This window comes from Sabulibacter ruber (assembly GCF_017355955.1).
Taxonomy (GTDB): Bacteria; Bacteroidota; Bacteroidia; order Cytophagales; family Hymenobacteraceae; genus Nibribacter; species Nibribacter ruber_A.
This window is the reverse complement of sequence record NZ_JAFFID010000004.1, coordinates 1-115,343: the sequence shown is the minus strand read 5'-3', so window position 1 is coordinate 115,343 and position 115,343 is coordinate 1. Positions and strand designations below refer to the sequence as shown.

The 115,343-nt window shown below is 50.1% G+C and carries 93 protein-coding genes, 1 other RNA gene and 1 pseudogene (1 of these 95 running past the window's edge); 51 read left to right on the top strand and 44 right to left on the bottom strand.

Annotated elements, in window-relative coordinates; genetic code table 11:
* The 8 genes from JT719_RS18630 to JT719_RS18595 form a co-directional block, all read right to left on the bottom strand.
* Positions 1 to 1,230: the 5' portion of a TonB-dependent receptor gene (locus tag JT719_RS18630; RefSeq protein ID WP_207435253.1), read on the bottom strand. It extends 1,146 nt beyond the left edge of the window; only the first 1,230 of its 2,376 coding nucleotides appear in the window; it begins with the start codon at positions 1,228 to 1,230; its stop codon lies beyond the left edge, outside the window.
* Between the two features lie 107 nt (positions 1,231 to 1,337).
* Entirely contained in the window at positions 1,338 to 2,279 is a 942-nt protein-coding gene (locus JT719_RS18625) for a succinylglutamate desuccinylase/aspartoacylase family protein (RefSeq protein WP_207435252.1), read from the bottom strand.
* Entirely contained in the window at positions 2,257 to 3,192 is a 936-nt protein-coding gene (gene rimK, locus JT719_RS18620) for a 30S ribosomal protein S6--L-glutamate ligase (RefSeq protein WP_207435251.1), read from the bottom strand. Before rimK ends, JT719_RS18625 begins: the two co-directional genes overlap by 23 nt.
* An 18-nt stretch (positions 3,193 to 3,210) precedes the next feature.
* The gene (locus tag JT719_RS18615; protein ID WP_207435250.1) at positions 3,211 to 3,681 is read right to left on the bottom strand and encodes an ATP-dependent zinc protease family protein; all 471 of its coding nucleotides are present in this window, start codon (positions 3,679 to 3,681) and stop codon (positions 3,211 to 3,213) included.
* A gap of 55 nt (positions 3,682 to 3,736) precedes the next feature.
* Entirely contained in the window at positions 3,737 to 4,948 is a 1,212-nt protein-coding gene (locus JT719_RS18610) for a PQQ-dependent sugar dehydrogenase (protein WP_242693352.1), read from the bottom strand.
* A 135-nt stretch (positions 4,949 to 5,083) separates the two neighbouring features.
* Positions 5,084 to 5,896, bottom strand: coding sequence for an alpha/beta fold hydrolase (locus JT719_RS18605; RefSeq protein WP_207435249.1), 813 nt, complete (start codon positions 5,894 to 5,896; stop codon positions 5,084 to 5,086).
* Positions 5,897 to 6,028: 132 nt separating this feature from the next.
* Positions 6,029 to 6,466, bottom strand: coding sequence for a hypothetical protein (locus JT719_RS18600; RefSeq protein ID WP_207435248.1), 438 nt, complete (start codon positions 6,464 to 6,466; stop codon positions 6,029 to 6,031).
* 20 nt (positions 6,467 to 6,486) lie between these two features.
* Positions 6,487 to 9,060, bottom strand: coding sequence for a family 20 glycosylhydrolase (locus tag JT719_RS18595; RefSeq protein WP_207435247.1), 2,574 nt, complete (start codon positions 9,058 to 9,060; stop codon positions 6,487 to 6,489).
* Positions 9,061 to 9,078: 18 nt separating this feature from the next.
* Between JT719_RS18595 and JT719_RS18590 the strand changes: the two genes are divergently transcribed.
* Positions 9,079 to 9,345, top strand: a complete 267-nt coding sequence (locus JT719_RS18590; protein ID WP_207435246.1) for a hypothetical protein — start codon at positions 9,079 to 9,081, stop codon at positions 9,343 to 9,345.
* A 49-nt stretch (positions 9,346 to 9,394) separates the two neighbouring features.
* Here the strand turns inward: JT719_RS18590 and JT719_RS18585 are convergent, their stop codons facing one another.
* The 3 genes from JT719_RS18585 to cmk all read right to left on the bottom strand — a co-directional run bounded on the left by JT719_RS18585 (position 9,395) and on the right by cmk (position 11,687).
* The gene (locus JT719_RS18585) at positions 9,395 to 9,937 is read right to left on the bottom strand and encodes a DUF502 domain-containing protein (protein ID WP_207435245.1); all 543 of its coding nucleotides are present in this window, start codon (positions 9,935 to 9,937) and stop codon (positions 9,395 to 9,397) included.
* 76 nt (positions 9,938 to 10,013) lie between these two features.
* Positions 10,014 to 10,907, bottom strand: coding sequence for a 4-hydroxy-3-methylbut-2-enyl diphosphate reductase (locus tag JT719_RS18580; protein WP_207435244.1), 894 nt, complete (start codon positions 10,905 to 10,907; stop codon positions 10,014 to 10,016).
* Positions 10,908 to 10,991: 84 nt separating this feature from the next.
* The gene (gene cmk, locus JT719_RS18575; protein ID WP_207435243.1) at positions 10,992 to 11,687 is read right to left on the bottom strand and encodes a (d)CMP kinase; all 696 of its coding nucleotides are present in this window, start codon (positions 11,685 to 11,687) and stop codon (positions 10,992 to 10,994) included.
* Positions 11,688 to 11,772: 85 nt separating this feature from the next.
* Here cmk and JT719_RS18570 point away from each other — a divergent pair, with 85 nt between their 5' ends.
* The 12 genes from JT719_RS18570 (at position 11,773) to JT719_RS18515 (ending at position 25,498) form a co-directional block, all read left to right on the top strand.
* Complete coding sequence (locus JT719_RS18570; RefSeq protein ID WP_207435242.1) at positions 11,773 to 11,991, top strand: hypothetical protein; 219 nt, start codon at positions 11,773 to 11,775, stop codon at positions 11,989 to 11,991.
* A complete protein-coding gene (gene ade, locus JT719_RS18565; protein WP_207435241.1) occupies positions 11,984 to 13,636 on the top strand; it encodes an adenine deaminase in 1,653 nt (550 codons plus the stop codon). The genes JT719_RS18570 and ade overlap by 8 nt, the downstream gene beginning before the upstream one ends.
* 307 nt (positions 13,637 to 13,943) lie before the next feature.
* Complete coding sequence (locus tag JT719_RS18560) at positions 13,944 to 14,780, top strand: sulfite exporter TauE/SafE family protein (RefSeq protein WP_242693351.1); 837 nt, start codon at positions 13,944 to 13,946, stop codon at positions 14,778 to 14,780.
* 187 nt (positions 14,781 to 14,967) lie between these two features.
* Positions 14,968 to 15,786, top strand: coding sequence for a glycosyltransferase (locus JT719_RS18555; RefSeq protein WP_207435240.1), 819 nt, complete (start codon positions 14,968 to 14,970; stop codon positions 15,784 to 15,786).
* A gap of 307 nt (positions 15,787 to 16,093) precedes the next feature.
* Entirely contained in the window at positions 16,094 to 17,218 is a 1,125-nt protein-coding gene (locus JT719_RS18550) for a glycosyltransferase (RefSeq protein WP_207435239.1), read from the top strand.
* A 31-nt stretch (positions 17,219 to 17,249) separates the two neighbouring features.
* Positions 17,250 to 17,621: a hypothetical protein gene (locus JT719_RS18545; protein WP_207435238.1), complete on the top strand. Its 372-nt coding sequence runs from the start codon at positions 17,250 to 17,252 to the stop codon at positions 17,619 to 17,621.
* Complete coding sequence (locus JT719_RS18540; RefSeq protein ID WP_207435237.1) at positions 17,621 to 18,508, top strand: glycosyltransferase; 888 nt, start codon at positions 17,621 to 17,623, stop codon at positions 18,506 to 18,508. Before JT719_RS18545 ends, JT719_RS18540 begins: the two co-directional genes overlap by 1 nt.
* A gap of 214 nt (positions 18,509 to 18,722) precedes the next feature.
* On the top strand, positions 18,723 to 21,026 hold the full coding sequence (locus JT719_RS18535; protein WP_207435236.1) for a glycosyltransferase: 2,304 nt from the start codon (positions 18,723 to 18,725) through the stop codon (positions 21,024 to 21,026).
* Between the two features lie 83 nt (positions 21,027 to 21,109).
* Positions 21,110 to 21,793, top strand: coding sequence for a class I SAM-dependent methyltransferase (locus JT719_RS18530; RefSeq protein ID WP_207435235.1), 684 nt, complete (start codon positions 21,110 to 21,112; stop codon positions 21,791 to 21,793).
* 5 nt (positions 21,794 to 21,798) lie between these two features.
* On the top strand, positions 21,799 to 23,952 hold the full coding sequence (locus JT719_RS18525) for a glycosyltransferase (RefSeq protein WP_341350786.1): 2,154 nt from the start codon (positions 21,799 to 21,801) through the stop codon (positions 23,950 to 23,952).
* Positions 23,953 to 23,958: 6 nt separating this feature from the next.
* Complete coding sequence (locus tag JT719_RS18520; RefSeq protein WP_207435233.1) at positions 23,959 to 24,759, top strand: ABC transporter permease; 801 nt, start codon at positions 23,959 to 23,961, stop codon at positions 24,757 to 24,759.
* A 4-nt stretch (positions 24,760 to 24,763) separates the two neighbouring features.
* A complete protein-coding gene (locus JT719_RS18515; protein WP_207435232.1) occupies positions 24,764 to 25,498 on the top strand; it encodes an ABC transporter ATP-binding protein in 735 nt (244 codons plus the stop codon).
* A gap of 33 nt (positions 25,499 to 25,531) precedes the next feature.
* Here the strand turns inward: JT719_RS18515 and JT719_RS18510 are convergent, their stop codons facing one another.
* From JT719_RS18510 to JT719_RS18480, 7 genes and pseudogenes are all read right to left on the bottom strand, one after another.
* Positions 25,532 to 26,803 (bottom strand): O-antigen ligase family protein, encoded by a 1,272-nt coding sequence (locus JT719_RS18510; RefSeq protein WP_207435231.1) that lies wholly within the window; start codon positions 26,801 to 26,803, stop codon positions 25,532 to 25,534.
* 346 nt (positions 26,804 to 27,149) lie between these two features.
* Positions 27,150 to 27,581, bottom strand: a complete 432-nt coding sequence (locus JT719_RS18505; protein WP_207435230.1) for a response regulator — start codon at positions 27,579 to 27,581, stop codon at positions 27,150 to 27,152.
* Complete coding sequence (locus tag JT719_RS18500; RefSeq protein ID WP_207435229.1) at positions 27,578 to 28,840, bottom strand: sensor histidine kinase; 1,263 nt, start codon at positions 28,838 to 28,840, stop codon at positions 27,578 to 27,580. Before JT719_RS18500 ends, JT719_RS18505 begins: the two co-directional genes overlap by 4 nt.
* A 197-nt stretch (positions 28,841 to 29,037) precedes the next feature.
* Positions 29,038 to 30,012: pseudogene (locus tag JT719_RS18495) on the bottom strand (PLP-dependent cysteine synthase family protein); the annotation flags it as partial.
* Between the two features lie 82 nt (positions 30,013 to 30,094).
* Positions 30,095 to 30,781, bottom strand: a complete 687-nt coding sequence (locus JT719_RS18490) for a carboxypeptidase-like regulatory domain-containing protein (protein ID WP_207435227.1) — start codon at positions 30,779 to 30,781, stop codon at positions 30,095 to 30,097.
* Positions 30,782 to 30,861: 80 nt separating this feature from the next.
* On the bottom strand, positions 30,862 to 31,677 hold the full coding sequence (locus JT719_RS18485; protein WP_207435226.1) for a hypothetical protein: 816 nt from the start codon (positions 31,675 to 31,677) through the stop codon (positions 30,862 to 30,864).
* A gap of 266 nt (positions 31,678 to 31,943) precedes the next feature.
* Complete coding sequence (locus JT719_RS18480) at positions 31,944 to 33,173, bottom strand: metallophosphoesterase (protein WP_207435225.1); 1,230 nt, start codon at positions 33,171 to 33,173, stop codon at positions 31,944 to 31,946.
* A gap of 152 nt (positions 33,174 to 33,325) precedes the next feature.
* Between JT719_RS18480 and radC the strand changes: the two genes are divergently transcribed.
* The 6 genes from radC to rny all read left to right on the top strand — a co-directional run bounded on the left by radC (position 33,326) and on the right by rny (position 40,338).
* Positions 33,326 to 34,030, top strand: coding sequence for a RadC family protein (gene radC, locus JT719_RS18475; RefSeq protein ID WP_207435224.1), 705 nt, complete (start codon positions 33,326 to 33,328; stop codon positions 34,028 to 34,030).
* Between the two features lie 405 nt (positions 34,031 to 34,435).
* Positions 34,436 to 35,041: a DUF1684 domain-containing protein gene (locus JT719_RS18470; protein ID WP_207435223.1), complete on the top strand. Its 606-nt coding sequence runs from the start codon at positions 34,436 to 34,438 to the stop codon at positions 35,039 to 35,041.
* 458 nt (positions 35,042 to 35,499) lie between these two features.
* Positions 35,500 to 37,914, top strand: a complete 2,415-nt coding sequence (gene pheT, locus JT719_RS18465) for a phenylalanine--tRNA ligase subunit beta (RefSeq protein WP_207435222.1) — start codon at positions 35,500 to 35,502, stop codon at positions 37,912 to 37,914.
* A gap of 1 nt (position 37,915) precedes the next feature.
* A complete protein-coding gene (locus JT719_RS18460; RefSeq protein ID WP_207435221.1) occupies positions 37,916 to 38,212 on the top strand; it encodes a hypothetical protein in 297 nt (98 codons plus the stop codon).
* Positions 38,213 to 38,387: 175 nt separating this feature from the next.
* The gene (locus JT719_RS18455; RefSeq protein WP_207435220.1) at positions 38,388 to 38,678 is read left to right on the top strand and encodes a cell division protein ZapA; all 291 of its coding nucleotides are present in this window, start codon (positions 38,388 to 38,390) and stop codon (positions 38,676 to 38,678) included.
* Between the two features lie 67 nt (positions 38,679 to 38,745).
* Positions 38,746 to 40,338 carry a ribonuclease Y gene (gene rny / locus JT719_RS18450; RefSeq protein WP_207435219.1) on the top strand — a complete coding sequence of 531 codons (1,593 nt, stop codon included), beginning with the start codon at positions 38,746 to 38,748 and terminating at the stop codon, positions 40,336 to 40,338.
* Between the two features lie 244 nt (positions 40,339 to 40,582).
* Here rny and JT719_RS18445 read toward each other — a convergent pair whose 3' ends face one another.
* The 10 genes from JT719_RS18445 to JT719_RS18400 form a co-directional block, all read right to left on the bottom strand.
* Positions 40,583 to 41,689: a glycosyltransferase family 4 protein gene (locus JT719_RS18445; RefSeq protein ID WP_207435218.1), complete on the bottom strand. Its 1,107-nt coding sequence runs from the start codon at positions 41,687 to 41,689 to the stop codon at positions 40,583 to 40,585.
* Entirely contained in the window at positions 41,686 to 42,897 is a 1,212-nt protein-coding gene (locus JT719_RS18440; RefSeq protein ID WP_207435217.1) for a glycosyltransferase family 4 protein, read from the bottom strand. The genes JT719_RS18445 and JT719_RS18440 overlap by 4 nt, the downstream gene beginning before the upstream one ends.
* A 21-nt stretch (positions 42,898 to 42,918) precedes the next feature.
* A complete protein-coding gene (locus JT719_RS18435) occupies positions 42,919 to 44,592 on the bottom strand; it encodes an ATP-binding cassette domain-containing protein (RefSeq protein WP_207435216.1) in 1,674 nt (557 codons plus the stop codon).
* A gap of 10 nt (positions 44,593 to 44,602) precedes the next feature.
* A complete protein-coding gene (locus tag JT719_RS18430; protein ID WP_207435215.1) occupies positions 44,603 to 45,517 on the bottom strand; it encodes a glycosyltransferase in 915 nt (304 codons plus the stop codon).
* Between the two features lie 15 nt (positions 45,518 to 45,532).
* Positions 45,533 to 46,774, bottom strand: coding sequence for a glycosyltransferase family 4 protein (locus JT719_RS18425; RefSeq protein WP_207435214.1), 1,242 nt, complete (start codon positions 46,772 to 46,774; stop codon positions 45,533 to 45,535).
* Positions 46,774 to 47,706, bottom strand: coding sequence for a glycosyltransferase family 2 protein (locus JT719_RS18420; protein WP_207435213.1), 933 nt, complete (start codon positions 47,704 to 47,706; stop codon positions 46,774 to 46,776). The genes JT719_RS18425 and JT719_RS18420 overlap by 1 nt, the downstream gene beginning before the upstream one ends.
* 294 nt (positions 47,707 to 48,000) lie before the next feature.
* On the bottom strand, positions 48,001 to 48,807 hold the full coding sequence (locus JT719_RS18415; RefSeq protein WP_242693350.1) for a VOC family protein: 807 nt from the start codon (positions 48,805 to 48,807) through the stop codon (positions 48,001 to 48,003).
* A gap of 19 nt (positions 48,808 to 48,826) precedes the next feature.
* On the bottom strand, positions 48,827 to 49,411 hold the full coding sequence (locus JT719_RS18410) for a carboxymuconolactone decarboxylase family protein (RefSeq protein ID WP_207435212.1): 585 nt from the start codon (positions 49,409 to 49,411) through the stop codon (positions 48,827 to 48,829).
* 507 nt (positions 49,412 to 49,918) lie between these two features.
* The gene (locus tag JT719_RS18405; protein WP_207435211.1) at positions 49,919 to 50,476 is read right to left on the bottom strand and encodes a peroxiredoxin; all 558 of its coding nucleotides are present in this window, start codon (positions 50,474 to 50,476) and stop codon (positions 49,919 to 49,921) included.
* Between the two features lie 55 nt (positions 50,477 to 50,531).
* Entirely contained in the window at positions 50,532 to 51,008 is a 477-nt protein-coding gene (locus JT719_RS18400) for a Dps family protein (protein ID WP_207435210.1), read from the bottom strand.
* Positions 51,009 to 51,248: 240 nt separating this feature from the next.
* On the opposite strand from JT719_RS18400, the gene JT719_RS18395 reads away from it, so the two are divergent.
* Positions 51,249 to 52,184, top strand: coding sequence for a hydrogen peroxide-inducible genes activator (locus tag JT719_RS18395; protein WP_205504172.1), 936 nt, complete (start codon positions 51,249 to 51,251; stop codon positions 52,182 to 52,184).
* Positions 52,185 to 52,241: 57 nt separating this feature from the next.
* On the opposite strand, the gene JT719_RS18390 is transcribed toward JT719_RS18395, so the two are convergent.
* Both JT719_RS18390 and sucD read right to left on the bottom strand, forming a co-directional pair.
* Positions 52,242 to 54,239, bottom strand: coding sequence for an MBG domain-containing protein (locus JT719_RS18390; protein ID WP_207435209.1), 1,998 nt, complete (start codon positions 54,237 to 54,239; stop codon positions 52,242 to 52,244).
* 279 nt (positions 54,240 to 54,518) lie between these two features.
* A complete protein-coding gene (gene sucD / locus JT719_RS18385; RefSeq protein ID WP_207435208.1) occupies positions 54,519 to 55,409 on the bottom strand; it encodes a succinate--CoA ligase subunit alpha in 891 nt (296 codons plus the stop codon).
* Between the two features lie 227 nt (positions 55,410 to 55,636).
* Between sucD and JT719_RS18380 the strand changes: the two genes are divergently transcribed.
* The 3 genes from JT719_RS18380 to JT719_RS18370 all read left to right on the top strand — a co-directional run bounded on the left by JT719_RS18380 (position 55,637) and on the right by JT719_RS18370 (position 64,234).
* A complete protein-coding gene (locus JT719_RS18380) occupies positions 55,637 to 61,540 on the top strand; it encodes a carboxypeptidase-like regulatory domain-containing protein (protein ID WP_207435207.1) in 5,904 nt (1,967 codons plus the stop codon).
* Between the two features lie 677 nt (positions 61,541 to 62,217).
* Positions 62,218 to 63,108, top strand: a complete 891-nt coding sequence (gene uvsE / locus JT719_RS18375) for a UV DNA damage repair endonuclease UvsE (RefSeq protein ID WP_207435206.1) — start codon at positions 62,218 to 62,220, stop codon at positions 63,106 to 63,108.
* A gap of 112 nt (positions 63,109 to 63,220) precedes the next feature.
* A complete protein-coding gene (locus JT719_RS18370) occupies positions 63,221 to 64,234 on the top strand; it encodes a DUF6929 family protein (RefSeq protein WP_207435205.1) in 1,014 nt (337 codons plus the stop codon).
* Between the two features lie 70 nt (positions 64,235 to 64,304).
* Here the strand turns inward: JT719_RS18370 and JT719_RS18365 are convergent, their stop codons facing one another.
* The 4 genes from JT719_RS18365 to JT719_RS18350 form a co-directional block, all read right to left on the bottom strand.
* Positions 64,305 to 64,727: a T9SS type A sorting domain-containing protein gene (locus JT719_RS18365; RefSeq protein WP_207435204.1), complete on the bottom strand. Its 423-nt coding sequence runs from the start codon at positions 64,725 to 64,727 to the stop codon at positions 64,305 to 64,307.
* Positions 64,728 to 64,819: 92 nt separating this feature from the next.
* Positions 64,820 to 65,548 (bottom strand): SGNH/GDSL hydrolase family protein, encoded by a 729-nt coding sequence (locus JT719_RS18360; RefSeq protein ID WP_207435203.1) that lies wholly within the window; start codon positions 65,546 to 65,548, stop codon positions 64,820 to 64,822.
* Between the two features lie 115 nt (positions 65,549 to 65,663).
* Positions 65,664 to 67,049: a lysophospholipid acyltransferase family protein gene (locus tag JT719_RS18355; RefSeq protein WP_207435202.1), complete on the bottom strand. Its 1,386-nt coding sequence runs from the start codon at positions 67,047 to 67,049 to the stop codon at positions 65,664 to 65,666.
* A gap of 138 nt (positions 67,050 to 67,187) precedes the next feature.
* On the bottom strand, positions 67,188 to 67,922 hold the full coding sequence (locus JT719_RS18350; RefSeq protein WP_207435201.1) for an adenine nucleotide alpha hydrolase: 735 nt from the start codon (positions 67,920 to 67,922) through the stop codon (positions 67,188 to 67,190).
* Between the two features lie 805 nt (positions 67,923 to 68,727).
* Here JT719_RS18350 and JT719_RS18345 point away from each other — a divergent pair.
* On the top strand, positions 68,728 to 69,963 hold the full coding sequence (locus tag JT719_RS18345) for an ROK family transcriptional regulator (protein WP_207435200.1): 1,236 nt from the start codon (positions 68,728 to 68,730) through the stop codon (positions 69,961 to 69,963).
* 122 nt (positions 69,964 to 70,085) lie between these two features.
* Here the strand turns inward: JT719_RS18345 and JT719_RS18340 are convergent, their stop codons facing one another.
* Together JT719_RS18340 and pruA are read right to left on the bottom strand one after the other, a co-directional pair.
* A complete protein-coding gene (locus JT719_RS18340) occupies positions 70,086 to 70,577 on the bottom strand; it encodes a DUF4112 domain-containing protein (protein WP_207435199.1) in 492 nt (163 codons plus the stop codon).
* Positions 70,578 to 70,829: 252 nt separating this feature from the next.
* Entirely contained in the window at positions 70,830 to 72,482 is a 1,653-nt protein-coding gene (gene pruA, locus JT719_RS18335) for an L-glutamate gamma-semialdehyde dehydrogenase (RefSeq protein ID WP_207435198.1), read from the bottom strand.
* Between the two features lie 144 nt (positions 72,483 to 72,626).
* Between pruA and JT719_RS18330 the strand changes: the two genes are divergently transcribed.
* On the top strand, positions 72,627 to 73,373 hold the full coding sequence (locus JT719_RS18330) for a class I SAM-dependent methyltransferase (RefSeq protein ID WP_207435197.1): 747 nt from the start codon (positions 72,627 to 72,629) through the stop codon (positions 73,371 to 73,373).
* 71 nt (positions 73,374 to 73,444) lie between these two features.
* On the opposite strand, the gene JT719_RS18325 is transcribed toward JT719_RS18330, so the two are convergent.
* Together JT719_RS18325 and JT719_RS18320 are read right to left on the bottom strand one after the other, a co-directional pair.
* Positions 73,445 to 74,275, bottom strand: coding sequence for a metallophosphoesterase family protein (locus JT719_RS18325; protein WP_207435196.1), 831 nt, complete (start codon positions 74,273 to 74,275; stop codon positions 73,445 to 73,447).
* 154 nt (positions 74,276 to 74,429) lie between these two features.
* Positions 74,430 to 75,170 carry a nucleotidyltransferase family protein gene (locus JT719_RS18320; RefSeq protein ID WP_207435195.1) on the bottom strand — a complete coding sequence of 247 codons (741 nt, stop codon included), beginning with the start codon at positions 75,168 to 75,170 and terminating at the stop codon, positions 74,430 to 74,432.
* Positions 75,171 to 75,462: 292 nt separating this feature from the next.
* Between JT719_RS18320 and JT719_RS18315 the strand changes: the two genes are divergently transcribed.
* The 8 genes from JT719_RS18315 (at position 75,463) to JT719_RS18280 (ending at position 87,164) form a co-directional block, all read left to right on the top strand.
* Positions 75,463 to 75,867 carry a hypothetical protein gene (locus tag JT719_RS18315; RefSeq protein ID WP_207435194.1) on the top strand — a complete coding sequence of 135 codons (405 nt, stop codon included), beginning with the start codon at positions 75,463 to 75,465 and terminating at the stop codon, positions 75,865 to 75,867.
* A gap of 96 nt (positions 75,868 to 75,963) precedes the next feature.
* On the top strand, positions 75,964 to 76,632 hold the full coding sequence (locus JT719_RS18310; protein ID WP_207435510.1) for an outer membrane beta-barrel protein: 669 nt from the start codon (positions 75,964 to 75,966) through the stop codon (positions 76,630 to 76,632).
* A 194-nt stretch (positions 76,633 to 76,826) separates the two neighbouring features.
* A complete protein-coding gene (locus tag JT719_RS18305; RefSeq protein WP_207435193.1) occupies positions 76,827 to 77,492 on the top strand; it encodes a porin family protein in 666 nt (221 codons plus the stop codon).
* A gap of 137 nt (positions 77,493 to 77,629) precedes the next feature.
* On the top strand, positions 77,630 to 79,552 hold the full coding sequence (locus JT719_RS18300; RefSeq protein WP_207435192.1) for a DNA polymerase III subunit gamma/tau: 1,923 nt from the start codon (positions 77,630 to 77,632) through the stop codon (positions 79,550 to 79,552).
* A 60-nt stretch (positions 79,553 to 79,612) separates the two neighbouring features.
* Positions 79,613 to 80,155 (top strand): hypothetical protein, encoded by a 543-nt coding sequence (locus tag JT719_RS18295; RefSeq protein WP_207435189.1) that lies wholly within the window; start codon positions 79,613 to 79,615, stop codon positions 80,153 to 80,155.
* Positions 80,156 to 80,989: 834 nt separating this feature from the next.
* Entirely contained in the window at positions 80,990 to 83,953 is a 2,964-nt protein-coding gene (locus JT719_RS18290) for a M16 family metallopeptidase (protein ID WP_341350780.1), read from the top strand.
* A gap of 288 nt (positions 83,954 to 84,241) precedes the next feature.
* Positions 84,242 to 85,483 (top strand): alpha/beta fold hydrolase, encoded by a 1,242-nt coding sequence (locus JT719_RS18285; RefSeq protein ID WP_207435187.1) that lies wholly within the window; start codon positions 84,242 to 84,244, stop codon positions 85,481 to 85,483.
* 472 nt (positions 85,484 to 85,955) lie between these two features.
* Positions 85,956 to 87,164, top strand: a complete 1,209-nt coding sequence (locus tag JT719_RS18280; RefSeq protein WP_207435186.1) for an alpha/beta hydrolase-fold protein — start codon at positions 85,956 to 85,958, stop codon at positions 87,162 to 87,164.
* A gap of 97 nt (positions 87,165 to 87,261) precedes the next feature.
* Here the strand turns inward: JT719_RS18280 and JT719_RS18275 are convergent, their stop codons facing one another.
* Complete coding sequence (locus tag JT719_RS18275; protein WP_207435184.1) at positions 87,262 to 88,185, bottom strand: NmrA family NAD(P)-binding protein; 924 nt, start codon at positions 88,183 to 88,185, stop codon at positions 87,262 to 87,264.
* A gap of 484 nt (positions 88,186 to 88,669) precedes the next feature.
* Between JT719_RS18275 and JT719_RS18270 the strand changes: the two genes are divergently transcribed.
* The 4 genes from JT719_RS18270 (at position 88,670) to JT719_RS18255 (ending at position 92,505) form a co-directional block, all read left to right on the top strand.
* Positions 88,670 to 89,866 carry an MFS transporter gene (locus tag JT719_RS18270; protein ID WP_242693348.1) on the top strand — a complete coding sequence of 399 codons (1,197 nt, stop codon included), beginning with the start codon at positions 88,670 to 88,672 and terminating at the stop codon, positions 89,864 to 89,866.
* 168 nt (positions 89,867 to 90,034) lie between these two features.
* A complete protein-coding gene (locus tag JT719_RS18265) occupies positions 90,035 to 90,547 on the top strand; it encodes a DUF2243 domain-containing protein (protein WP_242693347.1) in 513 nt (170 codons plus the stop codon).
* 10 nt (positions 90,548 to 90,557) lie between these two features.
* Positions 90,558 to 91,385, top strand: a complete 828-nt coding sequence (locus JT719_RS18260; protein WP_207435182.1) for a cytochrome c oxidase assembly protein — start codon at positions 90,558 to 90,560, stop codon at positions 91,383 to 91,385.
* A 184-nt stretch (positions 91,386 to 91,569) separates the two neighbouring features.
* A complete protein-coding gene (locus JT719_RS18255) occupies positions 91,570 to 92,505 on the top strand; it encodes a zinc metalloprotease (RefSeq protein ID WP_207435181.1) in 936 nt (311 codons plus the stop codon).
* 89 nt (positions 92,506 to 92,594) lie between these two features.
* Here the strand turns inward: JT719_RS18255 and JT719_RS18250 are convergent, their stop codons facing one another.
* Entirely contained in the window at positions 92,595 to 94,820 is a 2,226-nt protein-coding gene (locus JT719_RS18250) for an NADP-dependent isocitrate dehydrogenase (protein ID WP_207435180.1), read from the bottom strand.
* A 1,181-nt stretch (positions 94,821 to 96,001) separates the two neighbouring features.
* On the opposite strand from JT719_RS18250, the gene JT719_RS18245 reads away from it, so the two are divergent.
* The 10 genes from JT719_RS18245 (at position 96,002) to JT719_RS18200 (ending at position 109,591) form a co-directional block, all read left to right on the top strand.
* Positions 96,002 to 97,474: a T9SS type A sorting domain-containing protein gene (locus JT719_RS18245; protein ID WP_207435179.1), complete on the top strand. Its 1,473-nt coding sequence runs from the start codon at positions 96,002 to 96,004 to the stop codon at positions 97,472 to 97,474.
* A 155-nt stretch (positions 97,475 to 97,629) separates the two neighbouring features.
* Positions 97,630 to 98,319: a hypothetical protein gene (locus JT719_RS18240; protein ID WP_207435178.1), complete on the top strand. Its 690-nt coding sequence runs from the start codon at positions 97,630 to 97,632 to the stop codon at positions 98,317 to 98,319.
* A gap of 121 nt (positions 98,320 to 98,440) precedes the next feature.
* The gene (nfi, locus tag JT719_RS18235) at positions 98,441 to 99,118 is read left to right on the top strand and encodes a deoxyribonuclease V (RefSeq protein WP_207435177.1); all 678 of its coding nucleotides are present in this window, start codon (positions 98,441 to 98,443) and stop codon (positions 99,116 to 99,118) included.
* 193 nt (positions 99,119 to 99,311) lie between these two features.
* Positions 99,312 to 100,580 (top strand): aminotransferase class V-fold PLP-dependent enzyme, encoded by a 1,269-nt coding sequence (locus tag JT719_RS18230; protein ID WP_207435176.1) that lies wholly within the window; start codon positions 99,312 to 99,314, stop codon positions 100,578 to 100,580.
* Between the two features lie 272 nt (positions 100,581 to 100,852).
* A complete protein-coding gene (locus tag JT719_RS18225; protein WP_207435174.1) occupies positions 100,853 to 101,410 on the top strand; it encodes a hypothetical protein in 558 nt (185 codons plus the stop codon).
* Between the two features lie 71 nt (positions 101,411 to 101,481).
* The gene (locus tag JT719_RS18220; RefSeq protein WP_207435172.1) at positions 101,482 to 102,099 is read left to right on the top strand and encodes a transposase; all 618 of its coding nucleotides are present in this window, start codon (positions 101,482 to 101,484) and stop codon (positions 102,097 to 102,099) included.
* A gap of 187 nt (positions 102,100 to 102,286) precedes the next feature.
* Positions 102,287 to 104,905, top strand: a complete 2,619-nt coding sequence (gene clpB / locus JT719_RS18215; RefSeq protein WP_207435170.1) for an ATP-dependent chaperone ClpB — start codon at positions 102,287 to 102,289, stop codon at positions 104,903 to 104,905.
* A 991-nt stretch (positions 104,906 to 105,896) separates the two neighbouring features.
* Positions 105,897 to 106,499, top strand: coding sequence for a HupE/UreJ family protein (locus tag JT719_RS18210; protein ID WP_207435168.1), 603 nt, complete (start codon positions 105,897 to 105,899; stop codon positions 106,497 to 106,499).
* Between the two features lie 50 nt (positions 106,500 to 106,549).
* Positions 106,550 to 107,179 (top strand): J domain-containing protein, encoded by a 630-nt coding sequence (locus JT719_RS18205; protein WP_207435166.1) that lies wholly within the window; start codon positions 106,550 to 106,552, stop codon positions 107,177 to 107,179.
* A 78-nt stretch (positions 107,180 to 107,257) separates the two neighbouring features.
* Positions 107,258 to 109,591 carry a M1 family metallopeptidase gene (locus JT719_RS18200; protein ID WP_207435165.1) on the top strand — a complete coding sequence of 778 codons (2,334 nt, stop codon included), beginning with the start codon at positions 107,258 to 107,260 and terminating at the stop codon, positions 109,589 to 109,591.
* Positions 109,592 to 109,693: 102 nt separating this feature from the next.
* On the opposite strand, the gene JT719_RS18195 is transcribed toward JT719_RS18200, so the two are convergent.
* A complete protein-coding gene (locus JT719_RS18195; protein WP_207435163.1) occupies positions 109,694 to 110,194 on the bottom strand; it encodes a hypothetical protein in 501 nt (166 codons plus the stop codon).
* A 132-nt stretch (positions 110,195 to 110,326) separates the two neighbouring features.
* Positions 110,327 to 111,019: a carboxypeptidase-like regulatory domain-containing protein gene (locus JT719_RS18190; RefSeq protein WP_207435162.1), complete on the bottom strand. Its 693-nt coding sequence runs from the start codon at positions 111,017 to 111,019 to the stop codon at positions 110,327 to 110,329.
* Positions 111,020 to 111,101: 82 nt separating this feature from the next.
* Here JT719_RS18190 and JT719_RS18185 point away from each other — a divergent pair, with 82 nt between their 5' ends.
* The 4 genes from JT719_RS18185 to ssrA all read left to right on the top strand — a co-directional run bounded on the left by JT719_RS18185 (position 111,102) and on the right by ssrA (position 113,873).
* Positions 111,102 to 111,488 (top strand): ArsR/SmtB family transcription factor, encoded by a 387-nt coding sequence (locus tag JT719_RS18185; protein WP_207435160.1) that lies wholly within the window; start codon positions 111,102 to 111,104, stop codon positions 111,486 to 111,488.
* A gap of 12 nt (positions 111,489 to 111,500) precedes the next feature.
* Positions 111,501 to 112,610, top strand: coding sequence for an acyltransferase family protein (locus tag JT719_RS18180; protein ID WP_207435158.1), 1,110 nt, complete (start codon positions 111,501 to 111,503; stop codon positions 112,608 to 112,610).
* A gap of 57 nt (positions 112,611 to 112,667) precedes the next feature.
* Positions 112,668 to 113,372 carry a YjjG family noncanonical pyrimidine nucleotidase gene (locus JT719_RS18175; RefSeq protein WP_207435157.1) on the top strand — a complete coding sequence of 235 codons (705 nt, stop codon included), beginning with the start codon at positions 112,668 to 112,670 and terminating at the stop codon, positions 113,370 to 113,372.
* A gap of 128 nt (positions 113,373 to 113,500) precedes the next feature.
* Positions 113,501 to 113,873, top strand: a transfer-messenger RNA (tmRNA) gene (gene ssrA, locus JT719_RS18170).
* Positions 113,874 to 114,159: 286 nt separating this feature from the next.
* Here ssrA and JT719_RS18165 read toward each other — a convergent pair.
* Positions 114,160 to 115,056, bottom strand: coding sequence for a helix-turn-helix domain-containing protein (locus tag JT719_RS18165; protein ID WP_207435147.1), 897 nt, complete (start codon positions 115,054 to 115,056; stop codon positions 114,160 to 114,162).
* A 71-nt stretch (positions 115,057 to 115,127) separates the two neighbouring features.
* The coding region (galT, locus tag JT719_RS18160; protein WP_207435145.1) for a galactose-1-phosphate uridylyltransferase at positions 115,128 to 115,343 on the bottom strand (216 nt) is incomplete at its 5' end.

Genomic DNA, 115,343 nt, shown 5'->3' with positions numbered 1-115,343 from the left:
GCTCAGGTCGCGGATGTTGGAAAGGTATTTCAGTTTATAGTCATACGTCTCGCCCTGGTACCGCGACTCTTCCTCGCTGCTGATGTCAAACTGGTATTTGGTGTAGGTGAGGTGAGTATTCAGGAACAGGCGCTGGTTGAGGATGCGGTTCCAGCGGAACGCCGAGGTAAGGTTCCCCCAACCTAAACCAGCTTGGCTTTTTTCATCGTCGGTGCCGCTGCGCTCAGTGGTGGCGTAGAACTTATCGTAGCCGGTGTAAGCACTCAGGTACAGGCGGTCTTTGTCGCTTACTTTCCAGTTCAGCTTACCGTTCAGGTCATAGAAATAATAACCACCCACGCCTTCTTCTTTGTTCATGAACGGCCGGGCCAGCAAATCAATGTAGGTGCGGCGCGCCGATACAATGAAGGAAGCCACGTCTTTCTTGATGGGCGCACCCACCGTGAGCCGGGAGGCAATCAGCCCGATGGAGCCTTCACCATCTACCTCGTTCATGTTGCCTTCCTTCATGGAGATGTCCAGCACCGAGGACAACCTTCCGCCATAACGGGCCGGGAAACCGCCTTTCACCAACTCCACATTGTTCAGTGCCTCGGCATTGAACACCGAGAAAAACCCGAACAAGTGCGAGGCGTTGTACACCGGCACCCCGTCCAGCAGAATCAGGTTCTGGTCTGGGCCACCGCCGCGCACGTACAAGCCGCTGGTTCCCTCGCCGCCCGACTGCACCCCCGGTAACAATTGCAGAGTCTTGAGCACGTCTACTTCGCCAAACAGCGCGGGTACTGCTTTGATCTGGGCCACACTCATGTTGATGGTGCTCATGCGGGTGCTCTCGCGCACGTCTTCCTGGCGGGTGTTCACAATCTCCACTTCGCGCAAAGCGGTGGTTACCGGCGATAGCATCAGATTCTGCTGCAGGTCTTTGTCTAAGTAAGTGGAGAAGAAGCCACGCTCATAACCCACATACGAGGCCACTAATTTGACTGAGTCTTTGGGCAGGGTTAAACTGTAGAACCCGTAGGCGTTGGTGGCGGTGCCTTGCCCGGTAACCGAGTTGAGAATGGCTACGCCAATGAGGTTTTCGCCGGTTTTGGCATCGCGCACGTACCCGCTGACGGTGAATTTCTGCCCCGTTGAGGTAAAGGGCAGCAAAAGAAAAAACAAGCCAAACAAGAACCGGACATTTCGCTTGCCCGCCGGATCTTGTAACCATAAAGAAAGAGACATTCAGGAAGGTTTTGAGATAAAAGGCCGCTGCCAGTGGGGAATTTACCTACAGCGTAGGTAAAAGACAGTGAAAAAAACTTTTTACCCTACTCCTTCCTGAAAAAAAATTATTCAATTCCTATATGCAGAATTGCGTCTCCCTGGTTCACCACCGGCATGTGGTTAAGCCCGATCACGTGCCCACTCACCGGGGAAGTAATGGGATGGCTGGCGTAGCCATACGGATCACCTACAATGCCAATCTGCTGCCCTCTGCTGACCCGCTCTCCGTTTTTCACAAAACTTCTGAACAAGCCTGCTCGGCGAGCCCTGACCCAGGTGGTTTTTCTACAGACTACAGATGGTTGAGAGGCCGGCACAGAAGAATCGGCCATGCCTAAATGGTGCATCACGCGCATGGTGCCTTCCAGGGCAAGGTTAATGCTGTTTTCATCCAGGCGCAAAGATTCCCCGCCCTCGTAGACAATGATGGATTTGCCCAACCTGGAAGCCTCTTTGCGCAAGGAGCCTTGCCGCAGTTTTGAATCAAGAATGAAAGGGGCTCCAAACGCATGGGCCAAAGCATCATTTCCTTCGGCTTCTAACTCACACCTGATCTGCGGGAAATTTGACCGGCTGGCTCCCCCGGTATGAAAGTCAATGCCGTAGTCTACCAGCGGCAGAATCTCGCGGGTAAACCTGTCGGCTACGCGGCTGGCCAGAGAGCCCGTGGCACTGCCGGGAAAACTGCGGTTCACGTCTTTGCCGTCTGGCACTTCCCGGGAGAAATTGAGGAAACCGTAGATGTTCAGGATAGGAATTGCCAGCACCGTGCCGCACTTAGGCTGCAACATGCGCCGCCTGATCATACGCCGGATAGTCTCAATGCCGTTCACCTCATCGCCGTGCATCCCGGCCATCAACAACAAGACCGGTCCCGGCTCCTCGGCCCGAAATACATGGATAGGAATATCTATCTGGGTACCGCTGGGCAACCGGGAGATGTTCAGCCTGATGAGGAGCGAGTCGCCGGGATGGATCTCTATGTTATTGATGATCATCTCCGCCATCGGGGGTACTCGGTTTTTTGGTTTTCTTCTTGCGGCCTTTGCTCACCAGCAGCTCGGTGTACTCAATGATTTTGCCGGCAATGTCTTGCTGGGTGGCCTTCTCAATGCCCTCCAGGCCCGGCGAAGAGTTTACTTCCAGGATAAGCGGTCCGCGGCTGGACTGCAGCATGTCCACGCCGGCCACATCCAGCCCCAGAGAGGTAGCAGCCAGTAACGCAGCGGCTTTCTCGGCGCGGGAAAGTTTAATGAGGCTGGCGCTCCCGCCCCGGTGCAGGTTGGACCGGAACTCGCCTTCCTTGCCCTGCCGTTTCATGGCTCCTACTACCTCGCCGTTCACCACGAAAACACGGATATCAGCGCCCTTGCTTTCGGCAATAAATTCCTGCACAATGATACGGGCCTTGAGGTTGTGGAATGCTTCAATCACCGACTCAGCGGCTTTCTGGGTCTCGGCCAGCACTACGCCCAAACCTTGCGTTCCTTCCAGCAACTTAATGACCAACGGCGCGCCGCCCACCTGCTTGATCAACTCTTTTACTTGTTTGGAGTAGTTGGTGAACGCGGTTTTAGGCATGCCCAAGCCTGCCCGGGCCATGATCTGGAGGCTGCGCAGCTTGTCTCTGGACCGCAGAATAGACTGAGAAGCCACCACGCTTTTCACTTTCATCATCTCAAACTGGCGCACCACGGCCGTTCCGTAAAACGTCACCGAGGCCCCGATTCTAGGGATTACGGCATCAAAACCGGTGAGCAACTCGCCTTTGTAGAGAATGTGCGGATCGCCTTTCTCCATGATCAGGTCACAGCGCAAATGGTCCAAAACCACTGCCTCGTGGCCGCGTTGCTGGGCTGCCTCTACTAAACGGCGGGTAGAATATAATTTAGGATCGCGAGAGAGAATCGCAATTTTCATACAGAAAGCTCTAGAGGGTTATTTTTTCTTTTTGACTTTGTTTTTGGCTTTGAGCGACAGATTCTTCTTAGAGACGTCTACAATGAAACGTTTCCTTAGCAAGGTGCGGCCCAGGAGCACGGGGTACTTCATATCACTACGGTCGGTGAGGGTGAGATCGGTCTCAATCTCCTGCCCGTGAATAAGCACCTTTGTACGGATAACGTAGCGTTCCTGCACATCACCAAACGAACTTTTCACGTTGCGCAGATCAAAATCTGTGAACTGAAACGCCTTGTGGTTGTACGCCGGATGGCCCTCATCCAACAGCTCAAAGTGGATGGCCTTTTGCCCGTTGGGTAGCTCTACCTCCCGGATGTTGTTGCAGTGAATGGCCGAGGTGTAGGCCCCGGTATCAATCTTGGCTTCTACCTCATATAAATCCAGGTCCGGAAAATCTACCATCTCCCGCCTTCCTATAATGCTTTTCTCAGGATGCTCTTTCTTCATACCCAATGCGTAGGCGTTTCTGAACCGATTCTGCAAAAAGAGGCCAGAAACAGGTTTAAATTTCCCCAGTATACGTGATGCGGTAAATGCAATCGTTCATGTCATCAGACACCAGCAGCGAGCCGTCTGGCATCACTTCCACGTCTACGGGGCGGCCCCACTCTTTGCCGTTCTGGAGCCATCCGGCGGCAAACGGCACAAAACTGCCTTTGCCCTGGGCATCGGTACGGAACAGGCTCACGCGGTAGCCTATCTTTTCGGTGCGGTTCCAGGAGCCGTGCTCGGCAATGAAGATCTGGTTTTTATAGGTGTCTGGGAACATGGTACCGGTGTAGAACTCCATGCCCAGGGTACCGCCGTGCGGATTTAGCTTCTGCACCGGAGGCGTGTAGCTGGCGCAGTCTTTTCCTTGGCCAAACTCAGGGTCCAGGGTCTCGCCGGCGTGGCAGAACGGGTACCCGAAGTGCATGCCTTTTTTAGGAGCGCGGTTCAGTTCATCGGGTGGCATATTGTCGCCCATGAGGTCGCGGCCGTTATCGGTGAACCAGAGTTCTTTCGTTTGCGGGTGCCAGTCAAACCCCACGGTGTTACGTACGCCGTGGGCAAATACCTCCAGGCCGGAGCCGTCTGGGTTCATGCGGTTGATGGCCGCGTACACTGGTTCTTTTCTGAGGCAGATGTTACAAGGCGCGCCTACCGGAACGTACAACTTATCATCTGGGCCAAAGGCGATGTATTTCCAGCCGTGGTGTTCCTCAGTGGGGAATTTGTCATAGATAACTTTGGGCGCGGGCGGGTTCTTGAGGTTATCGGCGATGTTGTCATAGCGGGTGATGCGGCTGATCTCGGCTACGTACAAGGCACCGTTGCGCAGGGCCACCCCGTTAGGCATTTTCAGTCCGGAGGCAATGGTGATGACCTCATCCACTTTGCCGTCTTTGTTTTTGTCTGGCAGGGCGTAAACGCTGCCTTTGTCGCGGGAGCCCACGTAGAGCGTTCCGTCTGGTCCCAAGGCCATGGAGCGGGCATTGACTACGTTACGGGCATAGTAGCTGATCTTGAAGCCGTCTGGCAGCGTGATCTGGGCCAGGTCTGCCTCAGTGGCGGGTTGCTCGGTTACCTCTTCAGAGGCGGTGTCCTGGGCAGCCGTGGAGGTTCTTTCGCCTTCTTCGTTGGCATCGGGCTTGCCAGAATTAGAAGAACAAGCCAATTGGCTCAGAAGCACCAACATGCAGGCGCTCCATTTCAGGGGTGCAGGAAGTTTCATAGTTTTAGATTGTACTGTATGGCAGAATAGGAATCCGGCAGAAGCTGCTCCTCGGCCGTACTCCCGTTTATAGGTAATATGGCAAAAGTAAGCTAAAATCGGAATTCTCTTCCTGAGGGGTATACGCAAAGAAACTTACTTGGCTGTCTCGGCACGATGTTTCCTTAACCACATGGCCACCGTGTACAGCAAATTGGTGTGCCCGGTCTGCAACACCACCAGGTTGTGCCGCTTGAGAGCATTCAGAAACACCTGCAGCCGCTTCTGGGAGATGATCTGGTCATACTTGCCCAGAAACACATTCACCTCAATGTTGCTTTGGTTCAGGAGCCGCACAATCTTGCGGGTGTCAAAGGTGAGATTACTGAACCCGGTCCAGCTGCGGTACACGCGCAGGCGTTTCTGCGGCGAATCCATCTGCCAGTTGGCGAACTTCACCAGCCCCGAGTCAATCCAGCGTTTCTGCTCCAGCCAACTCAACGTCCGGAAAAAACGGGTGGGCCGCAGCACAATGCGCTTGAACAGCCCCTGCAACCAACCGGGGTACGTGGCCAGGCTGTAGAGCAAATGCGTTTTGATGCCGTCTGGCGCAATAAGGTACAATTCCTCCATCTGCGGGTGGAATTTCTCCAGCACTGTAAGCGCGAACTTGCCGCCCATGCTGAACGCCATCACCGAGAATTTCTGAAGCTGCTCTTTTTCCAGCAGAGCCTGGATAAACTCCTGCAGTTTCCTTTTAGACAGCGGCTGATCGGCTTTGCTCAAGGTACTTTTTCCGTGAAAAAAAAGATCCACCGCAAACACCGTGTAGTCTGGATGCAGCACCCGGGCCATGGTGTCATAATAGTGGCTCTCCTGCCCGTACCCATGAAACGCCAGCAGCGCCTTAGGCCCGTTGCCCATGACGCGGTAGTGTAGTTTAGAAGATTTAAGCTGGATGAATGGCACGGTCTGGCGATTGATGATGGCTAGATGCTGATTGCTTCTTCTACGAATCTGAAATGAAGGAAAGTTGGTTTTGAGGTGTTTTTCTGAAAAGTGCTTCAAAAACAGCTAACACTAGTTTAGTTTAGCAACCTTCTAGTTCTTCCAATAGATTGCAACTGACCAAATAAAGATACTGAGCACCCACAGAAAATACCCTGCCCCTCTTGATACAATAGGCCCCATAATACCGCTTTCAGCAGCTAAAACCTCTTTCCAGAAAAGGAAACTTAATGCTAACCCAAAAGCAATACTACTTGTTAAAAGAGCGCTTACCTCTCTTTTCAAGGCATACATGATTGAGAACAAGTATAACGGATTGGCAAGCCAAATAAACCACTCCAACAGTCCTCCGCCTAAAACAGACGTTGATCCCATCAGAGCCAAAACCCAACCTTTATATGTTTCTACCTGCTCCTGATAGATATATGAAAAGGCTTCTTGGGTAAGCGAGACAGCATACAAGATTATACTAACTCCAAGCAGCATTTTTTGTACGAAGGAAAGCACCTCCAGTTGAACGGTTTTGCCCATTTCAATAACTGGTAGAAGTCTTACTTGTTCTCTACCGTAGTCACGCGGCTGGACCGGCCGGCGGCATCAAAGGCGGCAAATTTGAGGGTGCCCTTCTCTGAGACAGGCCCGGTGTACACTTTACTTTTCACGGTTGGGTCTGAGCCGTTGGTGGTGTACCGGATGGTCATGCCCGGCAATTGCACGTTGGCTTTCACTTTGCCGTTCTCGGCTACGGCCCCTACCGTGGGAATCCGGTAGTGGAAACCGCCGGCATAGTAGTTCAGGCGCGGAAGCTCGCGTTTGCCCAGGATGTTCACAAACTCTGACCAATCCTGCTGGTAAGCCGCCTGGCTCTGCGCAGATTCTGGGTTAGTCGCCCAGGATGGGTCCTGCGCCCAGGCTCTTTCGGCTAAGCCCAGGATCTTGGGCATAATCATGTATTCCAGGCGCTGCGGCGACAAGATGGTTTCGCTCCAGAGCGGGGCTTGTAAGCCTACAATGTTGGCCCGGGCCTCGGGGTTCAGTTGTTCTTTCCCGGCGAAGATAGCGTTGGAGGTAAGCGGTTTGTTGTCATCGTTCACCTTGATGCTCTTCATGTAATCAAATGGGATGAAGTAGAAGGCTTTGTCCACATCGGTGTAGCCGCCCCAGTACAAACCGTTTTCTTCGTAGGCTTTCTGATAGGCCAGGTCCATGTAAAAGTGCGATACGTTGGTGAGCACCACTTTGTAGCCGGCGTTGGCCATGCGGTACGGCAGATCCAGGTTGGCGCCTTGGTTGTTCCAGACATCCACGTGCACGTTCTCCTTCACGTACTCCGGGTTAGCGGCGTAGGTCAAGCGGCCGTTGGTTCTGATCTTGCGCAAACCCACTTCTTCCCAACCAGACAGGTACAGGCTGCGGGCTTTCAGCATATCGTTCAGTTTCCCGAAGAAGTAGTACCACAGGTCATCAATGGTTTTCACGTTGGCGTTGGAAGTCATCAGGTTCTGCACCACCGGCGATTTTTCCCACACGCCATTGGGTACCTCGTCTCCCCCGAAGTGGATGGTCTGGATAGGCGCACCCGCTTCTTTGTACATGGCCAGCAACTCATCGGTCACTTTCTCCAGGAAATTGTAGGTAGACGGCAGCGCCACGTTAATGACGTTGTCATTGAAATACTGCACTGAGCGGTACACCGATTTATCGTTCAGATCGCGGAGCAGGTACTGTTCGGCCTCGGCTTTCTTGCCTTCTTTCATGAGGCGTTCGTAACGGGCATCCATGGATTTGATGGCGGCGCGGGCGTGGCCGGGCGTCTCCACCTCCGGAATCACTTTGATGTGGCGGTCGCGGGCGTACTTAAGAATCTCCACGAAATCTGCCCGGGTGTAATAGCCACTACCAGTGGTATTGTTCACATCAGGACCCGAGGCGTAAGACGGCTGCAGGAAGTTCTTCTCGTCCAGGGTATGTCCGCGGCGACCGCCCACCTGCGTGAGTTCCGGCAAGCCGGGAATCTCAATGCGCCAGCCCTCGTCATCGTTCAGGTGGAAATGGAACACGTTCAGCTTGTACAGCGCCATCATGTCCAAGAGTTTCAGCACCTCTGCTTTCTGGTGGAAGTTACGGGCCACATCCAGCATGAACGCGCGGTGCCCAAACCGGGGCTCATCTTTCACCTGCACACCCGCTAGCTCCACCGAAGTTTGTTTCTTCGCCAAGGCTGAAGGCGGCAGCATGGTTTTTAATGACTGCGTGCCGTAGAAAGCACCCGCCGGCGTAGTGGCAGAAACCACAATCTCCTGCGGTGTTACCGTCAGTTCATACGCCTCGGCCCCCAGTCCCTCTTTTTTCTGCAGGCGGATGGCTTTGCCGGTACCGGAAGTTTTCACCTCAGGCTTCTGCCCGAAGACAGTGCCCAGATGCGCCGCCAGCAGAGAAGCCTCGTTCTGGAAAGCAGCCGGGGCAATTACCGGAACAGCACCAGTGAGCGTAAAGCCGTTACCGGTTTCTTTGTACTGTGCCGGCGTGGGAAAAACCTTGGTCAGTTTCTCGGCCGGAATGTCTCTGATGCTGCTGTTCTGCTGGTAAATATCTTTGGGCTCCACCCAGCCAATGGCGTTGTGCGCGGGCTTGATAATGGTGTAGTTCTCTACCGTGAAGCCCTTGGTTTTGTCTTTGTCCCATACCAGGTAAAACCCTTTGGGCGCCCTTGATTCATTCACAATTTGCCCGGCCGCCACAAACTCCACGCGCACAGTACCACCGGGCGCCAGTCCTTTGAAGTTGGTTGTAGGTTCCATCCGCAGCAAATCCCCGTTGATGGGCTCTACTTTTACGGGGGCATCGGTTGCCTTGGGCTTAAAGGAAGGCGAGCAGTGGAAATACAGACTCCAGCCCGAAGCAGGCAATGCTTCTTTCCCGGTGTTCTTGAACGTGAGCACCGACAGCGACTGGTTTTTGCCCAAATGCTTCTCCTCTATCACTGACCAGGTAAGGCTTATTTGGTCTGTGACCGCTTTACTGGCAGTTGCCTGCGTAGGATTAGGTTGCGAAGCATTCGGCTGATTCTGTCCCGAGGAACAAATAGACAGCAGGCTCATGGATAGAACGAGAAGGTGTTTCATCTGGGGGTATCTGTATGGATGGATGCAAAAACTGTTTTCTGGCAGGGCCCACTCAAGGGCATAAGCTTGGCCTGCTTTGAAACGCTAAATATATCACAAGCCGGTGACAATCCTGATTTTGCAAGCGCTAATTCTCTTTTCACAGGATTTTCGTTGAAAAATGGGCAGAATAACAGAAAAGGGGAAACAAAAAAGCCGTTTTCAGCCTCCTTTGATGAAAAGAATCTGAAAACGACTGAAAAGACTCAGCAAATACTTACTTCTGATTTTGAGCTGATTTCCTGAAAACTGCTAAAAAACGCAGGTTTGGGAACAGTACTCTAGCTTTGGATTCCTACAGCTTGGATACCCCGCCAGACACCACAAACTTCATGACCTCACTGCTCGGGATTTCCAGGTAGGTCACGTTCTCGCGGGCCACTAAGAAGAGTTCTCCGGAGAAATTGTAAGAGTGAGGAAAGTACACGGCCACCTTGTCTGGCAGGTGCACAGCTTCCATGGAGAGTTGCGTTACAAAGCCCAGCTTGTAGGTATCATTGTACTGCGTCATCTTCACCAGCACCGGTTGGTTGAATTTCTGGTTTTCGCCCACAAACGCATCAAACAGGTCTTTGAGCGAGGAGTAAATCATGTTCACCAGCGGCAAACGGCTCATGATGCGCTCTGTGAGTACCAGGAAAGGCTTTACCAGAAAAGAGGAGCCAATGAACCCCACCAGCGTTACCAGAATGATAATAAGCACCAGTCCCAGTCCCGGATAGTTAAGCCAGAAAAGGTCATCTAACCAGTTGATAACGGCCAAAATGATGTACACCGTTAAACTGATAGGTGCTACAATCAGGAAACCGTTCAAAAAATAGCGTAAGAGTTGTTTCATAAACCAGGAAATAGGAAAAAAGCCCCGTCTCCGGGGCTTTCAAATATACTACTTCTCTAATGTTTTGGTTTAAGAATTATACGGCAACCGGGTGCTGGGCCTGAATGGCATCGGCTACCTGCTGCATAAGCCACATAGGCGTGGAGGTGGCACCGCAGATTCCTACCGAGGCAGCGCCTTTGAACCATTCCATGTCCAGTTCATCGGCGTTCTCTACAAAGTAACTTCTTGGATTCACCCGTTGGCACACCGCGTACAGCGCCTTGCCGTTAGAGCTTTTTTTGCCGCTCACGAAGATAACCACGTCATGCTGCTGCGCGAATTTGTCCAATTGCGGCTCCCGGTTAGATACCTGGCGGCAGATGCTGTCGTTCGCGTCCAGATCCAGCACCTCTACCCCACCCGCTTTCACGGCGGCTACACGTTCCTCAATAAGCTCTTTCATGCGGTAGAAGCCTTTGGTACTCTTGGTAGTCTGGCTGAAAAGCGTGATGGGCCGGGTATAGTCCAGTTTGTCCAGGTCTTCCTCGGTGGTGATCACGAGGGCCTCGTTGCCGGTCTGGCCGGCCAACCCGATGACCTCGGCGTGGCCCTGCTGTCCGTACAATACAATCTGGCCATTATTGGCTTTGGTGGAATCGTAGGCGTGTTTTACGCGGTTCTGGAGTTTGAGCACCACCGGGCAGGAGGCGTCAATCAGTTCCAGGTTGTTGCGCAGGGCGGTTTCATAGGTTTCGGGCGGCTCGCCGTGGGCCCTGATAAGGACTTTGCAATCGCGCAGTTCCTGCAGTTGCTCGCGGTCAATGATGCGCAGGCCTTTGTTATACAAACGCTGAACTTCCATGCTGTTGTGCACAATGTCACCCAGGCAATACAATTCAGATACTTCCTCTAATTCATCCTCGGCCATCTGGATGGCGAATTCTACCCCAAAACAGTAGCCTGAATTCTTATCTATGGTTACGTTCATATATAAAAGACACTAGGATCAAGTTGCCAACGGCAAGTTAACGCAAAAACCGTTCCTGTTGGTCACTACTCCGCAACAATCTATTTACCCGGCAAGTTCTTTTTGCAGCAGCGCAGAGGCTACCAAATCCAGCACAAAATCTACCTGCTCATCAATGGTGAGGTGGGTGGTATCCAGTAAATGGGCGTCTTCGGCGCGGCGCAGGGGGCTTTCGGCGCGGGTAGAGTCAATGAAATCGCGTTTTTTGAGGTTTTCCACAATTTCATCAAAGGGCACCATCTGCTTTTTCTCAAACAGTTCTTCCTGCCGGCGCTTGGCGCGGGTTTCCACATCGGCGGTCATGAACACCTTTACTTCGGCGTCTGGGAAAACGGCGGTTCCAATGTCACGGCCATCCATCACCACGCCGCGGCGCTTGCCCATCTTCTTCTGCTCGGCCACCATGGCATGGCGCACGGCCGGCAGCACGCTCACCTCGCTCACTTTGTCAGAGATGTACATCTTCCTGATCTCGTCCTCCACGTTCAGGCCGTTCAGGAAAACCTCGTTACGGCCGGTTTTAGGGTTCCGGTGGAAGGTAACCTCAATGTTGTTCAACGCTTCCTGCACCTTTTTGGGGTTGGTGAGGTCTACGTAATGCTCCAGAAAATAAAGGGTAACGGCCCGGTACATGGCTCCGGTGTCAATGTACGCGTAGCCTAGTTCTTGTGCCACTTTCTTGGCGGTGGTGCTTTTGCCGCACGATGAGTGCCCGTCCAGGGCCACTACAATCTTCTTCATACCAGTGCCTTCGGTAATTTGTGATTAGCAATCTTTGGTGGGGCAGGGAATTCCCTTGCCCGAGCGCTGATGACGCTGATAGCTTTTGGTTTTCTTGCTCAGCGACGATGATTTGCGCGTACAGGCCGGACTCACCACCCCCAGCAGCAAGCACCAGATCAATCCAAGGGAAAAAATCTTTTTCAAAACCATTAACTTTGACCGCAAAGATACGCGTAATCTGTCAGGACGCTACGGGTTTTTACGCACCCGTCTGTTTCCGGTCTATTTTTCCCCAAACTTCTCAAAAAGGTACTATGGCTAACCCAAGATTCTTCAAAGTGAGCGGTAACATTGTTGACGTCCTGAACCAGGAGATTTACCAGGGCACCTTGGAAATCACCGATGGCCAGATTGCCCGCATCATACGGGAGCCTGTGACGGAGACGCACTACCTCCTGCCCGGCTTTGTGGACGCGCACGTACACGTGGAGAGTTCCATGCTGGTACCTTCTGAGTTTGCCCGCCTGGCCGTGCCGCACGGCACCGTGGCCACCGTCTCAGACCCGCACGAGATTGGGAACGTATTGGGCCTGAAAGGCGTGGAATACATGCTGGAGAACGGGAAGAAAGTGCCGTTTAAGTTCTACTTTGGGGCTCCCTCCTGCGTACCAGCCACCCCGTTTGAGACCGCCGGGGCCGAAATCACGCCCGACGACATTGAAGAACTTTTCCAGCGCCCCGAGGTGAAATACCTGGCCGAGATGATGAACTGGCCCGGCGTGCTGAACGGCGATGACCTGGTCATGCAGAAAATCACGCTGGCGCAGAAGTTTGACAAGCAGGTAGACGGCCACGCGCCTGGTTTGCGGGGCGAGGAAGCCAAAGCCTACGCCGCCGCCGGCATGACCACCGACCACGAATGCTTCACTGCCGATGAGGCCCGCGACAAACTGGCCGCCGGCATGAAAATCCTGATTCGGGAAGGCAGCGCCGCCAAGAACTTTGAGGCCCTTATTGAACTGCTGGCCGAGCACCCCCATGAAATCATGTTCTGCTCTGATGACAAGCACCCCGATAACCTGGTGGAAGGCCACATCAACGAACTGGTGAAACGCGCTCTCGCCAAAGGCCATGACCTGTTCCATGTCCTGCGAGCCGCCTGCGTGAACCCGGTGCAACATTACAGATTGGAAGTAGGCCTGCTACAGGAGAAAGACCCCGCAGATTTCATTCTGGTGGATAACCTGGAGGACTTTAACGTGCTCAAAACCTACATCAACGGCAAACTGGTTGCGGAGAACGGCCAGAGCAAGATTGAATTCACGCCCAGCGATATTATCAACAATTTCCAGACGGAGTCTAAAACCGTAGAGCAGTTCCAGATACCCGCCGGAGATACGGTTAAACTAAGAGTAATTGAGCCTTATGACGGGCAACTGATCACGGGTATGCTGCTGCTGGACCCTAAAAAGGAAAACGGCTTTCTGGTGAGCGATGTGCCCCAGGATGTCCTGAAAATGACCGTGGTGAACCGCTATCAAAATGCCGAGCCAGCCCTTGCTTTTATCAAGAACTTCGGGCTGCAGCGCGGGGCCATCGCCTCATCCGTAGGCCATGATTCCCATAACATTATTGCCGTAGGCTGTGATGATGAAAGCCTGTGCCGCGCCGTGAACTTGCTGATAGAAGCCAAAGGCGGCATTTGCACGGTAGACGGGGAAAGAGAGGAAATACTCCCGCTTCCGGTGGCGGGTATCATGTCGGCGGAGGACGGCTATTGGGTAGCCGAGCAGTACGCCAAACTGGACCGCACCGCCAAAGAACTGGGCAGCACCCTCACCTCCCCTTTCATGACGCTCTCGTTTATGGCTCTTTTGGTGATTCCGGCCCTAAAACTCAGCGACAAGGGTTTGTTTGATGGGCAGCACTTCCAATTTGTGAACGTTACTGAGTCTGCCAGAGAGTAGCCTGGTTCTCTTATGCGGCAGTTCTGTTGCAGCTGATGGTACTTGCCATTATCAAGAAAACAGGCGCTCTTACTCCTATTCTGTTTTTGACGTGTTTTAGGCAAAACGCACCAGAAACCAAGACACTCCGCCCATGATATTGGGAACATGAGAACAACCATTCGCCTGGTAGTTAGTAAGCAATAAGCAGACTTAAACAGATATTGTTTTGAATGATGGTTTGTTGCTTCTACCTTCAATCCAACAAACCACGCAACTTACACGGGGACACTCACTGCTCCCGCTTGACAACCAGGAACCCAACAGCTTGATAACAGAGGTACTACTATTTATAACAGGGATTGCGGTAAGCACTTTCGGGACGCTCGTTGGCTTTGGCGGAGGCGTGTTCATGGTACCTATCCTCATCATCTTCTTCCAGTTTCCTATTGAGTTAGCTATCGGCACGGCTATGTCGGCTTTGCTCCCAGCGGCGCTCATTTCTACCATTTTCAATATCCGGGAGAAAAGCGTTGACTACATAGTAGCTTCCCTGTTCCAGTTTCCGGCCATGGTTGGTACTGTTATTGGAGCTTTCCTGGTTGCTTACATGCCGGTGCTGCAGATGCAGATTCTTTTTGCGCTGTTCGTCTTGACTGTTGGCCTCTACATGTTGGCCACTTACAAACAGAAGCAGAAGCGCAAAAAAGGCATGATGTACCGCATCAACCGCATGCCCACGTCTTTCATCCGGAAGAACCATCCGAAACACCTGGCCTATAGATTGAATGGTAGCCTGATGGCGTTCTTCGGGCTTTGTACCGGCACCATTGCGGGACTTTTCGGGATTGGCGGAGGCTTTTTGCAGACCCCCATCATGATCAGGATCTTCAAGATTCCATCGCAGATAGCAATCTCCACCTCGCTGTTCATTTTGGTGGTCACCAGTTTTTCAGGTATCATGTCCCATTATTGGTTAGGCAACATAGACTGGACCAAAAGCATGCCCCTGATGTTAGCGTTCGCCTTAGGAGCATTACTAGGGAAAGGCTTGAAAGAAAGGAACTCAGCAAGCCAGCAAGCCTCTGAGAAGTTGATTGGCCTGGGACTGATTTTGGCTGGTGTGAGTGTAATGGTACACATCACCTTGAAGTATGAGTTTTAGAGGAAGCGGATCCTCTTTAAAGTACTATCACTGCCCACTTTTTAAGATTATCTACTCTCTGCTGTATCTTAGTAAAAAATTTTTCTTACCAATAGGGTAATTTTATTTTGAATTGTCTTACTAATAAGAGACAACTTAACAACCACTTGCCAAGACTGGTTAGTAGCGGCTTTTTACGTTTTATTATTTGGAAAGTACTTTTACCCCCAACTTATACGATGTATGTGTCCTTATCCCCTGCTACAACAATCTGGCAGGATTACGGAAGTCTCTACAGAGCATCAATTATCGCGCAAATAAGTTGTACTTGGTCATAGTGGACGATGGCAGTCAGACTCCGGTTTCAGAAGATGAACTATTGGGATATTTGCCCAAAGCCTATGCCATGAAAGTAATCACACTGGATATAAACCAAGGAATAACTACCGCCCTGAACACTGGCTTACAATGGATTGAGGCCCACCTAGCGGTAACCTATATTGCTAGGTTAGACTGCGGAGATATATGTCATGAAGACCGGTTTTACCAACAAATCTATTACCTGCAGCAACACCCAAAAGTAGGACTACTTGGAAGCTGGTGCATTTTTCAATCACCTGACGCTGAACTGAGATACGAGTATACCACTCCCACCCAACACGAAGACCTGATCAAAGAAATGCACCTCAGAAATGCCTTCATTCACCCCACAGTCGTCTTCAAGAAAGAGCTGGTGGAGGAGATAGGCAGTTACCCCACCTCTTTTGAGCATGTGGAAGATTATGCCCTCTTTTTCAGAATGATGCAGAAAACAAGAACCGCTATTCTGAATCAATTTCTGGTAACCTGCGAAATAAACCCTAAAGGCATATCCATTAAAAATCGCATGGATCAACTGAAAGGGAGGTACATGGTGGTTCAGGAATATGGCAGGAATAGTCTTTGGAAGTTGTTGGGAAAACTGAAGCTAAAACTGCTGATGCTTACCCCTTATTCTACAATCTTAAAAATAAAGAATGCCAATTAGCTTTGAAGCAGTTAAGGTTACTCCCACAGCATACCTAGCTTTAATCAGTTTAACTCAGGAGCGCCCACCAGAAGTTGGACTATTTGAAAAGTAGGCCTACACACAAACGATATAGAACGAATAAAACACGCGTTTCTTATAAATTTTCGCATAAAACCATACAGATTTTCAACTTATATTTTCTTAATTTTTTTTAAAAACTAAACCTGAAACTGCTACAAGTTGCCTAACTTTGGGTGTAAATACTGATTTCTACTCAGTTAAGGTGGTTAGACAGCAGAAAGGATAAAGAAGTACCTCCCCCGAAATGAAAATAGTTCACGTAGTAGAGCCCTTTGCCTCAGGGATTGCTGTCTTTGTAAAGTCCCTTACTGAAACCCTCCCCGAAGACCTGCACATAGTTATTCACGGCGAGAGAAAACAAGTAATGTCTGCCCGGGAAGTAAAGAGAACCTTCCCCAAAGAGAATGTCCGTTTTTTACGCTGGAAATCCGCTCAACGGGCTATACATCCCTTCAAAGACTTCCTAGCCCTTCAAGAGCTTCACTATACTCTTAGAAGGTTAAAAAAAAGAGGCCTGGTAGACGCCGTTCACCTGCACTCCTCAAAAAGTGGCCTTTTAGGAAGACTAGCGTGCAGACTGGCAGGCATTAAGAATGTAGTGTATACCCCTAACGGGGCTCCCTTCCTGTCAGGCACAAATCCTTTGCTGAATTTCATATACAAGCAAATAGAGAAACTCGGTGCCGGATTGGGAGGCCAGGTGGTTTGCTGTTCCGAATCAGAATCGGAAGAATATCAGAAATTAGGAATAGAGTCTACCTACATTAATAATGGTGTTCATCTAGAAGACACCATTTCCTCAATTCTACCAAAGAAAGCGGAAGGAAAATTCAGAATTGTTACTACCGGTAGAATTGAGGAACAAAAGAACCCTAAGCAATTCAACAGCATCGCCACCTTTTTCGAGGACTTTGACCAAATAGAATTCATCTGGGCAGGTGATGGAAGCTCCAGAGCAGACTTAACCTCCAAAAACATAAAAATCACGGGTTGGCTGGATTCCTCCCAAGTTAAAGAGCTTGTTTTCGATTCAGACCTATTTATCTCCACCTCTGTATTTGAAGGCCTTTCTTTTAGTGTACTAGAAGCATTAGCCCTCAAGAAGCCCGTACTACTAAGCGATTGCGTAGGCAACAAAGGGGTCATTCAGAGTAATCTCAATGGGGATCTATACAAAAATGAAATTGAAGCTATTGCGAAAATCATGCATTACTTCAATAATCGTGAAATGTTATCAGTTATGGGGGAATATTCGCAAGAGATATGTAGAAGCGAGTTTAATGTAGATAATAATTTCAAAAACTATAAAAATATTTATCAAGATTACACTGTCAGCAGATATAATAGTAGAATAGCTTATGTTGACTGAAGGCTCCATTACTTTCTAACAATAAAATTATATGGAAAATAGTATACCACTTCAAGAATTTATTCCTAAGCAAGACCCAATAGAAAATATAAGCAAGACACTTACTAATATCCAAGAACAACTGCTTAAAGAATTATACAGCAAACAGCAACTTATAGAAACAAAAGAGAAGGAAATAACTGACCTAAAATCTAAACTAGAGGATAGGATAAAACATATCGAAAATCTTAACCAGAAGATAATAGAAGTAGAAAGAAACAATGAAGGCAATAAACAACTTAATAAAAAACTAATAAATGAAATAGTTAGAAAACAACAGGATATAGAATGGTATAAGAGGACATACGAAAGCAGAAGTTTACTCGGAACTCTAAAGGAAAAAATTTTTAGAAAGATATTCTAATGCTACCAAAAATAATACATTATTGTTGGTTTGGAGACTTAGAGGTTCCAGATCCTTATTTCAGTTATATTGAGGAATGGAAAACATTACATCCAGATTGGAAAATCATGAGATGGGATAATAAAACATTTTCAGACAACACAACTTATTTTACAAATACATTAAGAAATAAGAAATGGGCCAATGCAAGTAATTACGCAAGGCTGAAAGTTCTATATGAATTTGGAGGAATATACCTAGATACAGATATAAAACTAGTAAAGCCATTACATAGCCTACAAGAACACGAATGCTTCCTCGGCTTTGAAGAGGAAAGCAACGAAGATAGAACTTTCAGTATTAATAATGCTGTGATTGGTGCAGTTCCAAGCCATCCATTCACTGAAAAATGTTTAAACAAAATACTTTCTAATTTTGATGGACTAGAGAATGCAAACGAGTCTTCGCCCAAATTAACCACGGAGATTCTAATTGAGGAGTATGGTTTATCCCAGTATGGTCATCAGCAATTAGCAGATGGTATTATACTATTTGAAAAAGAAGCTTTTTACCCGATTCCTTGGAATCAAGCTAAAAAAACGGCTGATTATAGTAAGTATATTTCACCTGTAACCTATGCTGTGCATATGTGGGGTAGATCATGGTTCACAAGAAAAATGATGTTAACAATGATTGATGAATTACAAGCATGGACAATTGAACAAGAGAAATACATCAACCAACTCAAAAATGGGCTTAATTACGAAAAAGATTTTTCGCAAAGACAAAGAGACTTAAATCATGAATTAACTCTACTAGTCCAATCGCTGACAACAGAACTGGAGAGTCACAAAATAGAGATCAAAAACTATGAAGCCAAATATGGTAAATTTAACTCAAACACATAAAATAGACACTTGTCACTAGTAATTAAGCACATATTAAGCTACTTTAACAGTACTGCAACTAATTAGTAAACTACCAAATAAATTTCACCTACTCTTTTTGCTATTTGAAGAAGCTGTAATACAGGCATCCATATAGTATATATAGTTAACATTAAACATTCAAATAGCTTCTAACCCACAGCATTCCCATAAAATGAACTACTGGATATTAACCATGGAATATCCTCCATTCCATGGTGGAGGAATAAGCACATATTGCCATCATACAGTTAAGATGTTGGAGAATAATGGCGATAACGTTACTGTTATAGTTTCAGATCATTCTCTGGAGTCGAAAATTGAACGCTCAAAGAACGGGGCTACAACATTAATACGTTTTAATCCAGGCAACAAACCTTACAACAACTACTTAGGTTACGGTGCAGCCTTAAGTTATGAGTTCTTGGAAGTTGTCAATGAAGAAATAGAACGCTCAGGTAGACCTGATTTTATTGAGGCACAAGATTATAAAGGCATAGCTTACTACATATTAAACGATAAAAAGTTAAATAGGAATAGTTACTTCCAAAACATTCCTATTATCATAGTTGCTCATGCCCCATCATATGTAGTACTTGATTACGATCAAGCTCCAACATTCAAATTACCAGACTTTTGGTCTGGTGAAATGGAGAAATGGAGCATGACTGCAGCAGACATTTTAATATTCCCTACAGAGTACACTAAAAACTTAATCTTACCAACACTAAACAGAAAAGATGCGAATTCACATGTGGTATTGCATCCATTTTACTTAGAAAATAGCAATATAGTCGCTACAAATAATTCAAAAAAGAAACTTGTCTATTTAGGAAAATTAACCTATACAAAGGGAATAATTCAACTAATTAGTTTCTTTTCAAATTTATGGGATCAGGGCTTTGACTATCCTTTATCCATGATTGGAGATGATCATTTCTACTCACCTAGAAATTCCTCTATGAAGGATTATCTTTCAAAGAAGTATAAGAGACACGTCGATTCTGGAAAATTAAATTTTGAAGGAAAGTTACCACCTTTAGAAGTTAAACAAAAAATCAAAGAGTCAGATATCGTAATTGTTTCAAGTTTGTTTGAAACTTTCTCTTATGCTACTGCAGAAGCCATGGCTTTAGGGAAAGTTGTACTAATTTCAAACTCAGGCGGCCATTCTGAACTAGTTTCAAACAAAATATCTGGATTTGTATATGAACAATACAACTTCGACTCTTTCAAAAGCTCGTTATTTGAGGCTATTTCATTAGATGACCAAACTTCAAGCAAGATCACTCATGCCGCCCTTAAATTTGTAGAAGAAAGCTTAAACCCTAACAAAATTTATCAACATAAAACTAAGATCCTTAAATCATACACTGCAGGAGATCACAAGACTTACCCATTCATAAGAGAGATAAGCACAACTACAACCCTTATTGACAAACCCTACGAAAAAGACTTATTATCCATAGTTATACCGTACTACAATTCAGGAAAATACTTACCAGACACCCTAAATAGTTTAAATAAGATAACTTATAGTAATTGTGAAATCATTGTTGTAAACGATGGGTCAGATGAACTAGAAAGTATAGAGGTGCTAGCCGATTTACAAAAGAAGTTTGACTTCAAATTGATATCACAACCTAATAAGGGGCTTGCTGAAGCAAGAAATGCTGGCGCTTTTTTTGCACGAGGAGAGTTCATGGCTTTTTTAGATGCAGATGATTTAGTACACCCAGAATATTATGTAAAGGCAATCCATGTTCTGAAAAATTACGACAATGTAAGTTTTGTAGGTGCATGGACACAATACTTTGAAGGAAGCGAAGCCGTTTGGGTTACTTTTACACCTGAACCGCCTTATATTCTAATGCATAATACTCTTAACACATCTGCATTAGTTTACAAGAGAAATCATTTCTTAACCTCTGGTCTGAATGATAGTGCAATGGTTTATGGAATGGAAGATTATGACTCAATGCTAAGCATGTTAGAGGCAGGTTTTAGAGGGGTCTCAATTCCAGAACTGTTATTTATTTACAGGATCAGGGAAGATTCTATGTCTAGGGCATTCAACCAAATAAATCAACTGTATCTTTTTAGACTAATATCTAAGAAGCATAAATCATTATTCAACCAATATGGCGAAGAAATTTGCAACTTTTTAAATGCAAATGGACCCTCTTACTTATATGACAATCCAACTTGGGAGCCATATACAGACGTCCCTAAACTCTGGAACAAGATACAAGAACTAAGCAACTTACTTGAAGAAAGCACAGCGAGCACTCTGAATAACGAACAAAAGGACAAAACAAAAACCAAGTCAAATAGAAAAGAATGGAAAATTGAAAATTTAAACAATGAGGATAAAGCTGAAGCAATAAGAAAATGGTACCACAAAGAGTACGAAGTACTTCCTCTATGGTATAAAAGATTTGGGCATGTTATTAAAGTTCTTCAGGGAAGAAGAAGTATCAACTCTATTTTAAAGAAGTAAACAAAGTAAAGTTGTATATATATTAAATATATGCTTTTAGGCAGTATTAGTTTAGAACAGATAAAGAATAAATTTACAGCAAGATGAGATTAAAAGGTATTTTAGCCCCTTCAAATTATGAGACAGACAATGAAGAAACAGAAAGAATAATAAGTCTTTGGAAGGAAGGAGGTAATGACTTTGGCTATTTTGAAAAAGCAGAGAACCCAACTTGGCTTGAAGGGTTTTGGTCTGATGGAAGTAAGTTTTTTGAGCTTTTTCAATTGATGGATCATAAGTATATTCTAGAAATTGGCTGTGGAGCAGGTAGGCATGCAGAGAAGGTAATTAATAACTGCGAGCATTTATGGTTGTTAGACACATCTAAAGCTGCACTTAAAATTGCTGAAAATAGATTGCTTAACAAAGGCAACTTCACTACCATTCTTAGTTCTACCGGGAATGGCATACCTCATCAAATAAAAAAAGATACTCTTACATCTATTTTTTCATATGATTCTATGGTCCACTTCGAATATGACTCAGTTATATCATACATAAAAGATAGCTACAGAGTCCTAACTCCAGGTGGTATGGCGTTATTCCATCATTCTAATTATGACAAAAATCCAGGTGGCTCGGTTGAGCAAAATCCAGCGTGGAGAAACTTCATGAGCCAGAAGCTATTTATTCATATTGCGAAACGCAATGGGTTCAAAATAATTGAGTCTGTTGTCTTTGATTGGGCAGAAGAGAACACAGATTGTTTAACTCTATTACAAAAATAAACCAAGTGATTTATTGGCTTCTTACAACTGAGTATCCTCCGTTTTACGGAGGTGGAATTAGCACTTACTGCAAATACACGTCTGAAATGTTGCATAGTTACGGGCATCAGGTAACAGTATTTGTTCAGGACTTTCACATATCCAGTATCAATGAAGAGGCCATCAACGGAGTAAGAGTTATCCGATTTCCATTCTGGATGACTAAAACCATTAACTTCCTTGGTTATAACGCAGCATTGAGTTATGAGTTTGCAGAGGTAGTACGCCAATACATCGAAAGAGAAGGCTCCCCTGATATCCTTGAGTCTCAGGAATATTCGGGCATTGCGTATTATCTACAGCAATTTAAACTGCTTAAATATCCTTTATTTGAAAAACTTAATATTGTAATTACTTGCCACGCTCCTTCCTTTCTTTGCCTTGAGTACAACCAGGTACCTATTTATCAATTCCCAGAGTATTGGACTGGTCAAATGGAGAAGGCCACTATCAAATCTGCAGACATATTAATATCTCCGAGTAAATACTTTGTTTCAGAAGCAAAAAAGCGGATGAATTGGAATACGATCGAGGAGGCCTATATATCTAACCCTATTGGAATCAATGCTTATACATCTGATGAAATACCAAGTTTCGAACCTAAAAAAATAGTTTGCTTTGGGAAGATGGCGCCTCTGAAAGGTTCCTTTGAGCTTTTAAAGTACTTTAAAAGCATTTGGGATGATGGGCATTTACTTCAACTACAAATAATTGGCGGCACTCAACAGATCTTCCATCCTGAAGGTCGCACCATGGGTGATCTAATTAGAAAGCAGTACCAGGAATATATAAATAAAGGTTTGCTAGTGTTGCTTGAGGAGATGGAGCCAGAAGTAGCACGCCAAAATGTAATGAATGCTCAAGTTGTCTTGGTACCTAGTTTATTCGACAATCTTCCATATACTGTTTTGGAAGCAATGTCATGGGGAAAAGTTGTGCTAGCATCAAGGCAAGGAGGGCAAAGTGAAGTGATTGAAAATGGAATTAACGGATTTCTTTTTGATCACTATACATCAGGTGATTTCCAGGAGAAACTGCTTCATATACTAAATCTACCTAATGAAAGCATTAAGATGATAGGTCAACATGCACGTAAATCAATCTTACATCGCTTCCATCCAGACGTTATTTATTCACAAAAGATAGAGCTAATTAATGATTATTTAGGCAATAAAGCTCAACATAAAATATTCCCTTTCATAGAGGCTTCTAACCACGAGGTGGCAAGCATAATCACTTTACAAAGCACCGATAATCTACTTTCAATAGTAATCCCTTTCTACAACATGGGAAATTACATTGAAGAGTGCGTACAGTCGGTATTAAATTCCAACTATCCCAATAAGGAAATTATCATTATTAATGATGGGAGTACTGAATCTGATAGTTTGAAAAAATTACAGGAACTTACAGCTAAATATCCTATTCAGGTTTTTACAACCGCTAATAATGGGTTACCTAGTGCCCGTAATTACGGTGCTTCCATGGCTAAAGGCAGGTACTTGGCTTTCCTAGATGCTGACGATGTCGTAGATGCCACCTACTATAGTAAAGCAATTCGGGTATTAGGATCATATGAGAATGTTCACTTTGTGGGGTGCTGGGTCCAATACTTTGAAGGTAGTACTAGTTGTTGGCCAACCTTCAACCCAGAGCCTCCTTACTTACTATTACATAATATGGTAAATAGCAGTGCCTTGGTATATAAAAAAGAGGCATTCCAAAATGGAGGCATGAACGACAGCGCACTGGTGTATGGCATGGAAGACTGGGAGAGCGTAATTAACCTCATAGGTAAAGGGTTTAGAGGTGTAGTATTACCAGAGTTGCTGTTTCATTATAGAGTAAGAAAGGGATCTATGGCAAGGTCATTTACTCAAGTAAAGAGATTGTATCTCCACAAGTATATAACAGACAAGCATGCATCTCTGTACCGGAAGTATGGGGTAGAAGTAGCACACCTTTTAACAAATAATGGCAGCTCCCTCGCCTTTGACAATCCTACATTTAGAGTCCCTGACGGGAAACTTACCCCTTTAAAGGAAAAGCTTAAAGAGCGAGTAAAGCATAACCGTCTACTTAGAAAGTTTGCATACTCCATTTACAAAAAAATCAATTAACTATTTATGCTTACCAGCCACACTATTAAAAACTTTTTCTCTGGCACTAACAAGCTTGAGAGATTATGGCTTATGGCCAAAATTGAGTTCAAACTACGTTATTACGAGAATAACTTAGGTTTGCTTTGGGCGCTTCTAAAACCGCTGATGGATGTAGCTATCTACTATATGGTGTTTAAGGTTATCTTGAAATCTGATATCCCAGCCTTTGCCTCATTCTTATTTATTGGCCTTATACTCTGGAACTTTTTTATTGAAAGCACTTCCGGTACTATACAAATCTTACAGACCAAAAAGTATCTGTATGAGTATAGCAACATGAACAAATTAGAGATTTACCTATCTACTCTCATGAGTAATACCATAGGCTTTTTCTTTAACCTGATCATGTTTATTATTTTTTTGAATTTTATAGAATCAGATATGATGGGGCTTAGCTTGCTAAACTTTTGGATAGTCCCACTCTTTTTAAACCTGTTTATATTATCCTTGGCTATGTCATTAATACTATCTTGTATTTATGTTGTAGCAAAGGACATTACCCAAATCTGGCAGGTGTTTACTTCTGGTTTGTTTTTCTTGTCACCTATATTCTATAAGCTATCTCTATTCAAACAAGCCCTTCCTTCCTTTGAGTATGCTAATCCAATAGCGGGTATAATCATTAATGCACGCAGAGTGATGATGGAAAATAACCTACCTGATCTTGAACTTCTGGTATTTGATTTTGGATATGCTATTTTTCTACTTTTTGTTGGTTTTATTTTATTAAACAAGCTTGGTGCTAAAGCAGCCGAGAAATTATAATATCATGGAAGAGACTTTCGCTATTAAAGCAAGAAATATTAGTAAGACATTTCATATCTCAGAAGACAGTCATAATACCGTTAAGCATAGATTGTTCAATCTCTTCAACCCGCCTAGAACCAAGTATGTGCCTGCGGTAAAGAGCATGTCTCTAGAAATTAAGAAAGGCGAGTGCATAGGCCTATTGGGGCGTAATGGCTGTGGAAAGTCAACATTGGTCAAGCTTTTAGCTGGCGTGTACCCAACAGACAGCGGGTATGTAAATATTCAAGGTTCCACTATGCTCATGAACTTAGGGGTAGGTATGAGTCATGAATTAACTGCTCGTGAAAACGTCTATGTCTCTGGTTCTGTATTAGGCTTAAAGATTAAAGAAATTGATGCTATCTTCGATGATATTATCTCTTTTGCTGAGCTTGAACAATTTGTAGACACTAAAATCAAGTTCTTCTCTTCAGGGATGGTAGCCCGCTTGGGGTTCTCCATTGCTGTAAAAGCTGGAGCAGATATCATGTTTTTGGATGAAGTATTTGCCGTTGGAGATGCTAAATTTCAGGAAAAAGCAGTTAAAGTATTTGAAAGCTCTTGGATTCAAGGGAAAACTGTAATTTTGGTTAGCCATAGCATGGATGTCATACGACAATACTGCAACAGAGCGGCTTTCTTGAAGAATGGAGAACTCAAGTATATTGGGGATACAGGGAAAGCTATAGAAATGTACATGGAAGACAACCAATAGACATCTTCCCATACCTTAAAAAAAGTCCTCTAGTTACAGAGGACTTTTTTTGTTTTCATCTATAAGCATAAATGGCAGAAAGAAACCAACTAGCATTACGCCAAAGGTTCTACCAAAATACACTTCAGTAGTCCAGGCAATGGCAAATGTTAGAATGAATACCATTCCTAACACATTACCAGACTTTAAAGCAGAGATAAAAGGCAAAATCAGCCAGCTAAACAGATAGGCGAAGAACCCAATTATACCTACACTGTAGAGAATGTCCAGGTAATTACTATGAACATTTTTTTCTGTCTTTATAGCGAATTGAAAATTCTTCTCCTGATACTTTTCAGTCAGTGCTTTTTCTTTATCGCCTAGATCCACTCCCTTCAGGAAGTTAACCTTTACTAGCTCCCATCCACAAGACCAAGCAGCAAGCCTAAAGTTTGCACCATTCCACTGATCAGGGGTAATCTCCATATTGTAGTGGCTTTCCTTTCCCATACTCTTGTAGTCAAAACTTGTATATCCAAGTTCTTTGTACCTATTAAAAGTTTTGGGCATTGTTTTATTTACAACCATAATTCCTATACCTAGCCCCAGTAAGAGTGTTATCCCTTCCAAATACTTCCGTTTATGAATGACATAGTAAAAACTGAAAGCAAGGGTGGCAAAGATTAGCAGAGCAAACATAATGCGGCTGGCAAGCAGATAACTAATTCCATACAAGAACAGTACCGCAATCAACATACTAAACTTATGACTGCTTCTCTTAAAAAAGATAATGTTGGCAAAGATGTAAATGGAGAGATTTACTGCCAATGCAACATATATAGATTGTTGCCTTATGAAATATGAGAGAGAATCATTGTAGAGGAACTCGGGACGTTTGAAGAAATCAGAAGCATCAATGGCATAGACTAAACACAAGAAGCAAATAATGGTAGTAAGTGTCGCAAATGTTACCAAAACCTTGCCCTTGAACTCATCTCTTAAACTAAGCAAGCCTATACTAGCTGGAAAGACTAAAAGAGGTAGCCTTATCTTTAAATGATGAAATCCTCTCGCCACATCGTCTGAGATGAGCGTACTGATCACTAATACTAGGAAGAAAAGGAGCATTCCCTGTATGTATTTTCGTTGCTTTAGGGTTTCCCATTTGTCTTGCAAAGACCCTATAAAAAAGCTGTAGACAACGATCATTCCCGTAAGGATAGAGTTAATACTACTCAAATGGGCGAAATAGAGGGTAATAAAAAAGGCAACCAATAAGCCGAATAAGATTTTCTCTTCTTTTTTTAAATCTGCGAGGAGGGTCATTTTTAAATTAAATCTTGGGGTGAATCTTGTTTGATACGGCTAGGACAAAAGAAAGCCGCTTAAACAATGTCTAAGCGGCTTTTATAATCTACAGGATAAGTCTTTGCTGCAAGGAAAATAATGCTGCTCAAACAGAAGAAGCAGTTTACTTCTATTTAATCTTCAACAGACAAAGATAAACGGTTGGCCTTGCAATCCCCACTCCTACCAGACAATACCCGTCTGAAAAGAGCAGCTAAAATACACCAAGCCTGCAAAGCAACTCCGGTTTTAGGGCTTCATTCTTAGAAAGAGGCTAAAATCGCATTAATGAAGTTTGAGGTTGGCTACATTAGCCCCAACAAGCTTACGACCTGAACTCAGGGAAATGCTCCTCCAGTAAACCTTGCACCTTTTCTGTGGTAAGGGGCTTGGTCAGGTAGGCGATGCTGCTGGCGGCAGCGCGCTCGGTGTCCTGGCTGTGCTCAGAGGTAGTGAGCAGGGCCAGCACTACATCTTTCCGGAAGCTCTCGTCCAATTTCTCAAACAGGGAAAGAAATTCAAACCCATCCATTACCGGCATGTTGATATCCAGCAGGATAAGGGCAGGTTTAAAGTATTCAGAAGAGGCGGTATCGTAATGGCCCTGGCTGATGTTGTAGAGATAGTCAAAAGCCTGTTTTCCGTTACGGAACTCCCTGATCTTCTCTGCCACCTGCATTCTGGTGAGCAGGCGATGGTTCAGGAAATTATTGGTGTCGTCGTCGTCTATGAGCAGAATGCCCTTCAATTTTTTCATACCCGTGCTCCGGTGTGTTGTTCATGGTGTACAAAATACAGCAGAAAAGTGGTTCCCTCGCCCAAGACGCTCTGCACCTCTATTTTGCCGTTGTTGTTGTCCATGATGCGTTTAATGATATATAGTCCTATACCGCTGCCTTCTACGTGGTCATGGAACCGACGGAACAGGGAGAACAGTTGCTGCCCGTACCGGTTCAGGTCCATGCCTATGCCGTTGTCCTGCACTTTCAGCACCGCGTACCGGTCCTGCAGTTCAGAGGAAAGAAAAATGTGCAACGGCCGCTGGGGTTCACGGTATTTGATTGAATTAGAAATAAGGTTGTTCAGCAGGCTGATGAGGTTGTCTCTGGAAAAGTAAATCTCCGGCATTGCCGTGAAATCTGCCCGAAGCAGAGCGCCCGAATCCTGCAGAGGTTCCCGCAAGCTCTCTTTCACCTGGTCTAACACCTCGGTTAAGGAAACCATTCCCAGTTGCTCTTCAGAGATAGGTTTCTGAATGCGGCTCACCTCGGCCAGGTTGTTCAGCTTCCGGTTTATGCGCGCCACAGAGTCGTCCAGGTGGGCAAAGAGTTGACCCAGTTCAGGGTTATCAGTGGGTAGTTCTTCCCTGATGGCTTCTACCAGACCAGCCACGTTCAGCACAGGGCCCTTAAGGTCACGGGAGGCATAGTAGACAAAATCATCAAGGTCAGCGTTCTTCTTGATCAGCTCATAGTTGGTGGAGATCAGGCGCCGCTCGGTCTTTTTCCGGTTTTCTATCTCCCGCTCCAATTCACGGTTAGCCGTGATGGCCTGGGCGCTCCGCTCCCGAACCCGTTGCTCCAGTTCTTGCTGTGTTTCGCGCAGAGCGGCTTCGGCTTTCTTACGCTCTTCCACCTGCTCCTGCAGTTTGGAGTTAGCTCTGGTCAGTTGGTTGAGACTAGGGATGGCCAGCAAACCAGGAATGGCCTTAAACAGCCTGATGGCGGCAATAAGGGCCAATACGCCAAATATTAGCCTTAAGATGAGCTGTGCATCGCCGGCGGCAGGGCCTCCCCAGATGTTCAGCAGGTGCACCGCGCCCCCCATCAGGCCAATAAACCCAAAGAGCAGCATAACGCGTCTGCGCTCCTTGTCGTCACGCTTGAGAGCCAGGTAGAAAAGAACGCCGGCAACAATCAGATACGCCGTCACTACCAGCAACTCGCCCACTAAAATCAACCCATCAGGCCCCGCCCCTCCGGCCGGACCACCCGCTGTGTTTGTATGTGAGGACAACTGAAAGAGAAACACCGATTTCTAATTTGAGGGATTTTAATTTGGTTTGAACGGCTACCCGCAGCACAAAGTTACCACGCGGGGTTTCGCCATCCGGCTTTATCTAACCTAAAACGGCCGCCTTGTTAAATAGCCAGGCGACCGTTTTGGGCTCAGTTTCCAGAAATCAGTCCGGAAACAGGAAATGTGATTTGTTACAAGTAGCCTTGCTCCCGCATCCAATCATCGTTATAGATTTTGGCAAGGTAACGGGTACCATGGTCTGGCAGCACTACCACCAGCGTGTCTTCCTCGGTGAGGTGTTCTTTGGCGTACTCCAGCGCCCCGTATACCGCTGAACCGCAGGACCAGCCCACAAACAAGCCTTCTTCCTTGGCCAAACGGCGCGTCATGATGGCACCGTCTTTATCGGTTACTTTGATGAAGGTGTCAATGAGGTCGAAGTTCACGTTTTTGGGAAGGATGTCTTCGCCAATCCCCTCGGTTTTGTACGGGTAGATCTCGTTCTCGTCAAAGACACCAGTCTCCTTGTATTTCTTGAACACAGACCCATAAGTATCAATCCCCACCACTTTGAGGTTTGGCTGCTGCTCTTTCAGGTATTTAGAGATACCGCAGATGGTACCGCCCGTTCCTACCCCAGAGGCAAAGCAAGTGATTTTGCCTTCGGTCTGTTTCCAGATCTCCGGGCCGGTGGTGTCATAGTGCGCCGCGGTGTTGGAGAGGTTATCGTACTGGTTTGGGTAAAACGAGTTAGGAATCTCCTGGTTCAGCCGCTTGGCTACCGAGTAATATGAATCTGGGTGTTCCGGGGCAACATCTGTAGGGCAAACAATTACTTCGGCACCCACGGCTTTCAGGATATTGATCTTCTCCTGGCTCTGTTTGTCAGACATGGTGAAGATGCACTTGTAGCCTTTGGCAATGGCGGTAAGGGCCAATCCCATGCCGGTATTGCCCGAGGTTCCTTCAATGATGGTACCACCTGGCTTCAGAATACCCGCTTTTTCGGCGTCTTCAATCATGCGCAGGGCCATGCGGTCTTTCACAGAGTTGCCTGGGTTGAAGTACTCCACCTTGGCCAGCACCGTGGCTTTCACTCCATCTGTGACACTGTTCAGTTTCACCAGTGGCGTGTTGCCAATGGCCTCCATAATATTGTTCAGGTACATAAGTAGTCTGTTGTTTATTGACTCAGAGAATCAGCCACAAAGGTAACCAAATTTTCCGGACCTACCGGCGCTGGAATTTGCTTTACCACCTGGGGTAGAAAGTGGTGGTGTCTCTGAAAAAGCGGTTGTAGCGTAACCGAGCCTGCCGGATGGAGTCTTGCCGCATGGCTTCGCGTTCCATTTCTTTCTGCCGCTCGCGCTCTTCCATGAGCTTGGCTACGCGTGTACGTTGCCTGCCTTCTTTGGAGAACTGTTCCCAGAGGAAACTGAGAGGGCTGGTAATAAGATCTGGCGGGGTGGGTGGCCCGGGTGGAATGATGATGCGGGGCACGGTCACGTTCATTCTGGGCTTGGGTGGCGCCGGACGTGGTTTCATGTTCCTGAGCACGCGGTCTACTTTCTCCGGCGACAAAGGCGAAACCTTCACCTCTTTCAGCTGCACGCTTTCTTCCTGCAGCAGGATGTTCACCCGCAGTTCAGTGACGCTCCTGAGAGAGGGCACGTACTCTTTCTGCCGGAAACCCAGCGCCCTGAACACCAACGTATCTGAAGAGGAGATTCTGATGCGGAAGGCTCCCTGTTCATTGGTAGCGCTCCCCTGCCCAGTGCTTTTCTGAAACACAGACACCCCGGCAATAGGCTTTTTGTTGTCTTCCCGCAACACTTGCCCGCTTACCCAAATGCTATGCCCCTGGGCTTGGGCCTTAGCCTCTGGCAACATCAACAGGCTGATCAAACAAAAAAACAAAAAGCCGAAACGCTTACTCATACAATTCTGAAGGGCGGAATAGCAATGAAAAAGGCTTGCCTTTCTTACGGGCAAGCCTTTCAAAGGTAATGAGAGAACGGTTAGTTCTCTACTTTTATTTTAGTGTCGCCAGACTTGTATTTTACTTCGTCTTTTTCGCGTTTCAGCTTGGCGTTATCGGTTTTCACTTTAGACTCGTTGGGCTCTTTTTTCACCTTGGTGTCACCTGTTTTCAGTTTAGACTCGTCGCCGTCTCTTTTCACTTTGGTGTCACCGGCTTTTACTTTAGACTCATCACCGTCTACTTTCAGCTTGGAACCGTCCTGGGCTTTGTATTTGGCCTCGCCGGAATAATATCTCTCCCGGTTGGCCTCATAGATCTTAAACTGAGCCGGAGTCAAAAAGCCTTTCACCTCCATGTCCACGTTGGAGTTGATGGACTCTAACTCATCATAATACTGAGTGGGATAATCTTCTGGGTAGCCGGTCACTTCCATGGTGTTAGACATGGCCACGCCGCTGTCCATCATCATGTCTTCGTCTACCATCATGTCCTCGCTCATCATGCTGCCGCTGTCGGCGGCCAAACCGGCGCTGCGGTTGGTGCTGCTGAAACGGGTCTCCAATTCGTTCATCTGCCGGGCGCGGTTATACATGACCGTACGGATACGGGCCTGCGTTGCGGCATCCAGGCTTAAATCCTGCGAGATCTGGTTTGACATGCGGTCTACCCGTTCTCTGGATTCCTGCTCATAGTCATAGTTAGAAGCGGAGGTACTATCAGTTGTCTCGCCGGAAGCATTGTCTGGGGTATCGCTGTCGTTTTCCTGGGTCTCTGTAGAAGTACCAGCGTCTTCACGGCATGCGGAAAAAGCCAGGGCTCCTGCCGCCAATATCATTAAAAATTGCTTTTTCATGGTGTAAATTCTTTGGTGGAACAAATTGGAGCCAACGTCTTTGGCTTGTTCAGGAGATTTTACGGAGCCAATCAACGCAGGTTTTCACATAATTGTACTTAACCAACAAAAACTACATCCACACCACTACCTTAAGAAGCAGAGTTACAAAACAAAATTCCTGTTTTGAGGCTAATAATCAGAAATTAGCCTCAAAACAAGAATTGTACTTACTTTCAAAAATTACTAAAATAAACTTTAAATCTTCTCAGACAGTCAAATTTCCCCTAAGTTCTTTTAAACTCAAAAACGGTGATCTCAGGCAGGAAACCCACCCTACCGTGGTAGCCCAGGAAGCCCAGCCCTACGTTCACGTATAAGTATTGCCGCCCTTTTTGGTACAACCCTGCCCATTGCTTGTACACATATTGCACCGGACTCCACTTAAAACCCGGGATGTTCACGCCAAACTGCATGCCGTGGGTGTGCCCGGAAAGCATGAGATCGATATCCTGGAAGCGGGTGTTCACTTCGCCGTCCCAGTGCGAGGGGTCATGCGAGAGCAAAATCTTGAACGGCAATTGCTCTGTACCGGCATAGGCGCGGGAAAGGCTGCCGTAGCGGGGAAAGTTCATGCGGGTACTCCAGTTCTCCACGCCCAGCAACCCTATGCGCTGCCCGTTGCGCTCCAGCACCCGATGCTCGTTCAAGAGCAGATCCCAGCCGGCGTTACGGTGGTGCTGCTTGAGCGTATCCAGGTTGCGCGTTTTAGCCTCGCGGCTGGCCCACTGCACATAATCTCCGTAGTCATGGTTGCCCAGGATGGAATACACCCCACTGGGTGCCTTGATTCTGGACAGGATGGGCACGTACGGTTCCACCTCTGAGGCCACGTTGTTCACAATATCACCGGTGAACACCACCACATCGGCGGCTTGTTTGTTGATGAGGGCCACGGCTTCCTCCAGGGGTTTGCTGGAATGAAAACTTCCCGAGTGCATGTCGGTGATCTGGAGTAACCTAAATCCGTCAAAGGCCGGTGGCAGGTTGGGGAACCGCAGCGTTACGCGTTTTACCTGGTAAGAATACGCTCCTTTCACCATGCCCCAAATGAGCGTACCCAACGGAATAGCCCCCATAATCAAAGCTAACTGGCTCATGAATTTGTGCCGGGAGACATTGAACTGGGGCTTCTCGGGGCCGCGCATGGCGTTGGAGAGCCACTGGGTGAGCCTGACCAGGTCATCAATGAACAGGAACAGCACCACCACCAGTTTGGAGATGAACAGAATGAAGAGCACGTTGGCCACCTGCATGCGCACCGGGTTGGGTGCCGAGCCTCGGGTTAGCAAAGCCAGCAGAAGCGTGCCTAGAGTGAAAAGACTGACCGCCCAGTAGATGATGTACACGGCCTTTCTGCCCGAGGGAGCAAGCCCCGCCGTTACCGTGCGGATGGCCTGGAAAACATAGATATCTATAAGTAGAACGAGTACTAACGTGATGATTAATCTGGCCATTTTTCTTTTTTACAGCTGACACATAGCGGCAAATATAGGCCGCCGCAACGAGGGGTTTACGGGAAATTATAAGCAGCCGGTGAACTATTTGCTTCGGTTTAAGATTGTAGAGTCAATTTTGAGGTGATTTCCTGAAAACAAGCCAGAATCGTATGTCTACCGCTTACGCCACCGCTCCGCTTTCCATCAAGTCCTGGGCCGAAGAAGACCGTCCGCGGGAGAAACTCCTGCTCAAAGGCCGCGCCGCCCTCTCAGACGCAGAATTAATCGGCATCCTGATCGGGTCCGGCACGCCCAGCCTCAGCGCCGTGGATGTGGCCAAGCTCATCCTGAAAGCCGTAGACAATGACCTGAACGAACTGGCCCGCCTCTCAGTCAAAGAACTGCAGAAGCACAAGGGCATCGGCGAAGCCAAAGCCATTTCCATTGTGAGCGCCCTGGAACTGGGCCGTCGCCGCAAAGAGGCTGCCCCGGCCGTGAAAACGCGCATCACCTGCTCCACTGATATTTACGAGTACATCCGGCCGCACCTGCAGGATTTGCCGCATGAGGAGTTCTGGGTTATTCTGCTCAACCGTGCCAACACCATCATGAAGAAGATCCAGATCAGTACCGGCGGTGTGGCGGGCACCGTGGCAGACCCTAAGATCATCTTCAAACACGCATTGGAGAACCTGGCCAGCGCCATTATTCTGGTGCACAACCACCCCTCGGGGCAATTGAAGCCCAGCGCAGCAGATATCGCTCTGACCAAGAAATTACAGGAAGCCGGCAAGGTACTGGATCTGCCCATCCTGGATCACCTCATCTTCACCGACAACAGCTACTACAGCTTCGCCGATGAAGACCTACTCTAAAACCAGAAAGTCTGTTGTTTGTTGTTTATATGTCTGAAGAAAGGCAGTTACGGTCCGGTAGCTGCCTTCTTTTTTGGCCTGTTTTCTGAAAAGGAGGCTTAAAACAGTGAACCGTAGCGGCGTTACACTGTAACGCCGTGGCCCTACGCAGCAGCTCCGCCTCAAACCTCCAGGAACCTGCCTGTGGCGCGAGAAGCCCCGTCTGGAAGAAGCCTTTTCAGAGATCCACGGCCTTAGAGCTTCATACATTAGTGACTTGGTTGTTTCATAGAACCTCGGCGTTACGGTGTAACGCCGCTACGAGGGCGTTTCTGGGCTGCTTTTAGAAAAAGAGGCTGAAAAAGGTCCGGTTTCCCAACGTATCAATTTCTTTCCGACCTTTGCGCCTTCAACCTGCCTTATTCCATGAAAGGATTCAAATACATTATCATTGTTGGCGTGCTGCTCATTGTGGGCTACCTGATCAAAGACCTTTTCTACAACGATGAAAGCTACGCCCAGGCCGTTCAGAAATTCCGCGAAAACAAAGACCTGTCCTTCCGCAGCGCCACCAGCTCTCCCCTCCCCGACTCGGTGCGCCGCGCTTTTAACAAGCTGAAGTACTACGCCCCCGCCCGTGACTACGAGGTGGCCGCTGATTTCACGCCCATTGAGCGCGCTGAGCCCGTAGCCATGCCCATGACCACCGGTACGCAGGAACCTTACTACGTAAAAGGAAAAGCCTCCTTTGAACTGGAGGGCCAGACACACACACTCACCTTGTTCCAGAAAGCCGGCTCCACCTCAGACACGCTCTTCATCCCGTTCACTGACCAGACCAACGGCTTTGAGACCTACGGCGGCGGCCGTTACCTGGACGCTGTGCCCAACGGCAAAACCATCGTGCTGGACTTCAACAAAGCCTATAACCCGTTCTGCGCCTACAACCCAGAATTTGCCTGTCCTATGCCTCCCGCCGAAAACCGGCTGAAAGTGAAGATCCCGGCCGGCGAGCAGGCTTTCGCCAAGTAAACCTGGCGAGTTCTGAGTCTTGAGTCTTAAGTCCTGAGTTATCCGCTGGCGCGAGCGTCCCGCTCGTGTCCCCACACATTGCTGAATTATTCCCTTTATGGCGGGATTTACTTCCGTGACTTCTTAATGAATAACTGCAAGCCACGAAAGTAAATCCGCGCCATAGTATTATAGGATTTCTGCTTACGCTATACCGCTCACTCAAAAGACCTCGTAGTATCCGGAGGACCTACGATCGTCAATGCCAAAACCGTTTTAGAGCTATTTTCCTGAAAACGGCACAAAAGCCCCCCACATTCCTTTGAACAAAGGTTGTCCAAGGCACTGGCGGAGGTTTTCCACAAAAAACAACTTCCCCTTACCCATCTTCACCAGTTTTTGGTAATTTTGAAAATTGCAGCCCTAAAACGGCTATCGGCGTAGCGTGGCTGCGCCCCTAACACAGAGAACAAGACACCATGCGCATCTCACTGGATTGGCTCAAGACTTTAATTTCCATAGATAAACCCGCCCAGGACGTGGGCAAACTCCTCACCGATGCAGGTCTGGAGGTAGAAGGTATTGAAACGTTTGACGTAGTTCCCGGCAGTTTGCAGGGCATGGTCATTGGGGAAGTGCTCACCTGCGCCAAACACCCCGACGCCGACAAACTGAGCGTGACCACCGTGGACATTGGCGAAGGCGAGCCCAAGCACATTGTCTGCGGAGCGCCAAACGTGGCCGCCGGTCAGAAAGTGGTGATTGCCACCGTGGGCGCCACCTTGTACCCAGCAGGCGGCGAGCCATTCCAGATCAAGAAATCAAAAATCAGGGGCGCCGTGTCTGAGGGCATGATCTGTGCCGAGGACGAGATTGGTCTGGGCACCGACCACGCCGGCATCATGGTCCTGGACACTGATCTGCCCAACGGAACTCCGGCTGCCCAGTACTTCGGGTTGGCTTCTGATGAGGTTTTTGAGATTGGTTTGACGCCTAACCGTGCCGATGCCGCCTCTCACCTGGGTGTGGCCCGAGACTTGCAGGCCCTGCTCAAAACGCCTTATCAATTGCCAGACCTGAGCGAGTTCAACGTAGCCAACACCAATCTGCCTATCTCGGTGGAGATCGAGAATACGGAGGCGTGTCCTCGTTACGCGGGCGTGACCATTTCTGGCGTAAAAGTGCAGGATTCGCCTAAGTGGTTGCAACAGCGGTTAAGAGCCATTGGCTTGTCTCCTATCAACAACGTGGTAGACGTGACCAACTACGTGCTGCATGAGTTGGGCCAGCCGCTGCACGCGTTTGACGCAGCCACCATCAAAGGGGGCAAAATCATCGTGAAAAAAGCTACCCAAGGAGCTAAATTCACCACCCTGGACAGCGTGGAGCGCACCTTACGCGCCGAAGACCTGACCATCAGCAACGCCGAAGAGCCGATGGTTCTGGCGGGCGTGTTCGGAGGTTTGAACTCCGGCGTAACCGCCGAAACGCAGAACATCTTTATTGAAAGCGCCTACTTCGCTCCGGCAGGTATCCGCAAAACCTCGCAGACGCACGGCATCAAAACCGATTCTTCGTTCCGTTTCGAGCGCGGCACTGACCCGAACATGGTCATCACGGCTTTGAAGCGGGCCGCCTTGCTCATTCAGGAAGTAGCGGGTGGTGAGATTTCTTCTGAGATTGTAGACGTGTATCCGCAACCGGTGCAAGCCACGCAGATCCGGGTGAGCTACGCCCGTGTGCACCAACTCATCGGGCAGCACATCGGCGAAGACAGAATCAAGGAGATCTTGTCGGACTTGGGTATTGAGATTGCTGAAGAAACCGCCGAGGACTTGCTCTTGACCATTCCGCCGTACAAAGTGGACGTGACCCGCGAAGCCGATGTGGTGGAGGAAATCCTGCGCATCTACGGCTACAACAACATTCACCTGAGCGAGAACCTGGCGGCGAGTTTCCTGGCTAAATTCCCGAATCCGGACCCGGAAGTGATTACCAAGCGCATCGCTGATGTGCTGGCTGGCAACGGTTACCTGGAGCTGATCACCAACTCGCTCACCAACTCCAACTACTACAAAGACGCGGAGGGCAACACTCCCGCTGAATTGGTGCCCATCCTGAACTACAACTCAGAGGACCTGGATGCCATGCGCCTTACGCTGGTGTACTCAGGCCTGGAAGTGCTGCGCCACAACATCAACCGCCGTCAACGTGACCTGAAGGTGTTTGAGATTGGCAAAGTGTACCGCAAAGACGGCGAGAAATACAAAGAGAACAACCATCTGGCCCTGTTCCTGACTGGAAACCGTGCCGCCGAAAGCTGGCAACAAGCCACCGCCAAAGCCACGTTCCATGACCTGGCCGGTCAGGTGCAGCAGGTGCTTACGCTTTGCCGTCAGCCTAACTACACCACCAAACCAACCGAGCACCCCTACCTGGCCGGGGGCGTGACCTACCAGAAAGGCGATGTGACCCTGGGCCACATTGGCTTGCTGAAAGACACCGTGTGCAAGCAGGTAGACGTAAAAGAGCAGGTGTGGTACGCCGAGCTCAACTGGGATTACCTTCTGCGCAACTACAAAGACAAGCTGGTGTTTGAGGAACTGTCTAAGTTCCCGGAAGTGCGCCGTGATTTGTCTCTGGTGGTAGACAAAGGCGTGACCTTTGAGCAGATGAAACAGGTAGCCCAGCGCGTAGAACGGAAACTTCTGCAGGACATCAATGTGTTTGACGTGTACGAGGGCGATAAGATTGAGGCCGGCAAAAAAGCCATTGCCATCAGCTTTACGCTACAAGACAAGAATCAGACGCTCACTGACAAGGTGATTGATTCTACCATGAACCGCCTGATGCAACAATTTGAGCACCAATTAGGAGCCGTAATCCGGAAGTAAGATGTTTGACCAGTCTACTCTTCAGCAGATACAGACCCTAGAGGGCAAAGTGCACCAGTTGGTACGGCTGTACCAGGCGGCTCAGGAACAATTGCAGGCGTCTCATAAGGAAATTGAGCGTCTGCAGCAAGTGATTGAGGAAAAAGACACTGAGATAAAAAATTTTCAGAATCAAGATAATATTACTAAAATTGTACAAACCATAGCAGTAGACACTGCCAGTTCAACGGAGCTGAAGCTGAAAATAAATGAGTACCTGCGCGAGATAGACAAGTGCATTGCTTATTTAAAAGAATAGAAGAACGGGTTGTCTGGTTGCGGTTGTTGTTTGTTCTTTCATAAATGCGTGCTCGCACGCAGATTTACCAATATAGAACCTTAGGCTTGAGATGCGGCATTTTTACTCTTTTACACATCGCTCTGCAACCTTTAACAACCAAACGCGCCACGGCAGCTAATAAAAGCATCAGGAAATGAGTGAGTTATCTATACGAATCAAGATAGCCGACCGCGAGTATCCGATGCGGGTAAACGAGGAGGAGGAAGAAAGACTACGGCAAGCCGGCAAATACCTGAACGAGCGTCTGAGATTATTCAGAGAGCAGTTCGGGATTCATGACAAGCAGGACCTGCTGGCCATGATTGCGCTGGAAACCGCCGCAGACAAGATCAAGGCCGATGACGCCGCTGTAGAAACCCAACTCACGTTAGAAGAGAAGCTCTCTTCTCTGAACCAACTGCTCTCTTCTCTGCAGCTAGACTAAACCGTCGGCTCCGCCCCCATTGGCTCAGTGTCATTGCTATACTTTATAACCATTTAAAGTTGTAGTCATGACCATTTATATCATCTTAGCAGCCTTGATTGGCGCAGGCATAGGGTTCTATGCCGGTCGCGTGCTGCTCCTGAAGCTCTTCAAAGAGCAGGAAGAACAGGCCAAGGAGCGCGCCAGCCTCATTATCCGCGAAGCGGAAGCCAAAGCCGAGACCCAGAAGAAAGACAAGATGCTGGAAGCCAAGGAGCATTTCCTGAAGCTGAAAGCTGAGCACGAGGAAGAGGCCAACCGCAAGAAGAACATCATCATCCAGAATGAGAACAAGGTTAAGCAGCGCGAGCAGTTAGTAGCCAAGCAACAGGAAGACCTGAAGAAGAAAGAGCAGGAAACCGATGCCCTCAAAAACAAGCTGAACCAGCAACTGGACGGCTTTAACAAGCGCAAAGAAGACCTGGAGACTCAGTACCGCGACAAGCTGGCCAAAGTGGAGCAAGACCACCACGAGATTTTGAGCCGTCTGGAGCGTATTGCCAACCTGAGCGCCGAGGAAGCCCGCGAGCAGTTGGTGGAGAACCTGAAGTCTGAAGCCTCTACACGCGCCTCTTCTTACATCAAAGACATTGTGGCCGAGGCCAAGCTCACCGCTACCAAAGAAGCCAAAAAGGTAGTGATTGAGACCATCCAGCGCACCGCCGCTGAGCACGCCATTGAGAACTGCGTGTCTATCTTCAACATTGAGTCTGACGATATCAAAGGCAAGATCATCGGTCGCGAAGGACGTAACATCCGCGCCCTGGAAGCTGCTACTGGTGTTGAAATCATTGTAGACGATACGCCTGAAGCGATTATCATTTCCGGTTTTGACCCCGTTCGCCGCGAGATTGCCCGCCTTTCCCTGCACCGCCTGGTAGCCGACGGACGAATTCACCCGGCCCGCATTGAGGAAGTGGTGACCAAAACCAAGAAAAGCATTGAAGAGGAGATTGTGGAGATTGGCGAGCGTACCGCCATTGACCTGGGCATCCACGGGTTGCACCCAGAGCTGATCAAGATGGTGGGCCGCATGCGTTTCCGGTCTTCTTACGGCCAGAACCTGCTGCAGCACTCCCGCGAGGTAGCCAACCTGTGCGCCACCATGGCCGCCGAGCTGGGCCTGAACGTGAAACACGCCAAACGCGCCGGTCTGTTGCACGACATCGGGAAAGTGACCACTGAGGAGCCCGAACTGCCGCACGCTATCATTGGGATGCAGCTGGCCCAGAAATACAAAGAGCACCCAGACGTTTGCAACGCCATTGGAGCGCACCACGACGAGATTGAGATGACCGCGATGATCTCGCCTATCATCCAGTCCTGCGACGCCATCTCTGGTTCACGCCCGGGTGCCCGCCGCGAGATCATGGAGTCCTACATCAAGCGTCTGAAAGAACTGGAAGAAACTGCCCACTCGTTTGAAGGTGTGAACCAGTGCTACGCCATCCAGGCCGGCCGTGAGCTGCGCGTAATGGTAGACGCCGACAACGTGACCGATGAACGCGCCCAGCAACTTTCCTTCGATATCTCCCAGAAGATTGAGAAAGAGATGCAGTACCCCGGCCAGATCAAGATCACCGTTATTCGTGAGATGCGCTCTGTGGCCTACGCCAAGTAAGATGTCTGATACTAGGTGCTAGATGTTAGACTCCTGTTTTGGAGCTGATTTCTGAGAAATAAACGAAAAACGCCCGTCTCCTTTGAGCGGGCGTTTTTTATTGGCTCGTAGCAGACCTGCTACCTACCTATACAAATCAAAATATTGTAGAATTCTCACTGATTGAGAGCCCAAGGATCTGGTTACGTTTTCAAGCTGATTTTCAGAAATCAGCTTGAAAACGTTTCTGCTTCCTCACGAAAGCTTATTTCCTGGTTACTTCCTGGAACACTTCCTCAAAGGCGCTCACCATTCCATCTACGGTGAACCGGGATGCCTGTTTTAAGCCTCTTTCCCGCATTTGAGCCCGAACCTGCTCATTTTCAACCACGGCTTTCACCCCATTCAGAATAGAGTCTTTGTCTGCAGGGTTCACGTATTGCACAGCCTCGCCTCCTACCTCCTCCAGCGCGCCGCAGGTGGAGGTAATTACCGGGCAACCCACGGCCATGGCTTCCAGGGCCGGCAAGCCAAACCCTTCGTAGAGGGACGGGTACACTAAGGCCAAGGCATTTTTATACAGGTGCACCAGGACCGCATCTGGTGCATCTACAAACAAAACCCGATCCTGCAAGCCCAGGCTTTGGAGCAAATCGGCTTCCCAGACGTTGCTTTTGCCGGTGCAAACCAAAAACAGGTCTTTTTGCCCGCGCATCCACTCAGCGATAGACAGGATAAAGAAGCGGAAGTTCTTGCGGCCGGTACGGTCTCCCACAAATGTGAGGTAGCGGGCGGGTAATTTTAAACTGGGTTTAGCTTCTACGGATACGTTCAGCAGATTACCGGTGTGGATTACGGCAGTCTGGCTTTCTGGCACATGCGTGAGTTGGAGGGTATCCTGCTGGGTAGCCACTGAAATACAGATGGCTTTGGCAGCTCTGCGGACCAGGTACGCCAAACGGTCTGCGTTGCTGCCCGCCGGGTCAAATAAGCCATCGGGGCCAAGCACACAGCGCATGGTATCATGCACCACCATCACGTAAGGTTTTCCGGACGGCAATTGCTTCAGGAACTCATCCTCAAACACCGGCGAAGTGATAAGCACTACATCGTACTGCCCTTCGCGCACTTTCCGGAAATACCACCGCTTAGACAGGACATCTACTTTGTTCAGCACTTTCCGGCCCAAAGGCAGTCCTGAGAAAGCGGTAAGCCCCTGCCAGTTTCCGCTGATGAAATCACTGTTGGAGCGAATCAAAGGCAGGTCAATGGTGTGCCCTTTCTTCTCCAGTTCCTCGCACAACCGACTATAATACCGCACCATGCCGCATCTTCCGTAAAAAAATATTTCGGGGTCAACTAAGATCTTCATACTGCTTTTTTCTGCTTGTCTGCCGTCCATATCTCAGGAGCGGCATGGGCACCGTAACTGAATCGCTCCTGCACCAATTCTGCGGCCTGGTGTACCAGTCTATCATAGAGCGCAGGAGTAGCGGCTAATTTTTCACATTGCCGGATGTATTCTTCGGCTGTCTCGGCTGGGAGATAGTGTACTTCCGGGCTTAGCCCTAGCCCATGCACAGACTCGTACGTTGCAATAACGGGTCTGCCGTACCACATGGCTTCAATCACTTTCAATTTGGTACCGCCGCCCGCGTGCAAGGGAGCCACTACCATGCCTGCCTTTGCGTAGGCTGGGTCCAGTGACGGAATACCACCTAAAAACTTCACGCCTGCTTGTTGGTTCAGGAAGTTCTGCAACTCCCTTGAGGCCTCGTAGCCCACCACCTGGAACACCCACTCAGGATCATGTTTTCGCAGAGGAATGAGCACCTCCTGTGCAAACCACCGGACTGCCTCCTCATTGGGATAATGATTAAGGCTTCCCACAAATAGCACCTGTTTAGTAGCGGGACTTTTCGGCAGTCGTTGGACGGCTCCATACATGCGATTAGGAAAAACCTGGATGTCTGCCTCCGGGAAACGTGCGCCCATAAGTTGCTTGTCTTCGCGGGAGCAGATATAGATCCGGTTGAATTTTCTTAACCGTTCCTGCTCCATCAGGTTGAACTGCACGGCAGACATGTAGCGCTGGAAAGCCTCTTTGTAGCGCCGTCCTTCTAAGAATACCTTAGATATCTTCTGGAAAGTAGTGGACTCAATATCGTCCAGGTCCAATTCCACCAGGGGCGTACGGGTGAGTTGTTGCACATAGAGAGCAAAATCACTGGTGTACAACCGGAAAGCCAGGATCTTGTCATACGTTTTGTTCTGAAAGCGCTGGTGGAGGTATGCTTTGTGCTCAGGACGCAAGGGCATCCAGAACAGCACAAAGGCACCTTTCACCGGCCTTACTACAAAAGAGACGAGTGCCTTAGCCCACTCCACCCATCGCTGCGGTTTGGTGTACCGTAGAACCAACTTGTCTACCTCTCCTCCTGCCTCTGGCTGCGTAGCTATCAGGAACAGTTCCACCGTGTTTTCCGCTGACAGCAAGGTCATCCACTGGTGGGCCCTTTTCTCCCTTCCGCCTCCGTTCACGTCTGGTAAGACCGGGGTTATAAACAGTACCTTTTTCATCTTTTTAGGCTTGTGCTTCCTTTATAACCGACAGAATTTGGTGGCATGCTGCTCTGCGGTAGACAGACGGTGCGTGATGAACATGACCGCTCCACGACCAATAAGCTGATCTATATTAGCCATTACCGCCAGCTCGGTGGTCTCGTCCAAAGCAGAGGTAGCCTCGTCCAGGAACAACAGTAATGGACGCCGGTAAAGAGCCCTGGCAATCCCGATGCGCTGCCGTTGCCCGCCCGAGAACAAAACACCGTTGTCTCCAATGGGTGTATCCAGCCCCTCCGGCAGTTCCTTCACAAACTGATCTAACTGCACAGCAGCCAGTACCTGCCAGGCCAACTCCTCCTCAAACGTTACCTGCCCAAACAACAGATTATCCCGTACGCTGCCGCTGAGCAAAGTAACTTCCTGGGGCACATACGCCACGGGCAATTGGTTTGCGCCAAGCGCCGGGACTACCAGCACTTCGCCCTTGGTGGGTGGGATAAACCCTGCTGCCATCATCAGGAGCGTACTTTTGCCTCTGCCCGTAGGCCCCAGCACCGCCACTCGGTCTCCCTGTGCAATATCCAGGGAAACACATTCCAGAATGGGTTCTTCTGGGCGGTACCCAAAGCTTACCTGATTGAGCTGCATCAGCAGATCAGGCCGTTGCAAAACCGGCTTGTAGTAGTTCTCTCTTTCGGCTCCCTGATTCAGTTCCTGCCTGATAAGACTGATGTTCATTACGCTGCCATCCAGCTCAGTGAAGGTAGACATCAGCATGGCCATGGCCGGTACTATCCTTCTAGCCAGAATAGCCACGGTTGCCAGGTTCGCGATCAACTCATCTGAAGAATAATCCCCTACTACCACCATTGCCAGCAAACCAAGGGCAATGGCCAAGGTTAAAATCAACTCCAGCACTATTCTGGGTATCTGGGGGAAAACCGATAGATCTACCTTGGCTTTGCTTAGCCGGTTGAGCTCTGCTTGGATCTCCTCCAGGAAATAACCACTGACCTGAAAAATCTTCATCTCCCGCGACAGGCTGAAGCTCTCGTGCAGTCTTTGATAGAAGTTCTTCTGGTAATGGTCATGCTCTTTCACTGCCAGTTGCACCTTTCGCTTGAGGTAACTTTTGGAAGCGTATGTGAAAAACGCCATTAAAACAGCACCTGTAATAGCCAAAGCCGGTACTTTCAATACTGTGGCTGCCCCTAAAACCACTAAAGTCACCAAAGCCCCAATCAGGTTGAACAGTACCTGGAAAGAGTAAGCCCCATCCAGCGCCGTAACGGTGCAATGTTTCATGCGAATGGCTTTGGTCTCTTTGGTATAGTGCAGCCACGGCAGAGACAGGTACTTTTCTATCAGGCGCAGGGAAAAGGATTGAAAGATATCCTGAGTAAGGGTGCGGGTGGTTTTGATAGAGAGGTATTCTATGCCTTGCCGGGCCAGCGTTAGCACTACAAACACCACCATGGTTATTCCCAGGCTGCCTTCCCTTAACTGCAAACCCAGTACGGAAGGGGTGCTGCCCTGCAAAACCATTAGCATGACAAACAGCCAATAGGCCAAGGCCAGATCCAGCAAGGGCATCAGCACTACGAAAAGAATAGCCCGATACAGCTTACCATGGAGGGCCTCAGGAACGCCCCTCATGATGGCAGCCAGTTTATCTTTCAGGTTCAAATAAGACTTCAGCGAGGTGAGCATACGTGATGGGCTAGAACTTCGCTTTCAGGTATAGCACCACCTTTTCCACCTGCCCTTGCAGGCTTTCCTTCCGGTACTCTGCCTGAGAGACTTTCACATCGGCGGGCAGGAATTTGCGGGCGATGCGGGCGTACGTGGTATCTGCAAAGGCTACGTAATTAGGGGTAAGCCGCTGATGGTGGAAGTAAGTGAAATCTGTGCGGGTTGGGCTCCACCACAGGTGGTTCCAGAGGTGCATGCTATAGATACCCTGCAACTCGGTTACCTTATTGACGAATATATTCCTGATGCCTTGTTTGCTCCAGTCAAAGAAGAAAAATGAGCGTTCAGGTTCCACATGAATCAGGGTGGGATTTTCCTGGCTCAACCGGTAAGGCAGGAACGTGGAATGGGCGCTCCAGGTACCATCAAACTCTTTAAAGGTCTGTTCCAACCAGAGCTGGATAAAGGCAGAATCCTTTTCGGCCAAGATCCAGGCATTGCAGAGCGAGCCTCCGGCCTTAACTGCCGCTTCCTGAGTCCAATCTACCTTCTCTTTTCCCATGACACAGGGTTTGGTAAACAGGTGCTCCGGGAGTTTGTTCACAAAGAGAGAATCAATATCGGCGTAAACCCCGCCATACTTAAGCAGCATTTCCAGTCGGATGATGTCTGCCAAATGCGCATACCGAAAACTTTCAATCTGTTGGTTCTGGTAGGCAAATTGTTTTACGAAATCACTTTCCTCCACCGGATTCAGGGTCAGGAAGGGTTTAATCCGGTCCCACCACTCGCCGTAAGGCATGTGTTTGTAGTGAAAGTAAATAGCATCTGGTTTGTTTACCTCCAGGCAGGACGCCAGGCATAAGTAATAAGCCAGATGAAAAGGCTCTGTCTGCGGTCGCAAACCAAATACAAAGTGATAGATATTGGGTACTCTATTCATAACAGGCAGAAACCCTCAGGAGGCACTTAATTGATTTTGAGAGGTAATCTCAGTTTTTTCTGGTGCTGCAATGCCCAAGGCTCGCAAACAAATGGAGGCGATTGCCTCCGCACTAAAATTAGTGGAAACATGCTGCCGAAGCAGACTCCCCTTTTCCTGGGCAATTACTGCGTTCTCAAAGATGTGGCGCATGGTTTTACGGGCCAGTGGCAGGTTCACTTCCGCCCACTTCTGGTTAGAACTGTAAGACTCCTGCCCAAAAGCGGTGTGCACCGGCACCAGATCAAAGTCTAACAAATAGGCCAGGTGAGGCGGCAAGTAATCCAGAGCCCCGCCATACGCGGTAATGGCTACCGCTTTGCCAAACCAGGCAGCTTCATAAGCCCCCATTCCCCAGCCTTCGCCGCGGGTGAAGGAAATAAAGCAATCGCCTCTTTTATGCAGCAGTGCCACCTCCTGACTGCTTAATTCCTGGCCCAGGTGGTAGATTTTGGAATTTTGGGAAGTAACCAATTTCTTAAAAGCATCAGAAGCCTCGCCAAAACCTTTCCGGAACAGTTTGTTCCATCTTCTTTTATAAGGGCTGGTCCAATCCACCCGGCCGGTCTTCAACACCAAGGCTACTTTCTCGTCCTTGGAAAACTCCTGCTGAAAGGCTTCTATCAGCAACCAGGGAGCTTTCCGCTCGTTCCAGACCCCGATGCTGTAGAATAGGAAATCGTCTTTCACGGTTTGGAAGACCGGATCCAGAACTTGGGACGGTTTACCCTCAGCAGCACCCTCAAACTCTGAAACGTGCGGCAATACTTCAATCCGGGCGGTGACGCCGCTTTTTTGAAAGACCTCTTTGTTCCAGTGGCTCGTCACAAACAACCCATCCAGCTGGTTTAGCAGGGCTGGCCAGTGGTCTGGAAGTTGGTCTGTTTCCCAGGTGGTATACCCCCACACCTGTGTTTCCCTGTTTTTCTGCTTTTCAGACCTAATCCAGTAAGGATAGTATTCTGGAACGGTATGGATGATGGAGAACGCAAAAGGGCCTGCAGTTTCAGGAACGTCTGCGCTGGTCCGTACGCCGCCTTCCTCGGGCTTACCCGGCAGAATACCCGTAAAGCTCACGTCAGCGCCAGAGCGCCGCAGAGCTTGCACCAATGAATTGGCAGCCACGCCATACCCAGTGGATTCATTGAAACCGATATAGTGTATCCTGGGAAGCAATTCTTTCTGTTGTTCAGACTCCTTTGTGATGTCTTTTGCCACTATCTAAGCTTTAGGATAGCAGATTCTTCAAAGGAGGTACCGGTGGTAGCGGGCGCCAGAAACTGTGGTTTTTTGGAAAAAGACCCGTGTTTTGGTTTATTCCCCCACAAACCGTCCCATAAGCCAAGGGCTGTGAGGAAGGCGTGCTGCTTACGGGTACCCGAAAATCTGAACAGCTTAGAAGTAAAAGCTACCAGGTATTTGGCAAGGTAAAAAAGGGCCCAGGTCCCAAAATGCGTTTGCAGTACTTTCCCAAACCCGTACGAGTAACCGTATTCACGCGTGAGGTAAGCCTTGGTGTACGGGGGCATCACCCGTGGGTGCAAGATTTGCACGTTGGCATCAAACAGGATAGTTACTTTCTGTTTCAGGGCCCGTACCGCCAATTCATATGACTCAGAGGAAAAGTTTTTGCCGCCAGGGCCAAAGTCCTCGTTAAACCCTTTCAGCTCCTGAAAGACTTCCCGCCTGATGAAAAATGCCGGCTCAGATACTTTCCCTATCAGGTTGAACAGGTTCACCTGGCATTGCTTCTGATAAAACCGGTTAAGGGGCACTCCCTCAAAATCAAGCACGGTACCCGTTACCACCTGAGGGGCCGACTGCTCAAATACCTCCTGCACTTTCCGTAAGGTATCAGGGGTGTAGACACAGTCATCATCCGGAAAACCGATCCACCGGCCTGTGGCATGGCTCGCACCTATGTTACGGGCTTTACTGGCGTTTTTCTCTTTTATTTTGATGTGCTTTACTCTGGCATCCTTGGTGAAGGATTGAATGATTGTACCCAGCCTATCATCTTCATTCTGGTCTACCACTATCACTTCAAAGGCTATTCCAGGCAGATTAACCACAGATAACAAGAACTTCCTGATTTCCTCTGTTCTTCCCACGGTAGCCATTACCAATGAAAAGAGTATTTCTTCCTTCATTTCGGGTACTATCACAAATTGAATTGGGCAGCAAAATTAACATAAAGCTTTCTGGTAAACTAGCTTAAGCTGCGTTAAGGCTGTGCAAGAAACTTACTATTGCATGAAGGACAGGCTAAGTCTTAAATAACCCTCATTTTTTAAGTTTTTTCTTGAAGTGAGCCTAAAAAGCCCTGACCAGGTAAAAAGCCGCTTATAAACCAAACGCAAAAAGCCACTTCCTCATTACAAGAGAGAGTGGCTTTTTAAATTGGCCAGACAAATAGGTCAGGTCACCTAAGCTTTGTTTACGTTTCAGGCCTGGTTTTTATGAAACACCCCGGAAACGTTCTTCATCATCACGGCTCTGGAAATGGTAGGTCCTCCCCATACTACAATCTCAGTGCAGAGACCAGCCGGGTTGAACTTCAAAGCCAGCATGGCACTGTAGACCACGGTATCGGTGGAGCCCCAGGTGCCTTCCAGTTGGGCATACCCAATCTCGCCCTGCACGCCTACCAAGGTGTAGGAAACGTTGGCGAACAATCCCATTACGTTGTCCCAGTGCTGCTTTATTTTGGCAGCCCCGAACACCGGCGCAGCAAACGGAGATTCCAGCAGGCGCACATCCGCGGAGAAAAGCTGCTGCAACGCTGCCGTGTCATTCTCGCCGAGGGCGGTTTGCATGGCCTCCAACCAGGCGGTGAAGCGCACTGGCGTAAGGAAATACTGCTGTTTGCTCTCTGGCAGGCGCCAAGCGGGGTTCACGCGGGTTTCGCCGGCATGGTACAGGCAGATGCGGTTGCCCGACGGATCGCGCAGATAGGCTTCGCGCCACTCCCAGGGCTGGTCTTTGGGGTCCTGCTCAAACACGTAGCCCTGGGCTTTCAGAGAGGCCACCCGTTGGTCCAGGTGATCGGTTTCAAAGTAGACCGTGGTGCCCGAGGCGGGAACCGGCCCCTCGTGCAGGTGCACCGAGAAGGTGGAAAGCCCATCTGGGCACACAAAACGGGCGTAATGGGGGCTCTGCACAATCAGGTGCAGGCCAAGCCCTAAGTAATAGGCAACCGCATCCGGTATATGCTGTACGGACACGGTTACCTGGTTCAATGCCAAAGCCATGGCGAAAAGGGTTAAAGTACTACCGGATGACCTTGCTCACGCCCACCACTACGGCAGCAATGCGCACGGCATCAAAAATACGCTGCTCAGAAGCGCCCAGCTTACGTACCGAGTCCTCGTGCGAGGTCACGCAACGCTCACAGCCATTGATGGCCGAGATAGCCAGACTCACCAGCTCAAAGAACTCTTTGCCGGTCACGGGGTTCATCATGATGTTCATCTTCACTTTGGCGGGCGCTGACTCATAGAAATCAGTGTGCATGAAGTGCTTGAAACGGTACAGAATGTTGTTGGTGCTCAACAGTGAGGTCACCGCCACGGCTTCGGCCAGTTCGGCATCCGTAGCGCCCTGGGCGGCGGCCAGCGAGCGGAACGCCTCGGTTAAGGTGTTGTTTTCTTCGTTCACGGCCGCAGACAGGGCAATGAGGTAAGCTTCTTTGGAAGAAAGCGTCTCGGCCTGCAGAGAGGTCTTCAGGTTGATGCGCAGGTCTTTCAAATATTTAGAGTCGCCCTGTACCAGTTGGTCCAGGCGATCAAAGGCTTGGCCGGAAAGGCCTAAATCTTTGAGGAAATCTTGTTGGGTTTCTTGGATAACGGAAAGCATTCTTATAGAAGTTGCTAATTGTTTATTGCTGATTGTTGATGGCAGTAAGGCAAGTTTCTGCCGAAGCCGATTTTGGTGATTGTTAGCGAAATCAGGTCAGAAACGCTTGATTCTGCTCCAGTGGCTTTGGCTGCGCGAGGATGCCGCGTGAGGGATAGCAGCGGAAAGCCCACGGGGCGAGGCACGAAGCCCGAGGACTTGCAGCGGATAGCCCGACCCGCAGGGGCACGCCCAATTGGTAGTCCTGAGTTCTGAGTTCTGAGTTGGAATGCTCAAGTAAACCGACTCTAATATGCGATTACCTTGCGGTGATACTTGTTTGGCGCGTTTTGAGGCTGTTTTCCTGAAAACAGGTGAGAAAGGAAGTGCCCGCTTTTGTGGGGCAGGCCTTTCCTTTCGCCTGAAATTAACCACTAAACAATCGGTAAAATTTTGACCGGTGATCTGCGTATGGGGCCGTGAGCGACAGACATTTCCTCTGGCCCGCAGCAGAGGCCGGGTGTGGGATTAAACAGTAAGGGTGGCTTCGCCTTTTTTCCAGTTGCAAGGGCAAAGCTCATCGGTTTGCAGGGCGTCCAGCACGCGCAGCACCTCGGCTACGTTACGGCCTACGTTCAGGTCGTTTACGCTTACCCAACGGATGATGCCTTGTGGGTCTACGATGTAGGTAACGCGGTAGGCTACTTTCTCTTCTTCGCTCAGGATGCCCAAGTCTTCGGCCAGGGATTTAGACGTGTCGGCCAGCATAGGGAACCGGAGGCCGCGCAGGTCATCGTGGTCGCGGCGCCAGGCGGCGTGCACAAACTCAGAGTCAGTGGAGGCGCCAATCAGCTGGGCATCGCGGTCGCGGAACTCATCGTAGTTTTTGTTGAACTCGGCAATCTCAGTGGGGCACACAAAGGTGAAATCCTTCGGCCACCAGAACATCACCAGCCACTGGTCGTTTTCGCGGTGCTCTTGCTCAGTGATGGTTCTAAACTCTTGGTCTCTCTCTAAAGAAACAACAGCTTTTTTGGAAAAGGCAGGGAATTCTGCCCCAACAGATAGTACTCGGTTAAGTGACATGTATTTGGAGGTTAAAAGTAATAAAGGGTTGTAGTAGTGTTTTAGGTGCGGTGGTTTATTTGCCTAAGAAGGCGTTGAGCATCCAGAGGTTTTTCTCCAGGGCGTTCAGGTCTTCGCTGATGAGGCCCTGGGTACCTTCGTCGTCGCGTTCATCGGCTAAGGCCAGCAATTCGCGCTCTAAATGAATGATCTGCCCAATGTTTTCTACCGTGGTGCCTACGGTGTCCTGGTCAGAAGTAAGGCCTTTGGCTTCTTTGATATGCGAATACTGCAGGTAATCTGAGAAACTGTGCAGCGGGGTGTGGCCCAGGGTTAAGATGCGCTCGGCAATCTCGTCTATCTTCTCAATGGCGGCGGTGTACAGCTCCTCAAACTTGGCGTGCAGCTGGAAGAAGTTGCCGCCTCTGATGTTCCAGTGGAACGCACGCAGGTTTTGGTAATACAGGTGATAATTGGCCAGCAGCTCGTTCAGTTTCAGGGCTACGTCTTTGGTATCCTGACGCTCCAAGCCTAATTCATTTTGGGTTTCCATAGTTTGTGTATATAGGTTAGAAATCTTTTTCCTGTGCCTAACCATACGACAAAGGTGCCCGAAACGATTTTATCTATCAAATTGATAGTATTTATACGATTATAGATAATCCCTATTATATTTGCCTCATTCCTCTGAGCACCGTTTTTGGGCTCTTTTAGGAAAAACTGGTCCAAAACGCGCACCGGAATATTCATAAAACTTCCTTATTCACCCATTCACTCCATCACTCCTTCACCTATGACGCTCACCCAACTGGAATACCTGCTGGCCGTTGACACCTACCGCCACTTTGCCACCGCCGCCGAGAAATGCTTTGTGACGCAGCCTACCCTGAGCATGCAGTTGCAGAAACTGGAGGAGGAACTGGGCGTGCAGTTGTTTGACCGCAGCCGGGTGCCTGTACGCCCCACCGAGATGGGGAAAGACGTCATTGCCCAGGCCCGGGTGGCCGTGGCCGAGTTCAAGAAAATAGAGGAGTTGGTGAAAGTGCAGCGCGATGGCATCAGCGGAGAGCTGCGCATTGGCGTCATTCCCACGCTGGCGCCTTACCTGGTGCCGCTGTTTATTACCTCGTTTATCCAGAAGTACCCGCAGGTACACGTGAGCATCCAGGAGATGGTCACCGAAACCATTGTGGAAAAACTGAAACTGGAACTGCTGGACGTGGGCTTGCTGGTGACGCCCCTGAACGATAAGAGCATCTTTGAGGTGCCGCTGTTCTACGAGGCCTTTGTAGGTTACCTGCACCCGGCCCATCCCTTGTCGGTACTTGAGGAAATCACCGCCGAAGCCATTGACCCCGCCGAACTCTGGCTCCTGAACGACGGCCACTGTTTCCGGAGCCAGGTACTGCAGCTCTGCAACCGCGCCAAGACCACCCGCAACGTGCACCTGGATTACGAGAGCGGCTCCTTGGAAACCCTCAAACGCATTGTGGAAACCCAAAGCGGCATGACGTTGCTCCCAGAACTCTCGGTGCAGGAACTCTCTGATGAGAAGAAAGCCATGGTACGCCCCTTCGCTGACCCGCAGCCCCTGCGCGAGGTCAGCCTGGTGGTGCACCGCAGTTTCCTGAAGAAGAAGCTGATTGAATCCCTGCGCGACGAGATCATCACCCACCTACCCGATGGTTTGCGCGAGCGGAATCCGGTACGGGTGGTGAAGATTAAATAAAAGGTGTTTTGGGGCTGATTTTTGAAAATCGGCCCCAAAGCACCTTTTGCACGGGACTCAGGATTTCACCATGCGTTTTGATAATTGGAGATCACCCGCTTTGATGCGTAGGATGTACTGCCCGGCCGGTAAGCCGGCTACGTTCATTTGCACGGCACCAGTGACATAAGGCTTTGTCGTGAGCTGCCGTACTTTACGGCCTGTTAGGTCTAGTACCTGTACCTCATATAGAACTTCTTGCGGGAGTCCGCTTAGGGTGATTGATCCATCGGCGGTGGGGTTAGGACGCACCTGCACTTTGGCAGACGCTATTTCCTCAGGAGAGCTGGTGACCGTTACCCGCAAGGTCTGGGTCTTGGTCTCGGCAGCCTCGTGGTTCAGGTCTCCTGCCTGCGTTGCGGTGATATCTGTGTGGCCTAATCCCTGCACCGTTACCACGTTGCCTACTACCGTGGCCACCGCCGGGTTTGAACTGGTATAGGAAATGGTAAGACCAGCATCTGTGGTGGCAGGCAGGGTAAAGACATCGTTCAACTTCTTGTCAGTGATAGGATTCAACGTGATCAGTTGCGGCGCCTTGGTGATGGTCAAAGTTCCTTTGCTGTAGGTGGCGTACTCATACCTGGCATCTGTGCCTCCGCTCACGGTGATATCATAGGTGCCTACGTTGCTGGTAGAAGTGGCAGAAGTAGAGGTCACCGGTTTTACAGTGGGTCTCATGTCCAAATCCAAAGCATCGTCGCCGTTCACAAATCCGGAAAAAGTCAGAACAAAGGGCGGGTTCTCTTCTCCGTAGATGCGGGTGGCGTTCTCTACGCCTACCGCCAAGGGGGCTTTGGTGATGGTGAAAGTCTCCTCGGTGGGGGAAGCGGCCTCATAGTTGGCACTTGCCCCCTGGGTGGCCCTAATCGTTACTTCCCCCGCACCGCGGATGGTCAGGATATTACCGTTGGAGATGGAGGCAAACGCATTACCTGACCTGATGCTGAACACCACCGGGTTACCAGAGCCTCCGCCCGTTGCCTGCAATGGGAACGCCGTGGCTCCGTATTTCAGTGTTCCCGGATTAGTGATGGAGATGTTCTGCGAGGCTTTATGGATGGTGAAGAAACTGGAAGTTCTGCCTTCGTAATTATCCTCCAGCACGGTGGCTACGAGCATGTAATTACCCGCATTTTTAGGAGGGTTAGCAGACCCCGAATAGGTTACGGACACATTCAGCCCCGAAGGCGCAATGGACACGGTAGCCTCTTTCTCGGTGCCGTCATAGGTATGGTCCAGAGCTGCTAAAACCGGTATGGCTGAGGCTTTATTGATCAACAGGTCTACCTCTTTGGAAGCTGACAGATAATTGGGATCTTCGGCCACGGTGGCTTTGATTCTAACCCGTCCGGCCTTGGTGATCTCCACCTGCTTGCCGCTAATGGCCACCTGCCCCGGGTAAGCCGTTGTGTTCTGTTGAACCACCCCATAGGTGATAGCTCCTCCACCCTGGCTTACGGTTGCTTCTAACAGGGTATAGCCGTTAGCACTATAGGTTGCGGTTTGGCTTTCAAAAAAAATCAGTCTGGTTGCTTTGGCGATGACCAAATCCACTTCCACTGATTTCTCTTCGTGGGTAGCGGTCTCGGCTACGGTGGCCCTCAACCTCACCTTACCGGCCTGCTCAATAGCGATGCGCCTGTTACCGGTCCCGTACAGCCTCACATTGCCGTTGTACTCAGAATCAGCGCCCTCTCCTTCCTTGACAATAGCAAAGGTTACCGCTCCGGTAGAAGTAGAGGTTACCGCCAGATCAAAATCAGGAATCCCGAACGTTTTCCGCAGCTCACCGTTCACCAGACCAGTGAAATTCAAAGTAGGGGCATCTTTAAAAACTGCCTTGGAAGTATTTAATTGAAGCGCTTTTTCAATAGACCGGGCAGTTGCACGTGCTTCTGAGGCATAGCTTGCACTTGCCGAGGCAGTAAGATGGAGTAGTAACAGAACCAGGAGACTGGACGAGAACGGGGAACGAAGGGTAAACCATTGGGGGAGGCTTAAAGATGGTTTCATAGGTAGGTTAGGTTCAGAGTGGCCGTGGTCAAATGCCTGGCACCGGTTTTAAGATCAGTGAACCTATAAGTCAATCTTACCTCCCCTTCTCCCCCATTGGAACAAGCAAGTTTTCACAAAAACACGCCTGAAACCTACCTTTCATTTTCTGATGCTTAGGCGAAAGTGCAGCCTTAGGTAACAAGAGCAGCCAGGTTTACAGCCCATGCCCGTACAAGGAGGACAAAAAAAAGGCGGCTCCTGTGCAGAGCCGCCTTTTATATATCAGAGCAGGTGAGCTTACGCGTTGGTAGTCTCGCCTTGTAATACTCTTACCATGGTCTCACCAATCTCAGCCGGTGAGTCTACCACGAAAATACCGTTCTCACGCATGATGCGCATTTTAGCGGCAGCCGTGTCATCGGCACCACCGATGATAGCACCCGCGTGACCCATTCTACGACCAGCCGGCGCAGTCTGACCCGCGATGAAACCAACAACTGGCTTCTTGTTACCGGTTGCCCGGATGTACTCCGCGGCTACGGCCTCGTAGTTACCACCAATCTCCCCGATCATCACGATGGCATCGGTCTCTGGGTCTTCCATCAACAGTTCTACTGCATTTTTAGTAGGAGTCCCGATGATAGGGTCACCACCGATACCGATAGCGGTAGAGATACCTAAACCAGCTTTCACAATCTGGTCAGCAGCCTCATACGTCAAGGTACCAGACTTAGACACGATACCGATTCTACCTGGCTTGAACACGAAACCTGGCATGATTCCAACTTTCGCCTCACCTGGCGTGATCACACCCGGGCAGTTTGGTCCGATTAAGGTAACCGGCTTGTTTTTGATGTAGTTTTTAGCGGCAACCATGTCTTTCACCGGAATTCCTTCGGTGATGGCCACAATCACTTCAATACCGGCATCGGCGGCTTCCATGATGGCATCAGCGGCAAACGCTGGTGGCACGAAAATGATAGATACGTTGGCTCCGGCTTTCTGTACGGCCTCGGCTACGGTGTTGAACACCGGACGGTCTAAGTGGGTAGAACCACCTTTGCCTGGGGTTACGCCACCTACTACGTTGGTGCCATACTCAATCATTTGCTGTGCGTGGAAGGAACCTTCTGAGCCGGTGAAGCCCTGCACAATCACTTTGGAATCTTTATTTACTAAAACACTCATGTGTAGTGGATTATGTGAAAGATGTACGCTCTGGTTAAAACTGTACGCAAAAATAGGCTTTTTTGCTACCCATCCAAACTAAGAATCTGCTTTACTCCTTTGCTACTGCCCTCCCGGTTTTAGGTCTGTTTCCTTAACACCAAGGATAAAACAGGACCTGGCATTTTCCTCGGCATGCAGCAGAATACTGTTTTTTCCCTATATTAATAACAAAAAAACTGCCCTGCATGCCGCTGCTCCCCTGCCTCCGCACTCGTTTTCTATTCTTGTTTTTCATCTGCTTTCTGCAACTCACTCATCATACCTGGGCGCAGAAGAACCTCGCCAACAGCCGTACCACCAGTTACTACACCTACCTCTACCGAATCACAGACGCCGAGGCGAAAACGCTCTATGAGAAAGGAATGGGAGCCGCCAAAGAAAGCTTCTTTCACTCCAGGATAGACTCGTTCCCCACTAACCTGGCCTACCAGAAGCGGTTGCCGCAGGGGCATTACCTGTACACCTACACCTCGGGACCTGATCTGATGTATTCTCTGGAGAGCCAGACCAATCTGCAACTACAGCTTTTGAAAAACCACGTGGATCTGGCGGCGGTGCTGTATGACTCTTTGGGCAACCCCATCACCAACGCCAAGGTAGAACTGGGCAAGAAAAATATCCCGTTCGATGCTGCCTCAGAAAGTTACCGGCGGGCCAACATCAAGAAAAGCGGACTGCTCTCAGTGACGCATGAAGGCTACACGTTTTATGTGCCGGTAGAGCAGTCTTCAAAGAAAGCCCAGTATAATCTCCCACTCTGGAGAAAGATTGTCTACATAAAACCCATTTACTACGTCTGGGGGCCGGCTTGGAAGATTGTCTACAATCCTTTCAGAGATATCGTGTATAGTTTAAGGTACCATGACCCACAAGGTGTGGTGCGTAAAGTATTTGCCATTTTTGACGACACGTACCGCTACTATGACGGGTATGAAAAGAAGCAGCCTCGGGGCTACTTAGCTCTTAACAAACCCATGTACCGTCCAGGTGACACGGTGCAGTACAAGGCATTTCTGGTAAAACCAAGCGGAAAACCCTACAAAAAGAACCTGCGGGCAGAGCTCTACGGCAACAGCAATACCAAGAAGGTAGGCAACGTAAAACCATTTCGGCCAGGTGCCTACGAGGGTTCTTTCGTGCTCCATGATTCTCTCCAACTCAGGCTAGACACCTATGTAAACCTGGCCCTGGTGCGGGAGAAAAAATGGGACGATGACCGCATCATCAATACCCAGTTTAAGTACGAAGACTATGAACTGAAGGAGAACACCTACACCCTCAGGCTGGAGAAACCCGAGCATTTTGCCGGTACCACCAACAGCATCGTCCTGCGCGGAGCCGATGCCAACGGCTTAACCTTAACTGATGCCCGGGTAGAAATTACCGTGCTCACCAGGCAGATCAGGCAGGCCAAAGATCCGGTGCAGTTTATCCCAGACACGCTGTGGGTACATAAGCAGCCTTTGGAAAGCTCCGGCGAAACCACCATCCAGCTACCGGCCACCATCTTCCCGAAGGCGAAGGTGGAGTACCAGGTGCAAGCCGTTTTCCTGAACTCCAGCAATGAACGGAGCTCCAAAAGCGCCAGCGGCCTTTACTCCTTTGAAGACGGTCACCTGCAACTAACCCTACTCAAAGACAGTGTACAGGCCACCTACCTGCAGGCCGAGAAATCACTTCCTAAAACAGCCACATTGGTCTTAACCGATGCCCAGGGTAAGAAACTGCAGACACAGGTCATTCAACTGCCAGCTCTTCTTCCTTTGCAGGCCCATGCCCGTAAATACCAGGTTACCTCCGGAAAGCTGCAAAGCACCCTGGAACTGAGAGACGAACCGGCCAACCTCCAGTTCTATTCTGAGCGCACCGGCGATTCTCTTTTCCTTTCCATCCAGAACCCCAGACGCCTGCCGTTTTGGTACTTCATTTACAAAAACAACCAATTGATTGACCGGGGGCAGGATACCGCTTCCTTTTGGCAAAACACCCGCAAAGCCTCTAACCAGGAGCCATATTATGTGTCTGTGCAGTACCTGTGGGGCGCCGAGGTGAAGAGCGAGGAATACAATGCCCCCTTCCGGAAAAACGAACTAAACATCACCGTTCAGGCCCCGGCCACGGTGTATCCGGGGCAGAAAACTAATCTCACCTTAGAAGTGAAGAACGCCAAGGGCAAACCTGCGGCCAACGTGGACCTTACGGCCTATGCCCTCACCTCAAAGTTCAAAAACGATTCACCGCCCTCGCTCCCCAAGTACCAGAAATTCCAAAGCAGGAAAGACCGGCGCACCTTTTCCAGGAAAGATGCCCCGGGCCAGGGCTCGCACCTTTTGCAGTGGACCCATTGGCGGAAAAGCATGGGCCTGGACAGCCTGGCCTATTACCGATTGCTGTACCCAGAAAGCGGCCTTTACTCCAACTACACCGTCACGCCAGACAGTACCACCCAGTTCGCCCCCTTCGTGGTAGACTCCGGCCGGGTGGTGCCCGTGCATGTGATTTTCCTGGACCAGGTACCGGTGTATTTCTCCGGCACAGATGTGGTGCCGCCTTATTCTTTCCCGGCCGACAGCGGGTACCATTCCCTGAAACTTCGCACGGCCAGACATTTCTTTGAACTAGACAGCGTGTACCTGCAACAAGGGCAGAAACTAATCCTGAGCATCGACCAGAACAAAATGCCCGCCTTACTGGAGAAAGCCGAAGCCGGATATCTTTCCAAATCTGAACAAGGTGTCCTGTCTCAGTACCTGGTTCCCGTGGAGCAGAACTTCCATACCGGTCTCACTTTCCTTAAACAAGGGAAAACCGTGCAGTACTTACCCAATAACCCTACCCTAAGAACTTTCAACCGCGGAAACCAATGGGATAAAATTCTGCTGACCGGGCCTTTCAGACCTAATGTGGTGCAGTTCTATTCGCTGGGGAACTTCATGACCAGCTTTACGCCCGAAGTCAATTACACCCATCGTTTTGAGCCCGGTTTGCTGAAAATGCGCGAAAAACTGACGTTCCCAGACAAAGTGTTCCTTTCGTCCCAAGGCAATTCTTACCACCTTTCGTCTGGTTCTCTGGCAGAAATCGCTTATACAGAAAAAGGCTTGCGGCACCAGTGGGAAGAAGCCCAAAACGCTTTCTGGCTAACCCAAATACTGGAAAAACCCGAGTACCGCACTTTAGCTGGTAGCGGCCGTTTGCACTGGCAACTGGATTCCACCTTTGCGGAAGGTCCCAGGTTTGTCTTTTTGTATGAACCCAACGCCTCCAATGAACAGGTAACTATGTACCGGGGCAGCATAAATCATCTGGACCAACTGGCTCCTAAGAAATACAAACTGGTGCTGGTGTTTCCAGACCATCGGCAAATCAGCACCCTGGTGACCATTCGGCCCAATGGGGAACTGCGCCTTCTTTTCAGCAAATCTCAGCTAAAAGCTCCTACCCCGGAGACCAAAGCCCTGGAAGCGTATTTACAGAACAGCGTGGAAGCCGCCAAACGCCGGGCAATCACTACTGCCCCATTGTCTGTACCGGCACCTGCTAACCCAGCTCCTACCGTGACCTACAGTGGTTCTTTGGGGAGCTACTCCAATGAGGTAGAAGGCCAGGTGTTTGATGCAGCCACCGGAGAGGCCATGCCAGGAGTAACGGTTCAGGTAAAAGGAACTAGCACAGCTACTGCTACTGATGTGGATGGCAGATTCTCCATTGAAGCCCCTTCTAACGGGGTACTCGTGGTTTCCTTTATTGGATATGTGATGCAGGAAGTACCAATTAGAGGCAGCCGCCGCATAGACATTAAGTTGATTACAGATGCTAAACAATTGAACGAAGTTGTGGTTACCGGCTACGGCATACAAGGTGCGCTGCAAGGCCGGGTGGCCGGAGTGCAGGTAACAGAAGGACAACCCGGCAGTGCTGGCTATGTCCGCATCAGGGGAGCTTCCTCTATCCAAGGGAATACGGCGCCATTGATAATAGTAGACGGCCTGCCGTTCAGCGGAAATATGGGAGATTTGGGGACGAACGCCATTGCCTCCACTACCACCCTGAAAGGAGCAGAGGCAGCCGCCATTTACGGAGCCGCGGCAGCGAACGGCGTCATCATCATTACCACCAAGAAAGGCAAAGCCGAGGCCGAGCAGCCGCTTCTGGCTGGCGCCGAGGCAGACGCCACCGCCTCCATCCGCAGCTACTTCTCTGATTATGCCTTCTGGCAACCGCGCCTGGCCACCGATAAGCAGGGCAAAGCCACGTTCCCGGTTACCTTCCCCGGAGATGTCACCAGTTGGAAAGCGCACGTACTAGCTATGGATGGCAGGAAGCGGAGTGGCCAGACCAGCACCGAGATCCGGTCGTTCAAAGCCATGATGGCGACCCTAAGCGGCCCAAGGTTCCTGATTGAAGGTGATAAAACCCAGATAATCAGCAAAGCGGTAAACTACCTGCCAGATACCGCCAGTGTACAGACCCGGTTTGAATTCAACGGACAAGCGCTTCGGCAACAAACCCTGAAACTGGGCCGCGTGTTCACCGATACCGTCATGATTCAGGCTCCGGCCATAGCGCCAGACTCGGTGGAACTGATGTACTCTTTACGGCAGGGCCGCGGCTTCTCAGACGGGGAGCGTCGGCACATTGGCGTGTATAAAAAAGGCGTGCTGGAGCGTAAAGGAGTTTTCCTGTCGCTGCCCATTGACACCACGCTTACCCTCACGTTTGATCCCGCCAAAGGACCGGTGCATTTCTACGCTCAGAGTGACTTGCTGCAAGTCATGCTGGATGAGATCAAGGCCCTCCACCGCTATGAATACTGGTGCAACGAGCAGGCCGCCTCTAAACTGAAAGGCTTGCTGTGGGAGAAACGAATTCAGGCAGCTCTGGGCAAAGAATTTGAGCATGACAAACTAGTGAACCGCGCCATCCGGCACCTGGAGAAAACCCAGAAACAGGACGGCACCTGGAGCTGGTGGGAAAACGGCCCTACCTACCTCTGGATCAGCCATCATGTCACCGAGGCTTTGGTCATGGCCCAGCAGGAAGGTTACACTACCAGTTTCAAGAAACAACCTTTGGTTGATTACCTGACCTACCATGTAGAAAGGAAAGACGCACAGGACAAAATCAGGGCACTGGAGATCCTGCAGAAATTAGAGGCCAAAGTTGACTTCCCGGCGTACGTGACCAAGCTGGAGAAACAACCGCACAACTCACTGGAAGACCAGTTCCGCCTGACCAGACTTCGGCAGCAGCTTAACCTGAGGGCTCCTTTAGACACCCTGCAGAAATACCGCAGAGGTACTACGCTGGGCGGTTTGCACTGGGGCGAAAACAAAAGCAGTTTGTTCAACAACCACATTTCCAACACGCTGTTGGCCTACGAAATCCTGAAAACGGCGGGCAATCACGAGCGCGATTTGCTCAGAATCCAGGCGTTCCTGCTGAATGAGCGGCGTACCGGCTACTGGCGCAACACCTATGAATCGGCCCGCATTCTGGAGACGCTTCTGCCTGATTTGGTCAAAGAAAAAGGCCAGACACCCGAGAACCAGCTTTTCCTCTCGGGAGGCGTAAACACCACCCTAAAGAAGTTCCCGGCAGACACCACCTTTACGCTTACCCAACCACTCACCATCCGTAAACAAGGGTCCTTGGCGCTTTACCTCACGGCTTACCAAAACGAGTGTATAACCCAACCGGCCCGTGTAGAAAAAGACTTTGTGGTGCGTACCAGGTTTGTAGGAACCGGCTCTTCTAAAGCCAACCTGGAAGCCGGTAAACCGGTGGAAATGGAAGTGGCAATAGACGTGAAAGCCGATGCTTCTTACGTGATGATTGAGGTGCCCATTCCGGCTGGCTGCACCTATGACAGCAAATCCAGTTGGGGTCGCTACGAGGCGCACCGCGAGTACTTCCGCCACAAAGTGAGCATTTTCTCCAATCACCTGAGCAAAGGCCACTACACCTTCACCGTAAAACTGCTGCCGCGTTACAAAGGCACCTACACCCTGAACCCCGCTAAGGCCGAGCTGATGTATTTCCCCACGTTCTTCGGGCGCGAAGGCGTGAAGGAGGTGGAAGTGAGATAGTAGATAGTTCATAGTTCTGAGTCTTAAGTCCTGAGTGGGGTTGCTTACCTGTTTCGGGCCTGTTTGCAGAAAACAGGCCCGAAACGTTTGCTGCTCTCTGTAATTCTCTTTGGCAAAAGCGCCTTGAGTCTTTCGCTGGCGCGAGCCTCCGGCTCGTGTCCGCACGCATTTTAAAATTACATCTTCCCTCTGTGTCATCTTGGAAAGATCTTGTGGGCGAACTAGAAAGACGTTTACTCCAGCGCTAGTACCGTTTGCGCACAAGATCCTTTCAGGAGGACAAAATATGGAGGAGTCTTAGGAAGACAATATGAAAAGGGCGTTCAGAAACGCGTGCGGACACGAGCCGGAGGCTCGCGCCAGCGGAATATGCCGCAAGAACAGCTTGAGCCTAGCGCGCCTCAGGGCAGTTGCAACCTGCCTGCATATTCAAGTCCAAGTCACAGACTTGAACCATGGATTGATAGTCACCAGCTTAATCCGTTTCCGGCTTGTTTCTATGAAAACGGGTATAAAACGCTATATCACGCACCATAAACCCAGTAGACGTTCTCCAAACTCAGAACCTCATTTCCCCAAACTCAGCACTTCTTCAGAACACAACTGCCGCACCTCCGTTTACATATCCATAAACTTCTGCTTTTGGTATTGGTTTATAGCACCTAACCCTGCTACAAATGAAGATCGGATATCCTTGCGTGAACGAGACCTTAGACTGTAGTTCGTCTACCACTTTCCGGCTGGCGTCTTACAGTGAGGAACGCCTGATTCAGACGGTGGAAAAGAACCTGGCCTGCCTGCGCCGCATTCTGGAGTACAACCTGGAGCACGGGTTCCTGTTCTTCAGGATGAGCTCTGAGCTGGTGCCGTTCGCCTCGCACGAGATCAACACCTATAACTGGCAGAAGCATTTCCAGATGACGTTTCGGCGCCTCGGCGATTTCATCAAGAAGCACAACATGCGCATCTCCATGCACCCAGACCAGTTTGTGGTGCTCAACTCCCCAGATGAACGCATCGTGCGCAACAGCATCGCGGAGCTGGTGTACCAGGGCACGGTCATGGATTTGATGGGCCTGGACTCCACAGCCAAACTGCAGATCCACGCGGGCGGCGTGTACGGCGACAAACCCGCGGCCCTCAAACGCTTTATCCAGACCTACCATACCCTGCCCGAAGCCGTGAAAGCGCGTCTGGTGGTGGAGAACGATGACCGCCTGTACAGCCTGCGCGATTGCCTGGAACTGAACGCTGAGACCGGCATTCCTATTCTGTTTGACAACTTCCACCACGAATGCCTGAACCACGGCGAGCCCATGGAAGAAGCCCTGCAACTGGCTTCCGGCACCTGGCATCCGCAAACAGACGGCGTGCTCATGATGGACTACAGCTCCCAAAGCCCCGGCGAGCGCAAGGGCAAACACGTGACCAGCATTGAGACCGATCTGTTCCGCGAGTTTCTCACCCACCTCAACGGCCTGGATGTAGACATTATGCTGGAGATTAAAGACAAAGAGGCCAGTTGCCTGCGTGCGCGGCAGGTTCTGGAAGAATTGGCGTTAGTTTGAGCCGTTTTCACCACACTTTTCAGAAAACACACGTAAAACAGTTTCACACTAAAAGACAAGCAGTTAGCTACACCTGCCTTTCCAGAACGCAGACTTAGAAGATCTATCCCCCATGAAAATTCTAGTACGGTTCTTACTTTATTGCACCAACATTGCTATGACCTTTTCCTCCACCGGTTGCCAGTCAGACGCAGATTCTTCCGCCAAACCCACCGCCATCATCCGTAAGAAAGTGGTGCTGGAGGGAATTCCCTCGGCCTCGGGCATTGAGCGCGTGGGTGATCTGTACTACGTCATCGGTGATGATTCTCCTTACCTGTTCACCTTAGACAAGAACTTTAAACTGGTAAAACAGACACCCCTGTTTGAAGCCGGTTCTCTGGTGGAGGGACGAATCCCTAAACCCGTGAAGCCTGATCTGGAAGCCATTACGCAGGTTACCCTGGAAGGAGGTCAGCCTTGCCTGTTTATTGTGGGCTCAGGGGCCACGCAACCCCGCAACACCGGATTCCTGCTCCCCATCACCCGCGATGGCCTGGGCCAACCCATTACGGTAAACCTAACCCCGCTCTACAACCACTTGCGCGCCGATAAATCTGTGACCGGAACGGCAGCGCTTAACATTGAAGGCCTGGCGGCCGATGAAGAATACCTCTATCTGCTGCAGCGGTACGCCCCGGGTGGGCAAAACGTATTGATCACCTACACCATGGAGTCCATAACTCCTTACCTGCTGGGACGGGAAGCGGCCCCCAAACCTTCCGGAATTCAGACCTGGGCCTTGCCCGATTTGGCCCAGATCAAGACCGGGTTCTCTGGGATGACCTCGGCGCTGGGTGGCCGGATGCTCTTCACCGCCTCTGCTGAGGAAACGCCCAACGCCGTGCTGGACGGGGAAATCTACGGCAGCATGGTGGGCTTGCTGCAAGCGCATTCAGACGATGCTCCCCAACCAGCCAAACCCGAAGTAGTGGTTCCCATCACGGAGCAGGGCGGCAGCCCCTACAAAAGCAAAATTGAGTCTATCTGCATCTCGGGGCAGGACCGCAGTGATCTTACCGCCGTTGCCGTTGCTGATAATGACAATGGCTTTTCTGAACTGGTAGTCCTGAAATTTACCTGGTAAACAGCACTACAAAAAGCAAAGGCCTGCGCTGAGAGATCAACGCAGGCCTTTGCTTTGGTACATCGGGCGTCTACCGCAGGCGCACCCGTACTTTCTTCCAGTACACGGTAGTGGGGGTTTTCACTTCAACCAGGTACGTTCCGGTTTTCAGTTTGCCCAGGTTCATGGGAGGCGCCAGGGTATGGTCGCCCGCCGGAATAGGTTTGGTGTACAGCACCTTCCCGGCGTAGTTGGTAACCTCCAGTACCCCGTCTTCGGTCATGTCCTGCTGAAAAGAGAGCAGAAACACATCGTTGTTCTTTCTTTCGGGGAAAAGGTCAATGCCCGAGAGAGTTTCTCTACGTACCGGAGCATCTTTGCCCGGGGTAGCCGCGGCCACGGCAGAATCTTTATGTAACGCAATTGTCTTATTTTGGGCATAAGCAGGAACACCAGTTACTGCTAATATTCCCGCCACCAACCAGACACCAACAGAGTTCATTTTTACTTCCATACGGGATACATTTTGAGGTTTTGTTTCTCCGCCTTTGCGGCGAAAATTCCCTTTGCAGATACCGTTCCAAAAATGAAGCTTCTGAGAAAAATTTAATCCTGCAGTATCTTCCGGGCCTCGGGATAGGCGCGCTCTGCCCAGCGCTGGTGCATGAGACCACTGTAGTGCAAGCCATCCGGCGCCAGCAAATTTGGAGCGTCCTTCACCAACAACGACAAATCATACACATCTATTACCGTGCTGCCGGCGGCCTGGGCTTCGGTTTTAATCACCTCGTTGAATTTCTGGATCTGTTCACTGATCTTGGCGCGGTCACTGCCGGTGGCAAAAGGCGTAGCACCCCAGTCTGGAATGGTTAAGACCAGTACGTTTCTGGCGTTACGCTGCGCCAACTCCTTGCTAATGGTAAGCAACTCCCTGAACTGCCCGCGGAACTCCTCCAATGACCGACCCTGAAACTGATTGTTTACCCCAATCATCAGGGAAATCAGCCCATAATTTTTGGTGAGATTGGCGGATTTTACCGCGTAAAGCAGATCGGCGGTGGTCCAACCGGTGCGGGCAATGATGCGGGGTTCCCCTACCTTGATTCCGCCCTGTTCTAAGGCATTAGCCAGGTAAACCGGCCAGCGTTCTTTTTCGGCCACTCCTTGCCCGATGGTATAAGAATCGCCCAAGGCCAGGTACGCATTGGAAGGCGTTGGCGCAGACGGAACCTGAGGGGCTGGCATGACTACCGCTTCCTCAGAATCTGAAGAGGAACAGGCCGCTGCCATAAAGAAACTAATCCAAAGGAAGACTCCTCTTACAAGAACGCGCATACCAGAAGCTGTAAAGGTGAAAAGAAGCAGAACCTTCTGCTTCTCTCCTATTTACGCAACAGCGGATGCCTTTGGATTTGCCGCTTACTTTAGCAACATAAGAAGAAATGAGAAATCAGGCGATTTTCGTTTCTGGGTTGTTTTCCGGGAAAGAGGCCATAAACTCATCGCGGGCCTGCTCCAGAGCGGCCATCAGCCGGTTGCGCTGCTCCAGGAGACTATGCAGCACCGTGGAACGGCGGTAAAACAAGGAGAAGAAAATCCAGTGCCGGCGTGCCACCTGAATGCGGTGCCAGTAGTGCAGCACAAAGAAGCCGGTTACCGGCAAGGCTACCAGATACCCCACCAAAGCCCAACCAGAAAGCCCCAGCCACGCGTGTACTGCCCACCCAATGAGCGCATAGAAAATAGGGAACGTGAACATGCCAATGGTCATCATCATGGGGGCATGGAACTCAATGTCTTTGGTGAGCGCCCGGGCAATCTTGGCTGGCAGCAGATAAGGCAGGTAATTATGGATAACCCCGAACAGGTACACCGGAAAGCCCAGCACCAGGTACACAATGGTCTGCACCGTTCCCCAGGCCACCTCGTGGCGTTTGGGTACTTCGCGCATGGCCTGTGGCACCAACCCGATGCTGTTCAAATGCTGCAAGTAATCCTGTAGTTCGGCTCGAAGGTGATGCACCCGTTCTGGTTGCCGGGCCTCAAAGTACTTGATGCTTTGCAGAATGCCTTTGGTGATGAGAAAACGTTCTTTGGGTTCAGACTTGGCCAGGTCCAGTTCCTTCACCAGCGTGTCCTGGTACACGGCTTCCACCTGCCGGGCCAGGGCATCTTCCTCATCAGACTCGGTATGGATAACCAAGGCTTCCAGGCGGTCCTTTATCTCATCGGTGAGGGCGTGAGCGGCTTTGAAGGGATCCTGGGCGAAAGCATCCTGGAAGTCTTTCACGTAAATAGGTTCGCCCACGTTCACAAACACATCGCTCCGGAAACGGGATGGGTCTGAATAATTTACGCCCACGGGAATGATGCGCAAGCCCAGGTTGAAGTTATGCTGGGCCTCGGCTCCCAGCCCAATGCGGGCAGTACCGGTTTTCAGAGGCCGAAGGCGGCGCTGCATAAAACTGTTCCCCTCAGGGAAAACCATGAGCGTGCCGCCTTTGCCCAGGAACTCATAGCACTTGGCAAACGTGGCATCGTTCTGGGCCGAGCCTGAATCGCCTACGTCTTCGCGGCGATACACCGGAATCATGAACAGTTTGTGGAACAGCCAGCCTTGTATGCCCGGTTTGAAAAAGCTGCTTTTCGCCAGGAAATAGATATTCTGCTTCATGAGCGAGGCCGTCACCACTGGGTCCATGAGCGTGTTGGGGTGGTTGGAGACCACAATGAGCGGCCCCTCGGAGAACAGCAGGTGTCGGTTGTTCACCGTGAAGCGCCTGAAGAACACGCGCAATGCTATCTGAAAAAGGGTCTTGAGCAGAAAATACAGCATACAGGCTCCGGATTTGGGAAGGAAGCTACGCAATTTTGAGCTGATTTAAGAAAAACAGCCCTAAAACAAAAGTGTTCCTATTTTCTACGTTCAACCGGGGCAGCAGGCACCGCCCTCATCCTCTACAGGATTCAAGCTTTACCGTGCCAGCAACAGGTCACAGAACCAGAAACCGGTGTCATAGGTTGCCGGCTGGGCTACAAAGCAATCTTCCTCGGCTTCTTCAGCAGCAGGGGCATAGCTTCTGAAAACCGTTTCTCCTATTTGAACGGGCACCGGTTGCCTGAAATTAGGGCCGTCATAGACAAAGGAATGATATTCCCCGTTCTCGCCGCAGGGGTCTACCTGAGCGGGCAAGTCGCGGATGAACGCCTCATCCAGCTCCCGGCCGGCAAAAGAAGCGTCCAGGTACTTGCCATTGACGCAGACTACTTTCGCCTTGAAGCCGGCTTGCCAGAACTCCTCCAGCACAACCGTTGGGTCCTCGGCCCACAGCGGAAACTCGGCTTGGATGCCTACGGAGGCCAACTGCTCTTCGCGGTACTTTCTCAGGTCTTCCAGGTAAATGTCCCCGAAGATGCCGTGCGTCACCCCTGCTCCTTTAAAATCCTGCCAGGCCTGGGCCATGATAGTGTTGTATACGGGCAAGCTGGCGTCTTCTGGTAAGTACAGCGGCTGCCAAGGTAAACCCAGCGCTTGGGCCTGAGCCTGCATGAGTTCCTCGCGCACGCCGTGCATAGTTACGCGCTGGTGCGTCTGGCTTACGGTGGTGCACAAGGCATGCAATTGATATTGTTGTTGCTGTTGAACTCTGTATAACGCCAAAGCAGAGTCTTTGCCGCCGCTCCAGTTAAAGATGGCTTTTGGTTTCATGCCTGAAAGGTACAAGGTTCTGGTTTATGGCATGGCTGCCTCTGCCCAGAACCCCTCAATTGGTTTTTAAAGAGGAAGAAAACCTGCTGGTTATTAGAAGTATAATCCTCTAGCCTATTCTGTGCATTGGCTCATTTTTACCCATGGAATTGTCAACTTTATTTAGTAAAATTACATTATTGATTTCTACTTGAGGCTTGGATTAACAACTTTGAAGTTTGTTTATCATATTTTTAAAAAAACTAAGCCAAAAAAGAAACAATCTTGAGGTAAAAGCATATAAATACCTGAAAAGAAAAGCTTTCTACCCCTGAAAAGGACTGTCTGGTTCAAAGAGAGCAACGTGCTTATTCTGCTTTCTTACACCTAGAGAACCTCTCACCTGGACCATACTCCAGCGCGTTTCATGAATTGGCTTGCCTCATACGGCAGGCTGGTACTACAAGACAATAAGAACCTAACGCCTCTACTTCCCCTTACAGGTAAATTCTTATTAACGGCAAAAAATAGCAAAGAACAGGGTCTGCTAATCTCCCCCTCAATTGGCAAGTATCCTCAGGTTAAAACCCAACTTTTGAAACGTTCCTTGTTAACTACAATTAACTATATCATATATATTAAAAAGTTAATTATAGTTTTTAAAATGTTTAAATATCAAGAGTCCATCATCTTCTTTTTTTACCATTTAAGTTGAAGAAATAGAGGATACAGGCAAATACCTTTCTCGGAAACAGTAAATTTGTACAGCTACTGGAAAGGCGGGGTTGGCTCACATTACCTTCAATACACAACAAACTATTAGATCATGACAACAACTTTCTTTGAGGAACTTAACAATGAAGGACCTACCGGGGTAGCATTCAAGAATGTTAACCTTAAAAAGAAAGTTATTTCTTACTTCGCCAACACTGGCAACGCTACCATTGCTGAGCTTGGGAAAGAGTTAAACCTGAGTGTCCCTAAAGTGACCAGTCTGTTGAACGATCTTATCCAGGATGGGCTGGTGCAGGACCACGGGAAAGTAGACTCCACCGGTGGCAGAAAACCAAATGTCTATGGGCTGGCTCCCAACTCTGGCTTCTTCATGGGCATAGATGTGAAACGGCATCATATCAACATTGGCCTTACCGATTTCCAGAAGAACCTGATCAGCAGTTTTGACCGGCACCCGTACGAGCTGAACAACAGTGAGGAGTCACTGGAAGAACTCTGCCAGATCATCAACAAATTCATTTCTGAGCTTCCCATTCCAAAAGAGAAGATTTTAGGCATCGGGATCAATCTCTCCGGCAGAATCAACCATTCTAAGGGCTACAACCATAACCTGTTTGATTTCCATGAAGACCCGTTGAGCAAGATCATTGAAACGGAGATAGGAATTAAGGTTTTCCTGGAAAACGACTCCCGCGCCATGGCATACGGTGAGTTCTACTCAGGGGTGGTCACGAATGAGAGAGATGTACTCTTCCTGAACCTGGACTATGGTATTGGCATGGGCATGCTCATCAACGGCCAGCTGCATTACGGTAAGTCTGGCTACTCCGGCGAGATTGGGCACATTCCGCTGTTCCAGAACGAGATTCTCTGCCGGTGCGGGAAAAAAGGCTGCCTGGAGACGGAAGCTTCTGGCTGGGCTTTGGTAGACATGTTCAAAGAGAAATTACAGGCTGGTGCCTCCACCGTGGCTACCCGCGACAATATCAACCCAGATGAGTTGCGGTTGGAAGACATTATCAACGCTGCCAACAACGATGATGTACTGGCCATTGAACTGATTGCCGAGATTGGCGAAAAGATAGGCAGAGCCATTGCGCTCCTGATCAACCTCTTCAACCCCGAACTGGTGGTGTTGGGAGGAAGCCTGGCCTCTACAGAAGATTATATCCTGCTTCCCATCAAGAGCGCCATCAAGAAATATTCAGTGAGTTTGGTAAACAATGACACGCAGTTGAAGGTCTCCCAACTGGGCGAAATGGCTGGCGTGATTGGGGCTTGCTTGTTAGTACGCCACCGCCTGTTAGACCTGAACACAGCCAACTAATATCCTCTTACAAAACCGAACCGCCCATCTGCCTTGTGTTGTAACGCAAAGCAGATGGGTGGTTCGACTTTGTATAAGTGCAGATTTTACTCCAGATTCTCGATTTTACTCCCAAAACAGGCCTACCACGCGGAATAAGCCCAATACCAGATGAACTGCGCCAGTTTCCAGAGCCCGTACAGCAGCAAACCGAAGAGCACCACAAACGCAATAAGTACGGCAATAATGAACCCGGTGCCTTTGCCCTGGTACTTGCCTTCCTGGTAATGGCGGCGCAGCAGTTCCACGTTGCGCTGGTTGGCTTTGTAACCGAAGTCAAACAGCCAGCCCACCACCGGAATACTGCCAATCACGGCATCCAGGAAGATGTTGAACAGCATCCGAACCACCAGGTACCGGCTGGCTCCGTGTTTGGCCATGGTCATCACCAATACCCCAGACATGGCAAAAGACGTCATGTCTCCCACCACGGGAAGCAAGCCTAAGATGGGGTCTAACCCAAACCGGAACTTGGTGCCCGGCAGTTTGAACTGGTTGTCTAAAAGCCTGGAAAAGGAATCTACCCATCTCAGGCGTTCATCTACGGGAGTGACCGGTGGCGTGTATTGGTTCATGGCTGCGTCTGTTGGTTGTTATTCATACGCAGAACTCGTCTCACAGGATTATTTCTCTAACCTCCCGCCCAGCGTACGTTCCAGACGTTCCTTCATGCAAGCAAACTAGAAATGTCGTGAGAACATCAGAAAAGGCTTACCTGACAGAAAATGCAGAAAAGAAGCGGCCTGATTCCGGGCCCCTTTAAACAAAACAGCCCCGAAACGAGAATCCGTTTCGGGGCTGTTTTCAGGAAATCAGGTTATAAACGCTTACAGAGCACCTTCTACCTGGCCGCCTTCCTGCAGAAACGGGTAGCGGTAATCTACCGGCGGCACAAAGGTTTCTTTGATGGTGCGGGCGCTGGTCCAACGCAGCAGGTTCAGCATAGAACCGGCTTTGTCATTGGTACCAGAGGCGCGGGAACCTCCAAACGGCTGCTGACCAACCACGGCCCCGGTGGGCTTGTCGTTGATGTAGAAGTTACCGGCCGCGTGGCTCAGTTTCTTGGTGGCCAGTTCAATGGCGTAACGGTCACCGGCGAAGATAGCCCCGGTTAAGCCGTACGGTGAAGTCTGGTCTACCACTTCCAGCGTTTTCTCAAAGTTCTCGGCATCGTACACGTGCAAGGTCAGTACCGGCCCGAAGAGCTCTTCGCACATGGTCACGTACTGCGGATCCTGCGCCACAATAATGGTAGGCTCAACAAAGTAGCCCACGCTCTTGTCATAGTTACCACCAGCAATGATCTCTACTGAGTCATCTTTTTTGGCGGCATCAATGTAGCGGGCCAGCTTGTCAAAAGACTTCTCGTCAATTACGGCGTTGATGAAGTTGCTGAAATCACCGGGATCACCCATTTTAAACGATTTCAGGTCTTCCACCACGTGCTGCTTCACCTCATCCCACAGGTTGCTAGGGATGTACGCACGCGAAGCTGCTGAGCACTTCTGTCCCTGGTACTCAAACGCGCCACGGGTAATTGCCACCGCCACTTCCTTGGCGTTCGCCGATTTGTGGGCCAGGATAAAGTCTTTTCCGCCGGTCTCGCCCACAATGCGCGGATAACCGCGGTACGAGTTAATGTTCTCGCCAATGGTTTTCCAGATGTGGTTGAACACGCCGGTGCTGCCCGTGAAGTGAATACCCGCAAACTGACGGTGACGGAAGATCACATCGCCGGCCTCAGGACCATCCACGTACACCAGGTTGATCACGCCGTCTGGCAAGCCAGCCGCCTTGAACAGTTCCATAATCACCTGGGCAGAATAGATCTGGGTGTTGGCAGGTTTCCACACCACTACGTTCCCCATCATGGCCGGAGCGGCAGGCAGGTTAGCGGCAATAGACGTAAAGTTGAACGGCGTTAACGCGAACACAAACCCTTCCAGCGGACGGTGCTCCAGACGATTCCACATGCCCGGCATAGACTCCGGCTGCATTTTGTAGATGTCGGTCATGTACTTCACGTTGAACCGGAAGAAGTCGATCATTTCGCAGGCGGCGTCAATCTCGGCCTGGAACGCGTTCTTTGACTGCCCGATCATGGTAGCGGCGTTCATGCGCGCCCGGAAAGGACCAGCCAGCAGATCGGCGGCTTTCAGGAAGATGGCAGCGCGGCTTTCCCACGACATGGCGGCCCATTGCTCACGGGCAGCCAGCGCGGCGTCAATGGCTTGCTGCACGTGCTCGCCGGTACCGTAGCTGTAATGCGCTACTACGCGCTTATGGTCATGCGGAGGCGTGAACGGCACTTTGTTCTCAGTGCGCACTTCCTGTCCGCCAATGTACATAGGAATATCCAGTTGCTGCTCGCGCAGCGCATTGTATGCTTTCTGAAGTTCTTCTCTTTCTTTGCTGCCCGGTGCATAGCCTTTCACAGGCTCGTTCACCGGAATAGGGACATTGAAAAATCCGTTGGACATATTGGGTATTGGTTAAATTCAGGTAATGAGATAAACAAAGGTAGGGCTTTCGAGTAAAAAAGGCTAACACATGGTAGCCAGCGGTTTCAGGGTCTTTTTTTCTCCCAACGGCTGCCCTCTCTTAAAGGTTAATTCTATCACGTTATGGTTCCTAAGGACAATTTCTCCGCTCAGGCCAGTTTGTACAAGAAATTCAGACCCACCTACCCCGCCGCCTTGTATGAGCACCTGCGCTCCCTGGTTTCCACTCCAAATCTGGCGTGGGACTGCGGCACGGGCAACGGCCAGGTAGCCGTAGAACTGGCCAAATTTTTCACCCACGTGCACGCCACTGACATCAGCCAGAAGCAACTGCAACAGGCCCCGCCCTCAGACCGCATCACCTACCACCTGCTTCCTGCGGAGCACACCACCTTCCAAGACAATTCCTTTGACCTTATCACCGTGGGGCAGGCTGTGCATTGGTTTGACTTCGAGAAATTTTACCAGGAAGTGAACCGCGTGGCCAATCCCGGCGCTATCCTGGCGCTTTGGGGTTATGGGTTGCTTTCCATCTCCCGGGAAGTAGATGTACTCCTCCATCATTTCTATACCCAAATTGTGGGGCCTTACTGGGATTCTGAGCGCCGGTATATTGACGAAAGCTACGCCACAATTCCGTTTCCGTTCAAGGAAGAGCCCGCGTTCACCGGCGCCATCCTCACCCACTGGGCTTTACCTGACCTGGAAGGCTACCTCAATTCCTGGTCCAGCGTGCAGACGTACCTGCGGCAGCACGGGGAAAACCCGGTACCGAATCTCATGCAAAGAGTGCGGGAAGTTTGGCCCGAAGACGAGCAAAAAGAAGTGCGGTTCCCAATTTTCAGCCGGATTGGCCGAATACAAAAATGACCACTGTTTCAGGCCCGTTTTCCGGAAAACGGGCCTGAAACAGTGGTCATTTCTTTTAATTACCGGGCTACTTACACATGGTACAGAAAGAACGGCATGGCAAAGCCGGCTTTCTGCAGAATGGGTTTGGCTACGTTGAATACTTTAATTCCTTTGGCGGTCTCCCCTTCCAGGGTGCCTACGTGGGCGTGCCCGTGGAAACAGGCCAGTACGTTCTGCCGGTCCAGCGGCTCAGCTAAACGGGAACAGCCCAGGAACGGATGGATGGCCTCGGGTTCTCCTTCCACGGTGGCCTTGATGGGTGCATAATGCAGTACCGCAATCTTTTTCACCCCGGGGTGCTCCGTATCCAGGCGTGAAAGGCCGGCTTCCAGTTTAAGGGCTTCGTCTACGGCTTCCTGCACAAAGGCTTTGTTGCTGCTTTCCCCAAACATGGAGAGCATGTATTTGTCAAAGCCTCCGCCAAAGCCTTTTACGCCGGCAAAGCCTACGTTTTTGATCACCACGGCATCGCCGTCCAGGAAATGCACGTTGTCGCGCATGAGGCAGGTCCGGATTTCATCGTGCTCGTTTTTGTCGTGGTCGTGGTTGCCCAGCACACAGACTACCGGAATGGTACAGGCCCGCATTTCCTCGGCCAAGACCTCAGCTTCCTTGGCATACCCATGGTCGGTGAGGTCACCGCAGAGCAGCAGAATATCTGCCTGTTCTGAGGCGGCCTTGAAGAAATCAATCCACTTGCCTTTGTCCGTTTCGCGTACGTGAATGTCGCCTACTGCCGCAATCCTGACGGGTTTAGCTGCCTCTGAGGTGGGTACTGGCAAATCAGAGTGCTGCGGGGTAGTAGGTTGTAAAGGTTGAACGGGTTGCGGCGTAACGTAGGATTGTGGTTGTTGTTCCATTCTGGTTTAGATTTGAGACGCTAGACAATAGATGGTAGACACCTTGTTTGAGTCATAGAATACGTGAGAAGAACGGGCCTTGGTTTAAAACCTGCTTTCGTACTCTCCTTTCCCGCTGAAGATCAAACATCTAGAATCTAACTTCCGGTCTCTGTTAAATGGTCATGATGGTCATGGCTTTGAAGCCCCATTCTGTTACGGCTGGTGCGTACTGCGTCTGGTCAATCAGCAAGCCACGGCATACCTTCTCTGTAGGCGGAGGCATGTCAAACTGCTCTTTGGCGCGCAGCAACAGCTCATCAAACAACCAGCGCGGAATAATGTCCCGCTCAGAGGGGTACACAAACTGGAAAGACAACAGCTGCGCCAATACCAGTTGCCAGTGCTGCTCCAGGGTTTGCAGGATGCGTTCCCAGTCCATCTGGTCGCCGTAACGCAGGATGAGGTGGTTCAGGTCTGAGCCATCGTAGCGCTCGCGGTTCTGGACGTAAATCTTGCATCGGAACAAATCCTCAGCGGAGATGTATTTCACGGGCACGCCAAACTCGGTTCCTTCGGGCGCTTTCCTGAACCAGCCGTCGTTCACGGGCGTGTTGTTGCCGGGGTTGTTGAAGATGAAGTCAACGTACTTGCCGTCTTTGTAGGCTTTTGCCAGCCAACGGGCATCTACCAACTCGGTCTTGAAGCCTTCATCATTGAAAATCTTGAGCAGACGCGGGCAGTCACCGGCTTTGCAGAACACGTCCATGTCTTTCATGGCGCGCTGCATGCCCGTGTATTGCCGGAGAGCAAAACCACCGCCCATCAAGAAAGGCAAACCGCTTTCATGCAGCATCTTGAGGGCCTGCGGGTAAAATTCCTGGGCCACCTCGGGGGCCATATCATCTAGTTCCATACTATATCTTCCGTGCTGAAAAGTGGATAGTTCTTCACCTGTAAAGGCATTGTTTTCCTCTGTATTTCCTCCGGGTACTCCATGAGGTTTCCCGAGTGGGAGTATCAGTAGGTATAGCATTTACTGTATTCTTGGGAAAATGTTATCCTGATGGGCCACGCTGCGCTCAAAAAAAGCCTGAATTCTATTTTTGGCCTGTTTTTGTAAAAAGACGAGCGAAACAGAGGTACCTTTGCGGCCGATTTAAACGCCGGTATAGCGGCACCATTTTCATTTCTTTACTTTTTAAACGATGTCTGGAAAGAAAGTCAAATACATACTTATCGCAGTTTTTGCCGTCCTGGTTATCTGGTTTATCCAGGATGCCTTTACCCAACCCAGCGTGCAGGATTTAGACGGCGACTTCACCGAGGTAGCCTTCTACCGCAACGAGAACAACACCGGTCCCATCCAGCGCATTTACGCCGTTACCGTCTCAGACACCCTCTGGGACCAGATGCAGCAGTACGGCGACCTGATGCCGCACACCAAATACGGCAACACCAAGATTTACTTTTTCCTGCAAGACCAACCCGCCCCCGACCAGGTTTTCCCCGGTGAGGAGAACTTTGAAGCGCAGTACCAACAGCACTGCGTAGCCAAGTACGAGAAAGGCACCATGGGGCAGGTGAGTTTGGTGAAGCGGCCGTTCAGGTAGGACAGAATCTGATGCGCAAATAAATTTATCCACACCAATACTATCCAATCTACTATATAGGTTTAAACAATATATAAAATATTTTATACCTAATTAATACATCATGAACCCCCCATTCTTTTAGCACTATTTGTATTTACCACTTCAACCATCAGCCTTGCCCAGCAGCAGCCTGGCACTTTGCGGATTGGGCTATTGGCCGGCCCTAATTATAGTTACTTAAGGGGAGGTGATTTTGAACGGACAGATGAATTCAAGACCGAAGGCAAAGCCAGATTCATGGCAAGTCTTGGCCTGTCTCTAAAGTACCAGTTTAATAAGGTATTCCTGACCACCAACCTGCTGTATGAGAACAAAAGCTCAGGAGCTTCTACCATATTTTACAACACCGGCACTTCTGGAAATGCAGGCAGGGAGTTTAGTTACAAGGTGAACCGTCAATACCTCACCATTCCGGTTCTGGTGGGAGTAAACATTAAGAATACCGGTTTCTTTGTAAATGCCGGTCCTTATGCAGGAATGTTGCTCAAATACAAAGCCTTTGGCGAAGGCCAAACCACTTCTGTTTCCACGGATGAAAAAAGTTTTGATTATGGGGTTTCTGTGGGGCTAGGTTATTCACGGGCTATTTCCTCCCGTCTAAACGTCAGCGGGGAGCTAAGATACAGCCACAGCCTTTATACCACCAGTACTTTTAGCTCGGTCGGGAAAATGGGTTCTACCAGCTTGCTTTTTGGAGTGAATTATACCCTTAACGGGAAATAATCACCTTTGTGTTTCGGGGCTGGTTTCCCTTAATCAGCCCCAAAATACTTTTCCCATGGCACTCAACGGCAAAGCTGTCTTGGCTTCAGGGTATCGCTTACGTTTTGCATTGTCCCCTGACAAAGCAGCTTCAGAATAGGAATTCAGGGATACTTTCTACATTGCCTTCCATACCTTACCACCCTATTCAATTCATGAAAAATTTTATTTGCGCCGTGGCTCTGAGTCTAGGTGCTGCGTCTTTCTGTTCTGCCCAAAGCACTCCCGGTTCTACCCAAGTGGGCATCTTAGTTGGCCCAAACCGCACGCATCTAAACCGCTCAAAAGACTACTTTGATTGGGCAGACTTCAAAAGTGATTTTAGAGGAGCGGCCGGCCTCTCGGTGAAACACCAATTTGCTTCCCTTTTCCTGAAAGCAGACCTGTTATACGAGAACAAAGGCGACAGAATAGACTACACAACAACCGATGCAAACGGATACCCCAGCGGGGAGCACAGCCTCAGGTTCAACTATCATTATCTGTCGCTTCCCGTTTTACTGGGAATTCACATTAAGCAAACCGGTTTCTTTGTGAACGCCGGCCCTTCTGTTTCCTGGCTTTTAAAGCAAACAAACAAAACAAATGAAAAGAGCGACATCCCCTTTGCAGACGAGGACACGACATCTGACTGGAAGAGGTTAGATGTTGGGGTTGCCGGAGGGATCGGTTATTCCCGGCCTATTGCTTCTGCTTTAAACCTTAGTGCCGAAGTACGGCATACCCTTGGTCTTCTGAACATTTCCAAAAGCTCCAACAGCGTCAGAACCAGTTCTACCAACCTGCTCTTAGGCTTGCACTATACCCTGGCAGGTAAGTAGGTCAATTTTATGTTTCCGGCCTGCTTTCTTCAAAACAGGCCGGAAACATAATCCTCGTTGCACAAAATCAAGAACCTGACTGCCCCGCCAAGATTGGGTTTCAGAATAGAATCAGAAACCTTTAACTTTGTAGAGCGATGGAGAATTTTGTTGTATCGGCCCGTAAATACCGCCCGACTACGTTTGATAGCGTGGTGGGGCAGCACCATATTACCACTACCTTAAAGAACGCAATCAGCAGTAACCACCTGGCGCAGGCGTTCCTGTTCTGCGGCCCCAGGGGCGTGGGCAAGACCACCTGCGCGCGTATTCTGGCCAAAACCATCAACTGCCAGAACATTACGCCGGAGGTAGAGGCTTGCAACGTGTGTGACAGCTGCAAGAGCTTCAACAACAACAGCTCGTTCAACGTGCACGAGCTGGATGCGGCGTCTAACAACTCCGTGGAGGACATCCGCAACCTGGTGGAGCAGGTGCGTTATGCGCCACAAACGGGCAAGTACAAAATCTACATCATAGATGAGGTGCACATGCTCTCCAACTCGGCCTTCAACGCGTTTCTGAAGACCCTGGAGGAGCCGCCGGCCTACGCCATTTTCATCCTGGCCACCACCGAGCGCCACAAGATCATTCCTACCATTCTCTCGCGGTGCCAGATCTTTGATTTCAACCGTATCCGGATTGAGGACATGGTGCAGCACCTGGGCCGTATCGCCTCCAAAGAGGAGATCAAAGCCGATGACGATGCCCTGCACCTGATTGCCCAGAAAGCCGATGGTGCCCTGCGCGATGCCTTGTCGATCTTCGACCAGATGGTGACTTTCTCTGGCCACCACCTTACCTACAAGGCCACTGTGCAGAACCTGCACATCCTGGACTATGACTATTATTTCCGCCTCACGGAATATCTGCTCACCCAGAACCTGAGCGGGGCCTTGCTGCTTTATGACGAAATCCTGAAAAACGGCTTTGATTCGCACAACTTCGTGCTGGGCATTGGCGAGCATTTCAGAAGCTTGCTCGTGTGCAAAGACACCGTAACGGTGCAGTTGCTGCAGGTTTCTGAGAACATCAAAGCCCAGTACGCGAAGCAATCGCAGGAGGCGTCTCTGAGTTTCCTGTTGTCTGGCCTGAACCTGGTGGGCACCTGTGACCAAAACTTTAAAGCGGCTAAAAACCAGCGGTTGCACGTGGAACTGCTGCTCATGAAACTGGCCCACCTGCCGCACGCCCTGCAGCTGGCCTCAGACCTCTCTTTGAACGGAGAGGTCAAAAAAAAAACTAATGGAAGTTCCGGCGTAGCCGCTCCGGTTGCGCAGGCACCGGTTATCCAGGCTCCGCCCGTAGCTCCTGCACCACCAGCTCCAGCTCAGCCAATTTCGGCCGGTTCTGAGAAAAACACCGCCGAAACGCACCACAACACCGCGCCCGCCGATATGGACGCCGGCCAGGAGCCCGTGTTTGAAACGTATCCTAACCAGGCCCCTTCTCCGGTACCCGTGGCGGCTAAACCGGCCCCGGCGGTGGCTGATCCGGCGGCTCCCATGCGCACCGTGGCTTCTCCCCTGGCTACCCGCAAACTGTCAAAACTGCCCAGCCTGAAGAACCTGGAGGAGAAAGTAGCGGCCTCGGCGGCGCCCGCGGTGGAGGTGCTGGAAGAAGAAACCGAGGCCTACGTTCCCGGTTCTCTGCCGCCCATCAATGAACTGAAACTGCAGCAGCTCTGGAAACAGTACGTGGACCGCGTAAAGCACACCGACCGCACCCTGGAGTACACCATCCTGAACCGCGAATGGTACTTTGACGCCGAGAAAGCCGAGGTGCACCTGCAGGTGGAAAATGAGGTGCAGGTAGCCGAGTTCAACAGCTTCAAGCCTGAGTTTCTGATGTATCTGCGCCAAGGCTTAGGGCATAACCGAATACAGGTGCTCATTGACGTAGTACAGCAGGAAGGCGGCCGTAAACTCTACACCTCGCAGGACAAATACAACTACTTAGCGGAGATGTACCCGGCCCTGAAAGACCTCAAAAACCGCCTCGGCCTGGACACCGACTTCTAATCTTTTCAAAACCTGTGGGGCTTTTCCAACGTCTCACAGGTTTTTACTTTTCCCCCTCCCATGAACCACCTCTTCGATCGCAAAACCGATTCTTTTTTCGGGACTTTAAGTTACCTGGGCTATGTGCTTTTATTGGCGGGCTTACTCACCGGAAGTAGCCCTTGGTGGAGCGGGGACGTAGACCAAGCCCAGATGCTTTCCGTGGGAGCGTTGCTGTTTGTACTGGGTCTGCTGTTCAAATACACCTACCACGGTTTCCAGATCGATTTTCAAAACAAACGGGTGCGGGAATACCTAAGCATGTTCGGGCTGAAGACCGGCAGATGGGCACCCTTGCCCGCGTTCAAGCAGGTCCTCCTGTCTTCCAATTTAGGCCACGCCCATGCCCACGATCATGACCACGAGCACGGCCACCACCATCATGAAGAACCCGCCCCACTGGTGACCTGGTACACCATCGGCCTATACTCCACCTCCCCAGAACCCGACTACGAACTCCGCACCGATAGCCAGCAGGATGCCCTGCAAACCATGGAATTGCTCGCTAACCGTCTCCACATTCCCGCCGAAAACAGAGCCATCTCTCCTGCCTCGCATTCCTAGACGGCTTATTTGTTTTGGGGCTGTTTTTCTTAAATGAGGCTGAAATGGGCTCTGCCCTTGGATTGTGGACCAGCAGATGTAAACATCCCCCTTCGCCCCCTTCAAAGGGGAATCTGCGCTTGGTAAAAGTAGTTGCCATAAGTGGATTGGGACTTTCCTCGCTCGCCTCCGGCGAGTGTGGGTCATCGTGCGGCCTCTGGCCGCGTTGTGTTGTGTTGTGTTGTGTTGTGTTGTGTTGTGTTGTGTTGTGTTGTGTTGTGTTGTGTTGTGTTGCCAATGTCCCTAGCGGCGAGACGCCGCCAAATTTCTCACACTCGCCGGAGGCGAGCGAGGGTTTGATTGGGCCTTAGTCACAGCTACGGTAACACGGCAGTTACAAACTGCCATCATAGTAGGTCCAAGTCACAGACTTGAACCATGAGGAGGGCAATGCGTGTAGGCGACAAGGCAGTGCCTTGTCTCTACGAGGTTCTGTCACCGTCAGTGCTGCCGCCTCTTTCCCTAATTCCAGTCTTTCGGGCGAGCGCCTTAGCAGGTTCCGGTGCCGCAGGCATTGCGACCGCCAGGGAGCAAAGGAAGCTGGTACAGCGTGAGCGCGGGGGCCCCCGCGGCCGTGAGCGCATAACGCCTGCTATGCAAAGACCCGCCCATAAATCCATAGGCAAGCGAAAGCTACGCCAGCAACAGACAGGATTAACATCGCACTTAGCTAAAGCATATCCTTAGCTACCAGCAACCACACTAATCCTCATTCTCAAAGCGTTATAATCAACGCCATAAAATCCCTTGGTTTTCCTATATTTGGTAACCATCTACAAGATTAATCCACCAGACGTGAAAAAAAGATTTATTGCTTTTTCCCTGATGGGAGCGATGCTGTTTGCCCAGTGCAAAACCAGTACGCCAACCCAGACTGCTTCCTCGGCAACGGAAAGCCCATCGGCGGAGGCAGCCCAGAAAGAGTTCCCCTACACTTCCGTGCCCAATGATCCGCTGAACGCGCGCATCTACAAACTGGACAACGGACTTACCGTGTACCTGACCAAATACGAGAATGCGCCGCGCATCCAGACCTACATTGCCGTGCGGGCCGGTAGCAAAAACGATCCCGCCGATGCCACCGGTCTGGCGCACTACCTGGAGCACATGGCCTTCAAAGGCTCAACGCGCCTGGGTACCATCAACTGGGAAAAGGAGCAGCAGGAACTGGCCAAGATTGAGGCCCTGTACGAGCAGTACCGTACCCAGAAAGACCCGGCCCTCCGCAAGAAAACGTACCACCAGATTGACTCCATCTCCGGAGTAGCCGCCAAGTACGCAGTGCCGAACGAGTATGATAAATTGGTGGCCGCCATGGGCATGGAGAACTCCAACGCCAGCACCTGGGTGGAGCAGACCATTTATTACGGCGACATCCCCAGCAACCAGGTAGACAAGTGGGCCATGCTGGAGGCCGAGCGCCTGGGCGTGATGATTCCCAGATTGTTCCACACGGAACTTGAGGCCGTGTACGAGGAAAAGAACCGCTCCCTGGACTCTGACCAGAACAAAGCGTTTGAGGCGGCCTTCGCGGCCTTGTTCCCTACGCACCAGTACGGCGCCCAGACCACCATCGGAACGGTGGAGCACCTGAAGAACCCGTCTATTACCGAAATCAAGAAGTATTTCGATAAGTACTACGTGCCCAACAACATGGCCATTGCCATGAGCGGCGACCTTGATTTCGATCAGACCATCAGAACCATCAACGAGCACTTCGGGCGGTGGCAGAAGAAAGCCGATCCGGTGTACAACGCTCCGCAGGAGAAGCCTATTACCGCGCCTGTTGTGAAGGAGATTCTGGGGCCAGAGTCTGAGATGCTGCTGATGGCCTACCGGTTTCCAGGCATCAAGTCCAAAGACGCCTTGGTGCTGCGCATGATCAACCAGATTCTGAGCAACGGACAGGCCGGATTGATTGACCTGAACATCAACCAGAAGCAAGCCGCTTTGGGCGCTGCGTCTTTCGCTGAGATTTACAATGATTACTCGGCTCACTTCCTCACCGGCAATCCGCGCCAGGGTCAGACGCTGGACCAGGTGAAAAACCTGTTGCTGCAGCAGATTGAACTGGTGAAGAAAGGCCAGTTTGAGGATTGGCTCATTCCGGCCATTGTGAACAAAAACAAGATCAGTAAGATGAAAGCCTACGAGAGCAATGCCGCCCGCGCTACGGCTTTCGTGGATGCGTTCATCGCGCGCCAGGACTGGGCCGATTACCTGAAGCAGGAAGACGAATTTGAGAAGATCACCAAGCAGGACGTGATGGACGTGGCCAACCGCTACTACGGAAACAACTACGCCGTCATCTACAAACGCACCGGTCAGGACCCGACTGCCCAGAAAGTGGAGAAACCCACCATCACGCCAGTGCCGGCCAACCGCGAGGCGCAGTCTGAGTTCTACAAACAGGTGGCCAGCCGCACCGTTTCTGAGTTGCAGCCGCAGTTTGTGGATTACCAGAAGGACATCCAGCAGGGCACGCTCAAATCGGGTATTCCTATCTACTACACCCAGAACAAGGAGAACGGCCTGTTCAACCTGTACTACATTCTGGACATGGGCACCAACAACGACCTGAAGTTGGGTCTGGCCGTGGATTACCTGCAGTACCTGGGCACCGACAAATACACCGCCGAGGAGCTGCAGAAAGAGTTCTTCAAGATCGGGTGCTCATTTGGGGTATCGTCTGGGCAAGACCAGGTGTATGTGTCTTTGACTGGTTTGGACGCCAATCTGGAACAAGGGCTACAGTTGTTTGAAAGTCTGCTGCAGAACCCCAAAGCCGATCCCCAGGCTCTGAGCGACATGGTGGCTGGTATCCTGAAGGACCGCAAAGACGCCAAGCTGAACAAGAACATCATCCACAGCGTGGCCATGGTGAACTACGCCAAGTACGGCCCTAAGAACCCGTTCACGCACATTCTGAGCGAGCAGGAGCTGAAGAAAGTGAAACCCGCTGAGCTGATTACCCGCATCAAGAGCATTCCAACGTACCAGCACCGCGTGCTGTACTACGGTCCGCGCGAGTTGCAAACCATCAGTGCTACTCTGAACACCGGGCACATTGTACCGACCAGCCTGAAACCGGTTCCCGCCGAGAATGCCTTCAAAGAGCTGGACATCAAAGACCGCCGCGTGTACTGGACCAACTATGACATGGTACAGGCCGAGTTGCTGTTTTTGACCAAGTCTCTCAATTATGACCCTAAACTGGTGCCTACCATCAGGCTGTACAACGAGTACTTTGACGGCGGCATGGGTGCCATCGTGTTCCAGGAACTCCGCGAATCGCGGGCTTTGGCGTACTCGGCCAGCTCTCGTTTTGCCAACGCCAGTCGGAAAGACCGCGCCAACTACATCATGTCGTACATAGGCACACAGTCAGACAAACTTCCCGAAGCCATGGCAGGCATGCAGGAACTCCTGAACAACCTGCCGTTGGCGGCCGCTAACTTTGAGAATGCCAAAGCCTCGGTGCGGAACAGCATCGCGACGGAGCGCATCAACAAAGTGGGCATTTTAATGAACTATGAGCAGGCCCGCAAACTGGGCGTAGACCATGACCTGCGCCGCGACATCTACGAGAGCCTGGATGCCCTCACCTTAGACCAGATCAAAGCTTTTCAGCAGCAGTTTGTGAAAGGCCAGAACCAGACCATTCTGGTGATTGGCTCCAAAGACCGGCTCAACTTCAAGGAACTGGCCAAATACGGCACTGTGAAGCAACTGACGTTGAAAGAGCTGTTTGGGTATTAAGCGATGGATGTCAGACGCTAGATTTTAGTATCTAGACTTTTGAAGAAGGAGGAGCCGTTGGTTCCTCCTTCTTTGTTTTTGGGCTGTTTTCTGGGAAACAGGTCAAAAAGGACCCAATCAATTACTCCTCAATATCCGGTTGTACTCTGGTTCACATAGCAGCACCCCGATGAAAAAGAATCCTTTCAGGCAACCGGCGCCTTTTATATAGCATCTACAAGATATTAACCTTCTGCCGCAGCTTCATTGCTGAACTGGTGCCCCCCATCTTGCTAAACAACTAATTCTATGATGCTCAAAAGAACCTTGCTGCTGCTGTTTTTCCTGGGGAATACGGCATTGGCCAACGCACAGCAAACTAAAATGGTAAATGTGGGGAACCACTCCCTGGAAATGGTACAGGCCGGTACAGGAGAATACACCGTCATCTTTGAATCGGGGTTTGGGACGGCTTATAAAGTATGGGGCAACGTAGCCTCTGAGGTGATGCAGACCAATCAGGTGCTACTGTACTCCAGGGCCGGAACAGGCAACTCGGAACCTAATCCCAATACGCATACCCTGGAGCAGACGGTGCAGGACCTGGAAACCCTGGTGGAAAAGGCCAACCTCAAAGCACCCTTCATTTTGGTGGGCCATTCCTACGGAGCCTTCATTATTCGCGCCTACGCGGCCAAGCACCCAGACAAAGTGAAAGGGTTTGTATTTGTGGACCCGGCGCATGAGAAAATGATGCAGGAACTGAAAAAGGCAGACTATGCCAAAGCGATGAAAGACGTAGAGCTGCAGAACAGCTTCGTGCCCGCCAAATTCAAGCAGGAGAACGAAGCCATCAACCAGATATTTGAGAAAGCCGAGTTGCCTGATTTTGGGAAGCTGCCCCAGGTACCGGCCGTGGTCCTGACCTCGGTTCAGAAGCGGGCTAACCCTGAGTTGTTCCTGCACGAGCCCAAAGGCGTGGAAATATGGCGGAATCTGCACAACGAGTTCTTTAATCAGTTTACCAGCGGCGAGCACGTCATCACCTCCAGAAGCGGCCACAACATCCACCGCGAAGAGCCGGAGTTGGTGGTGGACGCAATCAACCAGGTGGTACAGGCCGCCACCAAGGAAAAGCAGCGGCAGGAACACGAAGCGAAAATGGCGGCCTTAGAAGCTAAAATGTTGCAGGCAGCTTCTTACCTGAAACAGCGAAAATCGTCGCAGGCCGAGGCAGTGGTGTTCGAGGCGCTAAAGAACTCCGGGCTCAAGGAGCCCATGATCAACACCATTGCTTACCAGCAACTCAACAATCCAGATCATATCGGCCTGGCCCTACTGACGTTCAAATACAACACGGTCCAGTACCCGCAATCGGCTAACGCGTTTGATAGTTACGGCGAAGCCTTGCTCAAGCAGGGGAACCTCAAACTGGCAGAACAGCAGTTCCTGAAAGCCATTGAACTTGCCACCTCGGCAAACGACTCTTCTGCGCTCAGAAACAGCAAGAACAACCTTGAGAAAATCAATCAATTGAAACAGGCTAAATGAAGGAAGGGGTATGGGCTATCGGGCTGCTGAATCTTATAGGGTGAAAGTGCTTTTGCCCCGGGCTGACCTTGTTCTGGGAAGGTAGCGCCCTTTCATCCTGCCGGCTGACGTCGTTACGGTGTAACGACGCTACATATTGCCCTGTAACGACGCTACACCTTAACGTCGTACGCATTCCGTTAGAACATAATCAGGTTCAAAGCAAAGTCCGCCAACAAGACCTTTGGGACATTCAAAGACGTAATGACTTAACCCTCTGGGAAAGCCATTGGTCGCTCCTTCTTTGTTTTGGGGCTATTTTCACCAACGAAAGGGTAAAAACAGCAACTTCCCTTATGAATCAAGTCAGCAGCAAAATATTCATTCAATTATATATAGAAATTCCTTGAGAGTGATCAGTGAAATCGGTTTACCTTAGTGAATTGATATTTAAAGAATTTAATCATCCTTCCTTTTCTTCCCTCCACCTCTTATGAGAGTATTCCTTTCCGTTTTATTACTCCTGCTGCCAGCGCTTTGCTTCGGGCAGGCGGCTAAGCAGAACGACAACCAAATAACCATCGGCACCAAAGAAACCCTTCATTCCACTATTCTAAAGGAAGATCGCGAAATCTGGGTGTATGTGCCCAAGTCTTCTGATGTCCACACGCGTTACCCGGTCATGTACCTGCTAGACGGCAAAGACTTCTTTCATTCTGTGACGGGCATGGTAGACGAGATGAGCTCCGTAGGAAAGATGCCCAAGATGATAGTGGTAGGCATCCTGAGCAAAGACAGAGGAAGCGAGCTTACCCCCACGCCCTCTAAGTTCAGCCGGGATGGCATGGTAGACCCAGATTTCAAGAATTCAGGCCGAGGGGAGAAATTCATTTCCTTTATTCAAAAAGAACTCATGCCTTTTGTGGAATCCCGCTACCGCACTGCGCCTTACCGCATGTTTGTGGGCCATTCATTGGGTGGGCTCACGGTCCTCCACGCGCTAGTGAACCACCCAGCTTTGTTTAATTCCTATGTAGCCATTGACCCTAGCGTGTGGTGGAACGGTCACCTCATCACCAAACAAGCTCAGAAAGCATTTTCGCAAAAAGAATACGCTAACAAGAACCTTTACTATGCGGCCTCTAACACCATGGAGAAAGGCATGGACACCGTAAGGGTGATCAAAGACACCGTATATGCCAATGGCAACGTGCGCAACCACTTCCAGTTCAGGGACATTCTCAGAAAAAGCAAGAACCTGGTCTGGACCTGGAAGTACTACCCAGAAGATAATCACTCTTCGGTGCCTTTGCCCGCCGGGTATGACGCGTTGCGCTTCCTATTTAAAAAATATGAGCTAGACAAAAACTTGAATGACCCTACCATTACGGTGGAGTACATCAAAGACCATTACAAAGCGGTGTCGGCCATGATGCAGTACCCGGTGCTGCCCTCAGCGGGGACGGTGAACGCCTTGGGATATATTTCGCTGGGCAACAAGCGGTATGACAAAGCCTACCAGTTCTTCAAGCTGAACCTGGACAATTACCCCGCAGACGGCAACCTGCATGACTCTATGGGCGACTATTACGTGGCCATAGGGGATAAGAAAAAAGCCATGGAAGCTTTCAGAAAGGCGCTATCTCTGGAGGAGGTAGCGGAAACAAGACGCAAGCTGAAGCAATTGGAAGCCGGTCAGTAAAGTTCTGGCCTAAAGCCTGAAAGAAGGAGCAGCCATGGGTTGCTCCTTCTTTGTTTTTAAGCTATTTTTTAGAACCCCCCCTGAAACAGGTTGATCCTTACGGCTTGCGTGTAGCGAGCACTTCCCGCACGCTCGTCCATTTTATTTCAGGATACCGATGGTTGTCCAGCGGCGCCAGCTTGGGAGTACCGCTGAGCATGTTGCGCAGGTACTGCATGCCTTGCCAGGGCGGGAACACCTCGTCTTTACTGGGTGAGAAAAACCTAGTCAGTTTGATCATGGTGTCCAGCACTCCTAAGCCTCCAAGCCGGAGCAGTTTGAACTCTTCTCCGGTCACGTTGCTGGCCACCGTTTGGAGCTCTCTGACAGAAAGCACATCTCCGGCAACCCGCAGATACCTGGGCGTGGTTGGGTCTAAGGCCGCAGCCGCCGTGTAAGCCGCCGTATCTTCAATGGTGGTAAAATCCAGGGACTGATCTGCGTTGCCCCAGTACATCACGCGCTTCAGAGGGAAGAGCACTACGGGAGCCTGCCCGGTGAGCAAATCGGTGAACATGCCATTCAGGATGGAGGTAGCCGCGATGGGTGCTTCATCCAGGCGCTGTTTGAATTCTTTTCTGAGATCCAGGTTGCGGTTGGTGCCTTTGGGAAGCTTGGTAAAGTCAATTGCGAAGTCTGAGGGAATAAAACGGAGAATCCCGGCCTGCAGTGCTGCCTCCAGCAGCTTTGTCTGCGCCTCCACAATAACTTCACGCAGGCCAGACAACGCAGACACTACACAGGAAGCCCCTTCACACGCCTTGCTCAGCGCAGCGACATCGTTGAAATTAACTTCCATCACCTGCACGCCCAACTTCTGCAACGCTGCTACTTTAGGAGTACCGCTACCCCTGCGGACCAGCGCCCTTACGTCTGCCCCTCTCTTGCGCAATTCCTTTGCAATGCGGCTTCCTAAATCTCCGGTGGCTCCGGCTAAGACAATGGTACTATTTTCTAGGGAAGAAGTGCTTTGTGGCTCCATGGTTTGTTTAAGCAAGTAATGCTCATTAACCAGAAACCTTGGTGAAATGTTATAGAAATAAACTCAAGGGCTGGCCTGAGGGCTTCTACTATCCTAAAAGATACCAGCCACAAGAGCCAGAAACAAAGCCTGAGTTGCCGTTGGTTGCTCGGCCTTTGTTTTTGGTCTACTTTTAAGAAAATATGGCGAAAACAGGACCGAGGGTTTTTCCTTGATTAGCGGTATTTATACGTAATCCGCTTAGTAAGAGAAACATCTATCCAACAAGGCCGTTATTGCTACCTCAAACCTTATTTTATCATTCATCAGGAACATGCCTCCTTTATATTGGGTAATTCCTACCAAATACATACTTCATTCATAGTAGGATAAATCCAACACACCTGCCTTTTGCTTGCAATCAACCTGTTACAAACCATTTGCAGATGGAGGGTGAAGTATGGACAATTCTTCTGATCTCTTGTTTATAAATAGTACGCTTACCATGAAAAGTACCAACGCTTCTCCCCTCATCAAACTGAGTCTTATCTCGCTTACCCTTGGGGGCTTCAGCATAGGCATGACCGAGTTCCTGATGATGGGGATTCTGCCGGATATGTCAAAGGCCGTTAATATCACCATTCCGGAAGCCGGCCATCTGATTTCCATTTACGCTTTGGGCGTGGTGATCGGTGCCCCGCTTATGGTTGGCATCACCTCCAACATGCCACCAAAAAAGGTTCTGATAGGTTTAATGCTGATGGTCTGTGTCTTCAACGGGCTTTTTGGAGTAGCCGGTAATTACCCGTTGCTCATGGCTACCAGGTTCATGGCGGGTCTACCGCACGGGGCATTCTTTGGGATCGGGGCCGTGGTGGCCAGCAAATTAGCCGAACCGGGTAGGGAAGCCAGGGCCGTGTCGGTGATGTTTGCCGGATTGACGGTTGCCAACATCATTGGGGTTCCGCTGGGTACCTACATTGGGCACCATTACAGCTGGCGTTACTCCTTCGGGCTGATTGCGGTAGTGGCCTTGCTGGCGGCTTTGGCGGTGAAACTCTGGATGCCTTCCATCAAGTCAGACTCTGAGACCAGTTTCCTCAAAAGCCTCAACATCTTCAAACATAAAGAACTGTGGCTCATCATTGGCATCTCCACCATTGGCACCGGCGGTATGTTTGCCTGGATCAGCTACATCGCGCCGTTGATGACCGAAGTGGCCGGTTTCAACCCCAACTCCATGACCATCATCATGGTAGTGGCCGGTTTTGGAATGGCCGCCGGGAACTTCATGGGTGGTCGTTTGGCAGACCGCTTCTCGCCCCTGACCACCACCACGTTGCTGTTGTTGAGCATGGTAGTAACCCTGTTCCTTACCATTGGGCTGGTGCAATTCAAACCTACGGCCATTCTCATGACCTTTGTTACCGGCGCTGTAGGCTTTGGGATGATCGCGCCCATGCAAATGCTCATCGTGCAGCAAGCGAAAGGCGCCGAAATGCTGGCTTCTGCCCTGCTGCAGGCAACGTCTAACATGGCCAATGCTTTGGGAGCTTTCTTGGGAGGTTTGCCTATTGCGGCTGGCTTTGGATATACCTCGCCAGAATACGTAGGCGCCGGATTGGCCTTCACCGGGTTCCTGTTCTGCCTTTTGCTCATTGCAGCCTATAAGCAAAGAGCGAAAAGCATGGCGATGGCGTAGTAAGAGGAGAACTTGGGGGCGGATTTGTGAAGGTGGGCGCCACCGCTTTGCAGAAAACCGCGTTACGGGTTTTGTTTGGGTATCACTTCTGAACGTAAACAAGTAACGTTGGAAGCTAAGACCAAGTCCTGATATGTAACGGCTTAAACCTTATGCCGTTCATGGAGTATGAGAAAGAGTGCTTCTTCTTACTCATACTCCATGCATCAGGAAACAGGAAAAGCGAACCCCAGGCAGTCTATGCGTGCCGGCGCCCTGATTGGGGTAGGCATCATGGCCGCCGTGGATGAGATCATCTTTCACCAGTTACTGGCCTGGCACCATTTCTATGACCGCTCTACCCCCACCATTGGTCTGCTCACCGATGGCCTTCTCCATGCTGCCGAGTTGATAGCAATTGTGGCGGGCTTCTTTCTGCTGCTGGACCTTCGGCGAAGCCATTCTTTGGCTACCCTAAGAGCGTGGGCAGGCTTTTTCTTAGGCATGGGCGGGTTTCAGTTGTTTGATGGTGTGGTTGACCACAAGGTGCTGCGGCTTCACCAGATCCGCTATGTGCCCAATGTTCTTCCCTATGACATTGCCTGGAACCTGGCCGCACTCGGGCTACTGCTGATCGGGCTTCTTTTGACAAAACGGGCCAGAAATCAGGAAAGAGGTTCTTTGCAGGAGCGCCCCGTTTAAAAGAAGTCTAATGCAGCATCATTCCCATCACCAGCTTCAGGACGGCTCCTTCTCCCAATGGATACCTCTGTTGGTGATAGCAGCAATAGCGCTCATTTACTTGCTCGCCCTTTTCACTTTAAAGAAGAAAAATACCACCTGGCCCCCTCGGCGCACCGCTAGTTTCTTGACAGGCGTTTCTTTGCTGGCAGTTGCCCTGTGGCCCAGCCTTATGCAATGGGCTCATCAAGACCTGAGAGGCCACATGGTGCAGCACCTGCTCCTTGGCATGTTTGCCCCCTTGTTCCTGGTGCTGGGCGCGCCTATTACCTTAGCCTTAAAGACATTACCCGTAAAAGCGGCCCGTAGCCTTACTTCCCTGCTAAGGACTAAAGCCTTCTACCTTCTGAGCCACCCGGTTACCGCCTTTATCCTGAACATAGGTGGCATGTACCTGTTGTACCTAACGCCCCTTTATGTGAAAAGCCTGGGCAATCCTTCGGTACATTACTTGGTACATATCCACTTTCTTGCAGCCGGCTACCTTTTCACGTGGTCAATGATCGGTCCTGACCCTGCCCCTAAACGACCGTCGTTCCTGCTACGCGTAGCGGTGCTTCTCACCAGTATCGCTTTTCACGCGTTTCTGAGCAAGTTCATGTATGCCTATCTTTATCCGCTCCACTCCCCACATAGCGAAAATCAAATCAGGGAAGCGGCCAAGCTGATGTATTACTGGGGAGACCTCTCAGAACTGCTCCTGGCTATAGCACTTTTCACCATCTGGTACCGCCAGCGAGCACCCCGGTTTGGTTCTCCAGCTCAAAGCAGGAGTCAACGGCATGGGTATGTTGAATAATGCAGGAAAGCTTCACCACATAATCTCTCAAAAACACGGCTTCACAGAAGAAACTGTTCCTGGTCTTCCGCTTTGGTAGGGGTATTTACGGGATCAATGGTCCATCATAAGGACAGAGACTTCCTGCATGATTACAACTGCAGCTCTGCCCTTTACCCAAGTCATATTAAACTGACATTACCTTATGTTTCTGGAGAATTCAGGCCCTCACCTGAGCAAATGGCGAATACTTTATCTACTCACTCTGGCAAGCCTGCTCTTTGGCTGCGACAAAGAAGACCCTGCTCCTTTTGCGGGGCTTACAGAAGAAGAAGTCATTCAGATTCCGGTGGTGGTGCATGTGATTTATGCCGAAGATGCTTTCAACGTAAGCGACCAGAAAATTGCCTCCCAGCTAAAAGTCCTGAACGAAGACTTCCGGAAACGAAATCCCGACCATGCCAAAACACCGGAGGAGTTCAAGCACCTGGTAGCCGATGTGGGGATAGAATTCGTTTTAGCCACGCAAGACCCGGAAGGGAAGCCTACCAATGGAATTACCCGCACGTACAGCACCATCAGCGGTTTTGACGGGCACGGAGAGCATAAACCCATTGATGATCGCACGTTATTTTTTACCAGCAAAGGAGGCCATGATGCCTGGCCCACCGACCGCTACCTGAATATCTGGGTGGTAGAAATGAGCGACCGCCACGGCAACCTGGGGTTGGCTGGCTACGCCCATATGCCGGGCGCAGACCCTCGTATAGACGGTGTAGTCATAGATCCCAGGACATATGGCACACTGCCTCCCTTAACCAAAGAAAACGCCCTGGGCAGAACCGCTACCCACGAAATAGGGCATTGGCTCAACCTCCACCACCTCAATGGACAAACTCCCAACGGCTGCAACTCCACTGATCTGGTAGATGATACGCCACCTGCCAGCGATGCCTATTGGGGAACTCCCTCCTACCCGCAATATTCCTGCGGACAGAGCAGCCTGTTCATGAACTTCATGGACCGGGTAGATGACGAAGCCATGTACATGTTCACCAAAGGCCAGCGTGCCAGAATGCGGGCTGTGTTTGCCCCAGACGGCAAGCGGCACCAACTGTACCTGAATAGCAAGAAGCAGTAGACGCTCCTCTGGCAACTCGCTCCGTTTAGAAACAAAAAGGCCGCTTGAGATTTTCTCAAGCGGCCTTTCATCTAAATAAACAGCTCTTCTTAGAACTGATCAATATAGGTGTTCAAAGTAGCGCTTGGGCGCATGGCTTTAGATACCTTCTCCAGGTCTGGGTGGAAGTATCCGCCCATGTCAACTGGTTTGCCTTGCTCTGCAATCTGCTCCTGAACAATCTTCTCCTCGTTCTCGGTTAAGTTTTTGGCTAAGTCAGAGAATCTGGCTTTCAGCTCCTCGTTCTTGGTTTGCTCGGCCAGGGCTTGGGCCCAGTACAGCGCCAGGTAGAAGTGGCTACCGCGGTTGTCAATGCCGCCAACTTTACGAGCCGGTGACTTGTCTTTCTCCAGGAACTCAGCGTTAGCCGCGTTCAGGGCTTCAGCCAATGCCTGTGCCTTCTCGTTTTTGGTCTTGTACGCCAAATCTTCCAGAGAAACAGCCAGGGCTAAGAACTCACCCAGTGAATCCCAGCGCAGGTAGTTTTCTTCGGCAAACTGCTGTACGTGCTTAGGAGCAGATCCGCCGGCACCGGTTTCAAACAATCCACCGCCATCTAACAGAGGAACAATGGAAAGCATTTTGGCGCTGGTACCCAGCTCCAGGATAGGGAACAAGTCAGTTAAGTAGTCACGCAGTACGTTACCGGTTACGGAGATGGTGTCCTGACCGGCTTTGGCGCGCTCGCAAGAGTAACGCATGGCTTCTACCGGAGACATAATTTTCACTTCCAGACCGTTGGTGTCATGGTCTTGCAGGTAACGCTCTACCTTTTTGATCAGGTTAGCGTCATGCGCACGCTGCGGATCTAACCAGAAGATAGCCGGAGCACCCGTGATGCGGGCTCTGGTTACGGCCAGCTTCACCCAGTCCTGGATAGGCAGGTCTTTGGTCTGGCTCATTCTGAAGATATCGCCTTCCTCTACTTTCTGCTCCATCAAAGCAGTACCGTTGGTATCTACCACGCGTACGGTACCGGCCTCAGTCATCTGGAAAGTTTTGTCGTGAGAACCGTACTCTTCTGCTTTCTGCGCCATTAAGCCGATGTTTGGCACCGTGCCCATGGTCTTAGGATCAAACGCACCGTTCTCTTTGCAGAAGTTGATTACTTCCTGGTAAATACCGGCGTAGCTACGGTCTGGGATCATGAACTTAGTGTCATGCGGCTTGCCATCAGCGCCCCACATTTTGCCCGAAGTACGGATAGCGGCTGGCATAGACGCGTCAATGATCACGTCGTTAGGGAAGTGCAGGTTGGTAATGCCTTTGTCAGAATCCACCATGGCCAGGGCCGGGCCGCTCTCATACACAGCGGCGATATCGGCTTCAATAGCGGCTCTTTGGTCTTCTGGCAACTTCTGGATTTTGTTGTACAGGTCACCTAAACCGTTGTTAGGGTCAACCCCAATTTCTTTGAACACCGCAGCGTGCTTCTCAAATACGTCTTTGAAGAACACAGTTACCGCGTGCCCGAACATGATAGGGTCAGACACCTTCATCATGGTGGCTTTCAGGTGCAGCGACAGCAGGATACCAGACGCTTTGGCATCGGCGATCTCTTTCTCAAAGAAAGCACGCAGCGCTTTTTTGCTCATCACAGATGAGTCAATCACTTCACCGGCTTTCAGGGCGATGTTTTCTTTCAGTGGTCTGGCAGAACCATCGGCACCCACAAACTCAATTCTCACGGTGGTTGGCTCCTCTACTACCACCGACTGTTCAGTGCCGTAGAAGTCGCCGCCGTCCATGTGCGCCACGTGTGATCTGGAGTCAGAAGACCAGGCACCCATTGAGTGCGGGTTCTTTTTAGCGTACTGCTTCACCGCATCGGCCACGCGGCGGTCAGAGTTACCTTCGCGCAATACCGGGTTCACGGCGCTACCCAACACTTTGCCGTAACGGGCTTTGATTTCTTTTTCGGCCTCGTTTTGCGGATCTGCCGGATAATCAGGAATGGCATAGCCCTGAGCCTGCAGTTCTTTGATAGCCGAAGTCAACTGAGGAACAGAAGCACTGATGTTAGGCAATTTGATGATGTTGGCTTCCGGAGTTTTCGCTAACTCACCCAGGTAAGCCAGGTCATCGTTCTGCTTCTGCGCATCTGTCAGGTTTTCTGGGAAAGTGGCGATGATACGACCCGCCAAAGAGATATCTCTGGTTTCCACTTCAATGTCTGCCGCTTTAGTGAAAGCTTTCACAATTGGCAGGAACGATTGCGTGGCTAAAGCCGGAGCCTCATCGGTGATGGTATAGATGATTTTGGTTTTGTTTGACATTTCGTTCTTTTAAAGTTAAGGTGATTATACCAGGAGCCTACTCATACGAAATAACTCCCGGTCATGCCTTTGCTTTTACAGCCGGTTACTTTAGCAAATATAAGCGTCTTTTTAATATAGGCTAACCGCGGCACTGTCAAACCCAAATTCTGGTTTTTAGATAATACCGCCCGGCACTAGGCAACCCCACATAAGTTATTGCAAGCTAACTAGATAACCAGTTCCAGCGCTTCTTCTTCCCAGATCAGATGATTCGTGCAGGCACCCCTGTCCACCTGTTTTTACCCCCTATTTCCGGAAAAAGGGCAAAAACGCACTCAGAACTTACCCGGCAAGTATCCAGAAGTAACGCTCCTTGCTTTTAGCTCTGCGTTGTTTCCCATCGTTTGGGCTAAGGCACATTCCTCTTTCTCTTCTATCTCCTTTGGTAACTCAGAAAATTACGCCTCTGAAAAGGGCTACTTACGCGAACCTCTCACCACGGGCTGGCTCTTTTTGAACTTAAGGTCATTATGGAGTTGACGCTCTTTTTGCCAGAAGATGGTCTACTGGTCTTTTAGGCATTAAAGCAAACAAAAAATTATAAAAAATAATTATTCCACTAATTAATTAAACTATTTACGAAACAAAATCAATAATCTCTCTTCCAGACTCATCTTTAATATAAATTTATAAATAATGCTTATTGTTTTACACACCACTTATGCAACTCTCATCACCCTCTTCCTATTGCAGCAAAGTTTAATAAATTATAAGTTAGAGCCAATTAATTAAAGAAGTGTATTTACATTTTAAAACTATACCAAGATTAAATATAGCAAAACAACAATACACCTCCTCCCTAAATAGATTTTCAATTACATAAATTTTATATTACTATGAAGTCAATCTTACAACTACTCATTGTATGTGCGGCAGTCTTCCTCCAACTCAACGTGTACGCACAAAGGACTACGCTTTATCATGAAAACTTCTCTGGAACACTACCTACCATTAAACATAACTGGCAGCTTGCCAACACGTCAATGAGCACTGCTTCTTATGTAAAAGCTTCAAAAGGAGCCCATTTAAAAACGGGCACAGCCCTAGGCACTTATTCCCTTGAGATAGGAGAATTTTCAACCGGTGGATTTGCAGACATTAAGGTGAGTTGGGGAGGAAAAAAAACAGGGGAAACAAACATGGTTCTTGAATACAGTTTCAATGGAGGTGTATGGGTTCCGGTGGAAAAATGGTTTGACGTAGGCACAGCATGGTCTAAAGTGAATGCTGAGCTAGACATCTCCTTGCCGGCCTGTTTTAACAAAGGCAAGGTAAAATTACGTTGGACTTACGTTGTTTCTAACGGCACCAGCGCTTACGCCATAGATGACATCACCATTACAGGCATTCCCTACGGTGGACCAAGCAATTCATCTGCTAAATCAACCTTTAGCTGGGAGGACAGAACTGGCGGAGAAATACCGTACAATGTTGCAAGGTACGGTAGCACTAACTACTATGAGTTAGATGGGGTTAAGATGCAATGGGACAAGCTGCAGTCAGGCAACGCCAACATGTACACCCAACAAGTTACCCCAGACTACCAAAGCATAGACACTTACTCTATTTCCCAACAGTTTGCCGGGGCGCCAACTTCTACTAACTTCACAAAAACCACGTTGCACTTTATAAACAAGTCGGTTACAGGCCTCACATTTACGTTGTTTGATGTTGACCAAAGCAACAATCAATTTCTAGACATCCTCAAAGTTGTTGCCTACAAGAACGGAATCTCTACTCCTATCTTGCCTAAAAAACAGCAGGTGCAAACCACTTCCACAAATGACTTTGTTCAGGAGGGAACAGAGGTTTTCTTTAAGAGCAAAACCCAGTCAGCGGGAGGAGCAAACATAGACGGCTCTTCACCTGAAGGAGATGTAGTGGTAACTTTCTTAGAAGCCATAGACAGGTTAGAGATCTCCTTTTATAACGGCACCCCCCCACAGAATGGGAAAGGCCAGCAAGGTTTCGCAATCTCAGATCTTTACTGGAGAAACGTAAACATGTCTACCCCTGAAACAGACTTCATCACCCAGAGTGCTATTGGAGGAACCGACGTAGGCCCTGATCCGCTACCCGTTACTTTAACCGCGTTTGATGTCAAGAAAGTAGCAGAAGGCGCTAAGCTGGATTGGATCACTGCCGCTGAAATTGACAATGACCGGTTTGTGGTAGAACGCAGCCAGGATGGAAAAACGTTTGAAGCCATAGGTGAGGTAAAAGGGGCAGGAAACAGCAATGTGCTCCTGAAATATTCCTTCATTGATAAAGCGCCTAAACATGGCATTAACTACTACCGGTTAACCCAATATGACTATGATGGCACATCCGAGACCTCCAAAATGGTATATCTGAGCGTGAGAGTTGTTCCGGCTGTCAAAGCAAACCTTACCGCTTATCCTAACCCTACTTCAGAAGATTTGACCATCAAGACCACAGCAGCCTCTGCTAATGAACAAATCATTTACATATTGAACTCGGTGGGTAGTGTAGTAAAGACGGTAGTGTTGCCTAAGCACGAAACATCTGCCCAGTTCTCTGTCAGAGAACTGGCAAGCGGTCTGTACCTGGTAAAAACCGGTAAAGCCACCACCAGATTCTACAAGCAATAAAACCTAAGACTGTTAACTGATTACATAATAAAAGGGTGCCTTGGAAAGGGCACCCTTTTATTATGGGTACTCCGTTCTCCTTATGAAGCCCATCAACAAACATCAGAAAAACCGTATATAGCCTTATGAAGGTACTACATCTAGTTTTAAGCTGTTTGATACTCACCCTTGCAGGTTGTCAACCCAACTCAACCCAGGAAGAAGGCAGCGCAGAAAAAGCATCCACCGGTAGAAGGGCAACAACAAGAACAGAAGAAAAGCGGCAGGAGGCGGTACTACAGAAAGACACATTGAACGCGGTGCAGGAAGAAGTGGTGCGCAAACCTGCCCCTAGCTCTCAGGAGGAGTTCACGGCTTTTTTCGATCGGTTTGAACGAACCATTCAGCAGCAGGATGCGGAGGCGTTCAACCAGATGATAGATCCTAAGCAAGGCCTATACATTATTGAAAGTCCGGGAGCGGTACCTCAGTTCACCCATTTGGCGAATATCAGTACTTTCAAAAAATCAGGCTCAGAACAGGGGGCATTTTTCACTATCCGACAGAAGTTTAACCAGTGTAGTCTGAAGGAGGTCAAAAAACTACCGGCCGTCACCTGCGAAGGAGAGAATAACAATTTTGAGCAACAGGGTTGCTTCTTAAGCGACGGAACTGCTTTCCAGAAAAATGAGGCGTACAAGTACGCGGGTCTACCCAAGGAGGAGCAAACAAAGGTAGCCCAAACGCAATTGCTGGTGCAGAAAACGGTACTCCATACCAGCAGCGGTTACAAATTCCACTTCGGGCAAGTAGAGGGAAAATGGCGAGTCTTGTTCATTGACCTGATGGTCCCCTGCAGCGCCTGAAAACCGGAAAAAGTATCTCATCAGGTGGGTTTCCGTAAGTGTAAAAGCGAAAGATGTTTTAGACCTTATTTGGCAAAACCACGCTAAAAACACCAACCACAAGAAACCCAAACAAGATACTATGGCCTGGCCCCCGCACCTTCCCCCACCAGATCCGCAAGTGGTTAAGACACTTACTGAGCAACAGGAAAAACTCAGGCAACAGGTGGTGCTCCGGAAACCGGATTTTGAATTGAAACTTCTGGCGGGTTGTGATTCCTCCTTCATTGGCGAGAACATTCTCTCAGTGTTTGTGGTACTGCGTTACCCCGGACTGGAGTTGGTAGAAAGCGTCTGGAATTACAGCCCCGTGGAATTGCCTTACATTCCAGGGTTTCTGGCTTTCCGGGAAACTCCCAACCTGCTCCAGGCCTATGACAAGCTGCAACACCCCCCAGATTTGATCATGGTAGACGGGCACGGCATTGCGCATCCTCGCCGGCTAGGCATTGCCAGCCAGTTAGGAGTGCTCCTGAACAAACCCACCATGGGCGTGGCCAAGAAAGTACTGACCGGCAAGTACGAAGAACCAGCCATGACCAAAGGCAGCCTCTCCCCGCTCACCCACCGCGGAGAACATATTGGCAATGTGATCCGCACCAAAGACAAAGTAAAGCCCGTATTTGTATCGCCGGGGCACCTCATGGACATGGAATCGGCTACCAGCATCGCCCTGGCTACTGCCATCAAACACAAACTACCGGAACCCACCCGCTTAGCCGACCATTACGCGGAGGTCTACAAGAAAGAGGTGCTATAAACTATACCCTGGGAGGGAATACGGTAACCTTTGGGCATTTATTCCTTCAGGATTTGAATATATACCCAATTTTGCCCTTCAACCCAAACCAAGTATAACTCCCCAAAAAAGGCACTAGTATACTATGGAAGCCAATCCCTTAAGAGGCAGCGGTTGGCTTGGTAGTACCTAGTGTCATTTTAATTGGGAGAACATGGAAATACAAACGAAGGAGAAAACAAACACCCAACAGAGTACCCAGGAAGGATTTGACGTGTATCGCGTTCGGCAAGACTTCCCCATGCTACAACAGAAACTCAACGGAAAACCCTTCATTTACTTAGACAGCGCAGCCAGCGGGCAAAAGCCCCAGGTACTGATGGATAGGCTAAGTGATTTTTACGCCCATGAGTACGGAAAGCCCAACGAGCAGCACACCGCCAGCAAGAACGCCACCGAGATGTTACAGGAAACCCGCCAGAAGGTGGCCGACCTGATCAAAGCCAAAAGTAGTGATGAGATTGTCTTTGTGCGGGGCTGCACGGAAGCCATTAACGTGGTGGCCCTGGGCTTTGCGCGCGGCCTGCTGCAAGACGGTGATGAAATCATCATTTATTTGATGGAGCACCATGCCAATATTGTGCCCTGGCAAATGGCGGCGCAAGACTCCGGTGCCGTGGTGAAAGTAATACCCCTCACCGAAACCGGGGAACTTGACCTGGAGGCCCTAGAGAACCTGATCTCTGACCGCACCAAGATCATAAGTCTGGTGCATTCCTCACAGATACTGGGCACCATTAATCCCATCAAGAAAATAACGGCCATGGCTCATAAAAAAGGAATTCCGGTTCTGGTAGATGGCGCCCAAACCGCCCCGCACATGCCCATAGATGTACAGGACCTTGACTGCGATTTCTTTACGTTCTCGGCCCATAAAATGAGCGGACCTACCGGTGTGGGTGTTCTGTACGGCAAATCTGAATGGCTGGAGAAGCTTCCGCCGCATAACGGAGGCGGCGAGATGTGTAATACCGTCACCTTTGAACAGACCACGTACAAATCCATCCCTAAGAAATTTGAAGCGGGTACCACCTCGTTTGCTGACATCATCTCGTTAGGTGCCGTCATTGATTACCACCATGCCTTGGGCATGCAAGCCATCGCCGATTACGAGCAGGAATTACTGGAGTATGGTTTGGAGAAACTACACCAGATAAAAGGACTGCACATTCTGGGCTCGGCCCCGGAGAAAGAACCCGTGGCGTCCTTCACCATTGACGGAGTTGATGTAAAGGAATTGGAGAAATACCTGAACAGCGAGTGGGGCATTGCCGTGAAAGCGGGCTCGCTTGCCTCTCAGCCCCTGATGAAGCACCTAAAGGTAGAGCAAGCGATTAGAGCCTCCTTTTGCTACTACAACACCAAAGAGGAAATAGACACCCTCGCTCAGGCCATAGAAACCTTTATCCAGAAGGATTCCTGATGTTGCACTGGTTCATAGCCATTGTTTTTTTGGTTTTCCAAAGAGCCTTTCTCTTTTAGAGGAAGGCTCTTTTACGTAGGAATGCCCTCTGAAACAGGTTCTTGATATCCGCCGAAACAGGTTGGCCAACCAGGTTTTTATATAGGGTTTACAGGCTCCTTTTGCCAAAACTGGCCATTTCTTCAACCTAGGGTTAATAGGTTCCGTTCATGCAGGAGGCTGTCTTGTTTACCAACAGCCTTCAGAACCTATACCCATAAACAAACCAAACTATGGAAACCATCCGCACCTTTCACGGAGCAACAGAAGAAGAACTTTGGCACCAAGTAGCCTATGACATGGCTAGCCACAAAGAACTTCTCAGCTACTCGGCGCTTCTGCAGCAAAACGGCACCCAAATCTACTTTGACACCGACATTGACTTAGGCGGCGGCTTTGAGGGAGGCATCTCCTCCACCAATTTCATGGCCCCGGTACCCGAACACGTCACCCTGCGGTTTGCCCTGCATGAGCAAGGCTGGATGGACGAGGTGGGCAAGTTCTTCGGGATGGAAGACATTGAACTGGGCTACCCAGACATTGACGATGCCTTCATCATCAAGACCAACCAACCTGAAACCCTCAAAAGCCTGCTCGCCGATCCTACCATCCACGACATCCTGCTGAAGCACAAAAGCTGTGAACTGCGGCTGCACGAAGACCATGATGAAGACGGCTCTGAACTGGTCCTCACCTTCTCTAAAGACGAAGCCATTCTGGACATGGCTGAGCTCCGGGAGATCTATGGGCTTCTGTTTTCCTTGCTGCAAAAACTGAAGCAGTCGGTCTAGACACTCGTAGGAGCTGCGCACACTACGAGGTCTTTGGGAAGCGCTGTTAAGTTCACAAGCAAATAGAGGGTATGCAGAAAACGATACCTCTTGAACCGGGAAAGTTCTACCATGTGTACACGCGTGGGAATAATAAGGATAATATTTTTCTAGAGGAGCGAAACTATACCTATTTTCTTCAACTGTACAGAAAGCACGTTTCTCCTTTTGCAGACACCTATGCGTACTGCCTGCTACGTAACCATTTCCATTTGTTGATAAAAATAAAAGAGCGCTTTGAACCGGAACAGACCTCACAGGTTTTCAAAACCTGTGAGGTCTCGCCTGCTATCATGTCTAAGCAGTTCGCTACTCTATTCAACGCATATACCAAAGCCATCAACAAAGCCTATGGCCGCACTGGGAGCCTTTTCCAAGAGCGCTTTGGCAGAATAGTAGTCAACTCACCGCACTACTTCACAAGATTAGTTTACTACATCCATTTTAATCCGCAGAAACATGGCTTTGTAGACTCTTTCAAAGAGTGGCCTTATTCTTCTTATCATAGTTTAACTGCTTTAACCAAACAGACAAACCTGAAAAGAGACGAGGTGTTGGAGTGGTTTGGTGGTGTAGAGTGGTATCAAGACTTTCATCAAATGGATGAGGAAGGCTTTGCAAGCATCAGAGACGTAATTGGCGATGACTAGCTCAAACCTCACAGGTCTTGAAGACCTGTGAGGTTTTTTGCCACAACCACAGCCATCTTGTCACATTATGTTAAATTTAACATTTTGATTTCTGTCATATTTTCCGAAAAACAGCTATAATACGCTTCGGTACCTCATTTGCTTTAAAGGCCGTAGAAAAACGGGAAACTACGGAAAAACAAAGCATATGAACTTTAACAACTATACCATCAAATCGCAGGAAGCCGTGCAGAAGGCAACCGAGATTGCCGGCGGCAACCAGCAGCAGGCCATCGAGACGGGGCACTTGCTGAAGGGTATCCTGCAGACTGACGAGAACGTGACCGGTTTCTACCTGAAGAAACTGGGCGTGAACGTGAACCAATTTAACACGCGTCTGGACGAGATTGTGAACGCTTACCCTAAAGTGAGCGGGGGCAGTCCGTACCTGGGCAATGATGCGGCCGCCGCACTGCAGAAGGCCAATTCTTACCTGAAAGAATTTGACGATGAGTACGTCGCCATTGAACACCTGCTCCTGGGCTTGCTGGCTGGTAGAGACCGGGTGGCCACGCTCATGAAAGACGCGGGTATTACTGAGAAAGGCCTGAAAGCCGCCATCAAAGAACTGCGTGGCGACTCAAAGGTAACCGACCAGAACGCTGAGGCGAAATACAACTCGCTGAAACGTTATGCTATTGACTTGAATGAGCAGGCACGCCTGGGCAAGATTGACCCGGTGATTGGCCGTGACGAAGAGATCCGCCGCGTGCTGCAGATTCTGAGCCGTCGTACCAAAAACAACCCGATTCTGTTGGGTGAGCCGGGTGTGGGTAAAACCGCCATTGTGGAAGGCCTGGCCCAGCGTATTGTGTCTGGAGACGTGCCCGAGAACCTGAAAACCAAAACCATCATGAGCCTGGACATGGGCCTGTTGGTGGCGGGTGCCAAATACAAAGGTGAGTTTGAGGAGCGCCTGAAAGCCGTGATCAAAGAAGTGGTAGACTCTGAAGGCGAGATTGTGCTTTTCATTGACGAGATCCACACCCTCATTGGTGCCGGTGCCGGTGGCGATAGCGCTATGGATGCCGCTAACCTCTTGAAACCAGCTTTGGCCCGCGGTGAATTGCATGCCATCGGGGCTACTACTTTGAAAGAGTACCAGAAGTACTTTGAGAAGGACAAGGCCATGGAGCGCCGCTTCCAGGCGGTAACGGTAGATGAACCAAGCATTCCAGATGCGATTTCCATCCTGCGCGGTATCAAAGAGAAGTACGAGTTGCATCACGGGGTGCGCATCAAGGACGATGCCATCATTGCCGCCGTGGAATTATCCAGCCGCTACATCTCAGACCGTTTCTTGCCAGACAAAGCCATTGACCTGGTAGATGAGGCAGCCTCTAAGCTACGCATCGAGATTGACTCTTTGCCAGTGGAGCTGGACGAGGTACAACGCAAGATCATGCAGTTGGAGATCGAACGTGAAGCCATCCGCCGCGAGAACGACAAAGAGAAAGAGAACCTGCTTTCTAAAGAGATTGCTGACCTGAGCGAAACCCGTGACGCCTTGCGCGCCAAGTGGCAGAGCGAGAAACAGGTCATTGAAGGCATCCAGAAACAGAAAGAAGCTATTGAGCAATTCCGTCTGGAGGCTGAACACGCGGAGCGGGCCGGTGACTACGGTAGAGTGGCTGAGCTGCGCTATGGTAAAATCCAGGAAGCCGAAGCCAAACTTCGCGAGCTGCAGCAACAAGTGCAGGAGCAACAGAACGGCGACCATATGCTGCAGGAAGAGGTTACCTCAGAAGACATCGCCGAGGTAGTAGCCAAGTGGACCGGTGTACCGGTAAACAAAATGCTGCAAAGCGACCGCGAGAAACTGTTGCACCTGGAAGAAGAACTGGGCCGTCGCGTGGCCGGTCAGGAAGAAGCGATTGCCGCCATTTCTGATGCCGTGCGCCGCAGCCGGGCCGGGTTGCAAGACCCTAAACGGCCTATCGGTTCGTTTATCTTCCTGGGTACAACGGGTGTGGGTAAAACCGAGCTGGCTAAGGCTCTGGCCGACTTCCTGTTCAACGACGAGAACGCCATGGTGCGGATTGACATGAGTGAGTACCAGGAGCGCCATGCCGTGAGCCGTCTGGTGGGAGCGCCTCCAGGATACGTGGGTTACGATGAAGGTGGTCAGTTGACCGAAGCTGTTCGCCGGAAGCCGTATTCTGTGATCCTGCTGGACGAGATTGAGAAAGCGCACCCGGATGTGTTCAACATCCTGTTGCAGGTGCTGGATGATGGCCGACTGACCGATAACAAAGGTCGGGTGGCGAACTTCAAGAACACCATCATCATCATGACGTCCAACATCGGCGCGAACATCATCCAGGAGAACTTCCAGGATCTGGACGAGCTGAACCCGGAACCAACCATTGACCGGACCCGTGACGAGGTGTTTGAGGTGCTGAAGAAGACCCTGCGCCCTGAGTTCCTGAACCGGATTGATGAGCTGATCATGTTCCGTCCGTTGAGCTCAAGAGAGATCCGGAAGATTGTGGACATCCAGTTCCGTCACATCCAGGAACGCCTGGAAGACACTGGCATCCGTCTGGAAGCTACCGACGAAGTACTGGACTTCCTGGGCCGCGAGGGTTACGATCCGCAGTTCGGTGCCCGTCCGTTGAAACGTGTGCTGCAACGCCGCATCCTCAACGAGTTGTCCAAAGCCATCCTGGCCGGTGACATCCGCAAAGATGCCGTAGTAGAAGCGGTGTTGGAAGACGGCGAGATCAAGTTCATTAACGTGGACATTGATCTGCCCATTGATAGATAATCCGTTGTTTTAAGTTGATTGAAGGCGTCGGGGGAGCAATTCCCCGGCGCCTTTTTTTATTAGCCGCCGTTTTCAGCCTCCTTCTTGAGAATAGGGTTAAAAACCAAAATTGTAGCGGCGTTACACCGTAACGCCGTGGCTCTGCGAAGCGACGTTCTTTCCTTTCTCAACAGCCGTACCCTAAATTCGTCTTTTTAATCCTATAACCACCTGCAAGTTGTTAGCAGCGATTTTGCTCTGTGGCCACTCGGCGTTACGGTGTAACGCCGCTACGTTTCTCCGTTTATTTTCAAAAGCGGTTATAAAACAGAAACTTCACCTAAGACCAGAATTCTTTTCGCTGGCGCGAGCGTCCCGCTCGTGTCCGCACGCATTCCAGAAGGTTATGTCATCCTGCAAGGTATTTTGTCCCTCTATGGCGCGGATTTACTTCCGTGACTTGCGATCAAAAGGCACGGAAGTAACTTCCGCGCCATGGTGATAGTGGCGTTGGTGCATCTACAACAAGTAATTTACTCCTCTTTGTCATCTTGGAAAGATCTTGTGGACCACCTAGAATTGCGTTGAAGAAACGACTTTGCCATTGCCTCACAAGATCCTTTCAGGATGACAAAACAGAAAGAGAGTGTGATTATCTTCTACCATGCGTGTATCTTCCGCAATGCGTGCGGACACGAGCGGGACGCTCGCGCCAGCGAAGGCTAGCAAGATAGGTTTCAAGCCTGTTTATCTTAAATCAGGCTTAAAGCAGAATCTGTAGCGCCGTTACACTGTAACGGCGTGGCGCTGCACAGACTTAATTTATCAAATAAACTGAAATAACAGGAGAGACTGTCTCCTGTACAGAACCACAGCGTTACAGTGTAACGCTGCTACATTTCACCAACACCATCTCACATTTGAAAACCCAATTATGAGAAGGGTGTATTGCTGGAGTAACAGCATTTTCTAAATTTGTCAGTTTCCAGACTCAGACAAACAACCCTTCATCGTGTCTTCAGTTTTCTTCACGTATCTGCAATTAGGCTTTCACCACATCTTCAACCTGCAGGCGTATGACCATATGGTCTTTGTGTTGGCCATGTGTGCGGTGTATTCTGGCAGCGAATGGCGCCGTATTCTGGCCTTGGTTACCAGCTTCACTATTGGGCATTCCATTACGTTGGCGCTCTCAACGCTGGAGATGATCAAATTCAACACGGCTTTAATTGAGTTGCTTATTCCCATCACCATCCTGCTCACCTGTTTGTACAATTTCACGCAGTTGGGCAACGGCAGAAAGAAAGGCAACGCGCTGTGGTCCTGGAACAACCTGTTTGCCGCGGCATTCGGGCTGATTCATGGCATGGGCTTTTCCAACTATTTAAAATCGCTTTTAGGCCAGGGACAGAACATCGTTTTGGAGCTTCTGGCGTTTAATATAGGAATTGAATTAGGGCAGTTGCTGATTGTTCTGCTGGTGCTCATCATCAATCTGCTTTTAACACGTTTCCTGTCTGTAAAAAAGCGAGACTGGGCCTTGGGCATCAGCAGCGCGGCCGGAGCCATTGCCCTCATGCTGATTCTGGAACAGGATTTATCGGCTGTTTTCTAGAAAACGTGCCAGAAACAGCGGGCACACCACTTGTTTAAGAACCTGTTCTCATGTTGGCTGAGTCTTACCGGGTATTAGGAGTACCGTTTGGGGCAGGAATGCCCCAGATCAGGCGCGCCTACCGGCAGCTAGCCCTGCAGTACCACCCAGACAGAAACCAGGATCCGGGTGCACCGGCTATGTTTTTGCGCATTCAGGCGGCCTACGAATACCTGCAGCGGTTTCAGGAAGTAGCTTCTGCCCAACCCTCCTCTCCCACCTCGGCTCCACCACCTCCCCCACCCAAGCCGCAGTCTGACTGGGAAAAATACCAATACGTGTATGAACCACCCACCGACCCGAAAGAGTACATTGCCTGGGCCGCAGTGGCCCGCGAAAGGGTAAGGCGGCAGAAAGAAAAAGACCATGCAGATTACGTAAAACGCACGCTGGCCTTCAAAAAGAAGTGGTGGTACGGCATAGCCCTGCTGGGCAGCTACGCCGTGTGGTTGGCAGGCCTTGGCACCAGCCTGCTTCTCCTTATGGTGCCCGTCTTTTTCATATTCCTTGAGTTGGGTAAATCAGCGGTGCTGGGATGCCTCACCGTACCCATGGGCCTGGTGCTCATCAAAGTGATGCGAGACCTCAGACAGGATATCAGGAAGCATTTTGGCGAAGACCTCACCGAATCGTCTAAATAACAGACTGTTCGTTTTTTTCTTTGCCCATTATTACCCAATTTGCTCTTTGACACAAACAAACCTATTTCAACCACACTAATGAAACAACTCTTACTCGCCTCTGGGCTGCTTTTGAGTTTGGCAGTTCCGGTTCTGGCGCAGGAAAACATTGACAAATCCAAGTTCAGGCAACTGGGCCAGGAACTGCCCACCCCCAATACTTACCGCACCGCCTCTGGTGCTCCCGGGCACGACTACTGGCAACAGCGCGCTGACTACAACATCAAAGCCGAGCTGAACGACGACAACCAGTCGCTCACCGGTTCTGAGACCATCACCTACACCAACCTTTCTCCGGATGTCCTGACCTACCTGTGGGTGCAGTTAGACCAGAACATCTTTGAGAAGAACTCCATGACCAATCTCACCCGCACGAACAAGATCCCGGACAAGCCTACTTTTGGCGTGGCCGAGGCCTTGGCGGAGCAGACGTTTGACGGTGGGTACAAGATCAAAGCGGTGAAAGATGCCAACGGCAAAGCCCTGCCGTACACCATCAACTTCACTATGATGCGCATTGACTTGCCGCAGCCTTTGAAACCAAAGCAAAGCGTGAAGTTCAGCATTGACTGGTTCAACTACATCAACGACCAGAAAAAGCAAGGCGGCCGCGGCGGTTATGAGTTCTTCCCCGAGGACGGCAATTACGAGTACCAGATGGCGCAGTGGTTCCCGCGCATGGCCGTGTATGACGACGTGAACGGCTGGCAGCACAAGCAGTTCCTGGGCACCGGCGAGTTCGCCCTGCCGTTTGGCGACTACAAAGTGAGCCTCACCGTACCCTCTGACCACGTGGTAGCTTCTACCGGTGAACTGCAGAACACAGACGTTCTCACCAGCACCCAACGCAACCGCCTGGCCCAGGCCCAGAAAGCGAACAAGCCCGTGCTGATCGTGACCCCGGAGGAAGCCCTGCGCGCTGAGAAAAACAAAGCCAAAGGCAAGAAGACCTGGACGTTTGTAGCCAAAGACGTGCGTGACTTTGCGTGGGCCTCTTCCCGCAAGTTCATCTGGGATGCCATGAACGTGAACGTGGAAGGCAAAAACACCCTGGCCATGAGCTATTACCCCAAGGAAGGAAATCCGCTTTGGGGCCAGTACTCCACGGAGGTGGTTGCGCATACCCTGAAAACCTATTCTAAATTTACCATCCCGTATCCGTATCCGGTGGCTATCTCGGTGCACGGCGCGGTGGGCGGTATGGAGTACCCCATGATCTCCTTCAATGGCGGCCGACCGGAGAAAGACGGTTCTTACACTGAGCGCACCAAATACGGCATGATCTCGGTGATTATCCACGAAGTGGGCCACAACTTCTTCCCGATGATCATCAACTCAGATGAGCGCCAGTGGACCTGGATGGACGAAGGCCTGAACACCTTTGTGCAGTTCCTCACCGAGCAGGAGTGGCAGCGCGATTACCCCTCCAGCCGTGGCGAGCCCCGTAACATGGTCACGTACATGAAGATGGACAAGAGCCTGCAGCAGCCCATCATGACCAACTCAGAGTCTATCACGCAACTGGGCAACAACGCCTATGGCAAACCGGCTACGGCCCTGAACATCCTGCGCGAGACCGTGATGGGCCGCAAACTGTTTGATTACGCTTTCAAAGAATACTGCCGCCGCTGGGCCTTCAAACACCCTATGCCCGCCGATTTCTTTAGAACCATGGAAGATGCCTCAGGCACCGATCTGGATTGGTTCTGGAGAGGCTGGTTCTACACCACCGACCACGTGGACCAGGAGCTGACCGGCGTGAAATGGTACACCGTAGACACCCGCAACCCCGAGGTGGAGAACGCCAAGCGCCGCCAGGAAATCAATGCCGCGCCTAAGAGCCTGTCGCAGCAGCGCAACCTGCAGGACATCCCTAAAACGCTGGTGGAGAAAAAGCCCGAACTCAACGACTTCTACAACACCTATGACCCCTTGGCGGTAACCGAGGAAAGTAAGGCCCAATACCAGAAATACCTGCAAAGCCTCGCGCCGGAGGAGCGCGCTCTGCTGGAAAAAGGCCTGCACTTCTATGAGGTCGGCATCAAAAACAACGGCGGTCTGGTAATGCCGGTAGTGATGCAGATGAACTTCCAGGACGGAACCTCTGAGATTGTGCGCATTCCGGCCGAGATCTGGCGCTACGACGAAAAGGAAATCACCAAGGTGTTTGTGACCGAGAAACCGGTGGCCAACTTCGTGCTGGACCCGTTCCAGGAAACCGCCGACATCGATTTGAACAACAACTCGTATCCGCAACGTCAGCAGCCCAGCCGTTTTGAATTGTTCAAAGAGCAGCCGCGGGGCATTACGCCTAACCCGTTGCAGCAGCAGACGCAACGTCAGGCAGCTCCCCGCACCCAGGGCGGTAACTAAACAAACTGTTTCCGGCTTGTTTTCCTGAAACCAGGCAAGAAACTAGAATAAAGACAAAGCCCCGTCTCTTACCAGGCGGGGCTTTTTGTTTTGCTGGGGTACCTATTCTGGGCTGACACATTGCCATTGCCGGCCATCCCAGTACAGCCATCGTACTTCGCCCTGCGGTTTTAGGCCTACTACTATTCCGCCTCCCTTAATGCCCGGCAAACTTGCTCCGGCCCCGGCGGGGAAATGATCGGTTGGTTTCCAGTATTCTATCTCGTTGAAAGATTTTAAGGCAGGCCATCTTCCTTCTTCTATAATAGCCGGGGTACCAGGCTCTGCGCCTCTAATAAACACCATGGCTGGTTTCTGGCTTTGCTTGTTTTGGAGAAACACGGCGTAATCAGGCACTTCGTCTCCGTCAAAGTTTCCGCTAAGGTAAAAGGGGTTGATACTTCCGTTGAGGCGGTATTCCGTTTTGAGGGTATTTTGTTCAAAAGCCGGCAGAACCGCGCGCGGCAGATAATCTACAGTTAGGGTTGTCTGTTCCTGGTTCAGTGAACTACGGCAGCTTTGAAAAAGGGCAGCACTCAGGAGTAAGAGGCAAATTCTCTTCATTGGGCAAGAAGTCAGCATTGTCTTTGGTAGACAAACAACCGCCCCGTTTCCCTGCCGTTTTTGAAAAACCAGCACAAAAAAAGGACTGCTCACTTATTGAACAGTCCTTGGTGATGGGGTTTATTTTCTGGGTTACTCTCTATTCTTGAAGTCTCCGTTCTTGATGGCTTTAATCACCTGGTACCACTTAATAGGGTCTAGGAGCGGATTAGTGGCTCCCGGATTATAACCGCCCCGGCGCATTTGCTGCTGGTTTTGCAGGTTCATCATGTGGCGCTGGTTTGAACCGGCATCCATGGGCGTGTTCCGGAACATCTGGTCCAGAATCTGCTGGCTCATGGCGGTTTCCTGGTCTATATCGCCCAGCGGCGATTTCATGGCCAGTACGGCCTGGGTGAAATCACGGAAGGTGGCGTACGGGAACACCCTGATCTCAGGCAGCACCGTGGGGTCTTCCATCATCTCGATGATAATAGAGTAACTGTCGCGCTCAAAGCTCTCGGGGATGACCAAAGACTGCTTGGCGTAGCCAATGGAGCTGAACACCACGCTGTCGCCAGCCAGCACGGGCAGAGAGAAAAAGCCGTACTCATTGGTGTTGGTGCCTCGGCCGGCTTTAGGAATGTACACGCTGGCCCCGGGAATACCCAAAAGGCTATCGCCGGCGGTCACCACCCCGGTCAATTGGATTACTTTCCGGCCCCCTTGGGCCTTGGCCGATGACATGCTGAAACCTGCCACCAGAATAGCCGCCACCAAAAAGCGCCCCAAAAAGGAGCAGAAGCGGGCTTGCCGGGCAGAAAGATTGAAATATAGAGTATTCATGGATAAGATCGTTTACAAGTATAGCCTTTTTATGGTACTTTGCGCCGCTGGGCTTTAAATAAATTTTACGAAGAGATACTCCATGAGGCTCAAGAATTTCAACATTGGTTTTGGGGAACAAGTGTTCAAAGCCATGAGCGACGCTTCACGCATCAGGGTGCTCAATCTACTGTTACGCAACAAAGAGCTCTGCATTGCAGATTTGGAACTGGTGCTGGACTTTACCCAAACCAAAACCTCCCGCCACCTGATTTATCTAAAGAACACAGGACTAGTCTCCTACCGTAAACAGGATCAGTGGGCGTTTTATTATATCAAAGACGAAATGTTGGACTTTTTGCAGCAGATGTTCGGCTACCTGGAAAAAGACCAGCAACTTCTGAAAGACCAGGAGGTCTACCAAACCCTGTTCTCAAACCGTGAACTAGCCATTAACCGGCTCCAGCAGCGGCATTTCACCGGCATCTAAGAAAGTGAGGCTTTGAGCGAGGGGAAACAATACTTTCCGGCCCTTACCGGCCTAAGAGCGGTGGCGGCCTTTCTGGTGTTTGCGCACCACACCATGTCCCAGGCCCAGAACTCTAGGAACCCGCTGGACCTGCTCTCGCAGGAAGGGCACATGGGCGTTTCCATCTTTTTTGTGCTTAGCGGCTTCCTGATTGGGATCAGGTACTTCAATTCATTTACCCAGAACGGATTGGCCGGCTGGAAAAAGTACTTTTTCCATCGGTTTGCGCGCCTCTACCCCGTTTACCTCGTCTGCACCGTCCTGACCTTGCTTTACAACCCCAAGCCACTGGGCGTGTGGGTGCTGAACTTTGCCATGATGCAAGGCTTCTTTGAGGAAGTGGCGTTTACTGGCATTGGGGTTGGCTGGTCTTTGACAGTAGAGGTTTGCTTTTACGCCATCGCACCGCTGGTCATGTTTTATTGGAACAGGCTGGGCCTGCTGGGCTGGACCTTGCTCACCTTTCTGGCGGGAGGTATTCTGGTAGCCCTTGGGGAACTGCCTCTCCCCTATTCTTTTGTGCCAGATTTCAACTATATGGTGAGGACCACCTTCTTTGGCCGGTGCCTGGAGTTTTACCTGGGGTTAGCGTTAGCCCGGGTTTGGCTGGTTAGGTATTCTAGTAATTCTTCAGCCCATAAGACTTCCTTGGGACTGTTCACGTACGCGGGTGCTGTAGGAGTTTTAGGCTGCATGTTTGCCTTGGCGTACGTACGCGGTGAAAACCCAAGGTCTATGGACCAGGACCAGGTAATCCTTTTCAATGTTCTCAATAATTATGTATTGCCTTGGTTTATCGGGAGCCTTCTTCTGGGGTTAGCCAAGGAGAAAACGTTACTCAGCGCATTACTAGGCTCCAGAATAGGCCAGGAACTGGGCAAGGGCTCCTATATATTTTACCTCATCCATTTTAAACTAGGGGTTAGTCTTTTATACGGTCAGTTTTGGCCCAACCGGCTTGGCATCTGCCTGCTCATAGCCGTACTTTCCATCATTGGCTATTACGTAGCCGAGGCCCCCCTGCAGAAAAAGCTTCTGCAACTGAGCAAATCCCGCCGAATTGCTGAAACTAAAAGCGCCTAGATTGGTTTTAAAATCAGACCTTTGCTTTTCTGCTTACCTCAGAAAGCCCCCATTAGCATGAGAAAACCCAGAACATACAAACATCTTTTCTTTGATCTGGACCACACGTTGTGGGATTTCGAAAAGAACTCAGAGGAAACGCTTCATCACCTCTATGACCATTATAACCTGGCAGAACTGGGCAATTTTTCCCGTGACTCGTTTTACCGGAAATACAGCTTCGTGAATCAGCGGTTATGGGATTTGTACCACAAAGGCAAGATCACGCAGCAGCAACTGCGAGAGAACCGATTTGTCAAGTGCCTTACCGGCCTCGGCATGGATGCCGCCGATGTGCCCGCCGGTATCAGTGAAGCGTTCACCAGCATTTGCCCCACCAAAACGGCGGTTTTCCCTTTCACGCATGAGGTGCTTGGGTATCTGCGGGAGAAATATGTGCTGCACATCATTACCAACGGGTTCAAAGACGTGCAGTACATTAAACTGAAATCTTCTAAACTGGACGTCTACTTCTCTGAGATCATCACCTCAGAATGCGCCAACTGCACCAAACCAGACCGGAAGATTTTCCTGCACGCCCTGGAGCGGGCCGGGGTTACCGCCAAGGAAAGCCTGATGATTGGCGACAGCCTGGATGCCGATATTCTGGGTGCCATGAACGCCGGCATAGACCAGGTGCTTTTTAACCCCGAGAAGAAGCGCCCTCGCCTGAAGCCCACGTATGAGATTCATTGCCTAAGCGAATTGAAGACGTTCCTGTAAGCTGTTTTAAGGCTCCTTTTAGCAAAACAGCCTCAAAACGGGAACTCCGCCCGGCTAGGATTTGTCTATATTTTGGTTACTTTTGCGGGCATAGGCCGTAAAAGGGCCAAAGAAGTTCTTTCACAATTGGGGATGACCGGAATTGACAGCTTGAGCAAGCTGGGTGTAAGCATGCCGGGAGTTGGCAGATTTTCCCGTAAATCAGAACTGACCGAACAATTATCTGGCGAGTCTAACTACGCCATGGCCGCCTAATCTAGGTATTAGGTAATGCCATTGTCCTGCAGCCCCTCGGAACGGTGGGAGCTGGTCACAGGGCATCGTAATGCCGTTCTAGCGCAAGCCAAGGTGCGGGGTTTGTGCGAAACCAAAGCATCTAAGGTGTCTTCTTAGGCCAGGCTTGGGCCTGAAGCCACTCGAAAACCCAACCAAGACTAAGCATGTAGAAAGCGCTCGAGTTTCCTTGTCTGGACCAGGGTTCGAATCCCTGCATCTCCACATCAATACAATGAAAAACCCTGTAAATCAACAATTTACAGGGTTTTTTAATTTAGGTCGGACAAATATCGGACGCTTTTGCAAGGAATGTATTTTACCTGTTAGGTGGTTAGGCTCCATATACAAACCAAGGAGGTAAACCAGAAAGTTGGTATTTGTATTGCCCAACTTTGTATTGCTGAACGCGACACACCACCTAACTACACTACAAAACGAAGCAATGGGATATTCAAGTGACTTGCTACCAAAGACAAATACGCCTTCCTGAGCAGCTCTTATCCCCTCTATACTATTTCTTGTGCAGGTTCCGGTATTTCACTGGAGAAAGCCCCATTATCTTCTTGAACATGCGAGAGAAATAAAATGGGTCCTCGAACCCTAACTCCGTGGATATTTGCTTGATGCTCTTATCTGTAAAATAAATAAACTGACAGGACTTTTGGATCTTGAGCTGTATGAAGTACTGAATGGGGGAATAGCCTAATTTCTTTTTAAAAAGCTCTGAGTAGTAAGAAACCGAGAGATTCTGCTCCGAGGCAAGTTCTTTTATAGAGAACGACCGTGAGAGATGTTTCTTCATGTACTGAATGGAGTCATTCACGGGATCAGTCGCATATGCCGAGGGATTAACCTCTTTGTGGTATACCAACGATGTCAGGAAATGCAGGAAGTTGAAGTTCGCAATCTCAATCTCCTTATCCCCAAAGCTGTTTTCAAGCAACGAGATTACTTGATTGAATAAATTAACATGGTTTTCAACGTAAGGGATTGACATGACCGAAGCCTCTTTTGAATTACTATAGCGACTGAAAATTGCATCAGCTAATTCTCCTGTAAAATGCGCCCAGTAAATACTCCATGGGTCAGTATGCAGACTGTAGTAATGATGGGGTGTGCTCTTGGGGATAATGATGAAGCTGTTTGGCGCAAGCTCATGGACCTTGTGATCTATATTCACGAAGCCCCTGCCCTCCACACAATATAGAAGAATGTACTGTTGGCTCCCTTTCTTCCTTTCACGGTCATGAAAAGTCGCGTGTGGGTAGAAGCCAATAGCAGTGAGGTAGATCCCCCTGGTCAAAACATTCTTACTCGCAGCACCTTTCAGGTTGGGAGGAAGAACAATCATCCTTTGCCCAATAAATCCCTCCTTAACCTTCTTGTCTAAACTAGATATCCCTTCCATAAAACCAAGGTAGGCGATTTAAAAGAATATTAGATCAATAGAAGCAGGAGCGCTGCTTCTATTGATTAGATCTAGGCATTTTCAACCAAACCTTTCAGCCTAGTAGCGCTCATTTCCGGAGTGATGTCGCGCTGGGCTTCGGCCATGAGCTCGTAGCCCACCATGAACTTCTTCACCGTGGCCGATCTCAGCAGTGGCGGGTAGAAGTGCATGTGCAAATGCCAGCCCGGGTAGTCCTTGCCGTCGGTCGGTGCCTGGTGGATGCCCGCCGAGTACGGGAAGGAAGT

What these genes read in the sequence shown, in the direction of transcription:
- JT719_RS18625 (WP_207435252.1), bottom strand. Translation starts at nt 2,279, where the DNA reads ATGGCGGAGATGATCATCAATAACATAGAGATCCATCCCGGCGACTCG.
- rimK (WP_207435251.1), bottom strand. Translation starts at nt 3,192, where the DNA reads ATGAAAATTGCGATTCTCTCTCGCGATCCTAAATTATATTCTACCCGC.
- JT719_RS18615 (WP_207435250.1), bottom strand. Translation starts at nt 3,681, where the DNA reads ATGAAGAAAGAGCATCCTGAGAAAAGCATTATAGGAAGGCGGGAGATG.
- JT719_RS18610 (WP_242693352.1), bottom strand. Translation starts at nt 4,948, where the DNA reads ATGAAACTTCCTGCACCCCTGAAATGGAGCGCCTGCATGTTGGTGCTT.
- JT719_RS18600 (WP_207435248.1), bottom strand. Translation starts at nt 6,466, where the DNA reads ATGGGCAAAACCGTTCAACTGGAGGTGCTTTCCTTCGTACAAAAAATG.
- JT719_RS18595 (WP_207435247.1), bottom strand. Translation starts at nt 9,060, where the DNA reads ATGAAACACCTTCTCGTTCTATCCATGAGCCTGCTGTCTATTTGTTCC.
- JT719_RS18590 (WP_207435246.1), top strand. Translation starts at nt 9,079, where the DNA reads ATGGATGCAAAAACTGTTTTCTGGCAGGGCCCACTCAAGGGCATAAGC.
- JT719_RS18585 (WP_207435245.1), bottom strand. Translation starts at nt 9,937, where the DNA reads ATGAAACAACTCTTACGCTATTTTTTGAACGGTTTCCTGATTGTAGCA.
- JT719_RS18580 (WP_207435244.1), bottom strand. Translation starts at nt 10,907, where the DNA reads ATGAACGTAACCATAGATAAGAATTCAGGCTACTGTTTTGGGGTAGAA.
- cmk (WP_207435243.1), bottom strand. Translation starts at nt 11,687, where the DNA reads ATGAAGAAGATTGTAGTGGCCCTGGACGGGCACTCATCGTGCGGCAAA.
- ade (WP_207435241.1), top strand. Translation starts at nt 11,984, where the DNA reads ATGGCTAACCCAAGATTCTTCAAAGTGAGCGGTAACATTGTTGACGTC.
- JT719_RS18550 (WP_207435239.1), top strand. Translation starts at nt 16,094, where the DNA reads ATGAAAATAGTTCACGTAGTAGAGCCCTTTGCCTCAGGGATTGCTGTC.
- JT719_RS18545 (WP_207435238.1), top strand. Translation starts at nt 17,250, where the DNA reads ATGGAAAATAGTATACCACTTCAAGAATTTATTCCTAAGCAAGACCCA.
- JT719_RS18540 (WP_207435237.1), top strand. Translation starts at nt 17,621, where the DNA reads ATGCTACCAAAAATAATACATTATTGTTGGTTTGGAGACTTAGAGGTT.
- JT719_RS18535 (WP_207435236.1), top strand. Translation starts at nt 18,723, where the DNA reads ATGGAATATCCTCCATTCCATGGTGGAGGAATAAGCACATATTGCCAT.
- JT719_RS18530 (WP_207435235.1), top strand. Translation starts at nt 21,110, where the DNA reads ATGAGATTAAAAGGTATTTTAGCCCCTTCAAATTATGAGACAGACAAT.
- JT719_RS18520 (WP_207435233.1), top strand. Translation starts at nt 23,959, where the DNA reads ATGCTTACCAGCCACACTATTAAAAACTTTTTCTCTGGCACTAACAAG.
- JT719_RS18515 (WP_207435232.1), top strand. Translation starts at nt 24,764, where the DNA reads ATGGAAGAGACTTTCGCTATTAAAGCAAGAAATATTAGTAAGACATTT.
- JT719_RS18510 (WP_207435231.1), bottom strand. Translation starts at nt 26,803, where the DNA reads ATGACCCTCCTCGCAGATTTAAAAAAAGAAGAGAAAATCTTATTCGGC.
- JT719_RS18505 (WP_207435230.1), bottom strand. Translation starts at nt 27,581, where the DNA reads ATGAAAAAATTGAAGGGCATTCTGCTCATAGACGACGACGACACCAAT.
- JT719_RS18490 (WP_207435227.1), bottom strand. Translation starts at nt 30,781, where the DNA reads ATGAGTAAGCGTTTCGGCTTTTTGTTTTTTTGTTTGATCAGCCTGTTG.
- JT719_RS18485 (WP_207435226.1), bottom strand. Translation starts at nt 31,677, where the DNA reads ATGAAAAAGCAATTTTTAATGATATTGGCGGCAGGAGCCCTGGCTTTT.
- JT719_RS18480 (WP_207435225.1), bottom strand. Translation starts at nt 33,173, where the DNA reads ATGGCCAGATTAATCATCACGTTAGTACTCGTTCTACTTATAGATATC.
- radC (WP_207435224.1), top strand. Translation starts at nt 33,326, where the DNA reads ATGTCTACCGCTTACGCCACCGCTCCGCTTTCCATCAAGTCCTGGGCC.
- JT719_RS18470 (WP_207435223.1), top strand. Translation starts at nt 34,436, where the DNA reads ATGAAAGGATTCAAATACATTATCATTGTTGGCGTGCTGCTCATTGTG.
- pheT (WP_207435222.1), top strand. Translation starts at nt 35,500, where the DNA reads ATGCGCATCTCACTGGATTGGCTCAAGACTTTAATTTCCATAGATAAA.
- JT719_RS18460 (WP_207435221.1), top strand. Translation starts at nt 37,916, where the DNA reads ATGTTTGACCAGTCTACTCTTCAGCAGATACAGACCCTAGAGGGCAAA.
- JT719_RS18455 (WP_207435220.1), top strand. Translation starts at nt 38,388, where the DNA reads ATGAGTGAGTTATCTATACGAATCAAGATAGCCGACCGCGAGTATCCG.
- rny (WP_207435219.1), top strand. Translation starts at nt 38,746, where the DNA reads ATGACCATTTATATCATCTTAGCAGCCTTGATTGGCGCAGGCATAGGG.
- JT719_RS18445 (WP_207435218.1), bottom strand. Translation starts at nt 41,689, where the DNA reads ATGAAGATCTTAGTTGACCCCGAAATATTTTTTTACGGAAGATGCGGC.
- JT719_RS18440 (WP_207435217.1), bottom strand. Translation starts at nt 42,897, where the DNA reads ATGAAAAAGGTACTGTTTATAACCCCGGTCTTACCAGACGTGAACGGA.
- JT719_RS18435 (WP_207435216.1), bottom strand. Translation starts at nt 44,592, where the DNA reads ATGCTCACCTCGCTGAAGTCTTATTTGAACCTGAAAGATAAACTGGCT.
- JT719_RS18430 (WP_207435215.1), bottom strand. Translation starts at nt 45,517, where the DNA reads ATGAATAGAGTACCCAATATCTATCACTTTGTATTTGGTTTGCGACCG.
- JT719_RS18420 (WP_207435213.1), bottom strand. Translation starts at nt 47,706, where the DNA reads ATGAAGGAAGAAATACTCTTTTCATTGGTAATGGCTACCGTGGGAAGA.
- JT719_RS18415 (WP_242693350.1), bottom strand. Translation starts at nt 48,807, where the DNA reads ATGGCTTTGGCATTGAACCAGGTAACCGTGTCCGTACAGCATATACCG.
- JT719_RS18410 (WP_207435212.1), bottom strand. Translation starts at nt 49,411, where the DNA reads ATGCTTTCCGTTATCCAAGAAACCCAACAAGATTTCCTCAAAGATTTA.
- JT719_RS18405 (WP_207435211.1), bottom strand. Translation starts at nt 50,476, where the DNA reads ATGTCACTTAACCGAGTACTATCTGTTGGGGCAGAATTCCCTGCCTTT.
- JT719_RS18400 (WP_207435210.1), bottom strand. Translation starts at nt 51,008, where the DNA reads ATGGAAACCCAAAATGAATTAGGCTTGGAGCGTCAGGATACCAAAGAC.
- JT719_RS18395 (WP_205504172.1), top strand. Translation starts at nt 51,249, where the DNA reads ATGACGCTCACCCAACTGGAATACCTGCTGGCCGTTGACACCTACCGC.
- JT719_RS18390 (WP_207435209.1), bottom strand. Translation starts at nt 54,239, where the DNA reads ATGAAACCATCTTTAAGCCTCCCCCAATGGTTTACCCTTCGTTCCCCG.
- sucD (WP_207435208.1), bottom strand. Translation starts at nt 55,409, where the DNA reads ATGAGTGTTTTAGTAAATAAAGATTCCAAAGTGATTGTGCAGGGCTTC.
- JT719_RS18380 (WP_207435207.1), top strand. Translation starts at nt 55,637, where the DNA reads ATGCCGCTGCTCCCCTGCCTCCGCACTCGTTTTCTATTCTTGTTTTTC.
- uvsE (WP_207435206.1), top strand. Translation starts at nt 62,218, where the DNA reads ATGAAGATCGGATATCCTTGCGTGAACGAGACCTTAGACTGTAGTTCG.
- JT719_RS18370 (WP_207435205.1), top strand. Translation starts at nt 63,221, where the DNA reads ATGAAAATTCTAGTACGGTTCTTACTTTATTGCACCAACATTGCTATG.
- JT719_RS18365 (WP_207435204.1), bottom strand. Translation starts at nt 64,727, where the DNA reads ATGGAAGTAAAAATGAACTCTGTTGGTGTCTGGTTGGTGGCGGGAATA.
- JT719_RS18360 (WP_207435203.1), bottom strand. Translation starts at nt 65,548, where the DNA reads ATGCGCGTTCTTGTAAGAGGAGTCTTCCTTTGGATTAGTTTCTTTATG.
- JT719_RS18355 (WP_207435202.1), bottom strand. Translation starts at nt 67,049, where the DNA reads ATGCTGTATTTTCTGCTCAAGACCCTTTTTCAGATAGCATTGCGCGTG.
- JT719_RS18350 (WP_207435201.1), bottom strand. Translation starts at nt 67,922, where the DNA reads ATGAAACCAAAAGCCATCTTTAACTGGAGCGGCGGCAAAGACTCTGCT.
- JT719_RS18345 (WP_207435200.1), top strand. Translation starts at nt 68,728, where the DNA reads ATGACAACAACTTTCTTTGAGGAACTTAACAATGAAGGACCTACCGGG.
- JT719_RS18340 (WP_207435199.1), bottom strand. Translation starts at nt 70,577, where the DNA reads ATGAACCAATACACGCCACCGGTCACTCCCGTAGATGAACGCCTGAGA.
- pruA (WP_207435198.1), bottom strand. Translation starts at nt 72,482, where the DNA reads ATGTCCAACGGATTTTTCAATGTCCCTATTCCGGTGAACGAGCCTGTG.
- JT719_RS18330 (WP_207435197.1), top strand. Translation starts at nt 72,627, where the DNA reads ATGGTTCCTAAGGACAATTTCTCCGCTCAGGCCAGTTTGTACAAGAAA.
- JT719_RS18325 (WP_207435196.1), bottom strand. Translation starts at nt 74,275, where the DNA reads ATGGAACAACAACCACAATCCTACGTTACGCCGCAACCCGTTCAACCT.
- JT719_RS18320 (WP_207435195.1), bottom strand. Translation starts at nt 75,170, where the DNA reads ATGGAACTAGATGATATGGCCCCCGAGGTGGCCCAGGAATTTTACCCG.
- JT719_RS18315 (WP_207435194.1), top strand. Translation starts at nt 75,463, where the DNA reads ATGTCTGGAAAGAAAGTCAAATACATACTTATCGCAGTTTTTGCCGTC.
- JT719_RS18305 (WP_207435193.1), top strand. Translation starts at nt 76,827, where the DNA reads ATGAAAAATTTTATTTGCGCCGTGGCTCTGAGTCTAGGTGCTGCGTCT.
- JT719_RS18300 (WP_207435192.1), top strand. Translation starts at nt 77,630, where the DNA reads ATGGAGAATTTTGTTGTATCGGCCCGTAAATACCGCCCGACTACGTTT.
- JT719_RS18295 (WP_207435189.1), top strand. Translation starts at nt 79,613, where the DNA reads ATGAACCACCTCTTCGATCGCAAAACCGATTCTTTTTTCGGGACTTTA.
- JT719_RS18285 (WP_207435187.1), top strand. Translation starts at nt 84,242, where the DNA reads ATGATGCTCAAAAGAACCTTGCTGCTGCTGTTTTTCCTGGGGAATACG.
- JT719_RS18280 (WP_207435186.1), top strand. Translation starts at nt 85,956, where the DNA reads ATGAGAGTATTCCTTTCCGTTTTATTACTCCTGCTGCCAGCGCTTTGC.
- JT719_RS18275 (WP_207435184.1), bottom strand. Translation starts at nt 88,185, where the DNA reads ATGGAGCCACAAAGCACTTCTTCCCTAGAAAATAGTACCATTGTCTTA.
- JT719_RS18270 (WP_242693348.1), top strand. Translation starts at nt 88,670, where the DNA reads ATGAAAAGTACCAACGCTTCTCCCCTCATCAAACTGAGTCTTATCTCG.
- JT719_RS18265 (WP_242693347.1), top strand. Translation starts at nt 90,035, where the DNA reads ATGAGAAAGAGTGCTTCTTCTTACTCATACTCCATGCATCAGGAAACA.
- JT719_RS18260 (WP_207435182.1), top strand. Translation starts at nt 90,558, where the DNA reads ATGCAGCATCATTCCCATCACCAGCTTCAGGACGGCTCCTTCTCCCAA.
- JT719_RS18255 (WP_207435181.1), top strand. Translation starts at nt 91,570, where the DNA reads ATGTTTCTGGAGAATTCAGGCCCTCACCTGAGCAAATGGCGAATACTT.
- JT719_RS18250 (WP_207435180.1), bottom strand. Translation starts at nt 94,820, where the DNA reads ATGTCAAACAAAACCAAAATCATCTATACCATCACCGATGAGGCTCCG.
- JT719_RS18245 (WP_207435179.1), top strand. Translation starts at nt 96,002, where the DNA reads ATGGTTCTTGAATACAGTTTCAATGGAGGTGTATGGGTTCCGGTGGAA.
- nfi (WP_207435177.1), top strand. Translation starts at nt 98,441, where the DNA reads ATGGCCTGGCCCCCGCACCTTCCCCCACCAGATCCGCAAGTGGTTAAG.
- JT719_RS18230 (WP_207435176.1), top strand. Translation starts at nt 99,312, where the DNA reads ATGGAAATACAAACGAAGGAGAAAACAAACACCCAACAGAGTACCCAG.
- JT719_RS18225 (WP_207435174.1), top strand. Translation starts at nt 100,853, where the DNA reads ATGGAAACCATCCGCACCTTTCACGGAGCAACAGAAGAAGAACTTTGG.
- JT719_RS18220 (WP_207435172.1), top strand. Translation starts at nt 101,482, where the DNA reads ATGCAGAAAACGATACCTCTTGAACCGGGAAAGTTCTACCATGTGTAC.
- clpB (WP_207435170.1), top strand. Translation starts at nt 102,287, where the DNA reads ATGAACTTTAACAACTATACCATCAAATCGCAGGAAGCCGTGCAGAAG.
- JT719_RS18205 (WP_207435166.1), top strand. Translation starts at nt 106,550, where the DNA reads ATGTTGGCTGAGTCTTACCGGGTATTAGGAGTACCGTTTGGGGCAGGA.
- JT719_RS18200 (WP_207435165.1), top strand. Translation starts at nt 107,258, where the DNA reads ATGAAACAACTCTTACTCGCCTCTGGGCTGCTTTTGAGTTTGGCAGTT.
- JT719_RS18195 (WP_207435163.1), bottom strand. Translation starts at nt 110,194, where the DNA reads ATGAAGAGAATTTGCCTCTTACTCCTGAGTGCTGCCCTTTTTCAAAGC.
- JT719_RS18190 (WP_207435162.1), bottom strand. Translation starts at nt 111,019, where the DNA reads ATGAATACTCTATATTTCAATCTTTCTGCCCGGCAAGCCCGCTTCTGC.
- JT719_RS18185 (WP_207435160.1), top strand. Translation starts at nt 111,102, where the DNA reads ATGAGGCTCAAGAATTTCAACATTGGTTTTGGGGAACAAGTGTTCAAA.
- JT719_RS18175 (WP_207435157.1), top strand. Translation starts at nt 112,668, where the DNA reads ATGAGAAAACCCAGAACATACAAACATCTTTTCTTTGATCTGGACCAC.
- JT719_RS18165 (WP_207435147.1), bottom strand. Translation starts at nt 115,056, where the DNA reads ATGGAAGGGATATCTAGTTTAGACAAGAAGGTTAAGGAGGGATTTATT.